Source organism: Clostridium senegalense, assembly GCF_018916625.1.
Lineage (GTDB): Bacteria > Bacillota > Clostridia > Clostridiales > Clostridiaceae > Clostridium_J > Clostridium_J senegalense.
The window spans coordinates 230,686-346,028 of record NZ_JAHLNC010000001.1; the positions used below are offsets into that span (position 1 = coordinate 230,686).

At 26.7% G+C, this 115,343-nt stretch carries 125 protein-coding genes (2 of these 125 only partly in view); 8 read left to right on the forward strand and 117 right to left on the reverse strand.

Annotation, left to right across the window (positions count from 1 at the left end):
- The 9 genes from KQI36_RS01145 to KQI36_RS01185 all read right to left on the reverse strand — a co-directional run.
- On the reverse strand, positions 1-37 hold the 5' portion of the coding sequence (locus KQI36_RS01145) for an HIT family protein (RefSeq protein WP_216449308.1). 410 nt of this gene lie to the left of the window's left edge; only the first 37 of its 447 coding nucleotides appear in the window; its start codon is at positions 35-37; the stop codon falls past the left edge of the window.
- A 324-nt stretch (positions 38-361) separates the two neighbouring features.
- Positions 362-664: a hypothetical protein gene (locus KQI36_RS01150; protein ID WP_216449309.1), complete on the reverse strand. Its 303-nt coding sequence runs from the start codon at positions 662-664 to the stop codon at positions 362-364.
- Between the two features lie 163 nt (positions 665-827).
- The gene (locus tag KQI36_RS01155; protein WP_216449310.1) at positions 828-1,343 is read right to left on the reverse strand and encodes a DUF1643 domain-containing protein; all 516 of its coding nucleotides are present in this window, start codon (positions 1,341-1,343) and stop codon (positions 828-830) included.
- 70 nt (positions 1,344-1,413) lie between these two features.
- Positions 1,414-1,899, reverse strand: a complete 486-nt coding sequence (locus KQI36_RS01160; protein ID WP_216449312.1) for a GNAT family N-acetyltransferase — start codon at positions 1,897-1,899, stop codon at positions 1,414-1,416.
- A gap of 41 nt (positions 1,900-1,940) precedes the next feature.
- On the reverse strand, positions 1,941-2,432 hold the full coding sequence (locus KQI36_RS01165; protein WP_216449313.1) for a GNAT family N-acetyltransferase: 492 nt from the start codon (positions 2,430-2,432) through the stop codon (positions 1,941-1,943).
- Between the two features lie 232 nt (positions 2,433-2,664).
- Positions 2,665-3,039: a hypothetical protein gene (locus KQI36_RS01170; protein WP_216449314.1), complete on the reverse strand. Its 375-nt coding sequence runs from the start codon at positions 3,037-3,039 to the stop codon at positions 2,665-2,667.
- Positions 3,040-3,234: 195 nt separating this feature from the next.
- A complete protein-coding gene (locus KQI36_RS01175) occupies positions 3,235-4,512 on the reverse strand; it encodes an FAD-dependent oxidoreductase (RefSeq protein WP_061994803.1) in 1,278 nt (425 codons plus the stop codon).
- Positions 4,509-5,504, reverse strand: a complete 996-nt coding sequence (locus KQI36_RS01180; RefSeq protein WP_216449316.1) for a sulfide/dihydroorotate dehydrogenase-like FAD/NAD-binding protein — start codon at positions 5,502-5,504, stop codon at positions 4,509-4,511. The genes KQI36_RS01175 and KQI36_RS01180 overlap by 4 nt, the downstream gene beginning before the upstream one ends.
- A gap of 117 nt (positions 5,505-5,621) precedes the next feature.
- Positions 5,622-6,737, reverse strand: coding sequence for a D-alanyl-D-alanine carboxypeptidase family protein (locus KQI36_RS01185; protein WP_010292233.1), 1,116 nt, complete (start codon positions 6,735-6,737; stop codon positions 5,622-5,624).
- 129 nt (positions 6,738-6,866) lie between these two features.
- On the opposite strand from KQI36_RS01185, the gene KQI36_RS01190 reads away from it, so the two are divergent.
- Together KQI36_RS01190 and ytfJ are read left to right on the forward strand one after the other, a co-directional pair.
- Positions 6,867-7,445 (forward strand): DUF2953 domain-containing protein, encoded by a 579-nt coding sequence (locus KQI36_RS01190; RefSeq protein WP_216449318.1) that lies wholly within the window; start codon positions 6,867-6,869, stop codon positions 7,443-7,445.
- A 58-nt stretch (positions 7,446-7,503) separates the two neighbouring features.
- Entirely contained in the window at positions 7,504-7,962 is a 459-nt protein-coding gene (gene ytfJ, locus KQI36_RS01195; RefSeq protein ID WP_010292235.1) for a GerW family sporulation protein, read from the forward strand.
- Between the two features lie 65 nt (positions 7,963-8,027).
- Here the strand turns inward: ytfJ and scpB are convergent, their stop codons facing one another.
- The 46 genes from scpB to KQI36_RS01420 all read right to left on the reverse strand — a co-directional run bounded on the left by scpB (position 8,028) and on the right by KQI36_RS01420 (position 50,079).
- Entirely contained in the window at positions 8,028-8,627 is a 600-nt protein-coding gene (scpB, locus tag KQI36_RS01200; protein ID WP_216449319.1) for an SMC-Scp complex subunit ScpB, read from the reverse strand.
- Positions 8,620-9,390 carry a segregation/condensation protein A gene (locus KQI36_RS01205; protein ID WP_010292237.1) on the reverse strand — a complete coding sequence of 257 codons (771 nt, stop codon included), beginning with the start codon at positions 9,388-9,390 and terminating at the stop codon, positions 8,620-8,622. The genes scpB and KQI36_RS01205 overlap by 8 nt, the downstream gene beginning before the upstream one ends.
- Before the next feature lie 226 nt (positions 9,391-9,616).
- Positions 9,617-10,858: a S8 family serine peptidase gene (locus tag KQI36_RS01210; RefSeq protein ID WP_216449320.1), complete on the reverse strand. Its 1,242-nt coding sequence runs from the start codon at positions 10,856-10,858 to the stop codon at positions 9,617-9,619.
- Positions 10,859-11,094: 236 nt separating this feature from the next.
- Entirely contained in the window at positions 11,095-12,306 is a 1,212-nt protein-coding gene (locus KQI36_RS01215) for a D-alanyl-D-alanine carboxypeptidase family protein (RefSeq protein WP_216449321.1), read from the reverse strand.
- Positions 12,307-12,436: 130 nt separating this feature from the next.
- The gene (locus tag KQI36_RS01220) at positions 12,437-13,741 is read right to left on the reverse strand and encodes a pyrimidine-nucleoside phosphorylase (protein ID WP_216449322.1); all 1,305 of its coding nucleotides are present in this window, start codon (positions 13,739-13,741) and stop codon (positions 12,437-12,439) included.
- 250 nt (positions 13,742-13,991) lie between these two features.
- Entirely contained in the window at positions 13,992-14,807 is an 816-nt protein-coding gene (locus tag KQI36_RS01225) for a purine-nucleoside phosphorylase (RefSeq protein ID WP_216449324.1), read from the reverse strand.
- 106 nt (positions 14,808-14,913) lie between these two features.
- Positions 14,914-16,089, reverse strand: a complete 1,176-nt coding sequence (locus KQI36_RS01230) for a phosphopentomutase (protein ID WP_216449326.1) — start codon at positions 16,087-16,089, stop codon at positions 14,914-14,916.
- Between the two features lie 434 nt (positions 16,090-16,523).
- Complete coding sequence (gene xerD, locus KQI36_RS01235) at positions 16,524-17,402, reverse strand: site-specific tyrosine recombinase XerD (protein WP_216449327.1); 879 nt, start codon at positions 17,400-17,402, stop codon at positions 16,524-16,526.
- Positions 17,403-17,631: 229 nt separating this feature from the next.
- Positions 17,632-17,856, reverse strand: coding sequence for a hypothetical protein (locus tag KQI36_RS01240; protein WP_216449328.1), 225 nt, complete (start codon positions 17,854-17,856; stop codon positions 17,632-17,634).
- A 13-nt stretch (positions 17,857-17,869) separates the two neighbouring features.
- Entirely contained in the window at positions 17,870-18,484 is a 615-nt protein-coding gene (gene spoIIM / locus KQI36_RS01245) for a stage II sporulation protein M (RefSeq protein WP_216449330.1), read from the reverse strand.
- Between the two features lie 188 nt (positions 18,485-18,672).
- Positions 18,673-19,191, reverse strand: a complete 519-nt coding sequence (locus KQI36_RS01250) for an NUDIX hydrolase (protein ID WP_216449332.1) — start codon at positions 19,189-19,191, stop codon at positions 18,673-18,675.
- Between the two features lie 167 nt (positions 19,192-19,358).
- Positions 19,359-19,487 (reverse strand): hypothetical protein, encoded by a 129-nt coding sequence (locus KQI36_RS17810; protein ID WP_280527021.1) that lies wholly within the window; start codon positions 19,485-19,487, stop codon positions 19,359-19,361.
- Positions 19,488-20,113: 626 nt separating this feature from the next.
- Entirely contained in the window at positions 20,114-20,929 is an 816-nt protein-coding gene (gene spo0A / locus KQI36_RS01255; protein ID WP_010292251.1) for a sporulation transcription factor Spo0A, read from the reverse strand.
- A gap of 201 nt (positions 20,930-21,130) precedes the next feature.
- Positions 21,131-22,318, reverse strand: coding sequence for a SpoIVB peptidase (gene spoIVB / locus KQI36_RS01260; protein ID WP_216449334.1), 1,188 nt, complete (start codon positions 22,316-22,318; stop codon positions 21,131-21,133).
- 696 nt (positions 22,319-23,014) lie between these two features.
- Positions 23,015-24,709, reverse strand: a complete 1,695-nt coding sequence (recN, locus tag KQI36_RS01265) for a DNA repair protein RecN (RefSeq protein WP_216449336.1) — start codon at positions 24,707-24,709, stop codon at positions 23,015-23,017.
- Between the two features lie 12 nt (positions 24,710-24,721).
- Positions 24,722-25,174 (reverse strand): arginine repressor, encoded by a 453-nt coding sequence (locus KQI36_RS01270; RefSeq protein ID WP_010292255.1) that lies wholly within the window; start codon positions 25,172-25,174, stop codon positions 24,722-24,724.
- Complete coding sequence (locus KQI36_RS01275) at positions 25,174-26,025, reverse strand: NAD(+)/NADH kinase (protein ID WP_216449338.1); 852 nt, start codon at positions 26,023-26,025, stop codon at positions 25,174-25,176. Before KQI36_RS01275 ends, KQI36_RS01270 begins: the two co-directional genes overlap by 1 nt.
- Entirely contained in the window at positions 26,022-26,846 is an 825-nt protein-coding gene (locus tag KQI36_RS01280) for a TlyA family RNA methyltransferase (RefSeq protein WP_216449340.1), read from the reverse strand. The genes KQI36_RS01275 and KQI36_RS01280 overlap by 4 nt, the downstream gene beginning before the upstream one ends.
- 10 nt (positions 26,847-26,856) lie before the next feature.
- The gene (gene dxs / locus KQI36_RS01285; RefSeq protein WP_216449341.1) at positions 26,857-28,728 is read right to left on the reverse strand and encodes a 1-deoxy-D-xylulose-5-phosphate synthase; all 1,872 of its coding nucleotides are present in this window, start codon (positions 28,726-28,728) and stop codon (positions 26,857-26,859) included.
- Between the two features lie 1,074 nt (positions 28,729-29,802).
- Positions 29,803-30,669, reverse strand: coding sequence for a polyprenyl synthetase family protein (locus KQI36_RS01290; RefSeq protein WP_216449343.1), 867 nt, complete (start codon positions 30,667-30,669; stop codon positions 29,803-29,805).
- A 27-nt stretch (positions 30,670-30,696) separates the two neighbouring features.
- Positions 30,697-30,912, reverse strand: coding sequence for an exodeoxyribonuclease VII small subunit (locus KQI36_RS01295; RefSeq protein ID WP_216449345.1), 216 nt, complete (start codon positions 30,910-30,912; stop codon positions 30,697-30,699).
- Positions 30,912-32,117, reverse strand: coding sequence for an exodeoxyribonuclease VII large subunit (gene xseA / locus KQI36_RS01300; RefSeq protein ID WP_216449346.1), 1,206 nt, complete (start codon positions 32,115-32,117; stop codon positions 30,912-30,914). Before xseA ends, KQI36_RS01295 begins: the two co-directional genes overlap by 1 nt.
- On the reverse strand, positions 32,107-32,955 hold the full coding sequence (locus KQI36_RS01305) for a bifunctional 5,10-methylenetetrahydrofolate dehydrogenase/5,10-methenyltetrahydrofolate cyclohydrolase (RefSeq protein ID WP_216449347.1): 849 nt from the start codon (positions 32,953-32,955) through the stop codon (positions 32,107-32,109). The genes xseA and KQI36_RS01305 overlap by 11 nt, the downstream gene beginning before the upstream one ends.
- A gap of 1,030 nt (positions 32,956-33,985) precedes the next feature.
- Positions 33,986-34,387 carry a transcription antitermination factor NusB gene (nusB, locus tag KQI36_RS01310; protein WP_010292269.1) on the reverse strand — a complete coding sequence of 134 codons (402 nt, stop codon included), beginning with the start codon at positions 34,385-34,387 and terminating at the stop codon, positions 33,986-33,988.
- 140 nt (positions 34,388-34,527) lie between these two features.
- On the reverse strand, positions 34,528-34,920 hold the full coding sequence (locus tag KQI36_RS01315) for an Asp23/Gls24 family envelope stress response protein (protein ID WP_010292270.1): 393 nt from the start codon (positions 34,918-34,920) through the stop codon (positions 34,528-34,530).
- Positions 34,921-34,995: 75 nt separating this feature from the next.
- Complete coding sequence (locus KQI36_RS01320; protein ID WP_010292273.1) at positions 34,996-35,517, reverse strand: SpoIIIAH-like family protein; 522 nt, start codon at positions 35,515-35,517, stop codon at positions 34,996-34,998.
- A 41-nt stretch (positions 35,518-35,558) separates the two neighbouring features.
- Positions 35,559-36,254, reverse strand: a complete 696-nt coding sequence (gene spoIIIAG, locus KQI36_RS01325; protein ID WP_216449349.1) for a stage III sporulation protein AG — start codon at positions 36,252-36,254, stop codon at positions 35,559-35,561.
- A gap of 56 nt (positions 36,255-36,310) precedes the next feature.
- Entirely contained in the window at positions 36,311-36,901 is a 591-nt protein-coding gene (spoIIIAF, locus tag KQI36_RS01330) for a stage III sporulation protein AF (protein WP_216449350.1), read from the reverse strand.
- Between the two features lie 327 nt (positions 36,902-37,228).
- Positions 37,229-38,398 (reverse strand): stage III sporulation protein AE, encoded by a 1,170-nt coding sequence (spoIIIAE, locus tag KQI36_RS01335; RefSeq protein WP_216449351.1) that lies wholly within the window; start codon positions 38,396-38,398, stop codon positions 37,229-37,231.
- A 12-nt stretch (positions 38,399-38,410) separates the two neighbouring features.
- Entirely contained in the window at positions 38,411-38,794 is a 384-nt protein-coding gene (gene spoIIIAD, locus KQI36_RS01340) for a stage III sporulation protein AD (RefSeq protein WP_010292278.1), read from the reverse strand.
- Between the two features lie 19 nt (positions 38,795-38,813).
- Entirely contained in the window at positions 38,814-39,011 is a 198-nt protein-coding gene (gene spoIIIAC, locus KQI36_RS01345; protein ID WP_010292279.1) for a stage III sporulation protein AC, read from the reverse strand.
- A gap of 11 nt (positions 39,012-39,022) precedes the next feature.
- Positions 39,023-39,541: a stage III sporulation protein SpoIIIAB gene (spoIIIAB, locus tag KQI36_RS01350; RefSeq protein ID WP_216449354.1), complete on the reverse strand. Its 519-nt coding sequence runs from the start codon at positions 39,539-39,541 to the stop codon at positions 39,023-39,025.
- Positions 39,534-40,457 carry a stage III sporulation protein AA gene (spoIIIAA, locus tag KQI36_RS01355; RefSeq protein ID WP_216449355.1) on the reverse strand — a complete coding sequence of 308 codons (924 nt, stop codon included), beginning with the start codon at positions 40,455-40,457 and terminating at the stop codon, positions 39,534-39,536. The genes spoIIIAB and spoIIIAA overlap by 8 nt, the downstream gene beginning before the upstream one ends.
- A gap of 719 nt (positions 40,458-41,176) precedes the next feature.
- A complete protein-coding gene (gene efp, locus KQI36_RS01360; protein WP_010292284.1) occupies positions 41,177-41,734 on the reverse strand; it encodes an elongation factor P in 558 nt (185 codons plus the stop codon).
- Positions 41,735-41,819: 85 nt separating this feature from the next.
- Positions 41,820-42,887: a M24 family metallopeptidase gene (locus tag KQI36_RS01365; protein WP_216449356.1), complete on the reverse strand. Its 1,068-nt coding sequence runs from the start codon at positions 42,885-42,887 to the stop codon at positions 41,820-41,822.
- A 70-nt stretch (positions 42,888-42,957) separates the two neighbouring features.
- The gene (gene aroQ / locus KQI36_RS01370) at positions 42,958-43,407 is read right to left on the reverse strand and encodes a type II 3-dehydroquinate dehydratase (protein ID WP_010292287.1); all 450 of its coding nucleotides are present in this window, start codon (positions 43,405-43,407) and stop codon (positions 42,958-42,960) included.
- Between the two features lie 141 nt (positions 43,408-43,548).
- Positions 43,549-44,049 (reverse strand): shikimate kinase, encoded by a 501-nt coding sequence (locus tag KQI36_RS01375; RefSeq protein WP_216449357.1) that lies wholly within the window; start codon positions 44,047-44,049, stop codon positions 43,549-43,551.
- Between the two features lie 64 nt (positions 44,050-44,113).
- Positions 44,114-44,488 (reverse strand): hypothetical protein, encoded by a 375-nt coding sequence (locus tag KQI36_RS01380; RefSeq protein WP_216449358.1) that lies wholly within the window; start codon positions 44,486-44,488, stop codon positions 44,114-44,116.
- Complete coding sequence (locus KQI36_RS01385) at positions 44,488-44,916, reverse strand: hypothetical protein (RefSeq protein WP_216449359.1); 429 nt, start codon at positions 44,914-44,916, stop codon at positions 44,488-44,490. The genes KQI36_RS01380 and KQI36_RS01385 overlap by 1 nt, the downstream gene beginning before the upstream one ends.
- A gap of 8 nt (positions 44,917-44,924) precedes the next feature.
- A complete protein-coding gene (locus KQI36_RS01390) occupies positions 44,925-45,620 on the reverse strand; it encodes a hypothetical protein (RefSeq protein ID WP_216449360.1) in 696 nt (231 codons plus the stop codon).
- A gap of 5 nt (positions 45,621-45,625) precedes the next feature.
- Positions 45,626-46,033, reverse strand: a complete 408-nt coding sequence (locus KQI36_RS01395) for a hypothetical protein (RefSeq protein ID WP_216449361.1) — start codon at positions 46,031-46,033, stop codon at positions 45,626-45,628.
- Positions 46,012-46,506, reverse strand: a complete 495-nt coding sequence (locus KQI36_RS01400) for a prepilin-type N-terminal cleavage/methylation domain-containing protein (RefSeq protein WP_216449362.1) — start codon at positions 46,504-46,506, stop codon at positions 46,012-46,014. Before KQI36_RS01400 ends, KQI36_RS01395 begins: the two co-directional genes overlap by 22 nt.
- Positions 46,457-46,873 (reverse strand): type II secretion system protein, encoded by a 417-nt coding sequence (locus KQI36_RS01405; RefSeq protein WP_216449363.1) that lies wholly within the window; start codon positions 46,871-46,873, stop codon positions 46,457-46,459. The genes KQI36_RS01400 and KQI36_RS01405 overlap by 50 nt, the downstream gene beginning before the upstream one ends.
- Positions 46,854-47,282: a pilus assembly FimT family protein gene (locus tag KQI36_RS01410; protein ID WP_216449364.1), complete on the reverse strand. Its 429-nt coding sequence runs from the start codon at positions 47,280-47,282 to the stop codon at positions 46,854-46,856. The genes KQI36_RS01405 and KQI36_RS01410 overlap by 20 nt, the downstream gene beginning before the upstream one ends.
- A gap of 87 nt (positions 47,283-47,369) precedes the next feature.
- Positions 47,370-48,569, reverse strand: coding sequence for a type II secretion system F family protein (locus tag KQI36_RS01415; RefSeq protein WP_216449365.1), 1,200 nt, complete (start codon positions 48,567-48,569; stop codon positions 47,370-47,372).
- Positions 48,559-50,079 carry a GspE/PulE family protein gene (locus tag KQI36_RS01420; RefSeq protein WP_216449366.1) on the reverse strand — a complete coding sequence of 507 codons (1,521 nt, stop codon included), beginning with the start codon at positions 50,077-50,079 and terminating at the stop codon, positions 48,559-48,561. The genes KQI36_RS01415 and KQI36_RS01420 overlap by 11 nt, the downstream gene beginning before the upstream one ends.
- Positions 50,080-50,303: 224 nt before the next feature.
- On the opposite strand from KQI36_RS01420, the gene KQI36_RS01425 reads away from it, so the two are divergent.
- Together KQI36_RS01425 and KQI36_RS01430 are read left to right on the forward strand one after the other, a co-directional pair.
- Positions 50,304-50,576 (forward strand): autorepressor SdpR family transcription factor, encoded by a 273-nt coding sequence (locus tag KQI36_RS01425; RefSeq protein ID WP_010292304.1) that lies wholly within the window; start codon positions 50,304-50,306, stop codon positions 50,574-50,576.
- A gap of 2 nt (positions 50,577-50,578) precedes the next feature.
- Complete coding sequence (locus KQI36_RS01430; protein WP_216449367.1) at positions 50,579-51,223, forward strand: SdpI family protein; 645 nt, start codon at positions 50,579-50,581, stop codon at positions 51,221-51,223.
- A gap of 26 nt (positions 51,224-51,249) precedes the next feature.
- Here the strand turns inward: KQI36_RS01430 and dapF are convergent, their stop codons facing one another.
- Positions 51,250-52,071 (reverse strand): diaminopimelate epimerase, encoded by an 822-nt coding sequence (dapF, locus tag KQI36_RS01435; RefSeq protein WP_216449919.1) that lies wholly within the window; start codon positions 52,069-52,071, stop codon positions 51,250-51,252.
- A 299-nt stretch (positions 52,072-52,370) separates the two neighbouring features.
- Between dapF and KQI36_RS01440 the strand changes: the two genes are divergently transcribed.
- Positions 52,371-54,110: an Rqc2 family fibronectin-binding protein gene (locus tag KQI36_RS01440; protein WP_216449368.1), complete on the forward strand. Its 1,740-nt coding sequence runs from the start codon at positions 52,371-52,373 to the stop codon at positions 54,108-54,110.
- Positions 54,111-54,156: 46 nt separating this feature from the next.
- On the opposite strand, the gene KQI36_RS01445 is transcribed toward KQI36_RS01440, so the two are convergent.
- From KQI36_RS01445 to KQI36_RS01570, 26 genes are all read right to left on the reverse strand, one after another.
- Positions 54,157-55,275 carry a THUMP domain-containing class I SAM-dependent RNA methyltransferase gene (locus KQI36_RS01445; RefSeq protein WP_010292311.1) on the reverse strand — a complete coding sequence of 373 codons (1,119 nt, stop codon included), beginning with the start codon at positions 55,273-55,275 and terminating at the stop codon, positions 54,157-54,159.
- Positions 55,276-55,297: 22 nt separating this feature from the next.
- Positions 55,298-55,834 (reverse strand): bifunctional pyr operon transcriptional regulator/uracil phosphoribosyltransferase PyrR, encoded by a 537-nt coding sequence (gene pyrR / locus KQI36_RS01450; protein WP_010292313.1) that lies wholly within the window; start codon positions 55,832-55,834, stop codon positions 55,298-55,300.
- Between the two features lie 13 nt (positions 55,835-55,847).
- Complete coding sequence (locus KQI36_RS01455) at positions 55,848-56,768, reverse strand: RluA family pseudouridine synthase (RefSeq protein WP_216449369.1); 921 nt, start codon at positions 56,766-56,768, stop codon at positions 55,848-55,850.
- Positions 56,768-57,220, reverse strand: coding sequence for a signal peptidase II (gene lspA / locus KQI36_RS01460; protein WP_216449370.1), 453 nt, complete (start codon positions 57,218-57,220; stop codon positions 56,768-56,770). The genes KQI36_RS01455 and lspA overlap by 1 nt, the downstream gene beginning before the upstream one ends.
- Positions 57,221-57,340: 120 nt before the next feature.
- Positions 57,341-57,946: a TraR/DksA C4-type zinc finger protein gene (locus KQI36_RS01465; RefSeq protein WP_216449371.1), complete on the reverse strand. Its 606-nt coding sequence runs from the start codon at positions 57,944-57,946 to the stop codon at positions 57,341-57,343.
- Positions 57,947-58,024: 78 nt separating this feature from the next.
- A complete protein-coding gene (gene aroA / locus KQI36_RS01470) occupies positions 58,025-59,338 on the reverse strand; it encodes a 3-phosphoshikimate 1-carboxyvinyltransferase (RefSeq protein ID WP_216449372.1) in 1,314 nt (437 codons plus the stop codon).
- A gap of 12 nt (positions 59,339-59,350) precedes the next feature.
- Positions 59,351-60,145, reverse strand: a complete 795-nt coding sequence (gene aroF, locus KQI36_RS01475) for a 3-deoxy-7-phosphoheptulonate synthase (RefSeq protein WP_216449373.1) — start codon at positions 60,143-60,145, stop codon at positions 59,351-59,353.
- 10 nt (positions 60,146-60,155) lie between these two features.
- Positions 60,156-60,848 (reverse strand): 5'-methylthioadenosine/adenosylhomocysteine nucleosidase, encoded by a 693-nt coding sequence (locus KQI36_RS01480; RefSeq protein WP_216449374.1) that lies wholly within the window; start codon positions 60,846-60,848, stop codon positions 60,156-60,158.
- Position 60,849: 1 nt separating this feature from the next.
- Positions 60,850-61,938, reverse strand: coding sequence for a 3-dehydroquinate synthase (aroB, locus tag KQI36_RS01485; RefSeq protein WP_216449375.1), 1,089 nt, complete (start codon positions 61,936-61,938; stop codon positions 60,850-60,852).
- Positions 61,939-62,116: 178 nt separating this feature from the next.
- On the reverse strand, positions 62,117-62,716 hold the full coding sequence (locus KQI36_RS01490; protein WP_010292323.1) for a DivIVA domain-containing protein: 600 nt from the start codon (positions 62,714-62,716) through the stop codon (positions 62,117-62,119).
- 18 nt (positions 62,717-62,734) lie between these two features.
- Positions 62,735-63,511: a YlmH family RNA-binding protein gene (locus tag KQI36_RS01495; RefSeq protein WP_216449376.1), complete on the reverse strand. Its 777-nt coding sequence runs from the start codon at positions 63,509-63,511 to the stop codon at positions 62,735-62,737.
- A gap of 3 nt (positions 63,512-63,514) precedes the next feature.
- Positions 63,515-63,784 (reverse strand): YggT family protein, encoded by a 270-nt coding sequence (locus KQI36_RS01500; protein WP_010292326.1) that lies wholly within the window; start codon positions 63,782-63,784, stop codon positions 63,515-63,517.
- Between the two features lie 15 nt (positions 63,785-63,799).
- Positions 63,800-64,267 carry a cell division protein SepF gene (locus KQI36_RS01505; RefSeq protein WP_010292327.1) on the reverse strand — a complete coding sequence of 156 codons (468 nt, stop codon included), beginning with the start codon at positions 64,265-64,267 and terminating at the stop codon, positions 63,800-63,802.
- Between the two features lie 29 nt (positions 64,268-64,296).
- Entirely contained in the window at positions 64,297-64,962 is a 666-nt protein-coding gene (locus KQI36_RS01510; RefSeq protein WP_216449377.1) for a YggS family pyridoxal phosphate-dependent enzyme, read from the reverse strand.
- A 359-nt stretch (positions 64,963-65,321) separates the two neighbouring features.
- A complete protein-coding gene (locus KQI36_RS01515; protein ID WP_010292331.1) occupies positions 65,322-66,038 on the reverse strand; it encodes a DUF881 domain-containing protein in 717 nt (238 codons plus the stop codon).
- Between the two features lie 10 nt (positions 66,039-66,048).
- The gene (locus tag KQI36_RS01520; RefSeq protein ID WP_010292332.1) at positions 66,049-66,390 is read right to left on the reverse strand and encodes a small basic family protein; all 342 of its coding nucleotides are present in this window, start codon (positions 66,388-66,390) and stop codon (positions 66,049-66,051) included.
- 11 nt (positions 66,391-66,401) lie between these two features.
- Complete coding sequence (locus KQI36_RS01525) at positions 66,402-67,124, reverse strand: DUF881 domain-containing protein (protein WP_010292333.1); 723 nt, start codon at positions 67,122-67,124, stop codon at positions 66,402-66,404.
- Between the two features lie 15 nt (positions 67,125-67,139).
- On the reverse strand, positions 67,140-67,934 hold the full coding sequence (locus tag KQI36_RS01530; protein ID WP_216449378.1) for a cell division protein FtsQ/DivIB: 795 nt from the start codon (positions 67,932-67,934) through the stop codon (positions 67,140-67,142).
- A gap of 224 nt (positions 67,935-68,158) precedes the next feature.
- The gene (spoVE, locus tag KQI36_RS01535) at positions 68,159-69,268 is read right to left on the reverse strand and encodes a stage V sporulation protein E (RefSeq protein ID WP_216449379.1); all 1,110 of its coding nucleotides are present in this window, start codon (positions 69,266-69,268) and stop codon (positions 68,159-68,161) included.
- 23 nt (positions 69,269-69,291) lie between these two features.
- Positions 69,292-70,245 (reverse strand): phospho-N-acetylmuramoyl-pentapeptide-transferase, encoded by a 954-nt coding sequence (gene mraY, locus KQI36_RS01540; protein ID WP_216449380.1) that lies wholly within the window; start codon positions 70,243-70,245, stop codon positions 69,292-69,294.
- 1 nt (position 70,246) lies between these two features.
- A complete protein-coding gene (locus tag KQI36_RS01545; protein WP_216449381.1) occupies positions 70,247-71,632 on the reverse strand; it encodes a UDP-N-acetylmuramoyl-tripeptide--D-alanyl-D-alanine ligase in 1,386 nt (461 codons plus the stop codon).
- A gap of 3 nt (positions 71,633-71,635) precedes the next feature.
- Positions 71,636-73,081, reverse strand: coding sequence for a UDP-N-acetylmuramoyl-L-alanyl-D-glutamate--2,6-diaminopimelate ligase (locus KQI36_RS01550; protein WP_216449382.1), 1,446 nt, complete (start codon positions 73,079-73,081; stop codon positions 71,636-71,638).
- Positions 73,082-73,476: 395 nt separating this feature from the next.
- Positions 73,477-75,666, reverse strand: coding sequence for a stage V sporulation protein D (locus KQI36_RS01555; protein WP_216449383.1), 2,190 nt, complete (start codon positions 75,664-75,666; stop codon positions 73,477-73,479).
- A 378-nt stretch (positions 75,667-76,044) separates the two neighbouring features.
- Positions 76,045-76,536, reverse strand: coding sequence for a septum formation initiator family protein (locus KQI36_RS01560; RefSeq protein WP_216449384.1), 492 nt, complete (start codon positions 76,534-76,536; stop codon positions 76,045-76,047).
- 27 nt (positions 76,537-76,563) lie between these two features.
- Positions 76,564-77,487, reverse strand: a complete 924-nt coding sequence (rsmH, locus tag KQI36_RS01565; RefSeq protein WP_216449385.1) for a 16S rRNA (cytosine(1402)-N(4))-methyltransferase RsmH — start codon at positions 77,485-77,487, stop codon at positions 76,564-76,566.
- Between the two features lie 700 nt (positions 77,488-78,187).
- On the reverse strand, positions 78,188-78,406 hold the full coding sequence (locus KQI36_RS01570; protein WP_010292350.1) for a hypothetical protein: 219 nt from the start codon (positions 78,404-78,406) through the stop codon (positions 78,188-78,190).
- 396 nt (positions 78,407-78,802) lie between these two features.
- Here KQI36_RS01570 and ychF point away from each other — a divergent pair, with 396 nt between their 5' ends.
- On the forward strand, positions 78,803-79,900 hold the full coding sequence (gene ychF, locus KQI36_RS01575) for a redox-regulated ATPase YchF (protein ID WP_010292352.1): 1,098 nt from the start codon (positions 78,803-78,805) through the stop codon (positions 79,898-79,900).
- 66 nt (positions 79,901-79,966) lie between these two features.
- Here the strand turns inward: ychF and KQI36_RS01580 are convergent, their stop codons facing one another.
- Both KQI36_RS01580 and KQI36_RS01585 read right to left on the reverse strand, forming a co-directional pair.
- The gene (locus KQI36_RS01580; protein ID WP_216449386.1) at positions 79,967-80,143 is read right to left on the reverse strand and encodes a hypothetical protein; all 177 of its coding nucleotides are present in this window, start codon (positions 80,141-80,143) and stop codon (positions 79,967-79,969) included.
- Positions 80,130-82,424 carry an AAA family ATPase gene (locus tag KQI36_RS01585; protein ID WP_216449387.1) on the reverse strand — a complete coding sequence of 765 codons (2,295 nt, stop codon included), beginning with the start codon at positions 82,422-82,424 and terminating at the stop codon, positions 80,130-80,132. The genes KQI36_RS01580 and KQI36_RS01585 overlap by 14 nt, the downstream gene beginning before the upstream one ends.
- A 268-nt stretch (positions 82,425-82,692) precedes the next feature.
- Between KQI36_RS01585 and KQI36_RS01590 the strand changes: the two genes are divergently transcribed.
- Positions 82,693-83,121: a hypothetical protein gene (locus tag KQI36_RS01590; RefSeq protein ID WP_010292356.1), complete on the forward strand. Its 429-nt coding sequence runs from the start codon at positions 82,693-82,695 to the stop codon at positions 83,119-83,121.
- A gap of 46 nt (positions 83,122-83,167) precedes the next feature.
- Here the strand turns inward: KQI36_RS01590 and KQI36_RS01595 are convergent, their stop codons facing one another.
- Positions 83,168-85,699, reverse strand: a complete 2,532-nt coding sequence (locus tag KQI36_RS01595) for a cation-translocating P-type ATPase (protein ID WP_216449920.1) — start codon at positions 85,697-85,699, stop codon at positions 83,168-83,170.
- A 1,106-nt stretch (positions 85,700-86,805) separates the two neighbouring features.
- Between KQI36_RS01595 and KQI36_RS01600 the strand changes: the two genes are divergently transcribed.
- On the forward strand, positions 86,806-88,446 hold the full coding sequence (locus KQI36_RS01600; protein ID WP_010292363.1) for a putative manganese-dependent inorganic diphosphatase: 1,641 nt from the start codon (positions 86,806-86,808) through the stop codon (positions 88,444-88,446).
- A gap of 65 nt (positions 88,447-88,511) precedes the next feature.
- Here the strand turns inward: KQI36_RS01600 and KQI36_RS01605 are convergent, their stop codons facing one another.
- The 32 genes from KQI36_RS01605 to fliD form a co-directional block, all read right to left on the reverse strand.
- Positions 88,512-89,297 (reverse strand): flagellar hook-basal body complex protein, encoded by a 786-nt coding sequence (locus KQI36_RS01605; RefSeq protein WP_216449388.1) that lies wholly within the window; start codon positions 89,295-89,297, stop codon positions 88,512-88,514.
- 22 nt (positions 89,298-89,319) lie between these two features.
- Positions 89,320-90,093 (reverse strand): flagellar hook-basal body complex protein, encoded by a 774-nt coding sequence (locus KQI36_RS01610; protein WP_216449389.1) that lies wholly within the window; start codon positions 90,091-90,093, stop codon positions 89,320-89,322.
- Positions 90,090-90,215: a hypothetical protein gene (locus KQI36_RS17815; RefSeq protein ID WP_268869834.1), complete on the reverse strand. Its 126-nt coding sequence runs from the start codon at positions 90,213-90,215 to the stop codon at positions 90,090-90,092. The genes KQI36_RS01610 and KQI36_RS17815 overlap by 4 nt, the downstream gene beginning before the upstream one ends.
- 77 nt (positions 90,216-90,292) lie before the next feature.
- Entirely contained in the window at positions 90,293-90,781 is a 489-nt protein-coding gene (locus KQI36_RS01620) for a DUF6115 domain-containing protein (RefSeq protein ID WP_216449390.1), read from the reverse strand.
- Between the two features lie 11 nt (positions 90,782-90,792).
- Positions 90,793-91,524 (reverse strand): FliA/WhiG family RNA polymerase sigma factor, encoded by a 732-nt coding sequence (locus tag KQI36_RS01625; protein WP_216449391.1) that lies wholly within the window; start codon positions 91,522-91,524, stop codon positions 90,793-90,795.
- Positions 91,508-92,173 carry a flagellar brake protein gene (locus KQI36_RS01630; protein WP_216449392.1) on the reverse strand — a complete coding sequence of 222 codons (666 nt, stop codon included), beginning with the start codon at positions 92,171-92,173 and terminating at the stop codon, positions 91,508-91,510. The genes KQI36_RS01625 and KQI36_RS01630 overlap by 17 nt, the downstream gene beginning before the upstream one ends.
- 10 nt (positions 92,174-92,183) lie before the next feature.
- On the reverse strand, positions 92,184-93,053 hold the full coding sequence (locus KQI36_RS01635) for a MinD/ParA family protein (protein WP_010292376.1): 870 nt from the start codon (positions 93,051-93,053) through the stop codon (positions 92,184-92,186).
- Positions 93,047-94,189, reverse strand: coding sequence for a flagellar biosynthesis GTPase FlhF (flhF, locus tag KQI36_RS01640; RefSeq protein WP_216449393.1), 1,143 nt, complete (start codon positions 94,187-94,189; stop codon positions 93,047-93,049). Before flhF ends, KQI36_RS01635 begins: the two co-directional genes overlap by 7 nt.
- Positions 94,189-96,252: a flagellar biosynthesis protein FlhA gene (flhA, locus tag KQI36_RS01645; RefSeq protein WP_216449394.1), complete on the reverse strand. Its 2,064-nt coding sequence runs from the start codon at positions 96,250-96,252 to the stop codon at positions 94,189-94,191. Before flhA ends, flhF begins: the two co-directional genes overlap by 1 nt.
- Positions 96,253-96,383: 131 nt before the next feature.
- Complete coding sequence (locus tag KQI36_RS01650) at positions 96,384-98,225, reverse strand: fused FliR family export protein/FlhB family type III secretion system protein (RefSeq protein WP_216449395.1); 1,842 nt, start codon at positions 98,223-98,225, stop codon at positions 96,384-96,386.
- 18 nt (positions 98,226-98,243) lie between these two features.
- The gene (gene fliQ, locus KQI36_RS01655; RefSeq protein ID WP_010292382.1) at positions 98,244-98,507 is read right to left on the reverse strand and encodes a flagellar biosynthesis protein FliQ; all 264 of its coding nucleotides are present in this window, start codon (positions 98,505-98,507) and stop codon (positions 98,244-98,246) included.
- Between the two features lie 11 nt (positions 98,508-98,518).
- The gene (fliP, locus tag KQI36_RS01660; protein WP_026022194.1) at positions 98,519-99,331 is read right to left on the reverse strand and encodes a flagellar type III secretion system pore protein FliP; all 813 of its coding nucleotides are present in this window, start codon (positions 99,329-99,331) and stop codon (positions 98,519-98,521) included.
- A gap of 37 nt (positions 99,332-99,368) precedes the next feature.
- A complete protein-coding gene (gene fliO / locus KQI36_RS01665) occupies positions 99,369-99,716 on the reverse strand; it encodes a flagellar biosynthetic protein FliO (RefSeq protein ID WP_216449396.1) in 348 nt (115 codons plus the stop codon).
- A gap of 9 nt (positions 99,717-99,725) precedes the next feature.
- On the reverse strand, positions 99,726-100,232 hold the full coding sequence (locus tag KQI36_RS01670) for a flagellar basal body-associated FliL family protein (RefSeq protein WP_216449397.1): 507 nt from the start codon (positions 100,230-100,232) through the stop codon (positions 99,726-99,728).
- 4 nt (positions 100,233-100,236) lie between these two features.
- Positions 100,237-100,965: a flagellar motor protein MotB gene (locus tag KQI36_RS01675; protein ID WP_216449398.1), complete on the reverse strand. Its 729-nt coding sequence runs from the start codon at positions 100,963-100,965 to the stop codon at positions 100,237-100,239.
- Positions 100,958-101,761, reverse strand: a complete 804-nt coding sequence (locus tag KQI36_RS01680; RefSeq protein ID WP_216449399.1) for a motility protein A — start codon at positions 101,759-101,761, stop codon at positions 100,958-100,960. Before KQI36_RS01680 ends, KQI36_RS01675 begins: the two co-directional genes overlap by 8 nt.
- Before the next feature lie 12 nt (positions 101,762-101,773).
- A complete protein-coding gene (locus KQI36_RS01685) occupies positions 101,774-101,965 on the reverse strand; it encodes a flagellar FlbD family protein (protein ID WP_061994895.1) in 192 nt (63 codons plus the stop codon).
- A gap of 647 nt (positions 101,966-102,612) precedes the next feature.
- Positions 102,613-103,620 (reverse strand): flagellar hook-basal body complex protein, encoded by a 1,008-nt coding sequence (locus tag KQI36_RS01690; RefSeq protein ID WP_216449400.1) that lies wholly within the window; start codon positions 103,618-103,620, stop codon positions 102,613-102,615.
- A 92-nt stretch (positions 103,621-103,712) separates the two neighbouring features.
- Complete coding sequence (locus tag KQI36_RS01695) at positions 103,713-104,108, reverse strand: TIGR02530 family flagellar biosynthesis protein (RefSeq protein WP_010292397.1); 396 nt, start codon at positions 104,106-104,108, stop codon at positions 103,713-103,715.
- 26 nt (positions 104,109-104,134) lie between these two features.
- Complete coding sequence (locus tag KQI36_RS01700) at positions 104,135-104,926, reverse strand: flagellar hook capping FlgD N-terminal domain-containing protein (RefSeq protein ID WP_010292399.1); 792 nt, start codon at positions 104,924-104,926, stop codon at positions 104,135-104,137.
- Between the two features lie 42 nt (positions 104,927-104,968).
- Positions 104,969-106,219 carry a flagellar hook-length control protein FliK gene (locus tag KQI36_RS01705; protein WP_216449401.1) on the reverse strand — a complete coding sequence of 417 codons (1,251 nt, stop codon included), beginning with the start codon at positions 106,217-106,219 and terminating at the stop codon, positions 104,969-104,971.
- 5 nt (positions 106,220-106,224) lie between these two features.
- Complete coding sequence (gene fliJ, locus KQI36_RS01710; RefSeq protein WP_010292404.1) at positions 106,225-106,662, reverse strand: flagellar export protein FliJ; 438 nt, start codon at positions 106,660-106,662, stop codon at positions 106,225-106,227.
- 93 nt (positions 106,663-106,755) lie between these two features.
- Complete coding sequence (gene fliI, locus KQI36_RS01715; RefSeq protein ID WP_216449402.1) at positions 106,756-108,069, reverse strand: flagellar protein export ATPase FliI; 1,314 nt, start codon at positions 108,067-108,069, stop codon at positions 106,756-106,758.
- Positions 108,070-108,086: 17 nt separating this feature from the next.
- Complete coding sequence (locus KQI36_RS01720) at positions 108,087-108,848, reverse strand: FliH/SctL family protein (protein WP_010292408.1); 762 nt, start codon at positions 108,846-108,848, stop codon at positions 108,087-108,089.
- On the reverse strand, positions 108,832-109,848 hold the full coding sequence (gene fliG, locus KQI36_RS01725; RefSeq protein WP_010292410.1) for a flagellar motor switch protein FliG: 1,017 nt from the start codon (positions 109,846-109,848) through the stop codon (positions 108,832-108,834). Before fliG ends, KQI36_RS01720 begins: the two co-directional genes overlap by 17 nt.
- 3 nt (positions 109,849-109,851) lie before the next feature.
- Positions 109,852-111,420, reverse strand: coding sequence for a flagellar basal-body MS-ring/collar protein FliF (gene fliF / locus KQI36_RS01730; RefSeq protein WP_216449403.1), 1,569 nt, complete (start codon positions 111,418-111,420; stop codon positions 109,852-109,854).
- A gap of 15 nt (positions 111,421-111,435) precedes the next feature.
- Positions 111,436-111,744, reverse strand: coding sequence for a flagellar hook-basal body complex protein FliE (gene fliE, locus KQI36_RS01735; protein ID WP_216449404.1), 309 nt, complete (start codon positions 111,742-111,744; stop codon positions 111,436-111,438).
- A gap of 9 nt (positions 111,745-111,753) precedes the next feature.
- A complete protein-coding gene (gene flgC / locus KQI36_RS01740; RefSeq protein WP_010292417.1) occupies positions 111,754-112,185 on the reverse strand; it encodes a flagellar basal body rod protein FlgC in 432 nt (143 codons plus the stop codon).
- Between the two features lie 3 nt (positions 112,186-112,188).
- Positions 112,189-112,575, reverse strand: a complete 387-nt coding sequence (gene flgB / locus KQI36_RS01745; protein WP_216449405.1) for a flagellar basal body rod protein FlgB — start codon at positions 112,573-112,575, stop codon at positions 112,189-112,191.
- Positions 112,576-112,663: 88 nt separating this feature from the next.
- The gene (locus KQI36_RS01750) at positions 112,664-113,488 is read right to left on the reverse strand and encodes a flagellin N-terminal helical domain-containing protein (protein ID WP_010292421.1); all 825 of its coding nucleotides are present in this window, start codon (positions 113,486-113,488) and stop codon (positions 112,664-112,666) included.
- A gap of 639 nt (positions 113,489-114,127) precedes the next feature.
- Positions 114,128-114,472, reverse strand: a complete 345-nt coding sequence (gene fliT, locus KQI36_RS01755) for a flagellar protein FliT (protein ID WP_010292424.1) — start codon at positions 114,470-114,472, stop codon at positions 114,128-114,130.
- Between the two features lie 5 nt (positions 114,473-114,477).
- Positions 114,478-115,343: the 3' portion of a flagellar filament capping protein FliD gene (gene fliD / locus KQI36_RS01760; protein ID WP_216449406.1), read on the reverse strand. It continues 640 nt past the right edge of the window; 866 of the gene's 1,506 nt are visible here — the last part of the coding sequence; the start codon falls outside the window, past its right edge; its stop codon occupies positions 114,478-114,480.

Sequence of the window (115,343 nt, forward strand, 5' to 3'; positions counted from 1 at the left end):
TAATACTTTTTTGCATTTCACACATTTTACAGTTCATTTTACATCCCCCATATAAAAACTATTAATTATAGTCAATTGACAAGTTATCTATTGTTTTAATTTTTTTATTCCTATTCACTTCTTTAATTCCCCTTATTTTGTATTTTTTACATTTTCTATTATATCATTTATATATAAAATTTAGTATGAATTTATATATTTATACACAAAAAGACCTGTATTAAACAAGTCTTTAAATTATATACTAATAATTATCTAATTATAATCTCTATAATAACAGTTAGAATCATTATCTTATTATACAAAATCGCAAAGGTACCCCCTTAAGAGCTACTCTAAATACATAAAATTGTCTTATATACTATTTTTCAACATCTTTATTACGTAATATTAATATAAATATGTATATTATATTACAAATATATTTTAAGTTTATAATAATCAATATTGGGATTAATAAATTTGTTAAATTATATATCAGTCCATATACATTCATTATTCTCGGAAAACTATCTAACAAAGATTTTCCAACTAATAGATTAATATCTTCAACAAATAAAGTATTAAATGCACATGCTATTATAAGACAAACACCATAGTAAAAAAATTTATCAATTAACTTTTTATAGTCCATATCGTTATAGTCTTTAAACTCATTTTTCAATTTATAAGCACATCCTTATTAATTATATTCTTTATAAATTGGAAACATCAATTCCTGCTGATATATCATTGCTCACTTCATACTTTTTACTCTACCATATTATATATTAAATAATGTTTTCAAATTTTCAATCAAAAAAATTTGTATTAAACAAGTCTTTATATTAACTACTAAAAGTAAACTCATAATTTTCTAATGTCCATTTTTCTGTTAAATCTCTAGGATGTCTAGATTTTTTGCCTTTATCATCCTTAAAACATTTTATTTTATTTATATGTGGTTTTAATAATTCTTCAACTTGCCTCTTTCTACTAATATATTTTTTATTATCAGATCCCCATCCAACTATTACTATATCTGATTTTTCTAAGGATTCTATTATATACTTATCATTATACTTCTCAAATTCATTACTTCTTTGTGAAAGTTCTTTAGGTTCTGTAGACATATACGCAAATAAATTTACGATATTTATACTTCCATAGTTATTATCTATCAAAAAATTAGTTACATTTATAACAGTCCTATCACTTTTTAATTCACTTGCTTTGCTTGGGTTTAGCATTATAATTGTAGCTTTCTTTTTATCCTTGTCCCAAGTTCTAGTTAATTTATATCTATATTTTTTATCATTTGAAAAAACAGCTTCACTATTAATTACAGAACTTGTTATTTTCATTATTATAACCTCCTTATTTAATTATACTACTATTTTTATCATATTAAGTTTTCCTGTATGTCATTTAATTTTAAATATTTTTTAACATAGATATATTCTCTCCTACTTCATCTATTATTTTGTATTCTAAGCTTTTATATAATGAAAAAGCAGGTTTATTATATTTAAAAACGTTAAATAATACTTTTTTAAGTCCCTTTTCTTTTGCTTCTTCTTCAACTAAAAGTAAAGTCTGCTTTCCATATCCTTGTCTACGAAAACTTTCATATATTAAAAAATCACATATAAATGCTATATCCTCCTGATACTTTTGGTACCAGATAATTCCCACATCTTCATTATTACTATTCACAACCATATAAATAAAATTATCTTTTGTATATTTTCCTTCTGGTAAAAATCCATGGAAACTTTTTTTAGCACTTTCAAGTGCATCTTCCTTACTGCATAGACCTGATTTTATCAGATCTTTTGAATAATCTAAAATGTCCCATTCAGCGAATTTATCAAATTCATCATCACTTAGTTCTCTGAACTTTATACTAAAATTTTTCACTTTATTTCTCCTTAACATTTAAAATTTCATGACAAACCTATTTATTTTAGACCATATTTACTAAAAACTAATGAACTAATTTTTTCTTCATGACCTTCATTTATAAATCCCAATTTTAACATGAGATTTTTACTTGCAATATTTTCTTTTTCAACACAAGCCACAAATTCATGTTTATCATAATGCTTATGTAATTCTTTAATTAACGCTGAAAGTAATTCATAAGCAAAACCTTGCCTATGGTATTTATATGAAATTGTATAGCCTAGTGAAATAGTTTGATTTTCTATAGAAATAAAAATATCTCCAACAATTTCATTTGTTTTTTTGAAAATAATAGCCAAACGTTTTTTGCCTATAGAAAACAAATCATCATTTTTACTCTTTTCAATAAGCTTTGTTAAATTCTTATTATCTTTAAATTGACCTCGTTGAAATTTTGAGCATAAATCATTACTTCTATAGTCTACTAATTCTTCTAAATCCTTAATTTCAAAATTTCTTAAAGCCAATCTTTTAGTTTCAAAATACATAAATCTCACCACATTTACACTTTTTAAATTTTTGTTTGATTTTTTTGACCTAATCTAAGGACGTCGCTTCTCCGGGTAGGTATAAGAATCATATGAAAATATATTTAGAGTTTCTTTAAAGATTTCACAGATTAGCATTTTAAATTTCTTCATTATTATTTTTTAATTTTCAGGCTTAGCTTTATGTCTATGCTTGGAACTCTATATAATATTTACAAACAATATATGAAATTTACTTTTTATATTTTATTTTATATTTATAAAATATATATTGTAACAAATTAATAGTAGTACATATCCAGGCAACAAAGCTAACTAAAATAAAATTTATATTATCTCTAAAGTACCTTAATGCATCCCAAAAATCTAATGACCAAATTATAAAAAATACTACTGAAGTTCCACCTATGTAATCAATACTCCAATTGATTTTTCTATTTTTCTTTAAAGCTATTCTTACATATAAACAACTAATAATTAATATTCCTACAGACCATAAACTGAAATTTATTAAATCCTTTGTTATAATAACTACTGGTATTTCGCTACCTAAAATCATTCTATGAATAAATTCAAAAATTTTAGCTATTAAAAATACAACTCCCATATTCTAATCTCCTTATCATAATACTTATTTCCATAAAAATTTTAAAATTCCTTTATAATGTCATGTATATTATTGTTACACTATTAATATATAATTTAAAATCCAAAAATTATTTTCATAAAAATAAGCTATCACACAACTAATTTTAGTTAATTATGCAATAGCTTATTATTATTATTTTTTATTTAAGATTTTTTATATCAACTTTTCATTAAATATTCCATCTAAATTAAGTTTATTTACTCTATTATATATTTCATCTTTATCTATAGTATACAACCCTAGCTCTTTCATTCTATTAAAGTACTCTGCACCTGCAAAGGTATACCTATTTCTTCTACCTTCTTTTGTTTTCACTTTTTCATTAGCATAGGCTATTAAGTCTCCTATTGCTAATGCTCTTGGAAGTATTAACAGTGGCATTCCTAGGTAATTTCTTACTGCATTATGTCCTGCGAGACTTCCTGTACATATGGCTTCTGTGTGACCTACAAATAACCCACTTTTTTCTCCGCCACAAAATAAATTTGAAAGTCCATCAACTTTCATATCATCACTTCTAGGTGCTACTGATAGATATCTTATAGAGTTTCCTTTTCCACCTGCATATGGATCTACAAATTTGGCATTTTCTAATCCATGTATTTTTCTTAATTTTTCTAATGGATAATAAGAAGTCATAAGTTTTGCATGTCCTGTATCTAATAATACTATATTTTCCGCAAACTCTTTTAGTGCATATTGTTGACATACCTTTTGTTTTAATTTATCTAAATTTATATCTTCTTTCGGTACTGTTAACACTACAACACCAGTTTCATCTAATTGTTTTACTATTTCATCTGAAAGAGTTTCCTTAGCTAGTTTGCAAGAACCACTAAATGCTCCATAAACATCTTCATCTCTTTCACCTTTTATATCTTCAATACCTGCTCTATAACTTATACTTATTCTTGGTCCAAAAGATGGACACCTTAAAACACACATAGAACAGCCATTTCCATATCTTAAACAATTCCCCATTGGACCTGTAGAACCTGTGGTTTCAATAAAAACATCGCCTTCTATAAAGGAGCCATCATTAATATAAACACCTTTTAATTTATCTCCATCTTTTTCTACATCTACTACTCTAGTTACAACTTTAATCTCTATATCAAGCCCTTCAACATATCTTCTTACATCTGGCTCAATTTTATTTACATCATAAAGCCAAGCATGCTTATGCCCTGGAAAATCTATATCTTTATGCCTTGTATTTCTGTCTGTTATATTTATTAAATCCCCAGCACCTAAAGCTAATAATTCTTCTGCTGCTGTATATCTTCCGTTGTTTCTCATTATTCCTCCTACGTTTCCTAGTCCTAGTAATAAATCTGTTTTTTCTATTAATGTAACATCTGCACCTGCTTTTTTTGCTGTTATTGCAGCAGCTACTCCAGACCATCCACCACCAATTACAACGACTTTCACAGTGTTCTCCTCCCCTCTAAAATGTACTTAGGTTCAGTTTGTATTTTGCACAATCTTCTTAGTTTGTCATCATTATTTATTCTTGTACAACAACCACAAACCCCTTCACCACAACACATTTTTTCATTATTACTGCAAGAAAACTTAATATCCTTGTCATGGGCTTCTACAATTCTCATAATCTGGTAATTTAAAATATCTGCTGCATCGCAATGTACTATTGAAATATCATTTTCATTTAATATATTCTCTAAAACTTTTTTAAATTTCCCACTTAATAATCCACCAGGTATTATGCTGGTACTTTCTATAACTTTATCTGAATATTTTATTAGCTTATCTTTTATAAATATATTTTCAAATGGACTTTTGTCTATTATAGTTATAATTTTGTTTTCATTATGATGCAACCACTCTATAACTGGAATCATAGGTGCCTGTCCTATGCCTCTTGCAATAAGTAAACATTGCTTTTTCTTAGTTTCTAAAATTGATTTCACACCTAAAATACCATTCCAAAAAGGTCCTTTAACCAATAAATAATCATCTTTATTAGCTTTTGCTAGTTCTTTTGTCTTTAATCCCTTTAATTCAACTGCAAAAGTTAAAGTACTATTTTCTCCATCATTCTCCATGATAGAAATAGGTGTGTCATAATTGCTTTCTGTATCTTCTCTTCGTAAAAATACAAAACTTCCTGGACTAGCAAGCTCACTAACAAGTTTATCACTAGCAGATATTTTTAATATCAATATTTTATCTTCTAATACTTCTTTATATAAAACTTTGCATCTTTGATATTTTCTTCCCGGTTTACTTTTAAAATTATTTGTAACAAATTCTTGGTAGATGCAAACCCCATTCCAATTGCAACAGTCACAAAAGTCTTTACCATCTAGATGTGAACATAGTATACAATTACCAGACTCCGCCAAATGACAGGGACAAAATTCACTGCCGCAGTCTATGCAAGTATAAGGTTCATAACTCATTTCAAAACCTCCTATAATACTCTACTATTAGAATATTTACATCATAAGTATTTTGTTACATTTTATAACTAAAACCACAAAATAAAAAATTGCCTCATATAAGGCAATTTAATAATTTTAGTTTAATAATTTTTCTTTTATTATTTTATATATAGGTTTTTTCTCTATTTCATTTTGAGATAACATATATTCATAAACTATTTTTCCATTTTCATCACTTACTCTAACAGTTCCTATTTTTTCTTCTTTATTTATTGGCGCTTTTAAATTTTGGGGCACATCTACTTCTATATTTAATTTTTCATCTTCTTTAACTGGAAGAATTACATCTTTTCTACTTATTAGATTTAGCTTTCCATCACCATTTTCTACTTCTATGGTCTTTAGCACTTCACCCTTGGAAATTACTTTTTTATAATCATAAGTTTCATCTACATAATTAAAAATTTTTCTTGTTTCTTCCCATCTAGGAGTACAATTTAAAGTTACTATTATTATATCTCCCTCTTTCATTTTTACTGATGAAACTAGGCATTTTCCAGCACCTCCAGTATATCCTGTTTTTACGCCATTAGCGTTAGGCATTTGGTATAAAAGTTTATTTATATTTTGATAATCCCTTGTAAATCCATGTTTTGATTTATCTATTGATTTTGAAGATACAATTTCATGAAAAATAGGGTTTTCTTTAGCTTTTTTAGTTGCTATAGCTAAATCATAAGCTGTTGAATAATGATTTTGACTATCAAGACCATGTGGAGACTCAAAATGAGAATCTAACATTCCTATTTGAATACAATATTCATTCATAATATTACAAAATCCTTCTACAGATCCTCCAATACCTTCTGCTATTGCTATTGCTGCATCATTTCCTGATTTAAACATAAGTCCATATAACAATTCATATAATGTAATCTTTTCTCCAGCTTTATATCCAACTGTAGACCCTCTTATTGCTGCTGAATTTTTTGAAATAGTAAATTCCTCTTCTAAATCACCATAACTTAATGCTACTAAAGCAGTTACTATTTTTGTAGTGCTCGCCACTGGTACTAAGGAACGAGAATTTTGTTCAAATAGTACCCTTCCACTTAAACTATCTACTGCAATTGCACTTCCTGCATCCACTCTTAATTTTTTAGGACTTGCATAACATACAGTACTAAACATTTTAATAATAAGAATTGCTACAAGTATTACCGAAAGAGATTTTATATGTATTTTTTTCATTTTTCTCACCTCTATATATTACTTTGAAAATTATGCTAAATGTGAATATTATTTCCCAATATGGTTAGCATAACTTATAGCTATTTGATTATAAATTTAAAACCTTATTTTATTTATTGGAGGATACTTATGAATTATTTTTTATTTATTTTAGCAATAATATTAGCAATATTATTTTGTCCTATTCCTCTAAAATTAAAACTTAAATATATAAATAAAAAACTAGAAATTTTTATTTATAAAAAAAATTTAAATTTAGATAAAAAACATAAATCTAATAAGAAAAATATAGAGAAAAAAGAGGAAAAATATAAAGAAAGTGGCATTAAAAGAAAATTATCAAAAGATAAACTTCCTTCAATATATATAAAAAGTTTATTAAATGATTTGACTTATAATAAATTCAAAATAAAAATGAAAATTAAATCAAAAGTTAACTATTCACTTCCAGATGCAGCACACACTGCCATTCTTTACGGATATGCTCATCAAGGTTTTGTGCTTTTGCAATTAATTTTAAAACTCTTTTTTAAAGTTAAGGACTTTAAATATGATTTAAATTATGAGTTTAATAAATATTACATTAATGTGGAAATAGAGTGTATATTTTTTATAAGTTTAGCAAAAATTATATATATATGCTTTTTAGTCATTAAAAACATAAAAAGAAAAGATAAAGATAACGTTAAAATTTCACAGCCAGTATAAGTTGTTAAGTAATAAATTTATGTATTACTTAAATTGCTGTTAAGGAGGAGTTTATAAAATGGATAATCATCCAATAGAAAATCTTATGAAAGCAACCATGGAAAATATAAAAGATATGATCGATGTTGATACAATTGTAGGTAAACCTGTTACTGCTTATGATGGTACAGTTATAATACCTATATCTAAAGTTTCCTTCGGATTTGGATCTGGTGGATCAGAATTCGAAACTGACAAAAATAAAAATTCTATAAATAATCCTTTTGGTGGTGGTTCTGGTGCAGGAATAAGTATTAAACCAGTGGGTTTTTTAGTAGTTAAAGGTGATTCTGTAAGATTGCTTTCAGTAGACCACAATAATAGTTATGATAAATTAATAGATAGTATACCTCAAATTTTTGATATGGTAAAAGACCTTTTCAAAAAAGATGATGATTATAAAGAAGATACTAAAAATAATAAAAAATGTTGTTGTGACAATGATGAGTTTGGTACAATAGATGACTTAGATATATAAATATATCTCCTTTCATAAAATAAAGCAGTAACTAAGTTACTGCTTTATTTTAATCTTTAATTATATTAAACTGTTTCAATTTCTTCTTTGCTTTCAATCTCTTCTACATTAAAAGTTTCTAAAGAAGGAAGCTCATCTATATTTCCAAAATCAAAGTATTTTAGGAATTCATCTGTTGTACCATATAAATTAGGTCGTCCAACAACATCTTTTTTTCCACTTTCTTTTATAAGATTTTTATCTATAAGGGTATATATAGCTCTATCACTTTTCACCCCTCTAATTTCTTCAATCTCTACTCTCGTTATAGGTTGTCTATATGCTATTATAGCTAAAGTCTCTAAAGCTGCTTGGGATAAAGATTGTCTTACATTAGTTTTTAATAATTTTTGTATGTAACTAGAGTTTTTTGGTTTAGTTACAAATTGATATTCCTTATGATTCTTTATTATTTTAATGCCTCTACTTTCATCTTCCTTATATATCTTCATAATCTCTTTCATAAGCTTCTCTGTATATTCTACAGAACATTCTATTATTGAAGCTATAGATGATAAACTTATAGGATCTCCACTAGCATAAAGCAGTGACTCTATTATTGAAAAATATACCTTCTTATGTGAAACTTCTTCGATTTCTAATTGCTCTTTATGCAAATTATTCATCTTCATCTATCCTTTCTATATCATCTACTCTTTCTACATATATATCTGAGAAACTTTTTTCCTGTATAACATTTACCGTTTTTATTTTAATAAGTTCTAACAGTGCTAAAAAAGTTACTATTGCTTCACTTTTACTTTTATATCCTTTTATAAGCCTTGAAAAATGTATCTTAGGATAAGTTTTCATAAGAGTTGTAATTTCTGTCATCTTATCCTCTATTTTAAAGGTTTCAATTTTTATTTTGTCTTCAAAAAAATCTCCTTTTTCATTCATTTTATTAAAGTAATTATTCATCAACTCATTATATAAATTATATAAATCAAGCATTGTTCTGTTTTTTAATAAATCTGCAATAGTTTCTTTTTTAGGATTTTTCTCTTCTATTATTTCTGGTTTTTTACTAAATACAGCTCCAGTTTCTAACTGTCTTTCACCTAAAAACTCAGCTACCATTTTGTATTTTTTGTATTGAATTAGTTTTTTCATAAGCTCCTTCGCTGCATCTTCTTCATTTTCATACTCTTCCACTTTAGGTTTAGGCAATAACAGCTTGGACTTTATTTCTATTAAAGTTGCTGCAATAACAATAAACTCAGAAGTTATTTCTAAGTCCATCTCTTGCATAGTTTTTAAATAACCTAAATACTGATTAGTTATTTCTAATATTTTTATATCATATATACTCATTTCATTTTTCTTAATTAAATGGAGTAATAAATCAAAGGGGCCTTCAAAATTTGTTATTTTTATACTTAACGACATATAAAACTCATCCTTTATAAGAATATAAAGCCAAATTATATAATAAGATTAAAACATACATTATTAATCTTACATTAAATATTATGACTTTATAAATTTCTTTTTTCATATTTTCTAATTATACCACATGAAATTATTTAGTAAAAGAATAGACTTTATTGTGTTTTTATGTAGTTAAAAAAGTTATGGATATTAACTTTTTATAATATCCATAACCTTATATAATCTAATTTGCTTTTTTTAATTTATCAATCAATCTTTTAGGATTTACAATTTTTTTAATCTCATATTCTTTATCATCCTTTTTAATTTTTAAAACATCGCCAGTTTCCAACGCAGTATTCCAAAATACCTCTGGTGTAATATCTGGTTTAACCTGACAAGTCAATGCATATAGTCCTGCAATATATGGTGAACACCAACTCCAACCACCTTGAGAATAAAAAACATACTCTTCTTTTCCTGCTTCACTTGCAAGTGTTCTTGAATCCATTGGAATAAATAATACTTCACTATCTTTTAAACCTTTAATTCTAATATTATAAAATTTATCATTATCATCAAAAAAAAGCTTTTCGCTATAACAATTAGGTTTATAAGATGAAATTTCATCTGGGTCGCTTAATATATCTCTTCCAAGTCCATCATAAGCAAATCCATAGGTATCTTTTAAAGATGATGAAACTACAAATATATTTTTATCACTTGCTCTTTTTACAGTATCCATAAATTCTTCGTATCCTTTTTCTTTAGGATTGACTCCTATAGAAAGAGAAATAACTCTAATTTTTTTATTTTCTTCTAAAGTTTCATTTACCTTTAAAATTTTATCAATAGCCTTTGATAACCATACGAAATTCATTTCAACACTTCCAGACCTATTATCTCTATCTTCCCAACTTGTTGAAATATAATATAAATCTGCATTTGGTGCTATTCCTGCAGTCTCTCCTACAGCAATAGATGCCACTCCCGCTCCATGCATACTAGGTGAATTTTCAAAACTATGAAATTCTTCATAGTACTTAAGATTATCCTTATATTCCACATGATCTTTTAATAACATCCCATCAATTATTGCAATTCCAACATTCTCTCCTTTAATGCCACTTTTGTGAATGGTTTTTACTCCTAAGCCGGGATTCTTTCCATATTTAATTATTTTCTTAGGTTTATATTCTTTAGGAAGTTTTTTAGGCCACTTTGTAATAGTATCAAATGATCCATGAACTAAATTATCAGTTTCATCACTTAAATCTAACTGTGATAAATCCTTCCCCCTTACATCAACCTGAAATAGTCCACAATTATTGGGATCATATTGTGGTAACTCTGTTAATTTTGGTATAGAATTTGTGTAACTAGCTTCATTTTTATTTAAAAAAGTCTGAACACTATTCAAATCTCTATTACATCCACCAGTAAATATAATTGTAGATATCAATAATATAATAAAACTTTTTCTCATAGTTCCCCCTCATACTTATATAGTTTTTATATTTTAAATTTATTAAATAAATTTAAATTGGAGCTTATTTCCCTATATAACTCTTTACTACAATAATTTTATAGTATCATATATAAGCTAACTAATTAATTTCAAATCCAAATATTAACATCTTGTTTAAAATATTCATTTTAAAATTGCTTATTATAAAAAGGGATACAAAAAGTATCCCTAATTTAATATTATAAACTTATGCTCTAAAATTCAACTAAATTTATAACTCCAAATATATTACTTATATTATCTTTTAAATTTCTTAAAAATTGAGATTGCTTTACTTCTCTGTCAGTATACATTTGAACAGTTCCTATTAATTCATCACCCATGTAGAATTCACAAGTTCCTATTATGTCACCTTCTTTATAATGCTTTTTCTCCATATCAATATTTATTTTTTTAGTTATTTCTGCATCTTTACCTTTTTCTAAAGTTATATTTAAACCTTCATTTGCTTTTGCAATAAAGAATTTATCTCCTTTTTTATTTAATGGAATAGTTTCTATTTCCTCATCTTTAGCTACTACTTTTTTACTTTCAAATTTTGCAAATCCATAATTCATCAATTTGCTTGCTTCTGCGTTTCTTATTTTATATGTAGGTGAACCCATAACAACAGCTAACATTCTTACATTATTTCTTACTGCAGTTGCTGATATACAATATTTTGCTTCTTCAGTATATCCAGTTTTTAATCCATCACAGCCTTCGTAAAATCTTACAAGTTTATTATGATTAACAAGCTCTATAGGTGTTTTACGTCCTTCTGATATTGTCTCCATGTAAATTGATGAATATTTTAATATTGTAGGGTGTTTTAAAAGTTCTATAGACATTGTAGCTATATCTCTAGCAGTACTTAAATGGCCTTCTATTGGAAGTCCGGTACAGTTTTTAAAAGTTGTATTAGTCATACCAAGTTCTTGTGCTCTTTTATTCATCATATCAACAAAAGATTCTTCGCTTCCACCTAGATGTTCTGCCATAGCTACAGCTGCATCGTTACCTGATGCTATAGCTATACCTTTTAGTATCTCCTCAACAGTCCTTACTTCACCTTCATCAAGAATCATACTACTTCCACCCATGCTCTTAACTTTAGCACTACATACTATTTTATCATCTAGTTTTAAATCTCCATTGTCTATTGCCTCCATAGCAAGAAGCATTGTCATTACTTTAGTTACAGATGCTGGAGCAAATTTTTCATCTAGATTTTTTTCATATATAACCTTTCCAGTAGTAGGTTCTATAAGTAATGCTGATTTTGCATCAACATCTAATGGTGCTGATGATTTCGTTTCCTCTTTTTTATTGATTTCTTTTCCATCTTCAACTGCCATTGCTGGAACTGTTATTTGAAATAATAATAATAAGCTTAAAATAACACTTATAATACTTTTCTTTTTCATTTTTATCCTCCTTATGAAATTAAACTATTTAAGCTTATTTTTACCTAAAAAGAAAAATTTATTAATATAATGATAAATAATATTATTTTTTTCGAATAAAAAAAACTGGCTAAATAAGCCAGTTTAATTTTTATCTTATTATGTCATGTACTAGTGGTATATTATCTATATAATTTGCAGATATTACATAATTATCTAATATACCTTTTTTAGCCTTTTCTATGTTATTTTCATCATTTGAATGAATATATGCTAAAACATCTCCTTTAGAAACTTTTTCTCCTCTTTTTTTATTTAACACTATTCCTACTGCTAAATCTATTTCAGATTCTTTAGTTGCTCTACCTGCTCCAAGTTCCATTGCAACTATTCCCATTTTATCTGAATGTATTTTTTCAACTACTCCATCTTCTTCACTTAAAACTTCTACAACATATTTTGCCTTTGGAAGTTTTGATGTATCATCAATAACTGAAGTGTCTCCACCTTGAGAAGCAACAAATTCTTTAAGTTTTTCTAATGCTTTTCCATTTTCTATTACTTCTTTTAACATTTTTCTAGCTTCATCTCTATCTTTAGCTTTTTCAGCTAATATAATCATTTCACTTCCTAATGTTAAGCATAATTCTTCTAAATCTTTTGGTCCATTTCCTTTTAATGTTTCTATAGCTTCTTCAACTTCTAATGCATTACCTATAGCTAATCCTAAAGGTTGATCCATATCTGATAAAACAGCTATTGTATTTCTATTAACATTTTTACCGATGCTAACCATTTCTCTTCCTAATATACGAGCATCATCTACGGTTTTCATGAATGCTCCATCTCCAACTTTAACATCTAAAACTATTGCATCAGCACCAGAAGCTATTTTCTTACTCATGATACTTGATGCTATTAAAGAAACATTATCTACAGTTGCTGTAACATCTCTTAATGCATATATCTTTTTATCAGCTGGAACTAATTGAGCTGTTTGTCCTGATACAGCTATTTTTAATCTATTTACATTATCTATGAATTTTTCTTCGCTCATTGCAACTGAAAAATTCTCAAAAGTTTCTAATTTATCAACAGTTCCACCAGTGTGGCCAAGACCTCTACCTGACATTTTAGCAACAGGTACTCCTAAAGCTGCTACCATTGGAGTTAATATTAATGTTGTAGTATCTCCAACCCCACCTGTACTATGCTTATCTACCTTTATTCCTTCTATTTTTCTTAAATCTATAACATCTCCAGAATTCACCATTGCCATAGTTAAATCTGCTGTTTCTCTATCATTCATTTTTTGAAAGTATATAGCCATTAATAATGCAGACATTTGATAATCTGGAATCGTTCCATTAGTATAGTTTTCTATTATAAAATTTATTTCTTCTGTTGAAAGTTCTTCCCCATTTTTCTTTTTTAATATTAAATCGTACATTCTCATATTTTGTTACCTCCTATTCTGCATAATCGTGCAGAATTATTTTAACTTATTATTTAAAATTAAAAATTTAATTTTAAAGGTATATTTTAATATAAATTCTACATTAAATCAATATTAATTGTATATTATATTAACAAAAAGTACATATTTTATTAACTAAATGTACATATCTACTGTACAAATTACATATTTGCTTTATAAAATATTATAGATGTATCATTATTAATGATACATCTATAATTTATTTCTATTATAATTTTTCTATTATTGTTTTAACTAATGCAGTAAAATCTTTTTTTACGTTTGCAGAAGTTTCCATTACTTCTTCATGATTTAATGGTTGATCAAGTATTCCTGCTGCCATATTTGTTATACAAGAAATTCCTAAAACCTTTATTCCACAATGTCTAGCTGCTATAACTTCTGGAACTGTAGACATACCTACAGCGTCAGCTCCTAATATTCTAGCCATTTTAACTTCTGATGGTGTTTCATATGTTGGACCTGAGAACATCATATAAACGCCTTCTTTAAGTTTTAATCCTAAATCATTTCCAACTTTTTTAGCTATTGCTACATATTCTTTTGAATAAGCTTCAGACATATCTGGGAATCTTACACCTATTTCTTCATCATTTTCTCCTATTAGTGGGTTATTACCACAGAAGTTTATATGATCTTTTATTATCATTAAGTCTCCTGGTGTAAACTCAGTATTTACTCCACCAGCTGCATTTGTAACCATAAGAGTCTTTACACCTAAATTTTTCATAACATATATTGGTAATGATAATAATTGTATATCATACCCTTCGTAAAAATGGAATCTTCCTTGCATCATTATTACATTTTTTCCATTAAGCTTTCCAACTACAAATTGACCCTTATGACCTTGAACAGTTGATACTGGAAAGTTTGGTATTTCATTATATTTTATTACTACTTTTTCTTCTATATTATCAGCCATATCCCCTAAACCAGATCCTAATATTACACCTATTTCTGGTTTAAAGTTTAGTTTACTTTCTATGTATTTAACACTTTCTGTAACTATTTTCATATTCATAGCAGGTTCCTCCTAAATGACGTATTTATCTTAAAAAATTTTTATTTTAATATCTAGTTATTGTTTCTTCTTTTTTACTAACTCTATTTTTAATTTACACTTGAATTTATTTTATTATTTTATTTTTGAAACTTTCTCCATTTAGAGAGTTTTCTATATTTAATAAATCTAATATTGTCTTTCCTATATCACAAAAACTATTTCTTATTTGTAAATCAACATTATTTTTTAGATTTTTTCCATAAACTAATAATGGAGTGTATTCTCTAGAGTGATCTGTACTTTCATCTGTTGGATCGCATCCATGATCTGCTGTTAATATAAGAACATCCTCTTCTCCTAAAGCTTCCATTATTTCTGGTAGTCTTTTATCAAATTCCATTAAAGCATCTGCATATCCTTTTGGATCACTTCTATGACCATATTTCATATCAAAATCAACTAAATTTGTAAAAATTAATCCTTCTTTATCAGTTTTTAAGTATTCTAAAGTTTTATCTACTCCATCCATATTATCTTTTGTGTGAACAGCATCTGTGATACCTTTTTTATTAAATATATCTTCTATTTTTCCAACAGCCATTACAGATTTATTATTTTCCTTAATATAATCTAACATAGTTTTTCCAAATGGATCAACTGCATAGTCATGTCTATTGGAAGTTCTTTTAAAGTCACCTTTTTTACTTCCTAAAAATGGCCTTGCTATAACCCTTCCTACCATTTTATCACCAACTAGCATTTCTCTTGCTATTTCACACATTCTATAAAGTTCTTCTAGTGGTATTATTTCTTCATGTGCAGCAATTTGGAAAACACTATCTGCTGAAGTATAAACTATTGGGTATCCAGTTCTCATATGTTCCTCACCTAATTCATCTATGATAACTGTACCTGAAGCTACTGTATTTCCTAATATTTTTCTTCCAATTTTACTCTCAAATTCATCTATAATTTCTTTTGGAAATCCTTGTGGATAAGTTTTTAATGGTTGAGTTAATACTAAACCACTAATTTCCCAATGACCTGTTACAGTATCTTTTCCTTTTGAAAGTTCCATGACTTTTCCATAGTTTGCCATAGGATTTTCTAATGAATCAACATTTTTGATTTCTATTATATTACCTATTCCTAATTTCTGAAGATTAGGTAATGAAAATCCCTCTACTACTTTTGATATATTTCCTAGTGTATTAGTTCCAACATCTCCATATTCTTTAGCATCTGGAAGTTCTCCTACTCCTACACTATCCAATACAATTAGTGTAACTTTTTTTGTCATTTTTTTAGCTCCTTTCTAGATTTCTAGTTTTTATCCTGTTTTTAAATCATTGTATTTCAATTCTATATAAATATTATAATCGAAAAATCTTAATTATAATGGATTCTATAGTAATTAGAACAAGATATTACTATTTTAATATAAATATCATAAAATTTAAATAAAAAATCTTAACAACTTAGTAAATTTAAAGGTTTATTATAATTTTTAATAAATTTATAAGTTTTTATGCAATTATTTTTACCTATTATAAGTTTTATATAATACTTTCAATTTAAAAAACTACAACTTTTATTTATTTTTTACAAATATCATATTATGTTAATTATTAATATAACGTTTTAATTAAGGTTTTTCAAGTAAAATTCATTAACAATTGATTATATATCTGATTTTTAATATATATGCTGAATATAAACCTTTTTTTCCATATATTAGGCCCTTGGATGTGCTTTTTTGTAGATTTCTTCTATTTTGTTTTTTTGAGATATGAATGTATATATTTGTGTAGCACCAATACTGCTATGTCCAAGTAATTCTTGAACGGATTTTATATCTGCTCCATTTTGTATAAGGTGAACTGCAAAAGAATGCCTTAATGTATTAGCATTTATATACTTATTTATATTTGCTTCTTTAGCATAAATTTTTATTATTTTCCAAAATCCTTGACGTGTCATCTTTGTACCTTTTGTGTTTAAAAATAACGTTTCTACATGGTCTATATTAAAATTATCTCTTACTTTTAAATATTCTTTTAATGCTTTAACTGCAGCTCTACCTAATGGAATTATTCTTTCATTTCCATTCTTTCTTGTAACTTTAATATATTCCATTTCTAAATTTTTATCAAAAACAGTTAGATTTAAAATTTCACTTATTTTCATGCCAGTTGCATACATTATTTCTAGCATAGCTTTATCTCTAATTCCCTTGTCTGTAGTTGTATCTGGTTGTTCTAAAAAACTATCTACTTCTTCAACTGTTAAAATCTTAGGAATCTCTTTAACTTTTTTTGGAATATCATAGGCTAAAGTTGGGTCTTCTTCAACAAATTTATTTATAATAAGATATTTATAAAAATTTCTTATTGAAATTATATTTCTTATTACCGATGTATTTGCTTTGCCTTCCCTTTGTAGTTTTTCAGCATAAATCATTATAGTATCTGTATGTATTGAATTTAAATTTTCTTCTCTACTTTTTAAAAATTTAATAAAATTAGAAATATCTCTAGTATATGCCTCTATTGTGTTCTGTGATAAATTTTTTGAGTGTAAATTTTGAATATATTTTTTTAATAATTTTTCCATAATAATACCTCACTGTATACAAAAATGCCCTAATGGGCATTTAAAATAATTATATTCATATAATAAAACTTCAACCTGTTATAAACTAATAAAAACATTTTAATCTAAATGTAATTTTTTACAATATACTCACTTTTATGTTTCTCAAATTTATCATATGCAAATTTAAGAGTAATTTTAAAATCTTATAATAAAAGAAGTTCTAATTTTAATTTAATAATTTGTATATTTAAAAGCCTACAAAGTTTTTAAATATATAGATGTAATTATATAGTAATTCCAATGGTTTATCAACATTTCTACCGACTAAAATACTATTTTCATATACTTTTGTATTTTTAGTAAAAAAATATATAGTTATTTCTAATATATTCGGTAATATTATTCCCATAAAAATTAAAATTCCTAAAGTTTCTAGGTATAATAGTAAAAATTTTTTTACTTCGTAACTCATAGCTGCTCCTTTATTATACTATAAATCTTATTATAATTGGATTAATTAAACTTTCAATTCCTGAACCTATTATAATCACAATAGTTAACATAATAAAATTTTTCATATATTCTTTAGTTGTAAATGGATTAGTTAAATTTCTTTTTAATTTTATTAAATTCACAGAATATTTTATAGCTAAAACAGAGGCTATCACTATGCATGGTATATATATTAAATTCTGTGGCAATACAGAAAATATTCCTAGCAAGGCACCCTTATTAGCGAATTTTGAAATAAAAAAACTAAAAGAAAAGCCTAAGGTAAAACCTTTTACTATATTTAAAATCAAAATTACAGGTATACCTACAATAGTAATTCCTAAAATACCATACGCTAAAATGAATAATCCATTATTCTTAATAGCTTGTACAAATATAGCTTTGCTATTTATATCTTCTCCGGCTACAGATTGTAATATGATGTTAATATAACTCACCATAGTATCATTTTCAGCCGGTGTTAAATATTTTACACAACATATACCTAAAATTATTCCTACACAAATGCAAACTGTAGCAATAAAATATATTAGTGCATTATCATTTATATTTTTTAAAATTTTTTCTGATATAATATCTCTACTCATTTTTCCCTCCTAAGTTTTTTATTTATTACATGATTTATGTTTTTTTAATCCTTTATATCTATAAATATGAATTAATCTTTTATTATATGATTATTTTCTAAATGTGTTACTAAATTAATATAAGAAAAAAGATTGAATTATAATAAAAATTATACTTCAATCTTTTCAAATTATTTAAATTCTATTTATTATAAAAAACCTAATGCAGCTATGGTTTTTCCATCTATAACTTCACCATTTTTTATTTTTTCTTTTAATTTATCTATAGTTATTTCTTCCAACTCTATAAACTCATCCTCATCTCCACCTATAGTTCCATCATATAAACCTGTTGCTTTATATATATATATAATTTCATCACTAAATCCAGGAGTAGTTACTATTTTTCCTAAGAATTTCAAATTGTTAGCTTTATACCCTGTCTCTTCTTCCAATTCCCTTTGAGCGCATATGACCGGCTCTTCTCCAATTTCTAACTTTCCTGCTGGAATTTCTAATATAGTTTCATTTAAAGGTTTTCTAAATTGGTTAACTAAAAGAATAGTATTTTCATCCTTAAATGCTAAAATAGCCACAGCCCCTCTATGTTCAACTATTTCCCTTTTACTCGTCTTTCCATTTGGAAGCTTTACTTCTTCTATTTTTAAATTCAATATCTTTCCTTTGTGTATATAATTAGTACTTATTGTCTCTTCATAAAATTTCATAATATCCTCCAAAATATATTTTATTTTAAATATTAAACAAAAAACTTTTTTAATTAATATTTTATTATTAAATATTTACTATTTCAATATCCATTATCTTAATACAAATTCTGAACCATATAAACCATTTTTACACCAAGTTTTTTCTTTTACCAACTGTATATTCATTATTGAAAATAAAACTCTATTTTTTTATTTTTATATTGATATTTATAATAAACTTCTGGATCTTCACCTTTAACATAGACCATGTAATTATACCCACCAACATCCCAATTTTTTAAAAAATCTTCCACCACAATATCTTTTCTTTATATACCCTGTTTATCCATATAATCGAAAATAGTTTTCTTAGCACTATATCTACTTGTAAATATTGATATTGCAATAAAAATTATTATTAATAAGAATATAATAATAATCTTTTATTTTTTTATCAATTTATAATTCTAATCCCTGATCTTCATATATCTATAATCATACAATAACTTGTATTCATTAAAATATGCCATATTTAAGCTACTTATAACTTTTATTGAAGTCTACATCCTTAATTGCATTCTTAACCCTCATAACGCATTTAAACTACTTTAATAACTTAATAGATTATGTTCTAAGTATAACTTTATAATGTAATTGTTTAAATAAATTATTATGTTATTTAAACATCTACTTAAAATTACACCTACTATATATTTATAATACATTTTATAACTTTTTTGCTTTTAAATATTAGATAAATATTAATATAGTTTTTTATTACTTAATTTTAAATTCCAAATTATAATATTTTTTTTAATTTTTTACATGAAAAAGGCACACATTTAATCAAATATAATATAAATATTTAATAAAACATATACCTTTTCTTAACTTACATTTATTTATTATTTTAAAAATTATAAATTTAAAAAAATATCTGTTAGCTAACTCTATTTTTTAATCTTAATTTATCTGCAACCATAGCTATGAATTCACTATTAGTTGGCTTACCTTTATCATTATGAATAGTATATCCAAATAACTTATTAATTGTGTCTACTTGTCCTCTGCTCCAAGCTACTTCTATAGCATGTCTTATAGCTCTTTCAACTCTACTTGCAGTAGTATTGTATTTTTTAGCTATAGTTGGATATAATTCTTTTGTTACTGCTGATAAAAATTCTATATCATTTACAACTAAAGTTATAGCTTCTCTTAAATACATATATCCTTTAATGTGCGCTGGTACACCTATTTCATGAATTATATTAGTTATTTCTGTTTCTAAATTTACTGGTCCACTTTCAGCTGTTTTTGATATTGTTGGCACTTCTGATACAACTATAGGTTTTTTATTTTCATCACCTGTTATTGTGTTATTAAACATCTGTCTAATTCTCTTTGTAAATACATCCATATCAAATGGTTTAACTACATAATAATCTGCACCTAAAGTTATTGCCCTTTGTGTTATTTTATCTTGACCTACTGCAGATAAAACAATTATTCTTGGCATAGGATCTAAGTTCATACTATTTAATTTTTCAAGTACACCTAATCCATCTAAATGTGGCATTATTATATCTAAAACTACTAAATCTGGTTTTTTCTCTTCTATGAACTTTAATGCTTCTATACCATCTTTCGCTATAGCAACCACATTAATATCTTTTTGACTTAGTAAGTAGTCATTAAGAATATTACAAAATTCCTTATTATCATCTGCGATAAGTACACTGATACTATTTTGTTCCATATTATATACTCCCCTTTTCCTACTAATTACCATTTTCTAACAATCTATATTTTCGACAAAAGAAATATAATTCCTTCTTTTAAATTTAAAAAAAATGAATTTTGTAATTATTTTACACTTTTTCAAATTTAAAATTAAAATAATAAAATGCATAAGAACCCTCTCTTATACATTTTATTATTTTTCTTGGAAAAAATCTATCTATTTTGATAAAATATCTGAATCCCTTAGCATCCAGTCAATATATATACCATAACCAGTATCTGGCTTGTTAATTAACACATGTGTCACAGCACCTATTATTTTGCCATCTTGTATAATTGGACTACCACTCATACCTTGAACTATACCACCAACTTTACTTAAAAATTCCTCATCAGTAATTTTAATTACCATACTTTTAGATCCTGGTTCATTCTGTGGTAATAGTTTTTCAATTTCTATATCATAAAATCTCGGTTCATTTCCTTCAATTGTAGTTAATATTTGCGCCTTACCAATTTTTATCTCATCTCTTGATGCTATCGGTAATGGATTATTATAAACTCCATTTAATAATGAATCGTTACCTTTACCAAATATTCCACATTCCGTATTATACTCTATATTACCTAAACTACTAGTTTCATCTGTAAAAATCCCTCTTAATTCTCCTGGATTTCCTCTTTCTCCTTTTCTTACTGAAACTATGTTAGATGAAATTATTTCTCCGTTTGATATAGACATAATATTTCCTGTATCTACATCTGTTATTGGATGTCCTAATGCTCCAAATCTTTTGCTTTTTTCATCATAAAAAGTTAATGTTCCAACACCAGCTGTAGAATCTCTTACCCAAAGTCCTATTTTATATTTATCATCATCTAAGCATTTAACTGGTTTTAATTTAACATCCATAATATTTTTTTCTCTTTTAATTGTAATTAAAATTTCTTCGCCATTGCATCTATTTACAAAAGTTGCTACATCTTCTGAGCTGTTTATTTCTTCATTATTAATTTTTAATATGCTATCACCAATTTCTATTCCAGCTTTAGCTCCTGGACTAATTAAACCATTATTAGTTTGTATATCAGATAATGCTATTACTAAAGCTCCTTTAGTATTTAATTTTATTCCTAAAGGTTGGCCACCTGGGTATAATTTAATTTCGGAAGCTTTAGCATATAAATTTTTATTTGATTTTATAGAATCTTTGTTTATATTACTTACGCTAATATCTAGATTTTTAGTTTTAAGTATTCCTTCATTATAGCTATATGAATTATCTTTATTTAATTTAAAAGCCAATTCAATGTTTTCACCTAAATTTCCTGAACTAAAAATTATAGTAAAAAATATTATACTTGATATAAATAAAGATAATATATTATTTCTATTCTTTTTCATAATGCTATGCCTCCTTTTAACTTTGTATTTTTAAATTTCCCAAGTTTTAAATTTATTATGTTGATATTATATTTCTTTAAAAGTTAAAATCATAAGATGTTACTATTATTTAGATAAATTTTTAGTATAAGTTTGGAACATCAAATCCTTGTAACAATAAATATGTTTAGCTTTTAAAACTTAATTACTATTAATTCCTTTTTTCTTGTATTAAAATTTCCTTGTATATAACTTTTATTTATACATTTTTTTATATGATAAATTATATAAATATATCTCTTAATATATATTGTATGCTTAACTTATAAATAACTATTGTTATTTTTTGTAAATTAATTTTATTTTTTAATATTTATCTCTAAATATAGAACTTTAAAGTAAATTGTAAAGTCATTCATTTATCTAGTAGAAAATTTCTTTAATTTACCCTAAACTATTAACTCTTACTTTTCTATTGACTATAGTTATAATAACTTTTATCAAATTCCAACAAAAGTTTAATGAATAAACTTAAATATGAACTTATTTTCCTATATTATAAAAAATATATTCTATAATCATAAAAAATACCCTTCACTTAATAATTTTTTTAAAAATATATATTAATAGATAAAAAATTTAATTTACAAATTTATATAATAAAAAAACCATATGAAAATAAAATTTCAATCTTATTTTCATACAGTTTTTTTGTTTTTATACTATATTACGTTTTAATATATTAGCCATTTCTATCATTTCCTCTGAGTTATCTAGTGTTAATTTAGTTACTTCACTTCCACCTATCATTCTAGCTATCTCATATTTCTTCTCATTTTTATCCATTTTTCTTACTTTTGTAAAAGTTTTATCATTTGTAGATTCTTTTGCTATTAAATAATTATAATCTGCCATACTAGCTATTTGTGGTAAATGAGTTACACATAAAACTTGGTGATTTTTTGATATTAAATACATTTTTTCACCAACTCTTTGAGCTATTCTTCCACTTATTCCAGTATCAATTTCATCAAATATAACTGTTGGAATTTCATCTTTATCCACAAATACAGTTTTAAGTGCTAGCATTATTCTTGAAAGCTCTCCACCTGAAACTATCTCTTCCAATGGTTGAAGTGGTTGTCCAGGATTTGTTGATATATTAAATTGAACTTTATCCATACCATTAGAATAAATATTTTCTGTAAGCTCTATATTTATTTTAAATGTACTTTTATTAAGTCCTATATAATCTAATTCATTTTTTACTTTTTTTTCAAGTTCTTTCCCTATTAAAACTCTAATATTATGAATTTCTACTGCCTTTTCACCGATTTTTTTTTCTAATTCAGTTTTTTCTTTTTCAAGTTTTTCTATTATTTCACCAAAATTTGAAAGTTCATCAAAACGGACTTCTAAATCTTTTTTATAATTTAATATTTCTTCTATTGTTTCCCCATATTTTTTTTTAGCTATACCTAATTGATACATTCTTCCATTAACAAATTCTAATTCTTTTTCATCATAATATATATTATCTTTTATAGTTCTTATATCATCAATATTTTCTTCTATTATATAATAACAACTTTCTAGTGCAGATACTATTTTTTTTATTTCAGATTTATTATTTTCTATAGTTCTTAGTTCCTTAATAACATATGATAATCCATCTATAGTAGAATATCCTTCTTCTCCACTGTTTCTTAACATACTATATGACAGTAATAAACTCTTTTCTATTTTTTCTGCATTAGATAACATTGAAAAACTTTCTTGTAATTCTTCATCTTCACCTATTTTAGGATTTATATTTGATATTTCATCAATTTGAAATTTTATAAAATCCATATTTTTTTCTCTATCGTTATTATTACCTTTTAACTCTTTTATTTTTGATTCTATTGAAGATAATCTTTCATATAATGTTTTATATTCATCCAATAAAATAGTTATATTTTCACTTCCAAAAGCATCTACGTATACTATATGATTAGAATTATCTAAAAGATTTTGATTTTCATGTTGGCCATGTATATCTAATATAGATTCACTAATAAGCTTAATTTTTGATAAAATTAAAGTTTTACCATTAGCTTTAGCTATAGTTTTACCAGTGTTAAAACTTTCTCTTGTTAACACTAATACATCATCATAATCTACTTCTAACATATTTAGTGTAGATTTTATTCTTTCATTTTCTATTGTAAATATTGCTTCAACTACAGTTTTTTCTTCCCCAACTCGTATAAGATTTTTATTAAATTTTCCACCTAAAACAAAATTAATAGCATCTATCAATATAGATTTTCCAGCTCCAGTCTCACCGGACAAGACATTGAAACCATTTTCAAAATCAATAGAAAGTTCTTCTATTAATGCAAAGTTCTTAATATTTAATTGTAACAACATAATACATCAACCCTATCTATGAATCAATTTCTGTATTCTATCAAATATCTCATTAGATTTTTCATCACTTCTAGTTATAACAAGGACTGTATCATCTCCTGCTATTGTACCTGCAACACCATCAAATGCAAATGAATCCAAAGCATCTGCTACTAAACCTGCTGATGCTGTTATTGTCTTTACAACTAAAAACTTATCTATCTTTTCAACTGAAGTGGCAGTTTTAGAAAACATATTAGCCATTGCATTAGGATTGTATCCTGTCACTTTACTAGATGCTGCATATTTATATTTTCCATCATGAGATAAAATTTTTATAAGATTTAATTCTTTTATATCTCTTGAAACTGTAGCTTGAGTTACATTAATACCATCGTTCCTCAGTTCTTCTGCTAATTCTTCTTGTGTTTCAATATCTTTACTTTTTATTATTTCATAAATTTTATTATGCCTTAAACTTTTCACTAATTATCACCTTCACATTGTATTGATCTTGAAATTATTTTTGTTCTTAATAAGTCAAAATAATTATAGTCATCAAAATTTATTAAGTTGCATTTTCTTGTCATTTTTTCTATATAAACTTCCTCTTTGTCTTTCAATTCTATTACTGATTGACCATCTACACATAAGTATGAACCACCATCTTGAGAATTAATCATTATTGATATTTTATTATTAGAGTCTAATATTATAGTTTTGCTTCCTATAGAAATTGGACATATAGGTGTAACTCCTATAACCTCTAATGTTGGATATATAATTGGTCCGCCTGCTGACAAAGCATATGCTGTAGATCCTGTTGGAGTAGAAATTATAAGACCATCCGCCTTATAATTTATATAAAAACTTCCATCTATATATATATCATAATTTATAACGCGAGAAAAGCTTCCTTTAGAAATAACTATTTCATTTAGAGCTGAATAATAATATTCCTCATTTCTCTCTGGTAAAGAACACTTTATCATCATACGTTTATTTATTGTATATTCATTGGATTTTATGCGCTTAATCCCACTTTCTAATCGAGAAAGCTCTATACTTGTTAAAAATCCTAAATGACCTATATTAACAGCTAATATTGGCGTTTCAAATTTTTCTACTGCTCTTGCTGCTCTTAAGATAGTACCATCTCCACCTAAAGCTATTAAAAAATCTAAATTTTCGCCTTTTTCACTGTCTAAGTTTAAGGAATCATAAAATTTATATATGTTACATTGTTTAAAATATCTTTTAACTATTTTTTCTACTTCAATTACTATTGTGCCTTTACTATCCTTTTTAGAATTAATATTTATCCCTATATTCTTCATACTTCCTCCATTGATAAACTGGAATGAGATATTTTAGCTATTCTTTCTATTTCATCCACTGAGAATATATTATTTGTATTTATAGACTTAGAAAAATATACCAAATATTCTATATTGCCGTTAGGTCCTTTAATAGGAGAATAATCTAAACCTAGTACAGTTAATCCAATTGATTCTATAAATTTAACAATTCTAAATATAACTTCTATATGGTCTGTAACCTTTTTAACTACTCCTTTTTTATTAACTTTTCCTCTGCCAACCTCAAATTGTGGTTTTATAAGGGCTATAATCTTACCATTTTCATTTAAAAGATTTGCTACTGACGGAATTACCTTTTCCAATGATATAAACGAAACATCTATTGAAGCAAAATCAGAAAGTTCTTCAAAATCCTCTGAAGTTAAATATCTTGCATTTACACCTTCCATAGATATAACTCTATTATCCTCTTTTAATTCCTTTACAAGCTGATCATGTCCTACATCTATAGAATATACTTTAGTAGCACCTTCTTTTAACATACAATGTGTAAAACCACCTGTAGATGCTCCAATGTCTAGGCAAATTTTATCCTTTAAATCTATGTTAAAACTTTTTATAGCTTTTTCTAACTTTAATCCACCTCTGCTAACATAAGGTATTGTTTCACCTCTAAGTTCTATTTGTGAATCTTTATAAATTTTTTTACCACACTTAACTTCTTTTAATCCATTTACATAAATCTTGCCTTCGTTTATATATTCTTTTGCTTTTTCTCTTGAAGGTGCAATTTCTTTATTATGCACTAAAATATCTAGTCTAATTAAGTTCTCGCTCATGCCTACTCCTTTATAATGCACTAATAATACTATTATAGATTCCCTTTGGATCTAATCCATAAGTCTTATATAATATATCAACTGATCCATGAGGTATAAATTCATCATCAAATCCTAAGTTAATAACTTTAGTGCTATTATAATTCTTTTTATTTATATATTGTAATACTAAATCTCCTAGTCCACCATTTATTATATTATCCTCTACAGTAACTACCATACTAATCCCATCGTTTATAAGTTTATCAATTAAGTTAGTGTCTATTGGCTTAATAAAACATGAATTAATTACAGTACAATCTATATCTCTTTGAAGTAACTGTTCTTTAGCTATAATTGCATGTTGTACCATTTTTCCTGTGGCCAAAATTGCTATTTTACCTTTTATACCTTGTAGTACTTCCCATTTACCTTTTTCCATGTTTTTTATAGGTGACAGATGTACATTTGCCATATCTCCACCTCTAGGATATCTTATAGCAACTGGATAATTTGCAGTAACAGCAAAGTTTAACATTACATTTAATTCATCTACACATTTAGGACTTATTATTGTCATATTAGGTATATGTGATAAATACGACAAATCAAATATTCCTTGATGTGTTTCACCATCTTGACCTACAATTCCTGCTCTATCTATAGCAAAAACCACAGGTAAATTTTGTAATGCCACATCATGTAATACCTGATCATATCCTCTTTGTAAGAAAGTTGAATATACCACAAAAACAGGTTTCAATCCTGAAACTGCCATTCCTGCCGCCATAGTTACAGCATGTTGTTCTGCTATACCTACATCGAAAAATCTTTGTGGAAATTGCTTAGCAAAGCTACCTAGCCCTGTGCCTTCAGGCATAGCCGCTGTTATAGCTACTACATCTGGATTAGCCTTAGCTATATTTATCATTTCTTCACCAAAAGCTGATGAATAGCTCTTACTACTACTTCCATTAATTTTTCCATTACAAGAATTAAAGGGTCCTACTCCATGAAATTTGTGAGGAGCTTTCTCTGCAAAAGGATATCCTTTTCCTTTTTTAGTTATTGTATGTATAATTACTGGTCCATTAAAATTTTTAGCCATTTTTAGAACTTTACTCATTTCCTTTATATTATGGCCATCTATAGGTCCTAAATATTTAATACCCATATCTTCAAAAAACATTCCTGGCACAAATATTTGTTTTATACCACCTTTAATTTTATGTATTGAATTTACCATACCTTTTCCTACAGTAGGTATTTTTTCTAACTTAGTTGTAACTCCAGTTTTTAATTTATTATACCCGCTATCTAGTCTTATTTCACTTAAATATGATGAAACTCCCCCTACATTTTTTGAGATTGACATTTCATTATCATTTAATATTATTATTAATTTACTTTTATTATCGCCAACATCATTTAATGCTTCCATGGCCATTCCACCAGTTAAAGCACCATCACCTATAACAGCTATAATACTGCTATCTTGTTTTTTTAAGTCTCTAGCTCTTGCCATTCCCAATGCTGCTGAAATTGATGTACTACTATGTCCTGTATTAAAAAAATCATATTGACTTTCATCTCTTTTAGGAAATCCACTTAATCCATCAAATTGTCTTAAAGTACCAAACAACTCTTTTCTTCCAGTTAATACCTTATGTACATAACTTTGATGACCAACATCCCAAACTATTTTATCTTTATTAAAATCAAATACATTAAATAGGCTAATTGTTAATTCAACTATACCTAAATTTGAAGCTAAATGTCCGCCAGTTACTGAAACTTTTTCTATAAGAAATTGTCTTATTTCACTTGCAAATTCATTTAGCTCATTTAAATTCATATATCTTATACTATTAAAATCACTATAATTATCTAAGTACTTTGTCATTTTCATTATCCTCTTTTTTACAAAATATATTATTTTCGTAACCGTAAAAATTATATCATATTTTACAAAATAGCAAAATTACTCTTCTATAAAATCGCATCATAATATTATAAATCATTAAAGATTAAATAATCTTTTTAGTCTACTGACTTTTCCCCTTAAATTTATTTTTATAATTTAATTTTTATAATTACCTTTCAATTTATTATAAAATTCCAAGTTAACTTTTTAATTTATTGTTTAGAAAACCTAGATGCCGTAATAAAGTAACAACAAACTTATAACTCATTTAACTAAGGGTTAAGCTTGTTTTACTATATTAATAAAAGGTGGTGATATACTAAGTAAAATTTGCGGCTTAGGTCTAGTAGGATTTCCCATAGAATAACTAAAATGTCGCCATTTTAGCAGTTTCCTTTTAATATTCTATCTATACTGTTGCCATATATAGAACTAGATTACCACTTAGTCCACACTACAATCCCTAATATACCTTAAAAATAAACAGTCTAGGAGATTTCCTCAACAGTTAGGTATCTTTTTATCCTCTTTTGCAACATAGGTTTCAGTAAGCAATAATCTTAATACTTTGGCCTCAATATTAAGATCTGATCCTACCTCCACCTATATCACTCAAGGCAAGCTACTCTGCACATAGCTCAGTTTACCACAATGCAGGTTTAATCCATTGCCGTACTTTGGATATCTCTCCCAAAGCACATACAATGGTCTCCACGAATGTAGGGTCAGTTACGCATGCCTTTGCGCTTGCCCCACATTCTTACTCCCAGCACCAACCCAAAACTGGGCGTTTTAAGCCAGCACAAGGAACTTCATCGATATGCTCTTCAACGGATTTTTAGCCCCGTCTTCAAAGATACTTACCTGACTAGAATACTGCACCACCTTTTTTATCACATTATATCATATGCATTTAAAATGTCAAAATCTCCATTTTACTGCTTTTTCCTTCATTTTTCTTTTCTTTAGCATTAAAAATAATTAAGCTTTTCCTATATTCTCATACTGCTTAAAATTATCAAATTTATATTTTAGATTAATGAAATATTACAATCAATAATTTCTTTTTAACAAGAATTCAGTAAGCTCTATTAGTAAATCCACATTTTTATTTAATTGTTTTAATAATTGAATACATTCATCAGTTAAGTTTTCGCAATATTCTTTACATTTTTCTAGACCATACATTGTAATAAAATTACTTTTTAAATTATCCTTATCACTTAAACTTTTTCCAGCTGCTTTCTCATCGCCAATTACATCTAAAATGTCATCCTTGACTTGAAATGCTAAACCAATTTTTTCTCCATACTCACTTAATATTTCTAACTCTTTTTCAGTAGCCTCTCCTAGTATAGCACCACTTAATACTGACGCTTTTATAAGCTGTCCTGTTTTATTTTTATGCATCTTTAAAAGCATTTCTTCAGATACTTTTTTATCTTCACTTTCAATATCTATGATTTGACCTAATATCATACCTTCTGCACCAGCAGCTTCAGCTATTAATTTAGATGCTTTAACTTTTCTTGCTTCTAAACTCATGCACTGATTAAACATTATAATCATGGATTCATTTAATAGTCCATCACCTGCTAATATGGCTCTAGCTTCTCCAAATTTTTTGTGATTAGTGGGCATTCCTCGTCTTAAATCATCATCATCCATACTTGGTAGATCATCATGTATCAATGAGTACGTATGAATCATTTCCATTGACAAAGCAAAAGGTAGTGCCTCTTCATATTTTTCTTTATATAAATTATAAGTTAAAAGTAAAAGTATTGGTCTTATTCTTTTGCCCCCAACTTTCATACTATAAAGCATTGGCTCTAAATACTTTTTTAAACCTTCTGGCTTTGCATCAAAATATTCCAATATGTATTTTTCTATTAAATTTTTAAAGTCCTTAATATCCATTTTACATCCCTCACTAATTATAACTTATTATTCTATACTAAATTCCTCTTCATTCTCTCCTGATAATATTTTTATTTTTCCCTCATAACCATTTAAAATTTTATATAAATCATTACAAAGTTTTATTCCTTCTTCATATTTTTTCATAGATTCTTCTAAAGTTAATTGACTATTTTCCATTACGTCTACTATATCTGTAAGTTTTGAAAATTTTTCTTCATAGCTTTCTTTTTTTCTTGCCATTAAAATTCCCCCTTCTCTTCTATAATGAAATTACTATCTCCATTCTTTAGTTGAATTCTTACCTCTTTTACTTTTTTTAATTCACCAATATCAGGTATTATATTGTTTTTATTATCATATATAAGAGAATAGCCTTTATTCAAAACGTTTAATGGATTATGAGCAGTTAATAAGTTATATTTATTACTTATTTCACTTTTTTCTTTTTCAAATATATTTTTTATTTTTGATTCTAAAATCTGTTTATATTTATCTATATTATTATATTGGTTAACCAAAAAATTTTCTGGACTATTTAATTCTAATTTTTTTTCATATAAATCTATATTCCTTTTTTCTTGATTTACTCTTCTTTCCATACTAATATACATATTGTTTTTCAATACTTGTATTTTTTCTTCTATTTGTGATAAGGTTGGAACAACTATTTCAGCCGCTTGTGATGGCGTAGATGCCCTTTTATCAGAAACAAAATCACTTATAGTAAAATCTGTTTCATGACCTACCCCTGTTATTATAGGTTTTTTAGATTTTACAATAGCTCTTGCTACAATTTCTTCATTGAAAGCCCAGAGTTCTTCTATAGACCCACCACCACGTGCAAGTATAATAACATCTATATCATCTATAGAATTTAACTTTTCTATGGATTTCACTATGTCATCCTTTGCCTTGATTCCTTGTACTAATGTTGGACATATTAAAATGTTAACATTAGGATTTCTCATTTTTGCTACATTTATAATATCTCTAATTGCTGCTCCTGTATTAGATGTTATAACACCTATTCTTCTCGGAAACCATGGTAGTGATTTTTTTCTATTTTCGTCAAATAATCCTTCTATTTCTAGTTGTTTTTTTAATTTTTCAAAAGCTACAAACAAATCACCAACACCATCCACTTCTATATGATTGCAATAAAGTTGGTAAACTCCCTCTTTTTCATATACTGATATTCTTCCACTAACAACAACATTCATACCATTTTCTGGTATGAATGTTAATGAATAAGTATTGCTTTTAAACATAACGCAATTTATTTTAGAAGAATAATCTTTTAATGAAAAATATATATGTCCACTACTATGAATTTTTACATTAGATAACTCTCCTTTTATTTTTGAATTACTAAGAATAAAATCGTTATCCAATGTCTTTTTTATATAACTATTTAAAGTAGAAACTGTTATTATTTTATCGTACATTTTTCTCCCATGCCTCACATGTATTTTTTATAAGCATTGTTGTTGTCATAGCTCCAACACCGCCTGGTACTGGTGTTAAATATGATGCTATATCTATAACTTCATCGTAAACTACATCTCCCTTTATTTTACCTTCTACCATTGTAGTTCCAACGTCTATAACTACTGCACCCTCTTTTACAAAATCTTTAGTAACAAACCCTGGTCTACCTATAGCAGCTACTAATATATCAGCTTCTTTGCATACATCTTTTAAATCTTTAGTTCTTGAGTGACATATTGTAACTGTCGCATTTTCATTTAATAATAATTGTGCTGCTGGTTTACCAACTATATTACTTCTACCTATAACAACAGCTTTTTTTCCTTCTATGTTAGGTTCTACAAATTTTATAATTTCTATTACACTTTTAGCTGTACACGGGATAAAACACTTATCTCCTTTATATAAAAGTCCTATATTAACATCTGTAAGTCCATCTATATCTTTTTTATAACTTATAGAAGATGTAACCCTTTTTTCATCAAATTGCTTAGGTAATGGTAATTGAAGTATTATTCCATCCACATTAGTATCTTCATTTAGTTCATTTATCTTTTTTATAAGTTCTTCTTCAGTAATAGCTTCATCTAATACTATAGATGTATATTTCACGCCTAATGACTCACTAAGTTTTTGCTGATTTTTCATATAGGAAATTGAACCCCCATCATTTCCTACTAAAACAGCAACCATTGAAGGTCTTCTAACACCTTTTGAAACCTTTTCCTCAATTAAATTCTTAATATTTTCCCTATAAGTTTTAGCAATCTCTTTTCCTTCAATTCTTTTACCCATTTGTATGCTCCCCCTTTTTAAATAAATAGATCAATTCTAATCTATTTTAGATTTTTATATTGTTTATTTTATAAAAGTAATTTAACTAACATTATAAAACATTTTACCATATATTATAATGTTAATTATTACATATATTATATTAATATATCATCAATTGTTCAACTTGTAAAAAAACCAATTTACCTAAATTATATGTTTTTAAAGTAATTTGTAAAATTATTTACTTAAAAGCTTAGATGCTAAAAATAGTGAGCTGTATTGCTAATTATTTGCAATTCAATACTATATCTTTTTTAAAAACATTTCAAACTATTTAATAAATCTAAATAGAAGCTTATTTTCCTATATAACTATAATCTTAAATATTAGTTTAAGTTTATTAGTTACTTTAAATAATATTCATGAAATTATAAAACAAGCTGAAATTTTAATTTATATTTACCAGTGGATAAATGCTTAAATGACACATTGAAAAATAAATTTTTTAAATTCAAAATCAATTGATAATATCATTTTACTATTAGTAAATTAAAACTTCAGCATACTTTTTATTAATTTATTTTAAAAATTTTAGACTTAAAACATATTGTTATTTTGCACTAGTAAAATTATAATTTATCTACTACTAAATATCTCTAATTATATTAAATTTAAGGTTTTAACTTAAAATCCACTTTATACCTTTATCAAATGAGAATTTATATATTACATTCGACTATCTAATTTAATATATATGCAACTTATTAACTTTTTTACTTATTAAAGTCTGCTAATATCTTTACTTAACAAAATTTCTCACGAATAAGTAGATTATAGATATCCTCACCAGTGAATACATGCTCGAAAGTAGCTTAAATTCATGAACAGATTTGAAATAAATCCTTTATGCAGTTCATGATCAAATTAAAATTCGAGCTTATCTCACTATCTCTATATAAATTTAAAAGTAAACTTTGATAATTTTTTTAAAATTTACAAACTTAATTTCTCTTTATATTACTCTAAGGCAATTTTTATGTATAACTTATTATTTTTTTATTATGCTGTTTAATACACCATTAACAAAGGATGCTGAATTATCTTCTCCATATTTTTTAGCAAGCTCTATAGCTTCATTTAGTGAAACTTTATTAGGAATCTCTTCCTCAAATAATATTTCACAAACTGCTAATTTAAGAATTGATAAATTTATTTTAGATATTCTATCAATTTTCCATTTAACTAAATTATTTGATATTGTTTCATTTATCAAATCTAAATTATCATTTACATTTTTTAATATTCTTATTATGTAAGAAAAATCAACATCATCTAATTTTACCTCTGTATTTTCCTTAAAATTTTCTATAGTAGACATATAATCTTCTTTATTAATTGACATTTCAAATAATAGCTTCATAGCTATATCTCTTGTTTTTCTTCTATTCATAAGTTCCTCCTATAAATTAAATGTTTTTCTTATAAACTCACTAAAAAAAATTATTTACTTATTTATTTTCAAACGAAGATAATTATATCATAAATACATGAAATTGAAAAACAAAACCCTCCACAAAGGGAGGGATATTTTTAAATTTCTTTTTCTTCTTTATCTGGTTTAGGGAGTATAACATTCTGAACATATATATTAACGGCAGAAACTGTTAACCCTGTCATTGTTTCAACGGTTCTTTTTACATTTTTTTGAACTTTCTCCGAAACTTCTGTTATGTTAATACCATACTCAACAACCACGTGTAAGTCTATTGTAGTACTATTTTCTTCTAAAGTTACCTTTACACCCTTAGATACATTCTTTTTCATTGGAAATAATTGACTTATTTCACCAGTTTTAGAACTCATTTCAACGATGCCTTTTATCTCAGATGCCGCTAACCCAGCAATAACACTTACAACTTCATCAGATATTTTTACAATTCCTATTTCTTCATTTAAATCTTCAAATTGTCTATTCTCTTCCATACTAGTACCCCCTTATTTATCGTAGGTAAAACTTGTTAAAAATATTATATCAGATAAAGATTTATATTACAAATACTATTCTATAACCTTTATTTGAACATTTTTTATGTTAGCCTTGCTTACTACTACATCTTTTATTTGTCTTAATTGTTGGTCACTTAATTCTTTTTCATGTTTTACTACTATATTTGCTTTTTCATCTTCTAATTCACATACAACTTCTTCGAATCCTTGAGCTTTTAAAGCCAATTCTATATTTGTTTCTTTGTCTCCTCTTAAAGCTAAATTCTTATATTCTTCTGCTGCTTCTTTCTTTTGTTCTGCTGGAGTTTTATCATTATCTAATAGACTCTTTAATGTTTGAGTTGCTTTATTTCTTGCTTGATCTCTACTTAATTTTGCTTCTGTAAAATAACTACTACTGCTTGTAGTTTTACTTTTCTCCTTATTTTTGCTATCTTTATCATTAGCTGCTGTTTCACCTATAAATTCTCCATCAGTAACATATAAAGGTGAGTTAACTTGAGTTGCTGCATATCCACATAACACTACAACTAATAGTAGTGCTGAAATGATTAATGTTTGTTTTTTATTCATTTTTATATTCCCCCCAATTTTTATTTCTAACTAATTATATGCTAATTTTTCATAGGATATACCTGAACTTTTTCTTCTTCTAAATCAAATAAATTAGTAACAGCTTGACGAACTCTAAGCTCTGTTATTTTATCTGAAGCACCCTCAGCAACAACACATATTCCTGTTATTTTAGGATTATATGTTTTAACAATAAGAGGCTCTGTTTTAGACCCTTCATTTGACATTACAACTGTAGTTCCACCATTTTCTTGATTTATACTTCTTTCACCTCCAACAGTATCTTTTTCTGTTGTATTGCTCTTAGAGTCATTTACATTTAAAGCAGGCACTTGTTCTTCTCCACTTTCAAAATAAATCATAGCTTCAACTCTGCCTACCCCATCTATTTTTTCTAATATAGATATAAGCTCACCTTGAACTTTTTCTTTATAATTTGAAATTTCCATGGCTGCTTCTGTGGCTTTTTCCTCATTTTCTTCCTTTACTGTTGATGTAATATCTGAAGAATTTTTATTACCCATAATTTCACTTTGAGAATTTTGTTTAAAGAAGCTACCCATAAATAACAATGCTACTCCTATGAAGAACAAGATTAGCAAGTTATACATTTTGCCTTTAGGTTTAATTTCTTTTTTATTTTCATCTTTATTATTATCTTTTCCTATACATTGCTGATTTATTCCATTTTCTTTAGATTGTGAAAAAAATTTAGCTTTTATTTTTTCAAAGTCCATATACACACCCCCTTATATTTTTAAATACAATCTTTTTCTTAAGTTTATAGTAAATCTTATCTTTTACTAACGTATATTATGTCTTGTGAAATCTCATACTTTTCACTTAAATACTTTTTTATTTCCTTTGATTCCTCATCATCGGAATCTTCAAATTTATCCACTGTTACACTATCATCTCCCCCTATATCCACCTTTTTTATTTTGTCTACCATACCATTCTTTAATGCAATTTGCATACTGTCTATTTTAAATGTTGTATTTTCCTCATCAAAAGAAGCTTGTACATCTGCACTAAACTTTTTATCTTTGAATTTGTCTTCTAAATCATTTACACATTGATTTTCAAAATTTTTCTGAAAATTTTCCAATGTATTTTCTATATTCATTTTTTTGTACTTGTCATAATCTACTTCATATTCTTTATCAAATATATATGCTGTTGATTTATCTATTTCTTCATATATGTCAACTTGTGAATTTAAAAGTTTTACTATTGGATTTAACATAATTACTACTAATAGTAAACCAAGAGCAAAGCTACAATATTTTTTTAATGAATTATCAGGAAGTATCATTTGTACGGCTGTTATAAAAAATATAGCAGTACATAAAGTGATTATGAAACCTCTTAGTTCTTCAATCATTCTTACCACTCACCAACTTAAATTTTTTAAGCTTTTATATTAAATAAGCCCTGATTTAAATTTATTAAATAGTTTAAAATACTTTTATACAAAATATAATATTGGCCCCGAAAGGTTTTAAATCATATTTCACTATTAATTTTTAACTAAAATAAGCGTTAACTAGGAGTAAAATATTAATTTAATTTGCTTTGCAAATTTATAAAAAGGTACGTTGAGAATTACTGGGAACGAAGTGAGTAGTAATAACAATAACTGTTAACTATTCACTCTTAACTTTTAACTAAAATAATTTTTTAGTTATTGATAAAATATTAATTAGAATTTTTATATCATAATTATACTTTTTCCCGTTCCTGCAACTATAGCAATCATTATAAAAAACATTATACTTACGCTAATAACACAAGAACTTACTACTATCAATGATCCCCCTGCCGAATTTATAACAGATACTATTTTTTTATCACTAATTGGTTCTAGTATAGCTGCTGTTAATTTATATATTAAAGCCATAACTAAAATTTTTATTATAGGCATTAGCACTATTATTAAAACTATTAAAAGCCCTACAGTACTTATAGCATTTTTCAAAAGAACAGTATAACCAGCTACCGTGGATATGGCATCTGATAAAGTTTTTCCGATAACCGGTATAAAACTATCTACCGCAAACTTTGCAGTTTTCATAGTCACCGCATCTATGCTTTTAGATGCAATACTTCTCACCGTAATCGTTGCTATAAAACCCGTTAAAAATATTCCTTGAACCCAAAGAGCTGATTTTTTTAGTAAATTAGTTAAATTACTTATCTTATAGTCATCACAAATATTATTTACAAAATCAAGAACAAATCCCATGGAAATAACTGGAATCAAAACAGTAGAATAAAATTTAGCACCTATACTACTTATTGCCATAATTACTGGATCCATAAGGGTGGCTTCTGCAAATCCTCCAACACTTGCTAGAAGCATCATAAGTACTGGAAACAATGCAGTTATAAAATCACTCATTTCTTTTATGGCAGTTCTTGCAACATCTATTCCCATATAAAAACCTTTTGACACAAGTATTATCATCACTGAATAACAAGCAAAGTGAGCTATGTTAGATAAATTTTCATTACTAAAAGCCTGTTGTAAATTATTTAAAAGTGCACTGACTATAGCTATTATAATAATTGATCCTACTAATTTAGATGATGCTAATATCTCTTTGACTGAATACATTAAAAGCGTCTTACTTAACCCTTGTATTGAAAATCCACCATCACCGGTTTTCATATAATTTTCAACAAATTCTTTTGGATTTAAGCCTCTTAAAACCTCATAATCATTTTGCATATTTGATATATAATCATAGAGTTGATCCATTTTTTGTTTTTGTTCTTCTGTAATTTGAACCTCATCTATCTTTGTATCCTTATTATCAATAGCTTGTACATTAAGAGGAATAAATAATATTAAAGCTAATAAAAATAAAAACTTTTTCATAATATACCTCTTTTATAACATCTTTAATATAGTTTGCATTACACCCATTAATATAGGCATTGCTAAAGTAAGTATTAAAATTTTACCTGCAAATTCAACTTTAGATGCTATACTCCCTTCTCCTGCATCTTTACAAACCTCGCTACAAAATGAAGCTAAATAAGCAATTGCTAAAATTTTAAATATTATATCTAAATATACAACATCTATATTTGCCTTATTAGCGATAGTCTGTAAGAAACTAATAACTATAGTAAGCTTACTTATTACAAATAAGAAAATTATAATTCCCGCGGCAGTACTAATTAAAAGGGCTATATCACTCCTATTATGCTTAAGAGTTTGTGCCATAAAGAGAGCTGCAAAAGCAAAGCCTACTACCTGTAATATTTCCATAATGCCCTCCTTTATATATCTAAAAATTTACTAAGGTTTGAATTGACGAAAATAATTTTATTACTAATGTAGTTATCATCATTAATATAATTATTATTCCTGCAAAATTAACCATAGTTGCATAATCATCTCTACCACCACTTTTTAAAACCTTATCCAATATTATTGTAACTATTCCTATTACACCTATTTTTATTATCAAAGTAAAATCTAACATATATCTCCCCCCTAAATAAGAATTATTACTATCATAGCACCTACAGTAAAGCCTAAATATCTATACATTTTTAAGTTTTTTTTCAAATGTTCTTGTGCAGTCTTAATATTTTCTTCTAAATTCAATATGGATAATTCAAACATGTCCTCCTGACCTTCTAAACTCATTTCTCCTAAAGTTTTAGATAAGTTTAAGAATATAGAAACATCCTCTTTATTAAACCGTAAAGTATCTTTATTTTTTTCAAAAGCCTTGCTAAAAGCATCATATACACTGTCACAAGAATTTTCACTTAACAAAACAGATATTTCATTCAAAGTTGTGGTTATAGGTTCCTTTGTGCTTTCAGAAACTGTTATTAATGCACTGTGTAATAAAGAGTGGCTGTACGTAATTTCATTTTTTAAATGATACATGGCTCTTTGAAATTCTTTTAAATTACTAACTCTTATTTTCAAATTTTCACCATACATATAACCAGTCAATGACGAAGTTATTAAAACAATGAATGCACCTAATAACTTAACCAATTAAAACTCCTCCTAATTCCTTTTCTTTTTTAAAATCATATACATATTCTATAGTTCCCACACCTTTTCTATTACTCAAAACAATCGCTCTTTGAAATACATTATTCTCCATAACCTCTCTAAATACAGGTCTTTTATATAAATCATCTATATCAAATCCATGTATAGTTGTAATAAGCTTCACTCCTGAATTCAAAGCTGCAATAATACTATCCATATCTTTATATGTTCCAATTTCATCACAAATTACAACCTCTGGTGACATACTCCTTATAGCCATTATTATTCCTTCACTTTTAGGGCAACTATCTAGAACATCAGTTCTCTCTCCTATATTCATTTGTGGTATTCCTTTAAAGCATGCTGCAATCTCACTTCTTTCATCTATGACTGATACATTTTTACCTTTAAGATTTAATGTATAGTTTCCATTTGATACAATACGACAAATATCCCTTAATATAGTTGTTTTACCACATTTAGGTGGAGATATTATTATAGTGTTCAATATTTCACCTTCTTCTAAAATATAAGGAATAATAGTTTTCGAGCAATTTATTATTTCTTTTGCAACCCTTATATTTATAGACACTATATTTTTTATAGTTTTTACTTTATTGTCTTCGGTAATAACAGTTCCACATATACCTACCCTATGTCCACCTTTTATTGTTATATATCCTTGTTTAATTTCATCTTCAAATGCATATATTGAATAACTACTTATCTTTTGTAGTATAAATTTCATTGTTTCAGCGGATGGTTTATATTCATATTTTTTTTCTTTATTATTGGAATATATGAATAGTGGTTTGTTTACTTTTAATCTAATTTCTTGTAATTGATTTAATGGAATATCTTTTTCTATAAGTTCTCTTATATTTTTAGGTAAAACTTCAAGTATCTCTATAGCCATTTTTATCACCCTTTCATATTCCATTAATATTTACAAGTTGATAAAATTATTACTAAAACATTTAATTTTTCTTTCCATGTTCTATACATATATATAGAAACAAGCTCCAATTTAAATTTATTTAATAACTTTAAAATATTTTTATACAATATGCAGTGTTAAATTGTAAGTGATCCGAAGCATGTCTCACTATTTTAGATATCTAAGTTTTAGAATGAATAATTTTAAAAGTCAATTGGGACCCCTACATAGTTAAACAATCCCAAATCTAAATTTATTTATCAAATTTTTGTTATAAGTTTTTTAAAATAAATATAACTATAATTAGTTACAGTTAATAGATGAAACTAAAATAATCTATTAATTATAAGTAAGATATTAATTTAAATTTTCTAATTTGATAAATGCATAAAATTAAAATAAAATCAGGTCATAAAGTTGAAAAAGATTAGTGGAAGTTAATGATGAGGATAATTGTGTGTTTTTTAATTATATGCAATTTACTTTGCATATTTTAATAGGATAAAATGCTATGATTTTTTAACAGAGTATATTTAGTATTACTAAAAAAGAAAGCATTAGTTACCCTAACGCTTTACTAACATGTATTTTTTTTAATTTAAAAGTTATTATTTCTAAGATATAAATTAAAATTCTATACTTTAATTTTATATTTAAATAAAAAAACTACCCATAACGGGTAGTTTTCAATATATGAATTAAACTCTTTCCATATATTCTCCAGATCTTGTATCTACTCTTATTGTTTCTCCTTCATTTACGAATAGAGGAACTTGAACAACTGCTCCAGTTTCAACTGTCGCTGGTTTTAATACATTTGTAGCAGTATTTCCTTTTACTGCTGGCTCTGTATGAGTTATAGCTAATTCAACAAAGTTTGGAGCTTCAACTGAGAAAGCTTCTCCTTTGTAAAACTTAATTACAGCAAACATATTTTCTTTTAAGAACTTTATAGCTCCTTCAACTTTTTCATAATTTAAAGGAATTTGCTCAAAAGTTTCTTGATCCATGAAGTAGTATAACTCTCCATCAGAATATAAGTATTGCATTTCTTTTCTTTCTATAACTGCTTCTTGTAATTTAGCTGTTGGATTGTATGTTGTTTCAGTTACTCCTCCAGTTATAACGTTTCTTATTTTTGTTCTAACGAACGCAGCTCCCTTTCCAGGTTTAACGTGTAAAAACTCTACAACTGTGTAAACTTGTCCATTCTCTTCAAAAGTAGTTCCTTTTCTTAAATCTCCAGCTGATATCATTGGTGTTACCTCCTAATATATAAATGTTACATCTATAAGCATATTTATTATACCCATAGATAAATAAATTAATACTACCTAGTAACTATATGCAAATTAAGTTTTTTGGTGATTTCGATAAAACTTCACAGCCATCTTCTGTAACTAATATTAAGTCTTCTATTCTAACTCCACCAAAATTAGGAATATATATTCCAGGCTCATCTGTTATTACCATTCCTGGCTCTAATACTTCATTGCTTCTAAAGCTAACCATTGGTGCTTCATGAATTAATCTACCAACGCCATGACCTAATCCATGACCGAAATATTCTCCGTAGCCAGCGTCTTTTATTATGTCTCTAGCTATTTTGTCTAAATCAAAGCATGACATTCCTGGTTTAACAGCTTTTAATGCAGCCTCTTGTGCATTTAGTACTATGTTATATATTTCTTTCATTTTATCGTTTGGTTCTCCTATAACTATAGTTCTAGTCATATCAGAACAATATCCATCATACACTGCACCAAAGTCTAATGTCAAGAAGTCTCCTCTTTCAACTACTTTTTCTGTAGCTGTACCGTGTGGTAATGAAGATCTAACTCCAGATGCAACTATTGACGGAAATGATAAACCACTTGCACCTAATTTTCTCATGTAAAATTCAAGTTCTAACCCAATTTCCTTTTCAGTCATACCAGGTTTTATGAATTCTAACATATGTTCAAAAGCAGAATCTGCTATTTGTTGAGCTTTTTTTATTGCTTCTATTTCATCTTTTGATTTTATTAATCTTAATTTTTCAACCATACCATTTAATGGTATCAACTCACAATTAACAGCATTTTTATAGGATTCATATAAGTCAAAAGTTAATACATTTTCCTCAAACCCTAATTTTTTAATATTAAGTTCTTTAACCATCTTATCTAAAAATGTTTCAAATGGTCTTTGATACTCATGTATTTCATAATTTTCAACTTGTTGATTTGCTTGTTCAGTGAATCTAAAATCAGTGATAAAAATTGCTCTATCCTTTGTTATTATAGAATAGCTTTCATCTCCTTTAAAACCACTCATATAGTTTCTGTTAATGTCCCCTTGTAATAGCACTCCATCTAGCCCATTTTCACTCATGGTCTTTCTTAAAGTTTCTAATCTTTTAGTATACATAACAAATTCACCTACCCCTTTATATTTTGAAGAATATTTTATGGATAAGTCTATTAAGACAAAAAAATATTTAGCATTTTTGTCTATTTAATAATGTATGCAATATAGACTCAATAGCTAAAATGTACCCATAATATCCTAAACCACTTATAACTCCATAACATCCTTCACTTATAACACTTTTTCTTCTATACTCTTCTCTTTTATAAATATTACTGATATGAACCTCTATAGTTATAATGTTATATGCTTTTATGGCATCTAAAATAGCAATGCTATAATGTGAATAGGCTCCAGGATTTATAACAACACCATCATATACTCCTACAGCACTATGTAACTTAGTGATTATATCACCCTCATAATTACTTTGATAAAAATCAATTTTTAAATCTTTTATATCTAAAAATTTTGTTGTTATGATTTTGTTTATTTGGTCTAATGTCATATCTCCATATATATTAGTTTCTCTATTTCCTAATAAATTAAGATTAGGACCATTTATAACTAAAATTTTCATATGTAAAACCACCTTACCATTTTTATAGCCTATAACAATAACATTTTATCAAAAATACATTACCTTTGCAATTAAATTATCCCATATATTATCTAATATCTTAAAATTTTATACATTTTTTTACATGAAGTTTAATGGATTTCATCCCAATCTTAGTTTGTTAATTAATTTATTTAAATTTTCATCAATATTTTCTTCTAAATCAACTATTATATCTGCTTTATTATATATACTTTCTCTTTGATTGTATAACTCTTGCATTTTTTCTTTGTAATTCCCTTTTAACAATGGCCTGTCTTTTATATGTTTTGCTCTTAATAATAAAAGTTCCATAGGAACATTTAAAAACACTACTTTTCCTTTTTTCTTAAGCTTATATAAATTATTGTTATATATAGGCATCCCCCCACCTGTACTTATTAATAAGCTTTGATCTTCAGGTATTTTATCTATAAAATCACTTTCTAAATTTCTAAAATACTCTTCTCCTTTTATTTTAAAAATATCTTTTACTGTCATTTTTTCATTTTTTGATATGATTTTATCAGTATCTAAAAACTTATATCCTATTCTTTCAGCAAGTCTAAAACCTAATGTACTTTTCCCACTTAAACTCATTCCAATTAAAATTACATTTTTCATAAACCATTCCTCTTTAAAAATTATTTTAATTTAATTATAGTATTTTATAATTAAAATTGTATAGTTATTTGTTTTTTATTGTATTCAATGTAAATGTAATTTTTTCATTATCTAATATAGTTATATCATTTACTTCTAATACTTCTTCTGAATTTATTAAGTATTTTGCAATTGGAATAAAATCTTTGTAAGTACCTAAAAACTCCACCTCATATTTTGTTCCATTTTCTATTGGATCTATTTGTTTTATTTCTAAATCTTCATATGCAAATATTAATTCTAATGTATCTACAAAGCCATAATTTTTTTCTACTTTTGCTAAAGTTTCTTTGCTCTCCCCTTCTACACTATTATATTTTACATAAATAAAAAGATTTATAGACGTAAATGCTATCATAAAAATTATAAGTAATTTTAATTTCCAATTATAATTTTTCATTAAATCATCACCTTTATAAATTTTTCATTACCTTCTTCTATTATTGGTGAAATTGTTTTTATACTATATATTTCTTCTATTTCTCTTATAGTATCCATATATTCTTTTTTATTATTTATTAATATTGTAAGTTCTATTTCATTACTATTTATTTTTATATTTTTTATATTTAAACTTTCCAATATAAAATTTGAATCTAAATACTCTAATTTTTCTACAGCATCAATGTTTTTTTTAGGTAATTCATTAACTTCATTAACTTCGCTAGCATTTATTTGATTATTTTTAAAGGAACATATATTATCCTTTATTAAGAATATATTTATTAATATTACTATAATCATAAAAACTTTTATTTTCTTTAATGTAATAGATTTAATATCTTTATTTTTTTTTCTGTATAAGCTTGGAATAAATTCATTTTTCATAATATTCTTCACCTTGCTATTGCAAATTTTAATACTTGATCTACTGTAAGAGGTAATAGTTCTACTACATTTTTTCCTTTTGTTAATTTTTCAATATTATTGGAATTAAAATGATATATAGTTTTAGTATCATTAATAAATTCATCTAACAATTTATTAATTTTTTCTGTATTAGTAATTTTTATCACTCTATTAAATAATAAGTTTCCTTTATTAACTTTAATAAAATAAATAAAATTTTTATATTGGAAAATCATTTTATACTTCTCTTCCTGTAGATATTTTGAATAGTACTTTAAAACATAATTTTGCAAAAACTCTACTTTAAGATTTTTTGAATATCCTATTCTTTTATCATTTAGCAATGTATATTTTTTTTCATGAAAACAATATAAAATAATTTTTAACATATTATCCTTTTCTTCCAATATACTATATTTAAACATAACTTTATCTCCATATCTTAAAGTTACCTCATTTTTAACAAGAGATGGTATTTGATTTTTCTTAACCTTAGGGATAGTTATAACTTTGATAAATAACTCCTCCCCCTCTACAAGTACATTTATATTTTTATTTTTTAAATTTATAGAGAATATTTTATCAAAAGAATATTCTTCTTGTACTGTAAACTTATTAAATATATTTCTCTTAATTTTTACAGCTTTAGTATCATTCTCATTGCCATAAAATACTATGTTCATACATTTTAGCCCCTCTCTAATTTATCCTTAATAAAAATAAATTTAACTTTGTTCTTATTAAGTTTTGGTCTATAATAAGTTTTTTTTATAGTTCCTATATCATATGGTCTAATTAATACTAGTAATTCTTTATCTTTATCATATTTTATACTAGCGTTGTCATATGTGAATTTTAATTTTTCTAAGCTTTCTTTAGAATTTAATATATATTTATTAGCTTTTCCTAATAATACCTCTCTTTGCTTTTCATCTTCAGGTTGATTTACTAAATATTCATTATTAATAGAATAATATTTTGATAAAAATTCATTTTCACATATCATATATGAAGCTATTGTAATTACTAATCCAGTTATTATAATAACTGATATCATTGCAAATCCATTCTTTTTCATTTTATAATTGGATGCCATTTTTCACTCCTTTTTCCATCATCAGTTTCAATTTTGAAATAAATTAAATTTTCAATCTTCTCTGTTTTGAATTTTTTTACCCCTTTTAAAATATAATTTTTATAACCATAATCACTGGGAATTTCTTTGTTATCGCTATTTAAAATAAATAAATTATTATTTATACATTTTATTTTTTTAGTTTTTCCATCTTTAAATATTAAAACAATACTATTATCAAACACTTTAATCTCACAAGGTTTTCTTTCGAGCTCATATTCAATAAAATATATAGCTTCCTCTAATTCTTGATTTTTTCTGTTAGATTCAATATTCTTAAAAAATATACTGTTACTGCTTATAAAAAGCGAGCATAACATAGTAAGAATTATTACTAATATAAATGAGGATGTTAAAACTTCTATCAAAGTAAATCCTTTATTCTTATTTTTCGTAAATTCCTTTAACAAAAGTATATTCTTTATTTTCTTCATATTCACCAATTCCTATTATTTTAGCTTTTACAAAACCATTATCTTCAGTAAAACTAATCTTAATATCACCTTTATCAGATACAATACTACCTATGGTTTCTCCATGATACTTTTCTATATCATCAAGATTTATATATATTTCTTTATTTGAAATCTTTTCCAGTTCATCTACAGATGTGTTATATACAATTATTTTTTCAATAGTATCTACTGATTTATGAAATCTTTTATTTTTTTCAATATTATTGGTTATGATACTATTTACAACAATACTTTGTAAAATTAAAGTAACAGCTATTAAAATTATGTTCATAGCTATAACCAGTTCTAACATCATAAATCCTTTTTTATTTTTTGATGTGGACATAATTAGTACCTACCATTATACTTATTTCTTTTTTTAATCCTGTTTTACTTTTTAACCTTATAGTGCAAGCATCACTTACATATCCACCATTTTTTATATTTAATACATTGTTATTGAATTGAGTTATGCTTATATCTTCTGGTAACTTTAAAGTATCAATAATCTTTGATTTATTTGCTAAAATTAAAACATTCTTACCTTGTAAAAGTATATAGCTCGATGATCTGAACCTTCTACTATAACTTTTACCATAGTTTATAAAATTAACTATGTCATTAGCAGAGTATTCTATTGCTATTTTTTCTTCATATTTTTTAAAGCTTTTATTTGCAAAAGAAGAAATCATTAAAATAGATAAAATTATTGAAAGAGTAACCAAAACTTCTATAAGCATTAGTCCTTTTTTCATAATTTGCATTCACTCTCCAAGACTTTTAAATTTACATATTTATGCATAACTTTAAATTAGAGCTTGTTTCTTTATCCCCTATATAATTTATTTATTAATAAATTCAATCATATTTAACATAGGCATTAACATTGCTACTATTAATGTAGTAATTAAAACACCTACAATTACTATTGTTAATGGTTGTGTTATAACTATTATCTTATCTAAAAACTCTTCTAATTCCTCACTTAATATTTCTTTTAATGTTTTAAAACTTTCATTTAATGTGCCAGATGCTTCACCAATAGATATAACTTCAATAAAAAACTGTGGAAAAAAATTTGTGTCCATCAATGATTGTGCGCAATTATTTCCCTGGAAAATTTTTGACATGGCCACATTCATTTCATCTTTTAAATATATGTTTCCGATGTTATTAATTGTGTATTCTAAACTTTCCACTACATTTAAACCACTCGTCATAAGTAAATCCATATTTGAACTGAAGTTTTCTCTAAATGATTTCATCATTAAATTCCCTGCAACCGGAATTTCAAATAAACTTTTAGAAACCTTTTTGCTTATATATATTTTATTTTTTAGAATATATATAATAAAAATGCTTATAAATAAAAATACTATAACTTTTAATTTATTTACCGTTAAATATTTACTTATTAATATATAAAACTTAGTTATATTAGGAAGAGACTCTTTATCTAAATTAAATTGGTTTATAAATGTAGGCAATATAGATGTCATGAAAAATATTTGTATAACCAAACCTAATGATAAAACTATAGTTGGATATATTAATGAGGATATAAACTTTCTTTTTAATTTATATTTATTTTCATAGTATTTTTCCATATTTTTAAAGACTTTTTCTAAATTTCCTGTTTCTTCACCTAGTTTTATCATATTTATTAATAATTTAGGATATAAGTTAGAAAACTTTTTCATAGCTTTATTAAAACTTTCTCCACTCTCCACATCACTTTTTATAATAGCTAAACTTTTTTTGATTTGTTTATTATTTATTCTATATATTACTAAGTTTATAACTTCTACAAAATTCATTCCTGATTTTAAAGATATACTCATATATTTACAAAACATAGCTATGTCTTTATATGAAACCTTACAAAATATTTTTTTAAATCTACTATCATTAATCTTGTAGAATTTTATGCAATATAAATTATTTTTCTTTAAACTTTTTAATAAATTTATACTATTTTCTGCTGTTTCATATCCAACTATATTATTTCCTTTTTTATCTACAGCAAAATACTTATACTTCATTTATTTCATCCTTACTTATACAATTCAATTGTAAATTTGCTATATATTCATCATAAGATGTAAGTCCTATTAAAACTAAATTCTTAAGTTTTTGAGATAAAGAATTTTCTTTGTTATTAAAACTATATTTTCTTAGTTTATTTATATCTTCATAATTCATTATTAATTGTTTATGTTTATCTTCTAAGAGCACCATTTCATAAACCATTTTTCTTCCTACATATCCAGTATAATTACAATATTTACACCTATCCGCTTTAAATATGTTTTTAGGTTCATCTAAATTTAAATCTATCATCTCTTCTTTTGTTGTTGTATGAATTTTTTTACAATTATTACAAAGAGTTTTTACTAATCGTTGCGAAATAATAAGTACCAATGAATCTATAACTAGATATTTTGGAACTTTCATATCTACTAATCTTATAATTGATGATGGTGCATCATTGCAATGCATAGTAGATAATATCAAATGCCCTGTTAATGAAGCTGTTATAGCTATTTGAGCAGCTTTCTCATCGATTATTTCTCCTACCATTATCACATCTGGGTCTTGTCTTAATATACTACTTAAACTTCTTGTAAAATCTAAACCTACATTAGGATTTATATTCACTTGATTAGCCTTTTCTATTTCATATTCAACTGGATTTTCCACAGTTACAATGTTTTTTCTTTCTCTATCCATACTCATAACCATTGCATATAATGTAGTAGTTTTACCACTTCCTGTTGGACCTGTTAATAAAATCATTCCATTTTGAGATTTAAGAAGCTTTTTTATTAATTCTTTATCTTGCTTTAAAAATCCTAATTCATCTAAAGAATATAAATTAGAATTAGCGTATAATATTCTTATTACGATTTTCTCTCCATAAATTGTTGGAAGTGAAGAAACTCTTAAATCTAACTCCTTATCTTTATATATAAATTTCATTTTTCCATCTTGTGGTTTTAATTTTTGACTGATATCTAACGAAGATAATATTTTAATTCTATATATAATGTTTTCATATATCTCTAATGGGAATTCCTCAACCTTTACTAAATCTCCATTTATTCTAATTCTTATACCTACAATATTTTTTCTAGGCTCTATGTGTATATCACTAGCTTTTTTTTCTATAGCTTCTTTTATCACAGCATTTAAAATTAATACTGCTGGAGATTGTTCTTCTTCACTTTCTGTAAGTATTTGAACTTTATTTTCTTCACTATGTTTTTCACTTTCTAATTTCCTTATGTTATATTTTAATTTTTCTTTTTCATAATACCTGTTTATAAGATATAGTATTGTTTTTTTATCTAAGATGTTTTGTTTTACATTTCTTAGAGAAATAAATTCTATTTCTTCTAATGTCTCTTCATCTAAAAAATTAGATACAAACAAATATATATTGTCATTATCTAATTTATAAGGCATTATTATATAATTTAATGCTGTTTCCTTGGAAATAATTTTCATTCCAGAATCCTCAACATCTATATTTTCTACGAATTTTTTCTCCAATGCTATCACCCCTATATTTGAAGTTATTTCCAAGTAAAATATGTATATTCTTTTTCTTTGTAAATTTTCTGTAAATTATATATGTATATTATTTTTTAAAAGTCTATCTATATTCTCACTATGGACAAATCTAATAAGTATTATATAATTGAAGTTAGTTAAATAGTTTTCTAATTGTCTAATTATTATAACTGTATCTATTTTTTAAGAAAGGAGAAATTTCTTTGTTTAATGATGTTTTTAAAGCACTCTCTGACCCTACACGAAGAAAAATTCTTGATTTACTCAAAAATAGCGATATGACTGCTGGTGAAATTTCAGATTCTTTTAATATATCTAAGCCTAGCATCTCCCACCATCTTTCATTATTAAAGCAAGCAGATTTGGTTTCTGATGAAAGGAAAGGCCAATACATATATTATTCTTTAAACACTTCGGTTTTTGAGGATTTAATGAAATGGTTTATAGATTTGAGTAAAAGTAGTAAGGAGAACTAAATATGAAGAAAAAAAATATACTTATATTAACATTAATAGTTTTATCATTTGTAATTGCTTTTGTGTCTTATAACAAACTACCTGATAACATTCCTATACATTGGGGAATCAATGGTGACATAGATAGGTATGGTCCAAAATATTATATATTTTTAGAACCAATTATTTTAGTTTTTTCATACTTATTATTTAAATTTTTGCCTAAAATAGATCCACGAAAACATAATTATAAAAAATATGAAAAATCTTATGAAAATTCAATTGTTGCCTTTGTACTATTTTTCTTTTCTATGTTTATATTAACGTTACTTGCTTCTTTAGGCTATGATGTTTCAATAAATAAATTTGTTCCTTTTTTTGTTGGAATTTTATTTATTGTTCTTGGTAATTATTTACCAAAATCCAAAAGCAACTTTTATTTTGGAATAAAAACTCCATGGACTCTTAGTGATGATACTGTATGGAGAAAAACTCATAGACTTGGTGGAAAGTTATTTACTCTTACAGGTTTAATAACTTTAATTTCAACCTTACTATTCAATGGTACTACTTTGTTTTATATTTTAATTATTTGTTTATTAATCTCTTCATTATTACCTACAATAATGAGCTATATTTATTTTAAAAATATTGAGAATAAAAAATAGAAGTCATTAAATATGACTTCTATTTTTTATAATATATAAGTATTACCAGCGCATATATTTTCTGCTGGTCCTGTCATCATTACGCCATTATCTGTTATTTCTACAAAAAGTCTTCCACCTGGTGCATCAACAGTAACACTTTTTTTTACAAGTCCAAGTTTATTAGTAGCAACTACAGATGCACAACAGCCTGTTCCACAAGCTAATGTTGGACCAGCTCCTCTTTCCCAAGTTTTTACCTCTATATGGCTATCATTTTTAATTTTGCAGAAGTTAACATTAGTTCCTTCTATAAATGTTTCATGCTTTTCAATTTTAGAACCTTCATTTACATTAAAATTATTATTTTCATCTATTATAACAGTATGCGGAACACCCATAAGTAGTGATGTTAATGTATATTCTTTACCATCAACATTAAACTTCTTATTTATTATTTTTTCATTATAATTAGCTTTAAAGTCTTTACACTCAAACGATGGTTTACCCATGTTTATTTTTACCCCTTGAATATCACCTTTACTAAAAATCAAGTCAGCAATTTTTATTCCATCACCAGTTTGTATCCTAATAGTTTCTTTACTCACATAGCCTTGTTCATAAACAAACTTTGCAAAGCATCTTATTCCATTTCCACACATAGCTGCATAAGATCCATCTGCATTTATTATTATCATCTCTATATCAGCAACTTGACTTTTTCTTGCAACTAATATTCCATCTGCACCTATTCCAAATCTTCTATTGCATAATTTCTTAGCTATAATTGATAAATCATTATATTGATTTTTAAAATCTTCAAAAACTATAAAATCATTACCTGCACCATGCATCTTGATAAAATTTATAGTCATAATCATTTCCCCCTATTCATTTTAATTTCTTAATAAATATAGTAATTTAAATTTTCATTAAAAATATCTGCTTATATGCACATACCTTTTTATGTTTGAAATTTAATTTTTTCATATATTTTAATATATTAATTATATAATAACACGATTCATTTACAAATTTCAAAAATCCTACCATAGTTATCTTTGTTAATGGTATACTATAAATATATTTTCATGAAAAATTTAAATAACTTTTATTTATAATAGTTATTTATTTCATATATTAAATTCCATAAGAAAGGATGATTTACATGGCATTAGATGGAATTTTTCTGCATAGTATCGTGGATGCATTAAAAAAAGATTTTTTAAATAGTAGAGTTGAAAAAATTAATCAACCGGAGAAAGATGAAATAATATTAACATTAAAAAAAGATAGAAAAACAAAAAAATTACTTATTAGTGCGAGTTCTAATTTTGCTAGAATTAACATAACGAATAATAATAAAGAAAACCCATTAAAAGCACCAATGTTTTGTATGGTTCTTAGAAAATATCTAAATACAGCTACTTTAACAAATATAGCTCAAATTGATAGTGATAGACTTGTAGTATTAGATTTTGAAAGTAGTGATGAATTAGGCTTTAATAGTGTTTATTCTCTTATTGTAGAAATAATGGGGAGACATAGCAATATTTCTTTAGTTAGACAAAGAGATAATATAGTTATGGATAGTATAAAACATATAACTGCTGATATAAACACTTATAGGGTTTTATACGCCGGTGTAGAATATAAATACCCACCAACATCACCAAAACTTAATTCTTTTAATTTTTCTAAAGAAGATTTTAAAAATAGAGCTATTGAGTTATATGGTGAAAAAGATATAGACAATAAATTCTTTACATCGATGTTCACAGGAGTTAGCAGTAATTTATCTAAAGAATTAGTTTTTAGACTTAATAAAGAAAATATTACTTTAAGTTTAGATAATATAGAAAAAGTTTATGAATTTTCTTTAAATATATTTTCAAGAATAAAAGAAAATGATTTTTTCTTTGCATCATATTCAGATAATGGTATATTAAAAGATTTTCATTGCATAGAATTAACTTGTCTTGAAAATTTTCATTGTAAATCTTATGAAAGTCCTTCAACATTAATAGAAGAATTTTATTTTGAAAAGGATAAACATGATAGATTGAATAATCGTAGTCATGATTTACAAAAAATTATTAATAATAATATAGATAGAGTGAAGAAAAAAATTAAAATTTTAGAAAATACATTAAAAGAATGTGAAGAAAAACAAAATATAAATCTCTACGGCGAATTATTAACTGCTAACATATATTCTATAAAGAAAGGTGATAAATCTATAGATGTATTAAATTACTATAGTGAAAAAGAGGAATATATAACTATACCTTTAAATGAATTTAAAACACCTTCTGAAAATGTTCAGATTTACTATAAAAAATATACAAAGCTAAAAAAAGCAGAAGAAAATGCAGTTGTTCAATTAGAAATTGCAAAAGATGAACTTAATTATCTCGAATCAGTTATGGCTAATATAGTTAATGCAGATAACTATACTGAAATTGAAGATATTAAGACTGAATTAATAGAAACTGGATATATTGCCTTTAAGAAATCTAAAAAAAATTGTAAAAAGAAGCCTTCTAAACCAATGCATTTTATATCTAGTGATAACATCGATATTTATGTAGGAAAAAACAATATTCAAAATGATTATTTAACATTAAAATTTGCTCATAAGAATGATATATGGCTTCATACCAAAAATATACCTGGCTCTCACGTTATAATAAAATGTAATGGAGAAGTTCCTGAAAATACATTGCTTGAAGCTGCAAACCTAGCTGGTTATTATAGTAAAAGTAAAACTTCCTCTAATGTTCCAGTAGATTATACAGAAGTTAAACATGTGAAAAAACCTTCTGGCTCTAAACCAGGAATGGTTATATATTACACTAATAAAACAATTTATGTTACACCAGAAGTTCCTAAAGTTTCTCAAATATAAAAAAATAGTAAAAAGGGTTAATTCAAGTTTGAATTAACCCTTTTTACTATTTTTTTATATTATATTGATAATAATAACATTGTATTCTTCCGTTATATAATTTTCTATTTTTATCTGCTTTTTTACCAAAACATTTTTGAAAATCATCAAAAGATGTTAAAGTGTAGCAGGACCAATCATTTAAATTATTATACATATTGGCAAACTCTTTATATAATATTTTTACTTCATTTTCATCTAGTAATCTTTCTCCATATGGTGGATTTGTTATTATAAGTCCATTTTTCTTTCTTGAGCGTACACTTTGCATTGGCAACTTTTGAAATTTTATAATATCATCTACTCCGGCTTTTCTAGCATTATCCATAGCAGTTCTTAATACTCTACCATCTATATCTGAAGCTAGTACTTCTATTTGTTTGTTATTTTCTGCTCTTTTAGCACCTTCCCTAACTTGCGCCCACATTTCTTTTGACATATTAGGCCAAGTTTCACTTTCAAAAGTTCTATTTACTCCAGGAGCAATATTTCTTGCTATCATAGCCCCTTCTATTGCTATAGTTCCTGATCCACAAAATGGATCTAAAAGAATTCTTGAACCATCATATTTTGCAATTAATACCATTGCTGCTGCTAAAGTTTCTTTTAAAGGAGCATTTCCCGCATTTTCCCTATATCCTCTTTTATGAAGTCCAACACCAGATGTATCTATAGCTAAAGTTACAACATCTTTTAATATTGAAACTTCAATTTTATATACTGGACCATCCTCATTAAACCAACTTGTATTATATTTTTCTTTCATACTTTCTACTACTGCTTTTTTTACTATACTTTGGCAATCTGGAACACTATGTAATGTTGACTTTACTGATTTTCCTATTACATGCATTTTTCCATCTCTAGGAATATGAAATCCCCAATTTACTGCTTTGGTTCCTTGAAATAGTTCTTCAAAAGTTTTAGCAGTAAACTCTGCCATTTTTATAAATACTCTTTCTGCTGTTCTAAGATGTATGTTACATATTGCTATGTCCATCTCATCTCCTTCAAACATAACTCTTCCATTTTCAACTTTTAAATCTTCATATCCTAATTCTTTTAATTCCTTAGCTGTTATAGCCTCTAATCCAAATGTGGTAGTAGCAATAATTTCGTACATCATACTTTTAATCTCCTAGTTCTATTTAATCTTCTAATATATTGACTAAGTCTTCGCCGTCAGTTTCTTTTATCTTCACAAATATTATTTCTTTCTTTGATGTTGGTATATTTTTACCTACATAATCAGCTCTTATAGGAAGCTCTCTGTGACCTCTATCTACTAATACAGCTAATTGTATCATTTTAGGTCTTCCTACATCTATTATAGCATCTAATGCTGCCCTTGCAGTTCTTCCTGTGTATAATACATCATCTACTAAAATTATTTTTTTATTTTCAATTTCTATATCTATATGTGTATTTCCCACTTCTGGCTGTGCTGAAACTTCAGTTAAATCGTCTCTATAAAGAGTAACATCAACACTACCTACAGGAACCTTTACACCTTCAAATTTTTCTATTAATTCAGCTATCCTATTTGCTATTGGAACTCCTCTAGTTTTTATTCCTACTAAAATTACATCTTCTACACCTTTATTTTTTTCTATTATCTCATGTGAAATTCTTGTTAAAGTTCTTTTTATACCTGTATCATCTAATATTACTGATTTAACTTCCAAGACTTAAACCTCCCTATGTTTTACTAATATTTCTTAAATTCTCTAAAAGCTTTTCAAAATACTGTGGTAATTGCGATGAAAATTCAACATATTCACCTTTTGTTGGATGTATAAAACCTAAATCTTTCGCATGTAAAGCTTGACCTTGCAATTTAAATTTTTGTTTTTTGAATCCATATACTTCATCGCCTAACAATGGATGACCTATATGACTCATGTGAACTCTAATTTGATGGGTTCTACCTGTTTCAAGGTTACATTTAACAAGGGTATAACCTTTAAATCTTTCTATAACTTCATAATGAGTAACTGCATGCTTTCCATTCTTTACAACAGCCATTTTTATTCTTTCTACTGGATGCCTTCCTATAGGAGCATTTATTACTCCACTATCTGTTTTGATAACACCTTCAACTAATGCATAATAAGTTCTTGTTATGCTATGATCTTTAAATTGTTCTGCTAACCTATTATGAGCATTATCATTTTTAGCTATAACTAATATGCCTGAGGTATCCTTATCTATCCTATGAACTATACCAGGTCTTGCAACACCATTTATACCTGATAAATCTTTGCAATGATATAATAATGCATTTACCAAAGTTCCATTATAATTTCCTGGTGCTGGATGAACAACCATATCCTTGGCTTTATTGACAATAATAACATCACTATCTTCATATACTATATCCAATGATATGTCTTCAGCCTCTATTTCAAGTTCTCTAGGCTGTGGTACTTCTATATTTATTACATCTTCTAATTTTAATTTATAATTGCTTTTTTTTATTTTTTCATTTACTTTTACTTTTTCATCTTCTATTAATCCTTGAACATATGACCTAGACTTTCCCTCTAAATTTTCACTTATAAATAAATCTAATCGTTTATTAATATTATCTTCATCTACTTTTAAAAGTATTTTTTCCATTAAATCTCGTCCTTTATTATACAAATTATTATAGCTATTGTACCTAAACTCACTAATATATCTGCTACATTAAATGTGGGAAAATAATATATGTCTTTATAATGTACGCAAATAAAATCTACAACAAATTTATAAACCAATCTATCATAAAAATTTCCTAAGGCTCCTGCTATAATCATTGAAAATGCTATTCTTGTAAGTTTAAATGTTGGTTTTACCTTTAATAAATAAACTATAATTCCTCCAACTACAATAGTAGTTATCAAAACTAAAAACCATATCCTATTTTCTAATATTCCAAAAGCTGCGCCTCTATTTTCTAGATAATCAAACTTAAAAATATTATTTATTATTGTTATTCCATCTGTTCCTTTTAGATAACCTAATGCCCATAATTTAGTTATTCTATCAGCAAAAAATCCTATAATTACTATCAACAATTCTAAAATCATAAAACCCACCCCCTAAAAACAAACCTTATTATTTAAATTTAAATTTTTGTTTTATTTTTTATATTAAGGTGTATACCCATTCTTAGATATACACCTTAACATTTTGATTTTAATAAGCTACTATGGTAATTGATTTTTATATTGTGTATTACTAATACTTTCTATTGGATCAACATAATAATTATCATCATAATAATTATCATACTCCCCATCTATATCTATAAAACCATTAGTACTTTCATATCCATTATTAAATTTATAAACAGAATTATCTAGTGCCTTATATGAATAATATGATGGCCTTTCACTATTTTTTAAATTTTTCATGGTTTCAATAGAATTGTTCTTTACCTTAATTTCCTCATTAATCTTATTTTCACATTCTATACAATTTTCAGCATATGGAATAAAACTTAGTCTTTCCTGTGATATTGATTTACCACATAAATTACATTTACCGTAATCTCCATTATCTATTTTCTTTATTGCATTATCTACTTTTGTAAGTATAGTCTTTTCATTATTCTCAAGTGCCATATCTCTTGTCATATCAAATAATGCTCCTGCACTATCGCCTGTATGATCATCATAAACAGATATTTCGCTTGCCATTTCAGCATTAGTATTTATTGATTTTTTAGGTTTTAATTCTTCTATAACTTCGTTTATCTTTTGCTTTTCTCTTATAAGTCTACTTTTAAAATAATTAAGATCATTTTTATTCATAATACATCACTCCTTAAAAGTTAATGTGTAGTCTTAATTATTGTTTGTTTATAAGAGAATTTTATTATACTGTTTTTATTACATTTTTTCTATTTTTAATACATCTTTAAAATAATTTAGTGATTTTGGAAAAGATATATCAGTACATTCATAATTTTTTATTATAGTTTTACCATTATTCTTAATTGATGCAACTAAAAATGCTAATGCAATTCTATGATCATTATAAGAATCTATTTCTATATTTTTTTCTATTATATTATCTATAGGTTTAATTTTTAAATTATATTTTGCATCTATAGTAGATTTTATTCCCATATTTTGTAAATTTTTAATTATAGCTTCTACCCTATCACATTCTTTATACTTTAATTCTTCTACATTTTCAAATAAAGTATTTCCTTTAGCAAAAGCTGCTAAAACACTTAAAATTGGAATTTCATCTATTATATTAGGAATTTCATCACTTTTTACCGTGATTCCATTTAAATTAGAACTTTCAACGTAAATATCACCTATAAGTTCTTCATTTAAAATACCAGCTCTATTTATAGATATATTAGCTCCCATTCGTTTTAATATATCTACATATTTAAGTCTTCCTTCATTTAGTAAAACATTATTTAATTTCATTTTAGATTTTTCAGATAGAATAGTAGCTCCTATCAAAAATGCTGCACTTGATGGATCTCCTGGCACAAATATATCCTTACTTTCTATCTTTGAATTTTCAATAGAAATCTTATTATCATTAATATTTATGTTTGCACCTAAATATTTAAATAATTTTTCGGTATGATTTCTTGTTTTATGAAATTCAGTAACTACAGTTTTTTTACTGGCTAAAAAACCTGCTATTAGTATGGCCGATTTTACCTGTGCTGATGGAACTGTCATGTTATATTCTATTCCATTTAACCCAGCATTTTTATTTATTAATAGTGGAAGCTTTCCATTTTTAGATTCAATATTTCCATTCATACGTATTAATGGATCAATGACTCTTTTCATCGGTCTATTTTGCAATGAATCATCACCAATTAACCTAGCTTTAATATTTGCTCCACATAACAATCCAGAAATCAATCTTATTGTAGTACCTGAATTATTGCAATTTACAGTACCAATTTCTTTGTTGAAATTAGCATAACCTGGAGAGTCAACATATAAAATCCTTTTATTATCTATGAACTTTTCACTTACTATAACTCCAAGTTTTTTTACTATTTCTAAAGTTGTTAAACAATCCTTACTAAAAGAAAAGTTTTCTATTTTATATTTACCTTTAGGTATGCATCCAATAATAAGTGATCTATGTCCTATAGATTTATCACCTGGTATAGTTAAAGATATATCCCAATTTTTCTTGCTACCATATACACATATATCCATATTTATACTCTCCTAAAATAAATTTTCTATTTTTTTTATATTAGAAATTATTTCACTTAAGTTTTCTATTGATATTGTTTGTTTGGCATCAGATATAGCTTTATCAGGATTTATATGACTTTCTATTATAACGCCATCTCCTCCTGCTACAATTCCTGCTAAAGACATTTTCCCTACAAGTTCTCTTCGTCCTGTACCATGACTTGGATCAACCATTATTGGTATATTATAATTTTCTTTTATCGCAGCAACTAAGTTTAAATCTAATGTATTTCTTGTATAAGTTTCAAAAGTTCTTATACCTCTTTCACAAAGAACAACATCTGAATTTCCACTACTTATTATGTATTCTGCTGCATTTAACCATTCTGTAAGAGTAGCACTCATTCCTCTTTTTAAAAGTATTGGTATATTATAATTCCCAAGTTCTTTTAAAAGAGTATAGTTATACATATTTCTAGATCCTACTTGTATCATATCCAAATGCTCTGCACAAGATTCTAAATCTCTTGCATCCATAATTTCAGTAACTATTGGCATATCAAATTCTTTTCCTACTTCATGAAGTATTTTAACACCTTCATGTTTTAATCCTTGAAAATCATATGGAGAAGTTCTTGGTTTAAATGCTCCACCTCTTAAAATTTGCACACCACATTTTTTTAATCCACTACCTATTTTTCTCATAGTTTCATAATCTTCTACTGAACATGGTCCAGATATTATAACTTTTTCTGGCCCTCCTATAACTATATCTCTTACTGTCACAGTTTTTTGTTTTTTAGAATTTTCATTTTCCAATAACATTAAGTATCACCTACATTGACTTTAACATATATCTTAATATGTTATTTGAATTTTCTACTGCTATATCTTTGAATTTTTCATAATCTATATGAGCCCCATTATTAGCATTATCTGATATAGATCTTATTACTACAAAAGGAACATGATTTAAATATGCAGCATGTGCTATACTAGCACCTTCCATTTCACAAGCTAATGCATTAAATTCTGAATTTAACCACTTTATTTTTTCAACATTACCAATAAACTGGTCACCTGAAACTATTCTTCCCACAAAACTTTTATGATTTTTTAATTGATTACATGCTTCTTTACATAATTTTACTAATTTTTCATCACATTTAAAATCAAAAACGTCTAATCTTGGTATTTGACCAATTCTATCTCCAAATGCAGAAGTATCCATGTCATGTTGTACTAAATCTGAACCTATAACTATATCTCCAGGATATATTTCCATGCCTATTCCACCAGCTATTCCAACATTAATAACTTTATCTACATAATAATCATCACATAAAATTTGAGTACAAATTGCAGCATTAACTTTACCTATTCCACATCTTACAATAACAACATTTTTACCATATAATGTTCCTTTGTTAAATTCCATCATTGCTTTAACTTTTTTGCTTTCTATATCCATTTCATCTATAAGACCTTTTACTTCTTCGTCCATTGCTCCTATAATTCCTATTACCATTTTAAAAATTCCTCCCTATACTTTTATCAATTGCTTTTAAAATTTCCTCTTCATTAACTTCTATTTTAGTTGAACATTTATTAATATCTTCTAAAAGAGTAAATTTAATTTTATTATTTTCCATTTTCTTATCATGATTTATAGAATACAAAAATCCTTTTCTATTGTCAACTTTATATGTTGTAGGAATATCTATTTTTTTATAAAGGACTTCTAATTCCTCATAAAATTTTTCACTTAAATTCAACCTATCTTCAGATATTTTCATTGCAACTAACATACCAAGTGCTACTGCTATTCCATGACTTATTCTATGTTTTGAATCAATTTCTATGCCATGGCCTACAGTATGACCAAAATTCAATATATTTCTATATCCTAAATCATTATAATCACTTTCAACTACTTCTGATTTTATTTTTATACATTCCTTAACTATATGTAATAATTTATCATTTTCAAGCTCTAATATCCCTTTTAAATTATCAGTAATATATTTTAAGATTTCTTGTTTTTTTATAACTCCATACTTAATAACCTCACATAATCCATTTACAAATTCTTTTTTCTCTAAAGTTTTTAAAAAATTTACAGATACAAAAACAAAAACTGGATCATAAAAAGTACCTATTACATTTTTTACATTATTTAAGTTATATGCAACTTTTCCACCTACTGAACTATCCACTTGAGACAAAAGCGTAGTTGGAATACTAACATATTTTATACCTCTCATATATGTAGCAGCTACATAACCTGTTATATCACCAACTATTCCACCACCTAAAGCAAATAGGACTGTATTTCTATCACAATTATTTTCAATAAGAAAATTATATATTCTATTTATGGTTTCATAACTTTTATTTTTTTCACCTTCACCCATAACAAAAATATCATAATTAAATTTTTTCATAAAAAATATAATATTCTTCTTATATATAGAGTATACTTTACTATCAGTTATAATAATAAACTTATCTGTATTTTTGATTTTATTTTCACTTAAAGCTAAATATAGTTTATTTAAATCATTATCCAGGTATACTTTATAAGGTCTAATATTGCTTTTTACAGTGATTTCCTTCATAATTATCACCTCTTACATAAATCTTATAAATTAATTTTTTACAAAATATTACTTATTCATTTAAAATATATGTATATTATATCATATTAGAAAACCATATAATAAAATTATTTACATATTTAAACTTTAAATAACAAAAAGACTTCTAAAGTAATTCTACCCTAAAAGTCTTATTTTCTTATTCATTTACAAAAAAACTTTTTATTTCATCTAATTCCTTAGCATCATAAGCCATTTCTTGTGTATTAGAATCTATTTCCTTAATATTTTCTATTGCAACCTCTTGTAAAACTTCATCTACAGCACTAGAAATGTTATAATTTTTATCAAAATCTTTTTCTAATGTTTCAAACATTTCTATTTGACTTGTCATAAAGTTTCTAAACTTAGTTCTAAACTTTAAAAATTCTTGTTTTGTTTTATCAAAATCATCATTTATTTGAAGCACGTCATTATGTGATTTATCTAAAATTCTCTTTGCTGTTTCATTTGCATTTTTAACAATCAAAGTTGCCTCATTCTCTGCAGTTACTTTTGCTTGCTCAGCAGCATTTTGAGCTAGCAACAAGGTACTTTGTATAGTACTTTCTATTTTGCTATAATGTTCTAACTTATCTTGGAAAACTGCTATCTTTTCCTTTAATGTTGTATTTTCCTTATATATAGCTTCATAGTCCTCTGCAATTTTTTCTAAAAATTCCTCTACTTCTTCCGTACTATAACCTCTCATAACTTTTTTAAATTCTTTATTGTTAATGTCCATTGCAGTTAACTTCATAATTTAACTCACCCCTAATTAATTGTACTTTTTTATGGAAATTTTAAATCTATCACTGTTTGTTTTCCCTATAACTTCTCCTACTTTAAATTTTCCATAAGTTCTAATAGTTACTATATCCTCTTTAATTATAATCTTATCTTTTTTAGTTTCTTCTGCATAATTTATTAAAACTTTGCCACATTGTATTAAATCTAATGCCTTACTTCTAGATATATTACAAATACTACTTATAATATTATCTAATCTTAAAGAAGTAACTATTACAATTTTTTCTTCAAAGTTTATTTTAGGTATATTTAAAACATTATCCTGTAGTTCAATAACTTCACAAGGACACTTTCCTATAGAATTAAGATTTAATATTAAGAAATCTACAATTTCTTCTACTACGGGAACATAGGCACTATTATCTTGAACTATCAGATCCCCTAAAAGTTCTCTTTTTATTCCTTGAGCCATTATAGATCCTAAATAATCTTTATGACTTAAATTTTTGAATTTTGATTTATTTACTATTTTTAATAATACCATAGGATAATAACTTGGTATTTCGTAACTACTTATAGAAATCATTACTCTTTCACATTCGTCAAATATTCCATTGCAATATATTTTTGTATCAATACTTTTTTCCATGGATTTAAGTTTATTATAGATGCCCTTATATATAAAAAACCTTGAATAAACTACCTTATTAGTTTTCTCAGCTAATAAAATTTTATCATATAATTTATATATAATGCTTTCATCACATCCATTAAAACAATTTAAAAATTCTTTTTTATTTATCATATATTATAGTATTACCATTAATAGCCTTAATATTATATTTTCTATAATATATATTAAAAAATATGCAATGATTGGCGAAAAATCTAAAAGGAATCCTTTGAAAAGTTTATCATTAATTTTTTCACATGGAACCATTATTGGCTCAGTAATAGTTCGAACTATAGTCCCTATTTTTCCATAACGAGCATTGGGTATCCATGATAATAAACATTCTACAAGTATTGCTACCTTTATTACTTCAAAAAACATACTTACTATTCTTATTATAAGCACTAGTTTAACCCTCCATTATCTTTGCAAACCAAAAAGCCCTTTACTTGACAACTCATTTTTCAAATCATTTGTTACTTCAACATTTGAAGGGCATAAAATAAACACACCTTTTTCAACTTGTTGAAGATCTCCTTCTAATGAATATACTGCACCTATTAAAAAATCTAATATTCTTTGTCCAACCTTTTGTTCTATACCATTTATATTTACTAAAACTATTTTTCTACTTTTTAAATTATCTACAATTGATTTAGCCTCATCATAATTTTGTGGCTTTATTATTACAACTTTTGCTGAAGTAGCTGTGTGTATATTTACTATTTTATTTTGTTTTTTATTTGTTCCAAAGTTCTCAATATCTAATTCATTCTCTTCAAAAATTTCTTCACTTGTTGCTGAAACTTCTTCTTCTCCTTCTTCTAAATCATCTTGAACTCCTATTCCTATTGCATTGGCAAACTTATCCCAAATTTTTCCTTCCATTAATATGTCTCCTCCCACTTTAAATAAATTTAATTTAAATCGTAATCTCTTTTTCCAAATAAAGCTGAGCCTATTCTAACCATATTACTACCTTCTTCAATAGCATATTTATAGTCTCCACTCATTCCAATAGATAAATATTCCATAGATACATTTTTGAATTTTTTTTCTTTTAAACTATCAAAAATATTTTTCATATCCGAAAAATATTTCCTACATGTTTTTTCATCACCTTTAGGTATAGTTGCCATAATCCCTCTTACCTTTACAAAGTCACATTTTTCAACTTCTTGTAAAAGTTCTTCTAACTGTTCTAACATTATACCGGTTTTACTTTCTTCCCTACCTATGTTGATTTGAATTAACGTATTTGCTATAACACTTGATTTTGAAAATTGTTTTTCTAATTCCTGTAATAATCTTATACTATCTAATGAATGTATAAGTTTTACCTTGTTAATTAAATATTTTACTTTATTTCTTTGTAAATGGCCTATTAAATGCCAATTAATATCCTTTGGAAGTTCTTCATATTTTTTAATAAGTTCTTGAACTTTATTTTCTCCAAATTCTCTGCAGCCAGCATCATACATTTCTTTTATATCTTCTACAGGTTTTGTTTTAGAAACAGCTACAAGGACAGTGTCCTTAGGTAATTCGCTAACTACATTTTTATAATTTTCCTTTATTGTCATTATAATATCCTCCTTAAACAAGCATATTATTCTATTTTAAGCCAATTTATAAATTAAATTTAATTATATATTATATTTCGAATAAAATTTATAAAGTTTAAGCTATTATTTTTATTTTTCTTAATTAATATTAGTTTTTTAGAAAATTTATCTATTTTTTTATTATAATGCTATTCGTTTTACCATTCAACAATTCTAACTTAAATTCATTAATTTTATAAATATAAATAATTAAATTATTACCTTAAATATTTTACGTAAAAATATAAATTTGTTAAAAACTCTCAATATTTATCAATATATTTATTATATTCTTCGTTTTAAACAAAAACTCCTTCAAAATGCATAAATATTTGATACTATTTTTCCATATTTTCAGTTAAATAATTATTTTTTATAATACCACTATAAGCTGGAATTTCTAAAGATGACAAAGTCTCTATATTAACATAACATTCTCTTCTTTTTAATGCTTTAACGTGATTTTCTTGAGTTGTCAAATAGTTTTCCATAACATCCTTATTCCCTATTGCAGTTATATAAAATGGAGCTACTACTTTTATTCCCCCTACATTTATATTAGAACCTGCACAAAATCCATAACTGTTAGATATGACCCTATAGTCATTAACAGCGATAGCTTCTGCACCTGCATTTCTTAATTCATTTATAACTTTAATGATATCTTTATCATGAATCAACATATCAGATGTATACTTTTGACCAAAAGCAACTTGTGGAGCATCATTTAATGTTATTTTTATTCCTTCTCCCTTTACCTTTGATGTTCCTAATATTAGCTTATTATCCTTAAGTTCTTTATCTATTTCATGCATTACCTCAGATGTGTAATAAGAACTTTCTTCGTATTTTTTCATCTTTTTTTCTAAAGAATCTAGTTGGTCTTGCAATGATATAATATCTCTTTGCAAATTAGCTTTTTCATTGTACGCTTCTTCATATTGATCCATATCAAGATATCTAGTATTATCCCCTATTTCTATATTCATGGAAATTAAAACGCCAACAATTATTGATGCTATAAATACAAATAGAGTTGCTTCATTATTTCGCACTTACATCACCTCAATTATGGAACTTAGTTTTGTCTAAAAGCAACCTTCTTACTATAGCAAAGTTGTTAAATATTCTTCCTGCAAATACTATTATTGCAGCTAAATACACTGGTATACCTAGTTTTTCGCCTAAATATACCATTGCTGCCGCTAGCAATGCATTTCCAAAGAATCCTGATATAAACACATCAGCTCTAAAATTTTTATTAACCATAGCTCTTATTGCTCCAAAAACCGAATCTATACAAGCAAATATAGCCACTGATATGTAAGGTGAGAATTTCACTGGAATATTTATATTAAAAACAACACCAAGTATTATTCCTAAAACCAATCCTATAAATATTATCATTTAATCACCCCTTATTCATTGTCAACTTGTTTTACATATTGAAACTGTTGAGTTTCATTGGTTTTTTTAACCACAATATCATCTTTCATTTCATAAGTCACATCACAAGTCTTTTGAAGTTTTGATGGTATATTACCTGGAAAATTAATGGCACCTTCTAAAAGTTTTTTATTACCTATTGCTTTTATCACTACCCTTGCTGTAGGTGAGATTCTTTCATTATTTATAACAATAGTATTACTACCTGCACTTCTTATTCCACTTCTACTTGTAAGTCTTATATCATTTATAGAAATAGCTTCTGCATCTGCAGCATTTAACTCATTCACAATTGATAACAAATCCAAATCGCTAATTGGAGTAACTTCTATGCTGTTGTTAAATAAATTACTTTTAGGCGTTATATATACTGTTATACCTGGTCCCTTAACATCTACATTTCCACTTTGTAATCTACTTTGTTGTAACTCATCTAGTAATAAAGTACTCTCTTCTGTTCTACCAGCTGCTGCACTTTCAAATTCTTTAGATTTCAAGGTTAATTCATCTATCTTTTTTTGAAGATCTTCTTTTTCTTTCTTTAAATGCTCATTTTCTACTAATATTTCACTATTATTAGTCGCATCATCTTTTCCAGCAATCTGTTTGTTTAAAGTTTTTATTTGTACTGTTACTAAAAAACCTAAAACTAAAAATATGCTACCTACTATAAGTTGGTTAGTTACCTTCTTCAATTTTAAGCCCTCCTATTAATTTCTATATATAACCGGATTACCATCAAAACTTACATCTACATATCCTTTTATTCCCTGTAACTGTTCATTTTTTAATATATTGATAGCTTTAGTAAGTTTTTCATTTAGATTTTCTTCTGTTCCAATATTTATATATAAATCACCATCACAATATAATTTTATATCCACAAAATTATTTAATCCTACAGTATTTATTTTTCTCTTCTCATTTTTATTATATTCATAAATTGTATTACATAAATTATTTATTGTTGATATTCGTTCTGGATTTTTAAGTTCTATTTTACCACCTAATTCTAAATTTTTAAACTCCAAATCATTTATATAAATTAGATTGTTATTCTCTATTTTTTTTACTTTTTCTAAAACTATACCATCTTTATCAATAATAAAAAACTCATCTTTTGATTTAATATAAAAACTTGCTTGTCTTTCAGTAACTACAATATTTATTTTATTAGGAAATTTAGTTTTTATTTTAACATTTGTGGCGTATGGATTATTTTTTATATTTGATATTGCTTCACTTTTTTGGGTTAAAAATATGTTTCTACCAACGGTAATTTTAGAGGCTTCTATTATATATTCAGTTTTTAAATTTTGATTACCTTCAACCTCTATTGAAGCTATATTAAAATAAGGTAACTTTAAACATAAAGTTATAAGGATACTAATAAGAATTATTAAAAAAGTTGTGGTTCTTTTAATTCTTTTAATCTTCTTCTTTTTCTTTAACAGCTCTTCCTTATTTTCTAAAATAGATTTTTTTTTATTTTTTACAGTCAGCATATCTTCTTCACCTATTTTTCATAAATTTACATTTTATTGATTTATAGTTAATTATATACCATTTATACATTTTTTTAAATATTCATAGAACACCACTTATATGATAACACTATTTTAAATTAAATTCATTATAAAAATCAATTTAATAGTATTATTAAATTGTTCCATAAAAGCAAATAAAATTGACATAAACCATGTCAATTTTATTTTTAAATCATATTATTTTATAAACTCTTATAATTATTTTGCCTTGTAATATTTAACAATATACCCATTGCAGTCATATTTATAACCAAGGACGAACCTCCATAACTTATAAATGGGAGAGGAACCCCTGTTGTAGGCATTGAAACTGTAACAACTGCTATATTTATAATAGCTTGTAATGTTATTATAGCAACTATTCCTGTTGCTAGCATTGTGCCATAGATATCTTTAGATTTTAAAATTGCAATTAAACCTCTCCATAAAAATAATATAAAAAGGATTACTACAAATGTACATCCTATAAAACCTAATTCTTCTCCTACAATGGCAAATATAAAATCTGTATGAGGTTCTGGTATATAGAAGCATTTTTGTCTTGACTGTCCTATACCAACTCCTGTAAGTCCACCGGACCCTAGCGCAAGTAAAGATTGTATAAGTTGATATCCATCTCCTTGAGCATCTTTCCATGGATCCATAAATCCAGTTACTCTTCTTAATCTGTAAGGCTCAAATATTATAGCCACTACTCCAAGTGCAACAATCGGCAAAAATATCTTTGCAAATTTTTTTATTTCAACACCTGATATTAGTAGCATAACAAGTGCTACCATCATTGTTATAGCTGTAATACTTAGGTTCTTTTCTGCTAATATCAAACCTGCATAAACACCTGCTACAGCTAAACAAGGGAATATACCTTCTTTAAAACTTTTTATTTTTTCACCTTTTCTATCTATAAACATTGCTATAAACAGTACAACAACATATTTTGCTATTTCAGATGGTTGAAAACCTAATGGTCCAAGACTTATCCATCTTCTAGCACCATTAACTGGTGGAAAAACAAATACTAGTAATAACAATACTATTGTTATTATCATTAGCTTACCTGTATATCTTTTGTATTTATGATAATCTACATTCATAGTGACTATCATACTTATAACTCCTAAAGAAGCCCACATCAATTGCTTCCAAAGATAAAATTCTGCATTATTATTTTTAAATGCTGCAGAATAAGAGCTAGCACTATAAACCATAAGCACGCCAAAACATACTAAAGTCAAAATTATAGCAAAAAGTATAAAATCAATTTCCCCTAGTTTTTTTTTGGTTTTCTTCATATTTTATTTCCCCCAATACTATTTTAAGGTGTAATTGATAAGAAACCTATTAAACAAAGAACTACTGTAATTATAGAAAATACAGCAACTATTTTACTTTCATGCCATCCTGATAATTCAAAATGATGATGTATTGGACTCATCTTAAATACTCTTTTTCCTGTTAGCTTAAAGGATATTACCTGTATTATAACGGATAAAACTTCTAAAACATAAATTCCGCCAACTATCAAAATTAATATTTCTAATTTTAGCACCATTGCTACTGCAGCTATTGCACCACCTAATGCTAGAGAACCAGTATCTCCCATAAAAATTTGTGCTGGATAAGAGTTGTATCTTAAAAATCCTAATAGAGCGCCTGCTAAAACTCCGCAAAAAATCGCTAAATTATAATATCCCATACCAAAGCTAACTAATGCAAAAAATGTCATTACTAATAATGAAACAGAACTTGCAAGTCCATCTAGCCCGTCAGTTAAGTTAACGGCATTTGTTGTTGCTGCAAAGTAAAATACTATAAATGGAATAAATAAAGCTCCTAAATCTATAGTTCTATTTATAAATGGAATTATTATGTCTGTACCCATTCTTTGTGATGAATAATATCCTAAGAAAATAGCTAATGCAACTAATAATATCATCTTTTGATAAGATTTTAATCCTTCATTATGCTTGTGTATTATCTTTAAAGAATCATCAATAATACCTATAATACCAAATCCAACTAATGAAATAAGGGCAATCATTGCCTCTGGTTTAACATCTCTTAATATTATAACCATAGTTATAACTGTAGCTAAAATAAATATTATACCACCCATTGTAGGTGTACCAGCCTTCTTTAAGTGACTTTTGGGACCTTCTTCTCTAATACTTTGACCAAATTTAAATTTAGTAAGTAAAGGAATCATAACTGGTGATAAAAGTAAAGTAACTATTAAAGCTATTAGAACTGAATATATAACTTTACTCATTTTATATCACCTCCTTAGCATCAAACTCTTTCATTGCATCTACAATAATCTCAAATTTCATTGATCTAGATGCTTTTACAAGTAACACATCTTCAGCTTGAATATTATTTTTCAAAAAGTTTATAGCCTCTTCCTTAGAAGTAAATATTTTTATATTATTCCCAAATCCTTCTTCAAAAGCATTTGAATACTCACTTATCACTAATAACATATCTACATTATTATCTTTTGCATATTTAGCAACATCCATATGTGCTTTATATGATTCATCACCTAACTCTTTCATAGATCCCAAAATTGCTATTTTTCTTTTTCCATTTAAATTTTTAAGTACATCTATTGCAGCTTCCATTGAATCTGGACTAGCATTATAAGCATCGTTAACTATTGTAAATTTATTGCATTTTTCAATATCTAGTCTCATAGATGTAGCTTCTAAATTTTCAAACCCTTTATTTATATCACTGTATTTTACATTAAACTTTCTTGCTACAGCAATTGCAAGCAATGAATTTAACACATTGTGTTTTCCTAATACATTAATTTTAAATTTCTCATCAATTAAAGAATTATTTTCTAACACATTAAATTTTATATTTTCTTCACCTATAATTATGTTACAAGCTTTAAAATTATAATCACTTTCTATACCAATTTTTTCAGTAATAAATTTATTAGAAGTTACTGTTGATAATAAATCATTATCGCCATTTACAATTAGAATATTATCTTTTTCAAAAAAATCTACTATCTCCATCTTTGCCTTTAAGATATTTTCTCTAGTTTTTAAATTTTCAATATGAGAAATTCCTACATTTGTTATAACTGCAACATCTGGCCTTGCTATTTTTGTTAATCTATGAATTTCATCTAAGTTGCTCATGCCAAGCTCTAAAACAGCTATATCATAAGAATTATCGATGTCAAATACCATAAGAGGCAGTCCTACTTCATTGTTAAAATTTCCTTTAGTTTTAAAAACCTTATATTTTTCTGATAAAGCTGCTGCTACTAAATCTTTTGTAGAAGTTTTACCTGTAGATCCAGTTATTCCAACAACTTTTATATTTATTTTTTTTCTATAGTATTCTGCTAAATCTCTTAATGCTTTTCTTGTATCCTCTACTAAAATCACTGATGTATATTCTTTTATGTCTGCTTTTTTAAAATTTTCATTATGAACAATTAATAATCCAGCTCCATTTTCAGAACACTGCTTTAAATAATTATGTCCATCAAAATTTTCTCCCTTTAAAGCAAAAAATATATTTCCCTTTTCTACTTTTCTACTATCTATCGATACAGACTTAAAATTTTCTATATTTCCATTTAAAATTAATTTACCATTAAGTGCATTAACAATTTCATTAATTGATAAATATTCCATGACCTAATACAACTCCTTTATGATGTCTTCTATTACTTCTCTTTCGTCAAAATGAATTGTTTTATTCTTTAGTACTTGATAATCCTCATGACCTTTTCCTGCTATAACTATAATATCATTTTTCTTTGCCATTTTCATAGCTTCTTTTATAGCATCTCTTCTATTTTCTATAACAATATAGTTATCACTTTTTATACCACTTTTTATATCCTCAATTATTTTAAAAGGATCTTCTGTTCTTGGATTATCTGAAGTTATTATTGCTATATCACTTAATGTTGCGCCTATTTTTCCCATTATTGGTCGTTTTACGCTATCTCTATCTCCACCACATCCAAATACAGATATAAGCCTTCCTGTAGTAAACTCTTTAACAGATTTTAGAATTTTTTCTAAGCCGTCAGGAGTATGTGCATAATCTATTATAACATCATAACCTAAATCATGGTTTAATGTTACTATTTCACATCTACCAGGCACCATTATAGACCTTAGTCCTTCTTTTATGTTTTCTATAGTTGCACCTTCATTTAAAGCTGCAACTATACAACCTAGTGCATTATAAACATTATATTTTCCTGGTATACTAAGATTAATAATTTCAACTTTGTTATTATAATTTATTTTAAACTCTATACCTCTTGAATGAAGATTTAAATCATATGCCTTCAAATCTGATTCTTCATCAATAGAATAAGTTATAATTTTATTATTTGCTATATCTTTGATTTGTTTTCCATAACTATCATCTATATTAATTATTGATATTTCACTTGCTAAAAACAATTTTAATTTTGCATTAAAGTAATTTTCAAAAGTTTTATGAAAATCTAAATGGTCTTGTGTTAAGTTTGTAAAAATACTTTCTTTAAATTTAACTCCATATACTCTATAAAGATCTAATGAGTGAGAAGATACTTCCATAACACAATGAGTAACCCCATTATCTACCATATTCTTAAACAATTCTTGTAGTTCTAAACATTCTGGTGTTGTTCTTTCACTTTTCAATTTTTCATTTCCTATGTAATTTGCAATTGTGCCTATTAACCCTACTTTATGACCACACTTTTCTAATATAGATTTAATCATGAAAGTTGATGTAGTTTTACCATTAGTTCCTGTAATACCTATAATATTTAGTTTTTCACTTGGATTATCATAGTAATTTCCAGCTGCTATTGCAAGAGTTTTTCTGCTATTTTCAACTAAAACAACAGTAACATCTTCACTAATTTCTATATTTCTTTGTACTACGATAACTTTTGCTCCCTTTTCTATAGCAGCTTTTATATAATTATGTCCATCAACAACAAAGCCTTCTATACAAAAAAAAGCATCTCCATTTTTTATTTTTCTAGAGTCATATTGAATAGCCTTTACATTAATATCACTATTTCCCTTTACTATTTTATACTCTATATTATTTAAAAGTTTAGATAGCCTCATATTTCCACTCCTTTATATAAACTTCTTATCTTTTTATTTTAATTACCCTAACTATAGATATACACTTTAAACTTTAATCTATTACTATTTTTATTTTATAAACTTAATTTTTTCTAAAACAATTCATTCATAACTATTATGTAAATCAACCTTAAATATAAAGTTTTTAACCTATATTTTACTTATACAAAACTATTACATTTTTAATTGTTTATCTATAACAAGGGAATAGGTAGCATACCTTATGCATGCTACCATATAAATTTATCAATATATATAGTTATACACCATATTTTAAATGTTATCAATAAAATTCCATTACTTTATCCTAATCTAATTAACCTATACTTAATATAAATTACATAAAATTGTACATGCCTTATAAAATCACCATATTAATCATCAAGTATTGATAAATGTGCTGTTATTACTGTTCCTTTAGAAACTATTTGATTCTTAGCTATGCTTTGTTCTATTACAAGCCCCTCACCTTGAAATTCAACTTCTAGTCCTATTTCTTTTAATATACTTTCAGCTTTTTCAGGTGTTAAACCAGTAATATCTGGAACTAGAACTTTTTCATCATTTTCTTCTTCATTTCCTACATATACTAATAATTCTGTTTCTTCTTTTACAGAAATACCTGGTTTAGGATTTATATCAACTATAAATTCACCTTCACCTTCAACTCTATATTTTAACCCTAAATCTTTAAGAATTTTGACGCCATCTTGTTTTTTCACACCTCTAATTTCAGGTATACTTACATCCTTTAATTTACCTTTATCTGAGTCTTTGCTATATTCAGGCTTAACCCCTAAATAATTAGCTATATCTGTAAATATCATTTTTCCTACTGGTGCTGCTATTTGTCCTGCATAATACATTGATGGATCCGGTTCATCTATTGATACAAAAACTGTAACCTTAGGGTTATCTGCTGGAAACATACCAGCAAAAGAAGATACATACTTTCCTTGTCCATATACACCATTAACAACCTTTTGAGCTGTACCTGTCTTTCCACCTATTTTATATCCTTCTATATAGCATTTAGAACCTCCACCAGATGAAATTGTTGCTTCTAAATTATCCCTCATCTGTTTCATAGTTTCTTCTTTAAAATTTCCTACTATAATTTTAGGTTCATAAGTGCTATCAATAACCTTTTCGCCACTTGGTTCATAATGAATTATTTCTTTCATAACATGTGGAGTAATAAGTTTTCCTCCATTTGCTATAGAATTAAATGCTTGCATATATTGCATTATAGATAAAGTATTACTTTGACCAAATGATATAGTAGCAAGATCTACTGTTGTAATTTTATCCACAGGTTTTATTATACCAGAAGCTTCTCCTGGTAAGTCTACACCAGTTTTTTTACCAAAACCAAACTTTTCAATATATTGAGAAAGATTTTCCTTTCCCATCCTCTCTGCTAAAGTCATAAAACCAACGTTACATGAATTCTTTATTATTTCTTGAAAAGTTAAAGTTCCATGTCCTATTCTCTTCCAACAATGTATGTTCCTTCCTCCAACAGTCATGCCACCGCTACATACAAAGCTATCATTTTCTTTAACATTGCCAGTTTCTATAGCTGCTGTAGCTGTAACAACTTTAAAAATAGATCCTGGCTCAAATGTATCACTTATACATCTATTTCTCCAAATTTTTTGAGTTTCATCATTACTAAGACCTTCTTGCCAAGGAGAATTAGGGTTATAATCTGGCTTATTAGCCATCGCTAATATTTCCCCATTGTTAGGATCCATAATTACAACTGATACTGCTTTTGCACTATTATCTTCTAAAGCTTGAGAAGCAGCCTTATCTGCAAAAAATTGCATATTTTCATCTAAAGTTAACACTACATCTTTTCCATCAACAGGTTTAGTATAATTAGATATACTATTTGAAATACTCTCATCTTTAGTATCTAGCTCATCAATTTTAATTCCAGGAACCCCTGACAAATACTTGTTGTAATATAACTCTACACCAGTTAATCCATCACCATCTGAATTTGTATGCCCTAGTACATGAGATGCAAAATTATTATTAGGATAATAACGTTTGGTATCTGGGGTTATGACAAAACCTATTATATCTTTTTTTTGTTGATATGCATTAATTTTATCTACAGCTTCTTTTTCAACTCTCCTTTTTAATATGGCGCTTCCCATTAATTTCCCATTAGGCAACCTTTTAGTCATTATTTTTAAAGCTTTTTTAGGTTCCATATCTAATATTTCAGCTACATCTGGTGCAATATCCTCCATAGTTAATTTTTTACTTTCCAAAGAATCTCTAAGAGCATTAAGGTCTAAATCCACTCTATATACATTGGCACTTACCGCAAGCTCATTTTCATCTCTGTCTAATATTCTTCCACGCTTAGCACTTACTCTTACATCACTTGTCCATTGAACTATTGCCCTATCTTTATAGTCATCGCCTTTTACAATCATTATGTAACTAAGCCTAATAATCAAAGTAATAAATATTACAAATGCTAAACTAATTAACCCTATTACTCTTTTCTTTATTTTTATTTTATCTCTTAACTCTGATTTAGCCACACACATTCCCCCAAAACATTACTTTTGCTAAAACATTTTTAATTTAAAACTTTTCACCAAAAGTACTCTTGGATATTAAGTGTATTTTATTTATATATTATTGAATATTTGTAAATATCTTACATTAAAAAGCTAAAATATAGCCTTATATAACCTTTAAACATTAATACACCTAATATAAAAATTTAATGTAATAAACATTTATTACATTAAATTTTCTATACCAATTTTATTTTTAGCTTATTAATCAAAGTTACAACTGAATATAGAAATTTTTCCTCTCATAAATTAACAATTTAAAATCATGTTAAAAGTTTTTATTATATAATCTACATTCTTTTCACCTAAATATAACAAGTAACTTTATAGTAAAAAGTCTTAAAATAATAATTTCTTAAGTTTTTCAAAAATTTTTTTTGTAGAAGAATCGGATAAATCTTTATTAGCATTATCATTTTTAGGTGAGACTTCTTTAGATTCCAAATCCATATATAATGCTTTAGATGCTTCTGGTTTTTTCATATCTAATTTATTTACAGCAACATCTTCTATATAAGCCAAATTATTAAATTTAATAAGTTGTACCTTTATTGATTCGTTATCAGCTTTTAATTTAGAAATCTCGTCTTTTTTATCGTTTATTTGTATTTGTGTATTATATATTGTTGAATATCTGGACAAAATAAACACTCCTACTACAAATGAGCATGCTACATTTCTTATAAATCCAAGTCTTTTTCTTATAATCTTTTGCTTGTCTACTTTTACCCCAGTTCTTTTTTGTTTCTCAACTTTTTTACGTTCTACGGCAACAGTTGTTTTTAATGCATTGCTTCCATTTACAATTGTTTTGTCCTTTTCTACTACCATTTTACTCCCCCCACACTAATTTTAGAACTAAATTTTTCTAGCTACTCTTAATTTAGAACTTCTACTTCTAGAGTTGTTTTCTTGTTCTTCTTTTGATGGCTCAATTGGTTTTCTACTTACTAAATCTACTATTGGTTTTTTATTGCATACACAAAATGGTAACTCTTTAGGGCAATTACATGGATCATTTAATTCTTTAAATTTGTTTTTAACTATTCTATCCTCTAAAGAATGGAAAGTTATTATAGCAATTCTACCATCACTATTTAAAGCCTCCACGGAATCTTCTATCGCTTTATTAAGTATCATAAGTTCTTTATTAACTTCAATTCTTATTGCCTGAAAAGTTCTCTTAGCTGGATGTCCCCCATCTTTTTTAAATTTACCTGGAATTGCAGCCATTACAATATCAGCAAGTTGTAATGTTGTTTCAATAGGTCTTCTATTTACAATAAAATTTGAAATTCTCTTTGCAAATCTTTCTTCTCCAAAACTTTTTATTACATCTGCAAGTTCATCTTCACTATAATCATTAACTACATTGTATGCAGATAATGAATTTTCTCTGTCCATTCTCATATCTAAAGGTGCATCTTTCATATAACTAAAACCTCTATCAGCATTATCTAACTGGTATGAAGATACGCCTAAGTCCATAAGTATACCATCTACTTTTTCTATGTTAAGTTTCTCTAAAATTTCTTTTATATTGTAAAAATTATTATGAACAAATGTTGTATTTTTATATTCCTTTAATCTTTCACTTGCTGCCTTTAAAGCATCTTTGTCTTGGTCAATACCTATTAGTCTACCTTTTTCAGATAATTTTTTTAATATTTCACTTGAATGACCTCCACCGCCTAAAGTACAGTCTACATATATTCCATCTTCTTTAATATTAAGTGCTTCTATACATTCATCTAGTAACACTGATACATGTTTAAAATCCATTGCTATATCTCCTTAAATGTTAGTTCTTTATTATCTTATATAATAATATAATAATACAATAAAAACTATAAAAGATTTATAATTAAAAAATTTTTAAAATTAATTATTTACTTATCTATTTTTAGTTTTAATATGAATTTATCCTTTAAAATATTTGCTTAAATAATTATAAAATTATTTGAAGTTTATATAATAATTCTATATTCATCAATAAAAACAAATTTTTATATAAATAAATTTTAAATTGTTTTATTTCATTAAATACATAGGATTATAAATTAATTTGAAATTTTAAAACTTTGTACTATATAGTAGTTAGATACTTGTTTTTAAAATATCTCTATATAATATAATACTACATATGTATTTAAAATTTAAACTTTATTAAATATTTATATCATAAAATATTCTATCACTATATTAAAATACCTTTAAAATATTCTAGTTTTTTTCTTGTTTTTTCCTTTATATATATATATATTTCGTATATTTTTTGTCGAAATATAGTATTCTTTTTATTAAGTACTTATTTTTCTATAAATATCTTTTTAATTTTACATTTTTTTATCTATTATATGTATTAAAATTTTATTTATTATTTAGATTGTAATTTTAAATACTTAGAGTTCAATTCCACATTTTTCATAACCTTACATTTGAATTATTTAATAAATCTAAATGTAAGGTTATTTCCCTATAATTATTTATCTTTCAATTTATTAATATCACATTTTATTTCCTCTAGCTTGTCAAAAATAATATATGTACACATAATTATTATCCCCCCTATAATCACTAAGCATAAAATTACAAATTCTTCATGTACAGGAAAACTTCCCATCCAAAATAATTTAGCTGTCACAATAAAAAATGACAACGTAATAATTTCACCTAAAACTAAATGTTTAATTTTTCTCATTAACGTACTCCCCTTACCTCTAATATTATTTTAATTTATACTTTTGTATCCTATATTTATTTCTAATTATTATGTATAAACTCCTTTTTATTTTGTTTTTTTCTTATTATAATAAGCTCAGCATTAAAAGACTTATGGAAATTACAAGTTTTCTTGAAATTAAATTTGTTCTAGAGTATAATTTTAAAAGAGTTTTATAGTTTATATTTAGACATTAATATAGTAATATAGATTAAATCTTTAATATTATTATAGGAAAACAAGCTCTAATTTAAATTTATTCATGAAATTTTTGTTATGAATTCAAGAAAAAAATAATTTTAAAACTATATGATAAGAGCAAATATAAATTTTTATAATTTGAATATTTTTTTATGGAAAGGAACGAATTTACATATGAAACTAGGAATAGTAGGATTACCTAATGTAGGAAAGAGTACTCTTTTCAATGCTATAACTAAAGCTGGAGCAGAATCTGCTAACTACCCATTTTGTACTATTGAACCAAACGTAGGAGTTGTTAGTGTACCAGATAAAAGACTAGATGTCCTTGAGAAAATGTATAATACAAAAAGAAAAGTTCATACTGCAATAGAATTTTATGATATAGCTGGTCTTGTTAGAGGTGCTAGTAAAGGTGAAGGACTTGGAAATAAGTTTTTATCTCATATAAGAGAGGTAGCATCTATAGTACATGTTGTAAGATGCTTTGAAGATGAAAACATAGTACATGTTGATGGATCTGTTGATCCAATTAGAGATATTGAAACTATAAGCTTAGAATTAATTTTTTCTGACTTAGAGGTTTTAGATAGAAGAATGGAAAAATCTCTAAAACTAGTTAGATCTGGGGATAAAACAGCAAAAGCTGAATATGAATTAATGGAAAGAATAAAAAAACACTTAGAAGCCAATAAACCTGTAAGAACTCTTGAGGTTACAGAAGACGAAGATGCATTTGTAAAAGGATTATTCTTAATAACTTCAAAACCAGTTTTATACGCTTGCAATATAAGTGAAGATGATTTAATGAACGGAAATCTTGAAAATGACTTAGTAAAAAGAGTTAAAGAGTATGCTAGCAATGAAAATTCTGAAGCTATGGTTATTTGTGCAAGATTAGAAGAGGAACTTTCAACTCTTGATGAAGAAGAAAAGCTTTCAATGCTTGAAGAATATGGTCTTGAAGAATCAGGTCTTGATAAATTAATAGGAGCTAGTTATAAATTATTAGGACTTATTAGCTATTTAACTGCAGGTGTTCAAGAAGTTAGAGCTTGGACTATTAAAAACGGAACTAAAGCACCTGCTGCTGCCGGTAAAATCCATAGCGATATTGAAAGAGGTTTTATACGAGCTGAGGTAGTTTCTTATGATAAATTAGTTGAGTGTGGTTCTGAAGCCTCAGCTAAAGAAAATGGTCATTTTAGACTTGAAGGAAAAGAATATGTAATGCAAGATGGAGACGTTGTTAACTTTAGATTTAATGTTTAACATAATTTAAACGCATACAACTAATAAAAAACACAACAAAAATTAATTTTTGTTGTGTTTTTATTTCTATTTGCTTAATAATTTTCTTGCTATATTTAAATTTTTTATTTTCCATAAATTAAAATTATATTTCTTGTTCCTTTGTAAATCTTTAACTATTATTTTAGGTTTTCTCCCTAAATAAGTTTTTATTTTAAAATTATTTAACCTTACTGTAATATCAGGGTTCTTATTTTTTTTCATTGTAATTTAAGAGCTCCTTATCTATTATTTTTTTTATTTTATCTAAACTCAAATTTCTTTTGTCCATTAGCACTTTAATTGCATCTTCGATATTTTCCATAGTATATATAGAAAATGTTCCTTCTTTAATTGCCTCTTCTACTTCTTCACAAAGTACTAAATCATCTTTATTAGATTTTGGTATTAATACACATTTATTTTCTATCACATCTACTGTTTTACATACTTTAAAAAAACCTTCGATTTTTTCATTCACTCCACCAATTGGTTGAACATCACCAAACTGATTTATAGAACCAGTAACAGCTATATTTTGTTTTATAGGAATTTTAGTTAATGCTGATAACATACAAATAACTTCTGCTACTGATGCACTGTCTCCATTTACTACTCCATAAACTTGTTCAAAACTTAGATGAAAATCTACTGGTAATTTTTTATATCCCCCATTTAATGCACTCATATATCCTTTTAATATACTTATAGCTTTATTGTGTATGTGACCACTTAAATTTGCATCTCTTTGGGAATCTATAATATTTCCATCCCCCTTATAACAACTACAAGTTATCTTTAATGGTCGACCGAAACTTACATAACCAGTCCCGACTACTGATAATCCATTTATTTGTCCAATTTTACTACCATTAACTTGTATTAGACTTCTTTTTTCTTTATATCCTTCAAGAAATTCTAGTTCTATCAATTCATCCTCATAAGCAACAGATAAAATATCATCCTTATCTATTATGTCTTTATTATTTTCTTTTGCATAATTATTAGCTAACAATATAAGACTACCAACCTCATCATTTTCAAAATATAACTTATTTTTACTTTCAGCTTTTCTACATAAATACTTAGCTACTTCTTTTATAGCTTCTTCAGTTAATTCTCTAGTATTATTATTTTTACAAAACATTTTTATTTGTCCTATAAGTGCTTTTTTAGAATTTTTATTTATTTTTATAATTGGATTATATTCTGCTCTTATTTTAAATATTTTTTTAAAATCCTCATCATTTCTATAAAGAACATCATAAAATTCATAATCTCCCACTAAAATAACCTTTGGTGATATTCTTATTGGATCTGGTTTTAGTCCACTTAATGCTAATAATTCTAAATATCCCTTATTATAGTCTAAATCTACTTTCTCATTTAATAAAACTTTTTTTAGATAATAATATGATTGTGGGTTATTAAGAAGATTATTCAGTCTTATTATCAAACATCCACCATTTGCCTTTATTATGCTGCCTGCTTTTATTAAGGAAGGGTCTGATATATATATACCATTGTGATTTTCATATTCTATACTTCCTATTAAATTATTTAGACTTGGATCTTCTTCAAATATTACTGGCGGTTTTTTGTTATGAGAATTATCTACTACTACATTTACAATATATTTAAAAATTATTTCATTAATTTTTTCTTCATCATCTTCATAATTCACAGTATAATTTTCAAGTAACTCATTTAATATTTTATTTGATACAAATTTTAAATACTCTTTAACTTTGACATCTGATTCTAATAACTTAGAATATTTTTTTTCTTCTTTTTTTATTATATTTGTAAGATATTCCCTCATTATTTCTTTTATCTTTTCAAGTTCTTTTATTTCCATATCTCTAAGTTCTTCTATTATCTCTTTAGTTTTTATTTTTAAATTATTTACTCTAGATAACATATCCTCTTTGGTTTCCTCATCTAGGTTTTCGTATTCATCCTCAGTCATTTCTTTCTCTTCATTTAGAGGTATAAATGTGAACCCTCCTTCACTAGATTTTATATCAAATCCATTTTCTTTAGATACTGTTACCAGTGCAGAAATCATTTCACTTCTTTTTTTCTGTATTTTCTCTACAAGGTTTTCTTTCTCCTTGCTTATAGAATTTGTATAAAATTCAAAAGTTTTATTTGCTATTACATCCTGAAATTTTTCCAAAGTTTTTTTAAATAAATTTCCATTCCCATTTTTGACAAACATAGGTACAGGTTTTTTTATGTCATCTTCAACTACATAACATATATCATCTGGCGCATCGTAATTTTTAAATATCTCTTTTACATAATTTATTATATTATCCATTTTATCTTTAGAGTACTCATCCACTAAGTAAACATTATACCCTTCTTTTTCTATTTCAATTGCTGCTTTTATTTTCTTATATGCTTTTTCATATTGTGGAATCATAGACATGTTATTTTTAAATGGAACCTTATTTACCTCAAATTTGAACATAACCTCTTTTGGAGTTAATTTCTTTTTCATGGCTCCCCTCCCGTTAGTAATCACTTATTATATTAATATTCTAACAACGATGTTTTTGGAACAAATTTATCAATTTTAAAATAAAATCTATAAATTTCATAAAAATACACATAATAAAATATATATTTAACACTATTCTATTGCATAATTTTCGTTTACAATTTAAACTTGTTAATTAGTACGACTTAATATATAATAAATTTATTCGTAATTATTATTTAAATTATTAGATAAAGCTATATATTATTACTGAAAAGGAGTTATTTATATGGGATTTAAAGATAAGTTATCTCAAAGTTATACTAGCGCGTACTTAAATAGATATGGGGATAGACTAACTCAATTACAAGGAAGAATTTTATCTATTAAAGTAGAACAGAAAAGCTTTTTAGGTATTATAAATACAATTACTGCAACTTTAGTTGTTAAAGCAATGGCTTCAAGTGGAGTTAATACTTGTTATTATAAAAAGAGAAGATGGTTTAAAAAGCCTGCCTTTATGAACATATCTCAAGGCCATTCTGTAATTATTCAAGGGTTAAAACCGGATAAAAAGAAAAAAAGAAAGAAAAAGCAGGATGAATTTATTTCTATAATTAATATTGTAAACATGACTAACAAAAGTGAACTAGTACCATCTAATGGTGAAATACCTAAAAAAGTACAGCGTGTTAAAGCTGATAGACGATATAAATAAAAGGAGATTTTTAATCTCCTTTTATTTATTTAAATTTTTATTTTATTTATTTTTTATTTTTATGGCTCAAATATATATATAAACTATTTATAAAAGCTATTGTCCCTGAGAAGAAAAGAATTATTAACCATTGTCCTAAATCTAATGATACTGTCTTAAATATCTTTTGGAATATTGGCATATAAACAATGCAAATTAAAGATAATAAAGATAATCCTACAGCACCTATTAAATACATATTAGTAAAAGGATTTATCTCAAATAAAGAGTACCTTTCAGACCTACATTCAAAAACATGTATAAGTTGAGACATTATTAATGTTCCTAATGCTAAAGTTCTACATGTTTCTAAACTCATTCCATAGTATTTTCCAGCAATAAATGCCATAACTGTACAAATACCTATTAAACTACCTCTTAATATAATTTTTTCTTTTAATCCTCTTGCAAATATACTTTCATTTTTTTCTCTTGGTTTTTGCATCATAATATCTTTATCTCCTGGATCTACTCCTAGGGCTATAGCTGGTAGTCCATCTGTTACTAGATTTACAAAAAGGATTTGTATTGGAAGCAATGGAGTCTCTAGATAAAATAATGAAGCTAAAAACATAGTAAGTACTTCACCTAAATTACAAGATAAAAGATATCTTATAAATTTTCTTATATTATCATATATCTTTCTTCCCTCTTCTACAGCAGCTACTATTGTAGAATAATTATCATCTAATAAAATCATAGATGCAGCTTCCTTTGTTACATCTGTTCCAGATATACCCATAGCAACCCCTATATCTGCTTCTTTTACTGCTGGAGCATCATTTACACCATCACCACTCATAGCTACAATTTTTCCTTTTGATTTAAAAGTTTTAACTATCCTTAATTTATGTTTAGGGTTAACCCTTGCAAAAACTCTATAACTATCTATATTATCTTTTAATTGTTTGTCAGAAAATCTATCTAATTCTTCTCCAGTTATAACTTGCTCTAAGGAATTGCAAATTTCTAATTGTTTTCCTATAGCATAAGCTGTATTTTTATGATCTCCTGTTATCATTATAGGTTTTATACCTGCCATTTTACATTCAATTACAGAATCTTTTGCTTCTTTTCTTGGAGGGTCTATTATACCTGCTATACCTGCAAAAATTAGATTACATTCTAAATCATTTTCTTTTTTTATTATATTCTCAGTTTTATAAGCACCTGCAATACACCTTAGAGCATCATAAGACATGTCATCTATAGCCTTTTCAACTGCTTTTTTATAAGTATAAGTAAAAGGTTGTACATTGCCATTTATTAATATATGTGTGCATTTATTAAGTAACATTTCTGGTGCACCTTTTACATAACATGTCTCCTTACCATCTTCATTTACAACTACAGACATCATTTTCTTCGTAGAATTAAATGGAATTTCAAATTCTCTTCTAACTTTTGAAATAAACTTTTGCAATTCTTTTGGAGATTTGAAAAATGCTTTTATTAATGCAGTTTCTGTTGGATCTCCAAAAAGACATTTATCTATGTTTAAACCTTGAAAATTATAATCACAGTTATTACAATATACAAATATTTTTTTTAGTATTTCATTTTGATTCTTACTTTCATCATATATATTCCCATCAAAATAAAACTTTTTTACAACCATTTTATTTTCTGTAAGGGTTCCAGTTTTATCTGTACATATAATTGAAGTACATCCTAATGTTTCTACTGCTGGAAGTTTTCTTACTAAAGCTTGTCTATCAAGCATCCTTGAAACACCCAACGCTAGCGCAACTGTAACTATTGCAGCTAATCCTTCTGGTATTGCTGCAACTGCTAAAGTTACTCCTGATAAAAACATAGTATATGGATCTTGACCTCTTACAATTCCTAATACAGTTACTATAGTGCAGATTACTAGACACATTACAACTAAAATTTTACCAAGAGCATCTAATTTTTCTCTTAATACAGACTTTTCAGTGTCTATACTATTTAACATGTGAGCTATTTTTCCCATTTCTGTGTTCATTCCTGTAAGTAATACTTTTGCTATACCTTTTCCTGTTAATACTGTAGTTCCCATATAAACTGCATTAGACTTATTTTCCTTTGAATTCTTATAAACTCCAACAGATTCTCCTGTAAGTAAAGATTCATCTACCATAAAAGAATTATCCTCTAAAAGAATTGCATCAGCTTGTACCTTATCTCCGCTTTCTAATATTAAAAAATCTCCTGGCACTAAATACATAGAATTAACTATCTCAACTTTGCCATTTCTTATTACTTTTGCTGTTGGTGCTGCCATTTCTTTCAAAGCTTCTAAGGATTTTTCAGTTTTAAATTCTTGAACAAATCCAAGTATTGCATTCATAAAAACTATTATAAGTATTGTTATTGCATCTGCCAAGTCCCCCATTACACCTGAAATTACAGTAGCTCCAATTAATACCCATATTATAAAATCATTAAACTGACTTAAAAATATTTTTATTGCTGATATTTTTTCTTTACTTTGAAGAACATTTAAGCCAAATTGTTTAATCTTTTTTTCTACTTCATCATTTGTAAGTCCTCTCATTTCCTTATCATACAATTTTATCCCCCCTTTATATTCTTTTGCATAACTATGGTTATGAATGATATAGGATTAAAATTAAAATTCTATCCTATATAATGACACAAGCTTAAATGCTAAATTACTATAGGGAAACAACCTCCAATTTAAATTTATTCACTAACTTTAAAATATTTTAATGTAAAATGTAGTGTTAAATTCTAAGTGATTAGGAGCGTATCTCACTATTTTAGGTATCCAAGTTTTGTAACAAGTAATTTTAAAAGCAAACTTGGAACCCTATCAAGAAACTCAAAATAAAGCTTTATTTTGATATTCTTAATATACTTAAGCTATTTAAAAGCTTGTACTCACTTTTTTAGATTTCCAAAACTTTAAACACAGATATTTAAATGTTATTTTTAGAATATTATAGTGCAGTAAAAGATACACAAGCTCCAATTTAAATTTATTCAATATATTTAAAATATTTTCATACAAAATGTAGTGTTGAGTTTTAAGTGATTCGGAGCATATCTCACTATTTTAGGTATCCAAGTTTTGTAACAAGTAATTTTAAAAGTAAACTTGAAACCCTATATCAATACCTAAAATCTTTAACGTATAAATTCAAGTGTTCCTTTGGAATCCTATATAATGAAACAAGCCTATTTAAATTTTCTATGAATTTAAATAGAATTTTATTCTAAATATTTTTATATAATTAATTTATTTAAGGCTTGCATTCATTTTATTTTTTGTATCCAAAATTTGCGTTGTATAAATTCAACTATAATTTTGGAATCCTATATTAAGAATGAATGTAAAAAAACAAGTTTTCTACTTTAAATACTTTTTATAATTGAATCTATAATATATAATTTAAATGAATATTATTTTGTATATATCCTATACTAATTTGTTATACGGTGATAAAAACATACTTTGAAATTAAAACTTAAAAGTACTTATCATTCTTCTATTGCTAAATATATGTATGTCCTTTTGATTATATGAAATGTATTAAAAAAAATATTCATAAAAATTTATACTTTACATTAATAAATTATCCCTTTACAATTACATATGTACTGTTAAATTTATAAAATATTTTTAAGGAGGTAATAATATTGAAAAATAGTATTTATATTACAGGACATAAAAACCCTGATTCTGACTCAATTTGTTCTGCTCTTGCCTATGCAGAGTTTAAAAATAAAACTCAAAAAACTCCTGCAACTGCAATAAGATTAGGCGAAATAAATAATGAAACAAAATTTATTCTTGACTATTTTAAAGTAGAACAACCAAAACTTATTACGACCGTAAAAACTGAAATAGCTGATTTAGAAATAGATACAGTAGCACCTATTTCTCCTGATATTTCCTTAAAAATGGCGTGGTCAATAATGAAAAAAATTAATTGTAATACACTGCCTGTAGTTGATGAAAATGAAAGATTAATAGGTATAACATCTGTGTCTAACTTAACTTCTAGTTATTTAGATATTTGGGACAATTACATACTTGCTAAAAGCAACACAAAGCTTGATAACATATTAGATACATTATCTGCAAGAGTTGAATACCTTAGCGATGAAAATTTACAACTTAAAGGTAAAATTGCCGTTGCTAACATGTCTCCAAATGATGAAAAAACTATAATAGAAGAAAATGATATAGTTATATGTGGTGACAGAGAAGATATACAGAACTTTGTTGTTAGTAAAAAAGTTGATTTGATGATTATAACAGGGAATAGAGAACCATTACCTGGAATAATAGAAAAAGCTAAAGAAGCTAACTGTACAATAATCGTTACTCCGTATGACACATTTACTACATCAAGACTTATAACTCAAAGTATACCTGTAAGTTATGTTATGACAAAAAATAATTTAATAAGTTTTGAAGTTAATGATTTTATTGATGAAATTAAAGATATTATGCTTGAAACAAGATATAGATGTTATCCTGTTACAGACAGTAATGGTAAAGTTATAGGAACTATTTCTCGTTATCATTTAATTAATCAAAGAAAGAAAAAAGTAATTTTAATGGACCACAATGAGAAATCTCAATCTGTGGATGGCATAGATGATGCTGAAGTTGTTGAAATAATAGATCACCATAGAATTGCAGACATTCAAACAGGACTTCCTATATATTTTAGAAACGAACCTGTTGGAAGCACTTCTACAATAGTAGCTTCTATTTATTTTGAAAATGGAATAAGACCAAGCAGACAAATTGCTGGAATATTATGTGGTGCTATCATTTCTGATACATTATTACTTAAATCACCAACTTCTACATTAGTAGATGAAATAGTATTAAAAAGACTTGCTCAAATTGCTGATATAAATATTGAAGAGTTTGCTAACGAAATGTTCAAAGCAGCTACTTCTCTTGAAGGAAAATCAGCAAAAGATCTTTTAAACCAAGACTATAAAACATTTACTATAGGTGAAACTAAAATAGGAGTAGGCCAAGTTACTACAACTTATATTGAAGGCTTTAAAGATATAAAAAATGATCTTCTTGAGTTAATGGAAACTGTTGCTTCTGAAAATAATCTTGAAATGATAACATTAATGATTACAGATATCTTTAATGGTGGCTCTTTATTCTTAGTATGTGGAAATAAAGATCTATTTATTAGTGCATTTAATACTACACTTGAAAATAATGCAGTTTATCTAGATGGAGTTGTTTCTAGAAAGAAACAAGTTATTCCACCATTAAATGAAGCTATAGATAAAATGAACTAAAAAAAGTGCCTCTTAAAATGATCTATCATTTTGAGGCACTTTCCTTATTTTACTATAAAACTTATTTATCTCACACTATTAATCATTCCCCACATCTCATCTGCAGTTTTAAGTGCAGTAGAGCCTAAAGAAAATGCTCTTTGAGTTAAAATCATATCACTCATCTCTTCACCAATATTTACATTAGAATTTTCTAAATATCCCTGTAGAATATTTTTATCTGTAGTTTCATACATATTACTACCTTCTAAAGGAACATATAAATTTTCTCCTATTGACATTAAAGAAGTATCTCCTACTACACCATAAGTTTTTATTTGACCTAATTTCACAAAATTTCCATTTATATTCTTTAAAACTCCACCATCTTTATCTATAGTAAAGTCACTTCCATTTAATTTTATCGGCCCACCAGGATAATTAACTTCATTTCCTCTTTCATCAACTATACTTACCCTATTTCCATTCCCATCAGCTAAATTCCCATTCGCATCAACTGCAAAGCTACCAGCTCTTGTGTATGCTTCTTTTCCATCAGCAGTATATATTTTAAACAATCCATTTCCATCTATAGCTAAATGTGATGCTGTACCTGTATTTTGAAGGGCGCCTTGTTGAAATTGTCGTACAACCTTTCCAGATTTTACACCTGTTCCATATGTTAAGTTGTTTTTTCCATCAGTTATTGGATATCCATTTCTATTTAATGAGTCTTGATATAAATCCTCAAATTGAACATCTAATCTTTTATAACCAGAAGTATTAACATTATTTATATTATTAGATAATATATCTAATTTATTTTGCTGTGCCATCATAGCACTTTTATTTGTAGATAACAAAGTAAACATTTATAATTCACCACCCTAAAATCTATCTTCTTGCTATATCATTAACTGCTTTTCCTAAAGTTTCATCTAAAACCTTCAACGTTTTAATATTACTTTCAAACCCTCTCATTGTAGACATCATATCTGACATTTCTACAACTGTATTAACATTTGACTGCTCCAATCCCTTTTGCCTTATAAATCCATTAGATCTTATTCCTGTCTCTGTTGTAGAATATATATTATGACCAATCTTAGTTAGGTTATCGTAATTTTGAAAATCAACAACTTCAAACTGATATTTTAGGTTTCCATCTACCCTAATGTTACCTAACTTGTCACAGTTCAAATCGCCTTTTCCTACATTTATAGGTTCTAAATTTCCTGTAGCAGAACTTCTTCCCAAAACAACATCTCCACTTTGATTTACCAAATATCCATTTCCATCTATTGAAAAATGTCCGTCTCTAGTGTATGCTACTTCATTATTTCCTCTTTGACGTACCATAAAAAATCCATTACCTTCTATTGCAAAATCCGTTGGGCTACTTGTTTCCTTAACAAATCCTTGTTCAAAGTAAGTAACCTTGTCATTTATTTCTGCACCATTACTTAATGTTCCAATATTGTTTTTGTAATTTTTTCCTGCTACTAATTTATCTTTATTAGAAATCATAACTTCATCAAAGGATTTTATTGCTAATTTTTCTGCCTTATATCCAGGTGTATTAACATTTGCCATATTATTCATTATTGAATTTTGTTTTGCTTCACTAGTTATTAGTCCAGATGCTACCGTATATAAACCTCTTATCATTTTTTCACCTCATCCTTATTAATCATAACTTTCACTTCATCAGGATACTTCATACCTAATTTTCTTGCTCTCATTTCTACTTGAGAATCACTCAATGAATATGTAACTTGTGATATAGTCATACAAAAGGCTCCTATTAATATACCAATACCTATCCCTAATAATATTTTTTTGTCTGATAAAAACTTAAATGTATTTTTTATTTTAGATATAATTCTTCTATTAATAGTACTTCCCCCTTTCCAAGTTTTAGCTTGTCCGCTATTTCTTCTACAGAAAAGTTTTGACTATAAAGCGTTTTTATTTGTTCAACTTTTACACTATTTTCACTTAAACTAACTGTACAATTATTACTATTAGTTTCTATGTTAAACTCAATATTTTTCATATTTTTATTAGTTGAATAAATCTCATTTTTAGTAATATATTCATCTTTTATTTTATCGTATCTAATAACATCTTCTTTACTACAATCTTTTTCAACAATATTTTTTAAATCTTCAATTTCTAATTGAAGGTTTAATATTGTTTCACTAAATTCTCTTCTTAATTTTCCTATTTTTACATCTATATCATCTAATGAATCTTCAGTTTCATTTAATATTTGAGAGAAATTTTTATTCTTTTTTAAATCCTTTACACTGAAAATTATAATTATACTTGCTACGAAAACTAAAATTATTAGCATTTTTTACTCCCTTAATAAATTTCATATTTCAACTTTTTTAGTGCTTTTCTTAAATTAATTATAGCCTTGCTATGCAATTGACAAACTCTTGATTCTGATACTTCTAATATTTTTCCTATTTCTTTTAACGTAAGTTTTTCATAATAATATAATGTAATTATAAGTCTATCTTTATCTCTTAATAAGTCTATTGCCTTCCCCAGATATTCTATTAATTCACTTTGTTCTAAGGACTTCTCTGGTCCTATTATTTTTTTATCTTCAATTGTTCCTATTAAAGATATGTCATCATCGTCATTAAACATTAAACTTTCTAAAGAAACAATCGATATATAATTTATATAGTTTTCTATTTTAGTAAGATCACTTAAGGATATACCCATTTCCTTTGCAATTTCTTGACTATTTGGTTCTCTTAAAAATCTGTTTTGTAAATTTTCTACAGCTTCATTATATTTATTTAGTTTGTCCATAGCCCCTTTAGATATGGGGCTATTTTTCCTTAACTCATCTATCATTGATCCTTTTATTCTTATAGCTGCATAGGTAGAGAATTTCATACCTTTACTCTCATCGAACTTATTTAATGCGTCCATAAGTCCTATCATCCCATAGCTTACCAAATCTTCATATTCTACATATTTGGTTTTACCCATAATAATTCTTGATGCAATATACTTTACTAATGGAATATATTGTTCAACTACATGTTTCTTTTCAGTTTGGTTATTCAAAATTGTCACCTCCCGAAGTCTTAAGCATTCTTCTCATTTCCATAAATATATATCTAATGACTTTTTCTCTTTCCTGTTCTTCTATCTCTAAGAAATCTACTCCGCAAACATATTTATTCTCATAGTCTTCTTCTATTCTTACTATTTGCCCTAAAACTATAATTTCTTCCGTTACATTTAAATGCATTATAATATAATCTTTCAATTGTGGTTTTTCTGCTATTCTAATTTTCAATCCACCACCACTTAAATCTACTGTATATCCAACTTTAAAATCTAAAATATCATAACTATTAAGTTTATTTTTAGGATAATTCTTAGTTATATAATAATTTACTATACCTGTATGGCTAATTCTTACATATTTTCGTCTTTGTATTTTTCTAATATCATATGGTTGTCCTAATATCACCAGTGGAACTTCATCATACTTTCTTCCAACAACATCAACTTTAAATTTATAAACTTTACCCTTTCTATCATTATAAATAACTTCATATTTTTCATCTGGTCTCATCGTTAAATAAGTATTGTTTATAGTTGGTATAAATATTGCTATTGTATCTTCTTCAACTTCTTGAATTGTAGTTTTAGCATAACCTTCCTCTGTTAAAACCTCTAGTATGGTATTTGGATGAAATTTTATATTAATGCTCATTTTCTTCCCCCTATGATATAATATTAAAAATTTTTTTAAAGAATTTTTGGATACCTGAATTATTTTCTTTAATAAGAAGTCCTTCCATTTTCATGGCTATATTATCTATATCTTTACTAATATATGAGTTAGGATACCCTATATATACTGGCTTTTGTGCCCTTACAGATTTCAATAGTTTACTGTCTTCAGAAAGCTTTCCTAAAAAATTTAACTTTACATCTAAAAATCTTTCTGCTGCGCCTTGTAGTTTTAAAAACGTATTTTCACCTTCTATATTATCTAATACCCTATTTACAATAATATTTCCATTATCTTTAATATTAAAATGTCTTACTGCTTTTATAAGACTATACGCATCTGTTAAAGATGTTGGTTCCGGTGTAGTTACAACTATGAAATCATCACTACAAGATATAAAAGATAAAACACTTTTATTAATTCCTGCACCTGTATCCATCAATATATAATCATATCCTCTTAACCCTTCTAAATTCTTCAAAAATTTTTGTCGTTGTATATCTGTTAAATCATCCATTCTTCCAAGACCTGATCCTCCAGATATTAAATTTACTCCTAATGGACCTTCTACTATAATTTCAGTAATATCCTTTTCATTGAATATAATATCAAATATGTTATACTTTGGAAAGCACCCCATTAAAATATCATCATTTCCCATACCTATATCTGCATCAAATATTAGAACTTTTTTGCCCATTTTTTGTAGGCATATAGCTAAATTTACTACTATATTACTTTTACCAACGCCACCTTTGCCTGACGTAACTGTTATTATTTTAGTTGATAAACTTTTATCTTTTTTTATTTTATTACTCTCATTTGCTAATTCTCTAAGCTTAGATGCTTGATCTAACATATGCTATTCTCTCCCATTATTAAACTTAAAAGCTCCTCCTTACTTGGAAATTTTATATCCTCTGGAACATTTTGACCTGTAGTTATAAAACTTAATGGTACATTAACTTCTTTTAATATATTTAATATAGAACCATAAGTTGATGTTTCATCTAATTTTGTTATTACAACCCTATTAACACCTAAATTTCTATAGGAATCAGCTATTACTTTTATATCTGTATTTTTAACACTAGAACTTAAAACTAAATTAATATTTTTAGCATTGGATTTTTCCACATAAGCTCTTAGTTCAGATAATTGCATTGTATTTTTACTGCTTCTTCCTGTAGTATCAATTAATATAACATCACAATTTTCCATAGATTTTATTGCACTTTCCATATCTTTCAAATTAAACACTACATTAAAAGGAATGTTCATTATTTCTGCATATGTTTTTAATTGCTCAACGGCACCTATTCTATAAGTATCTATTGTTATTAGACCTACATTTTTCTTTTCTAAAAGTGCTAATTTACCTGCTAACTTTGCTATTGTTGTTGTTTTTCCAACACCGGTAGGTCCTACAAACACCATAATTTTATCTAAATAGTTTTCTTCTAATATTATCTCTTCTTTTATTAACTCTTTTATTTTATTTAATTTTTCTTTATCATCAATATCCTTCACTTTTAGCAACAAGTATTCTATTATTTCCCTTGATATATCCTGTTTTTCTAAGTGTTTTTCTGTTTTATTTTCAAAACTATCTTCCTTATTTAAAACTAGAGTATTTATCATATTTTTTATCTGTTCCATCTCACTTAATAATTCACTATTATCTGTCTTATTATTAGGTTCATATTTTTCTTTTTCCTTAGTACTTGCTCTCTCTGCTAGTGCTTCTAATAAATCATTCTGTATATTATCTGATACATGTAGATTTTTTTTGCTTATATCTTCCATAACACTTTTTTTATTATCTTGGGACTCTACTGCAGCAGTTATTTCTACTATTTTTTTAGAAAATAATCCTTTTATACCAGGATTTCTTATTTTTTTTTGACTAATTATCACTGCATCTTTTCCAAGCTCTTGCCTTATCTTTCCTAAAGCCTCATTTACATTATTGGCTGTATATTTTTTTATTATCATTACAATGAAACAACTCCTTCTGCTTTTATTTCTACATCATTAGGGATTTCATTTAAAGACAATACCATAATTTGAGGAAACACCATTTCTATGAGTTTTCTAAGTGCCGGTCTTATTTTAGGAGACACTAACATTACTGGTATATTATTATTAAAATAAGTGCTATCTAACACTAATTTAATTGCACCAAATATTTTTGTTGTAATGTCCGGATTTAATGCAGGGAAAGAACCTTGTGGTGACTTTTGAATACTATTAGCTATAATATTTTCTAACTCTGAATCTACTGTTGCTACGGTTATAGACTTTCTTTCATCAACAAGTTCACTACATATACTTCTTGAAAGTGCAAATCTTACATATTCAGTTAGTATCTCTATATCTTGAGTATTTCTAGCATTATCAGCTAATGACTCTAATATAGTTACCATATCCTTTACTGATACTCTTTCTTTTAAAAGGTTTTGAAGAATTTTTTGTACCTCACCTATAGTCATTAAATCTGGTATTAATTCTTCTACTACTGTAGAATATTTTTCTTTAACAGAATCTAAAATCATTTTTGTTTCTTGTCGTCCTAAAAGTTCATGACAATGAGCTTTTATAGTTTCTGTTAAATGAGTTATCATAACTGTTGTCGGATCTACAACTGTTAACCCCTTAATTTCTGCATCTTCTCGTTGATCTTTGTTAATCCATACTGCTGGTATTCCAAAAGTAGGTTCTATAGTGTTTATTCCAGCCATATCTATACTTTCACTAGTTGGATCCATACATAAAAACATATTAGGCATAATTTCTGCCTTTTCTATAACTGTTCCTCTTATTTTTATTACATACTCATTGCTTTTTAATCTTAAATTATCTCTTATTCTTATAGGTTGTACAACTATTCCCATCTCTATAGCACACTGCCTTCTTACAGAAGATATTCTTTGAACTAAATCTCCACCAGCGGCATCATCTGCTAAAGGAATTAATCCATAACCTATTTCTATTTCCAAAGGTTCAACAGAAATTAAATTCATAACATTTTCTGGTTCCTTTTTTTCTGTTTCTATTATTTCTTGTTCTTCCATTTCAATTTCTTTTATAGTCTTTTCTTTTTCATCTTCAAATAAAAGATATGAACTGTATGCAGTACCTGCTGCTAATAGCATAAATACTATTCTAGGCATTCCTGGTATTAATGATAAAATAAAAAGTACTACTGATGCCATTCCTATAACCATTGGAAAGGCTGTAATTTGTCCACTTAATTGCTTACCAAAGTTTTCATCGCTACCGGAACGAGTTACTAGTATACCTGATGAAGTTGAAATTAATAGTGCTGGTATTTGAGATACCAAACCATCTCCAACAGTTAATATTACATATTTACTTGCTGCCTCTGATGCAGTAAGTCCATTCATTAATACACCTATTGTTATTCCTGCAACAATATTTATTATTGTTATTATAATACCTGCTATTGCATCGCCTTTTACGAACTTAGATGCACCATCCATAGCTCCATAAAAGTCCGCTTCTTTTTGAAGATTTGATCTTCTTACTCTTGCTTCTTCCTCTGATATCATACCTGCATTTAAATCAGCATCTATACTCATTTGCTTACCTGGCATAGCATCAAGAGTAAACCTTGCTGATACTTCCGATACCCTACCTGCACCGTTTGTAATAACAACAAATTGAATAATTACTATTATTAAAAACATTATGATACCTACAAAATAGTTTCCTCTAACAACAAATTGTCCAAAGGTCTCAATAATATTTCCTGCATATCCCTCACCTAATATAAGCCTTGTTGAGGACATATTCAGTGCTAATCTAAACAATGTTGTTACCAATAACAATGTTGGAAATACTGAAAGCTGTAATATACTAGTAGTGAACATTGTAATTAGTATAATAATAACAGATAAAGTAATATTTATTGCTAAAAGCATATCAAGTATTGGTGGTGGTAATGGAATTATAATCATAAGAACAATTCCTATAACACCAAAAGCTATAATAATATCTATATTCTTTTTTAAATCAAATTTCTTTAAAGCCTCCATGCCATCATCCTCTACTTTAATTTAAACATTATGAAACTTTCTTAATGTTTAATATAATTTTAATAATCTATAGGGTTATAAATTGACTTTTAAATTTACGCACTTATCAAATGAGAAAATTTAATATCTTTTTACTTTTTCATTTTATAAACAACAGCTAAAATTTCTGCTACTGATTGATACATGTTATATGGAATCTCCAATCCTAAATCTACTTCTTTATATATAAGTCGTGCTAAAGGTTTATTCTCAATAATTGGGATATCATTGTTTTTGGCAATTTCTTTTATTTTTATCGCTATATTATCTGCTCCTTTACCTATGACCTTAGGAGCAACTCCACTATTCTCCTCATATTTTAATGCTATTGCTATATGAGTTGGATTAGTTATTACCACTGTAGCATCCGGTATGTCTTGCATCATTCTTCGCATAGCCATTTCTCTTTGCTTTTGCCTTCTTTTCCCCTTAACAATAGGATCTCCTTCTTGTTGTTTAAATTCTTCTTTTACTTCTTGCTTTGTCATTCTTAAATCTTTTTTAAACTTATATTTTTGATACCCATAATCTGCTATTCCAATTACAATCATTACTAAACTTACTTTTTTCAAAATATCTACTATAAGGTCCCCTAATGCATAAGTCATTGCTACAAATCTTAAATTAGTAAAATTTAATATACGATAATAATTTGATTCTATAAACTTATAACCAACATATCCGATAATAATTATGATAATTATGTTTTTTAATAAATCTATAATAGCTTTTATTGAAAACATATTCTTTAATCCTTTTATAGGATTTATTTTTTCAAACTTTGGCTTTAATGGTTCTTTAGTAAACATTTTGCCTACTTGAGCAATGTTTGCAATTACTCCCATAACCATTATTGGTAATGCTACTGGTAAAAATATAATAAGTATTTTTATAATTACAACTTTTACAACTCCGCTTACATTGTTTAAAGTAAACTCCATATTGGTATACTGAGAAAAAAACATTATAAGTATTTCTTTAAGTCCATTTAAAACTCCCTCAAGAAAAAACATAGCTACTGCGGTAACACCTAAAAGCCCTATGGCAGAAGTAAATTCTTTACTCTTTGCTACTTGACCTTTTTTTCTAGCATCACTTTTCTTTTTAGGAGTAGCATCTTCTGTTTTTTCTCCACCTTCGCTTGCAAAAAATACTAATATACATGGTAATACATCAAATAGTCCTTTAATAGCCTGAGACATCTGATCTAAATTGTTAATTATCATTTTCATTAATACTGGCACCGATAAGGATACTGTAAGTAGTCCAAGCATTATCTTTATAGGAATACCTAGCATCATTATATTTAGTTGTGGCATTACCCTTGCAACTAAACCTAAAGTGAAATCTGTAATTATTATTATAAAAATTATAGGCACTGCCATTTTAAATCCTATATAAAAAAATTCTATAATAACATGTATCATATATGTAAAAATTTCTGGTTTAAAACTTAATGCTCCAATTCCTACTAAGTTAAAACTTTCTGCCAAAGAAGCTATAACTAAATGATGTCCATCTATTAATATAAATACAATCATGCATAGCATATAAAAAAATCTTCCTAATATTGTAGCAGTCTCATTTGACAATGGATCAAATACTGCTGACATAGAAAAGGAAACTTGAAAATCTAAAAACTGACCTGCCATTTGTACAATCTGAAAAACTATAGTAGTTATAAACCCTAACAATAATCCGACTGATATTTCTTTACATATTAAAACTATAAAATATAAATTATTGTTAATTTCAGGTGCATTTTTTCCGATTATAGGTACCATTACAAATGTTAGTAATAAAGATAAAACTACCTTATATCTTTGTGGAACACCACTTGGGAAAAATAATGGCACATAAAATATAAAAGATGTTAACCTTGTAAATACTAGTATAAATATTAAAAATTGTTGTAAATTCACTGATTCTATCAAAACTTATCCCACCTAAGGTTATATATTAGAAATTACTGAAAAAATATATTTCGTAAAAGATATCATAGTATTTCCCATAAATCCTGCTGTTAATAATCCAACCAATGCAACTGCAACTATCTTAGGTACAAAGGTTAAAGTTTGCTCTTGTATTTGAGTAGTAGCTTGAAAAATACTTATAACAAGTCCTACAACTGTTGCTGTAATAAGCATAGGCCCTGCTAAAATAAGCGAAGTTTTTATAAGTTCTCTCATAAGTGCTATAACCAAATTTTCTGACATATAATCACTCCTTACTTAAAGCTCATAATCAATGATTGACTTATTAAGTTCCAACCATCTACCAGTACAAATAATAACAATTTAAACGGTAATGATATCATTACTGGTGATAGCATAAACATACCCATTGCCATAAGTACACTTGAAGTAACTATATCAATTACTAAAAATGGAATAAATAATAAGAATCCTATTTCAAATGCCGTTCTTAATTCACTTATCATAAATGCTGGCATTATAGCATAAAGAGGAACATCGTCATATATTGGAACTTCTAAGTTATCTTTTCCTTTTTCATATTTTACTGTATCTTCAAGATTACCTACTTCTAAAAATAATTTTAAATCCTTTGTTCGTGTTTGCCTTAACATAAAATCTCTCATTGGATTTATCGCATTAGTGTATGCCACTTCAGTGGTAATTTTGTTCTCCATATAAGGTTTTATTGAGTTATTATTAATATCTGTGATTGTAGGCGCCATAACAAAAAACGTAAGGAAAAGTGAAAGACCTATTATAACCTGCCTTGGAACAGATTGCTGAATCCCTATAGCATTTTTTAATATAGATAATACAGTAACAATTCTTACAAAACCTGTTGTCATTATTATTATTGATGGTAATAATGTAAGTACTGTTAATGCTAATAATATCTTTATATTTTCTACAAAATCAGTAGGATTTTCTCCACCTTTAAAATCAATGTTTATATTAGGAATTGGTATTGTATTATTAGGTGCTGCACTTACTGCCTTATATCCTATAAAGGAAATTATTAACGCCAACATAATTGTGGTAACATATTTTTTTTGTCTATTTTTCATATAAATTCCTCTTTTATATTTTAATTTTCTTAGAATATTACTTTTTGTTTTTTCGTATATTTTTCCATATATCACTATATTTTTTTATACTTTCTTCATAGCTGTTATTTTTTTCTTCTAAAAGCTTTATCTCGTCATCATTTAATTCTCTTAGAATTCTTATTTCATTGTTAGTTGAACTTACTACACACACTTTTTCACCAATTTTAACTATTAAAATTGAACCCTCTTTTGATAAAGAGAGTTTTTCTATAACTTTCATATATTTTCCTGGAGGAGTTACATAAAGTTTACTAGTAACTCTTCCAAGTAAATATATGAGAATCAGTATACATGGTAAAAATATTATAAGTTGTAGAAAGCTTTTTATAATTTCACTTTCCATACTAAACCTCTATTGAACTAATATTTCTGAAAAATAAACATTGTATAATTGTCCTGTACTCAATAATTCATTAATTCTTGTGATTAATTCATCCTTTAACTGTTCCTCTCCTTCTGGAGATAAATCAGTAGTTTTTTTAGTTCTTAAAGTATTTGTTATTGAATCTCTAATTGCAGATTTCTTTTTTTCTATTTCTGGTAGTAAATCCTTGTTTTTCTCATCATATCCTAATGAAATTTTTATCTTTAAATATCTTGGTTTACCTTCGTCTGCTAAATTTACTAAGAATTCATCTAAATCATAATATCCTTCATTTTTTAGTGAATTATTACTAATTACTTGTTGCCCATTTCCACTTACAGGAACATCATCTTTTGTGCCAAAAAAATATCCTGCAAACATACATCCACCAGCTAATATTAAAAATAAAAGTATAATTAAGACAACTTTTAATACATTGCTCTTTTTGTTTTCACTACCTTCAATATTTTCTTTTTTGTTTTTTTCTTTAGCCATAATTCTACTCCTTTTTATTTGTAACAATAATTATATTTACCCTTCTATTTTGAGCTCTATGCTCATCACTATCATTAGGCACTATAGGACTATATTCACCACAAGATACTGCCATAAATCTTTCTGGATTTTTATTCCCTTTTTCATTTATAAAATACTGCATTACACTTATAGATCTTGCTGAAGATAAATGCCAATTAGTAGGATATATATCACTGTTTATAGGTACATTATCTGTATGTCCCTCTATAATTATTTTATTATTCATGTTAGATATTATTGTGTTAATTTTTGATAATATTTCTTTACTTTCAGGTAAAAGATTCGCCTTTCCAGAATTAAAAAGAACTGTCTCTTTCATTTGAATGTTTATACCTTGTTCATCTTCATAAACATTTACATCTGATTTTAAATTATTTTCCATTATAATTTCCATAACCTGTTCATATACATTATCTTGCATATGTTGACTGCTATTTTTTTCACCTTCTGTAATTTCAGGTTGTCCAACAATCGGAACCTCTCCACTAGATGTATTAAAATCTAACACATTTTGTGAGGAACTACCATTAAACATAAGCTGGAAAGAATTAGACAATTGCATAAACTTTTGTTCATTTACTGTTGACATAGAATATAACAGAACAAAGAATGTTAAAAGTAGAGTCATAGTATCTGCAAAAGTTCCAAGCCATTCATCAGTCCTCATATCCTTTTTGCTTTTTCTAGCCATTATCTACCTCACCACCTGATTCAACTTTAAATGTTTCTTTTTCTGCCGGTGATAAGTATGCTAATAATTTATCTTCAACAATTCTTGGGTTTGCACCAGATTGTATTGCAATAACTCCTTCAACTATCATCTCCATATTTGCAACTTCTAAAGCTGTTTTGTTATCTAATTTTGATGCTAAAGGCAATGCAATTAAATTTGCGATTAATGAACCATAAAATGTAGTTATAAGTGCTGCACCCATACCTTTTGTTAAAGCATCAGCATCATTCATGTCTGATAGCATTTGTATAAGTCCTATAAGCGTACCACACATACCAAAAGCTGGAGCATATGCTCCCCATGATTTCAGCATTGCTGAGCCTTGGGAATGTCTAGTTTCTAATTGTTCAATTTCTAATGCCATTATTTCTTTTATTGCTTCTGGCTCTATTCCGTCAACTACCATGCTTAATGCTTTTTTTGTAAATGGATTTTCTATAGATGAGATATCATCTTCTAATGATAATAACCCTTCTCTTCTTGCTTTTCTTGACATCTCTGTAAAATTCAATACTATATCTGTTTTAGAACTAGCATCTTCTTTAAATGCTTTTGCTATAACTTTTCCAAGTCTTTTAATATCTTTCATTTCATAAGATATTAATACTGCACCTATAGATCCACCTCCAGTTATAGCAATAGACGCTACATCTATATATATCTTGGCATTACCTCCTGCATCCATTATTCCATAAATAACTAGCACCCATGCTACGATAAGGCCAATAATTGTTAGCATATCGTTCTTTTTCATATTTATGTCCTCCTAAAAGTTTCCTGAAAATATTTTTCTTTTAAATTCAATTATTTTTTTTATTACTTCATCACGATTTTCTTTTACTAAATAAACCTTACCATTACTTAAGGTAATAACTGTGTCTGGAACTGATTCTATTTTTTCAATATGATCACAATTTATAATAACTTTTTTCTCATTTAAAGTTGTAACTTCAACCATACCTCTCACCCTTTTCAATTTCAAATTTATATAAACACAAAATAAAGGAATTACCATCTAATAGATAGTTTGTTCACTTTTAGAAGATGTTAAATTTGTATCAGCTGATAACAAGATATTGATAAATAAATTTTAACTTTAAGTTATTCCCCTTATGGTGTTCCAAGTTAAGTTTTAAAGTTATCATTTATCAAATCAGAAAACTGAAATTAATATTTTTTCAATAACTAACAGATTATTTTAGTTAACAGTTAATAGTGAATAGTTAACAGTTATGGTTATTACTACTCACTTCGTTCATAGTAATTCTCAATATATCTTTTTATAAATCATTTTTAGAAAGTGGTTCCCACTTTCATCCTAAATTCATAATTCATAATTCTTAACTAAATATATTTGCACTTATTTTTCTCAACTGATAACAAAAATTTCATAAATAAATTTAAATGGAAACTTATTCCCTATATTTGTGTTACATTCAAACCTAAATTTATTAAACTTTTTATATTATTTATAAGTATTATGTATAACAATATTTATATTTTTATATCCAACCTGCAAACTAATTTACAGGTTGGACAATGTATTAAAACTTTTAAATGCTTTTTAATTTTCTTTTAAATCTAAATTCTTATTAATTTAATTTTTTATCTTTTTAAGTTAACTAATTCTTGAAGTATTTCATCACCAGTTGTTATAACCTTGCTACAAGCTTGAAAAGAACGACTGGCAACTATCATCTCTGTAAATTCTACAGCTAAATCTACATTAGACATTTCAAGCATACCATTTATTATACTTCCATAAGCTGCTGCTGCTTTTTCATTATCTGATCCCTTTCCTGGTCTATAGGCTGGCTTTCCTGAGTTTGCACCTGGAACATACATATTTTGACCTACACCTTCAAGTCCACCATCATTTACAAATGATGCCATAGCAACTTGACCTATTACAGCTGAAGTTCCATCTTCTAAAGAAACTTTTAAAATCCCATCTTTTTCTATAGTGAAACCTGTAACTTTAATGTCTTTATCACCACATTTCACAGTTTCAGGAATAACTAAAGGTTTTAAGTCTCCTTCAAATTTTCCTTCTGCTCTTTCTACTTCTCCATCAGCCAACTCACTAACCTCAACTTCTATTTTTTTAGAAGTATCATCGTAAGCAACAGTAGCTGCACTCTTATCTGGATAGTACCCCATAACTCTATACCCATTAGGTGTTACTAGATTTCCTAAACTATCTCTTTTAAATTCTCCATCTCTTGTATAAAAAGGTTCTATAGTACCTTCAGCATCGCCAGTACCAGTAATATTCACACTACCATTTACAGGCCCTTTTCCAACTATAAAATATCCACTTCCATCAATTGCATTATCTAGTGGTCTTCCTGTTGGGTTTAAGCTTCCCTGTCCTGTATTTACTTCTATACTTTGAAGATTAACTCCCATACCTATTTGCTTTGGGTTACTTCCTCCTAATGCTAAAACCGGTCCAGAACCTTTCCCTATAGTTTCACGCATTGTATCTTGAAAAGTAACTCTTGATGATTTAAATGATGTTGTTCCTGAGTTTGCTATATTATTACCTATAACGTCTAACTTTTTTTGTTGTGCATTCATTCCTGATATGCCTGAATACATGGATTTTATCATCTTTACTTCCTCCTTTAATTTCATCTCAAATCTATCGTTCATTGAGATAGAAGGCTTCCTAAAAAGGTCCAGCCTTTATTTAATATTTTTTACTATAATAGAACTACAGAATCTACATTAGTTACTACATTAATTTCATCTTTACTTTTTTCCATAGCAGTTATTATTGTTCTATTTTTTATACTTGCTATTAAGGCCATATCCTTATAAAGAATCAATGCTTCCCTACTTCCCTTTTCACTTGCTTTATTTATTCCTTCGTTGATTTTATCTAAAAGTTCACCACTAAGTTCTATATTTCTTTCTTTAAGTCTTTTTGCAGAGTGGTTTGATAAAGTAAATCCCTGGTTTTTGGCTTTTTCTGATTTAAATATATCATCAAAGCTTTTGCTTTCCTTAGCTTCATTTTTAGTAATATTTTTTTTATCCTGTAAATTACTAAAATCACCTATGGGATACAAAACTCCATTTATAATTCTATAACCCATTATAAAACCTCTAATCTTTTATAATTTTATTGTTGTTTTTTTATATTCATAATGTAATCGAATGGATAATCTTTAATCTCTGGTTTCCCATTTTCATCATATTTTAAGTTACCATTTTCATCTTTAAGATGTACTTTTACTTTTATGCCTTCTTCATCTCTAAATATTTCTGTTACTGTACCATAAGGTCTCTTTTTCTCTGGTTTTTCAACTGGCTTTTCTTCTTCATCGCCTTCTTCATTACCTTCCTCAGGATCTTTTCCATCTACATCTTTATCCCAAAGTTCAACATCTTTGCCTATTAAATTTGCTCCATTTATAAAGTTAATATAATCTAAAGTTGGATCATCTATTTCAGCAACTTCTAACACATCATTATAATCAAAGCTCTTAATCTCTCCTTCAGCAGTTACAACTGTTATATATACATTGGATCCATTTTTATAAACAGATTGAACCACACCAACCTCTTGCTCACCCTTAGTATTAGCCGCATTTAATGCTACAAACTTTCCTACCAATCCTTGAGCACCAGAAAGTCTCATAGTAGTATTTAAATTAGCCATTTGTTCCAAGCTTGAAAATTGAGCCATTTGAGTTACATATTGAGTATTATCCTGTGGTTGAGTTGGATCTTGGTTTGCAAGTTCAGCAGCTAATATTTGTAAAAACATATTTTTATTCATATCATCGCCAGGTTTAACAACATTAGTTCCTCTTTCAGTTTTGCTAGCTGTAGCTGACGCTTTACTATCTTTCTTTAACTGATCCATTTGGAAACTAGAATTACCAGTTTTAGGTAAACTTACATTTGGCACTTTTAAAACCTCCTTTTCTTTTATAGTAAAATAATTCAAAACTTACACTAATACATTTAACATATCATCATTAGAATCTTTATCTTCACTTTCACTATTTAAATTTGATTCATCTATATTTTCTGTACCGTTAATATTATTATTTTTTTCTTTATTATTCTCATTAGATTGATTTTCTTTATAACTACCATCATTAAAATATGTTGTATCTTCGTTATAAACTGATACTTCAACATTTTGAATTTTTATTGTATCATTTGTAAGCTTGTCCATAATTTCTTTTACATTTGCGTTAAGTAATGCAACAGTTTCTTTATTAACAGCTTTTAATTGAGCTTTCATCATATCCCCTTCCATAGTAAGATTTATTACAATCTCACCTAAATGCTTAGGATTGACTTTCACAACTAGATCTTGAATATTATTAAGATTCATATACTTTATAGATTTAATAATATCCTCATTAAAAGAAGTTTTATTAATTAATAAATTATCTTTCGGTATGTCTTCCACTGGATTATTACTTATTTTGCTTAAAAGATTATTAAACTTATTTAAAGGCAATTCTTGTTTTTCACCACTTATTTTTTCTAGTAATTTATCCTCTTTAATTAACTCACTTTTTAAAAGATTTTTACTACTATCATTGTTATTTTTATTGCTATTTTCCTTAGTATTGTCCTTTAAACTGTCTTTAGAATTTTCTTTGATATCTACTACTAATTTAGGCATTTCTTTATTTTCTGCATTGTTTACTTCTTTTTTAAATGAATTTATAGCTTCTTTCAATGATTTTTCAATTAGTTCCTTTATACTGCTATCGTTTATGTTTTCATCCATATTTAACTGTGATAATAGCTTTGTTAAGGATTCATCTAAAGAATTTTTATTTAAAATTTCACTAAAATCACAATTATCATTGATAAATTTACAAATTAAATCTTTTAACTGTTTATTACTTATATTTTCAACTTGTATTTCATCTGGATATACCTTAGCTAGTAAATTTACTATTTGTTTTTTTAACTCTTCTAAAGAATTTTCATCTAAATTTTGTATACATTCTTCAACTTTTTCTTCTAATTTTTCTTCAACCTTCTCGCTTTTCACTTCATTACTTCCAGATACTTTTTCATTATTAGATATCTTTTTTTCATCTGTATTAGTCTTACCTTTATCTAAAAGTTTTTGAAACGTATTAGAGTTTTCTTTATCTTTTGATACACTTTTTTCTTTTTGTGGCAAATTTTCTACTATATCTTTTCTAATAGTATTTAAAAAATTCAATTCCATATTTTTCACCTCCTTTCAGCAACTTTTCTTATGTGACCATATAAAGCAAATTCATCTGCTTGCTTTTGTTCTTTCATTGATTCTTCATCTTTAAAACGTTTATAATCCTTTTCTTTTAAGATTTCTACAGTTTTTCTTTCCACTTGAGCCTGTACTAACTCTTTTCTTTTATTCTCTGTAGCTACCTTTCTCTTTTTTAATTCCTTTTCTTCAGTTTCTATAGCCATATTTAATGTATTTAAATATTTAAGAATCACTTTTCTTTCTATAGTACTTAAATTTAAAGGAACATTTTTATACTGATTATAATCAGTTTTAAATTCCTTTATTTTCTTTTCAACTAAGTTTTGAGAAGTCATAGCTTGTACAAACTCTCTTTTCTTACCCTCTTCTTTTTCTTCTCTTATATCTAATAGCTTTTGAAGTTTAAATTTGTATGACATAGGTTCCCCCTTATATAAAATCAATTCTTAACCAAAACAAATCTTAAATTTTATCATTTGATAAATATATAAGTTTTAAAGCTACCTTGTACTCTATAGCTGACTAAATGTATTCTCAAGAAAAGACACATTTTCATCAAAATTTGATTCTTCATTTATCCCTTGTCTTAAAAAGTTTATAAGAACATCATTATATTTTATAGCCATATCTATTTTAGGATTGCTACCTTCTACATATGCACCTAAATTAATTAAATCTTCCGCATCTTTATAAGTAGCTAATAAATCTCTAGCTTTAGATGAAGCATTTTTATGATCTTTACTACATATTTCTGGCATAAGTCTACTAACACTGCTTAATATATCTATAGCTGGATAGTGATTTTTAGCTGCCAACGCCCTAGATAAAACAATGTGCCCATCTAATATACCTCTAACAGCATCTGCAATAGGTTCATTAAAATCATCTCCATCTACTAACACTGTGTAGAAAGCTGTTATTGAACCTTTATCAGACATCCCGCTACGTTCTAATAATTTAGGCAACATAGCAAACACTGATGGTGTATATCCTTTAGTAGCCGGCGGTTCACCTATAGCTAGTCCAACTTCTCTTTGTGCCATTGCAAAACGTGTTACTGAATCCATCATTAAAATTACTTTTTTTCCTTTATCTCTAAAATATTCTGCAATTGCTGTAGCTGTAAATGCTCCTTTTAATCTTACAAGGGCAGGTTGGTCAGAAGTAGCACATACTACTACTGACTTTTTTAACCCTTCTGGTCCTAAATCTTTTTCTATAAAATCAAGGACCTCTCTTCCTCTTTCTCCTATAAGACAAATAACATTTATCTCTGCCTGCGCTTCCCTCGCAATCATACCTAAAGTTGTACTTTTACCAACACCACTACCAGCAAAAATTCCTATTCTTTGACCTTCACCACAGGTTAAAAATCCATCAATAGCTCTCACACCTGTTGGAATAACTTCTTTTATTCTTCGTCTTTTTAAAGGGTCCGGTGGCATAGCTTCTAAGGAATAATTAGTAAAAGTTGAAATTTCATACTCATTTAATGGATTTCCAAGTCCATTTAATACCTTTCCAAGTAATTCATCACTACATTTAACACTTAATGGTTTTCCTGTAGGAAGAACTCTACATCCTGGAGCAATACCTTTTAATTCACCTAAAGGCATTAATATTACATTATCTCCTCTAAATCCAGTCACTTCACTTTCAACAGCTTCATTTAGCTGATTATAAACTTTGCAGACTTCTCCTACAAAAGCTCTTATACCTTTTACTTCTATAGTTAAACCTATAACATTTACTACTATTCCTTCTTTGTAATAATAATCAGCATTTCTAATTTTTTCTTCTAGCTTGTTAAAATTTAAAGTTAACATTTAATATCACCTTTTAGCTATCTTTCCATAATTAATTCTTTTAGTTTACTCATAATATAATCAATACCAGTTTCAACTTTTCCATTTTCTTTTTCTATAATGGCAACTCCATCTTCTAGTGAGTTATCCTCTACAATAAATATATCTCCATTAAAAGCTAACCTGTTAATCATATTAAGCTTTTCATCTTCTAATGAATTTTTATATTTACAGTTGCATCTTATAATAAAATAGTTTTCATTTTTTTCTTTTGAAAGAATATCATAAACAATATTATTTAATGCCTCAGCATTACTTAATTCCTTTTTTAATACTTCATTCACAGAAGTTAAAACAAGCTGTCTAAAATGCTCTTCTTTTTCTTCAACATACTTTTTATATTCTTTTTTAGCATTTGCAAGTACTTCATTAGCACTTTCTATTATAAGAGCACCCTCATTTAAAGACTTTTCCATTCCGTCATTATAGCCTTTTTCAAAACCATTATTATATCCCTCTAAACTTCCTTTTTCAAAAGCATTATTCTCTATTTCTTTAGCATCTTCTAATGCCTTAACTAAAATTTTGTCGCTTTTTATTTGAGCATTTTTTATAATGCTATCAGCCATATTTTCCATACTTTTTAAAAGTTCATCATTATTAACTATATTAATAGTTTCCTTATTTTCTTTTATATTTTCTTTTTCTTTATCCATAAGTTTGAAATTAATGGCAGAGATTTCTTTTTTTCCTTCTGTTATAACATCTTTATTTTTAATAATATTATAAGATGATTGCATCCTCTCCACCTCTTGCTATTTGTATTTCACCAGCATCTTCTAATCTTCTTATTATTGCAACAACCTTTTGTTGAGCTTTTTCAACTTCAACAAGCCTTACTGGACCTAAGAATTCCATATCCTCTTTTAGTGTAGCAGCTGCTCTCTTAGATTGATTCTTAAATATGGCATTTGCAACTTCTTCAGAGCAGCCCTTAAGAGCAAGACATAATTCTTTATTATCCACTTCACGTAATATCCTTTGAATAACTGGATCTCCAAGAGTAATAATATCCTCAAATACAAACATAGATTCCTTAACTTTTTCTGCAAGTTCACTATCTTCATGATCTAAAGCTTCTGTAATATTTTTTTCTGTACTTCTATCAACCTGATTTAATATATTTACTAAGGAAGGAACACCTCCTACAATAGTACTTTCACTATTGTGGATTATATTAGATAACTTATCATTCAGCACTCCTTCAATTTCCTTAATAACCACAGGATATATAGTGTTCATAGTGGCTATTCTATAGGCAACTTCCGCTTGAAGTTCAGGCGGAAGTTCTGACATTATTTGTCCTGCTTTATCCGGTTGAAGATAACAAAGTATCAACGCTATTGTTTGAGGATGTTCATTACGTATAACATTCATAAGTTGAGTTGCATCAGCTTTTCTAGCAATAGAAAACGGTCTATATTGCTGTGTGGCTTCTGTAACTCTTTCTAGTATTTCTGATGCCCTTTGAGTTCCTAATGCTTTAGATAAAAGATTTCTCGCATATTCTATTCCACCTTCTAAAATATAATCTTTAGCCTTATTCATCTCTAAGAATTCATCTAATATAGCCTTTCGTTCTTGTGACGATACTGAGCTCATGTTAGCAATTTCATAAGTTACCTTTTGTATATCTTTTTCTGGTAGCCTTTTTATAATTCCTGAAGATGCTTCAGGCCCTAATGTTATAAATAATATTGCCGCTTTTTGAACACCGGTCAATTTCTCTACTTTAGCCATAAATTATCCCCTTTCATCATCTGCTAACCATGATTTAACAACATCTGCTACCTGTTCTGGCTTATTAGTTGCATACTTTTTAACTTCACCTGTAACATGCTCATTTTCATTTTTAGCGTCTAAATTTAAAGTTTCAAAAACTTCTTTTGGTTTTACTTCATCTCCGATTAAAATATCAAAGTTTGAATCCTCATCTTCATACTCTTCTTCATCTTCTCCCCTTGATTTTTTAACTGCTAAAATTATTGCTAAAATTGCTATAAGCGCACCAACTCCACCTACTACCATAGCTATAACCTTGTTTCTTTTCGCAGCAGCTTCTTGTTTTTTCATATCTTCTAATTCTTTTTGAGCTGCTTCTTTTTCTGCGTTATCAAAATCTAATGATTCAACAGTTACTGAATCTCCTCTTTTTTTATCTAATCCAATAGACTCGGTAACTAGATTTCTTATAGCATTTTTTGCTTGAGCATCTACTTTACCATCTACTACTACAGATGCTGATAATTTTTGAACTTCTCCTGGTGCTTTAATAACTGTTTGTTCTTTTTTAGATAGCTCATAATTTGTAGTATTTTCTTTATGCGTAACTCCCTTTTCTTTCTCTTCATTATTCTGAGTGTTATTCATATTATTATCTACTGGACTACCTGATGTGTTACCACTATCATTTTCTGTAGTAACAACTTCATGGTTACTTACAACTGCGCCTTCTTTACCATAATCCACGCTTTTTTGCTCTACTGCATCAAAATTTAATTCTGCATTTACAGATACTCTAACTTTGTCTTTATATATAGGTTCAAGTACATTCATTATTTTTTTCGAATATTCTTCTTCCAATTGCTTTTTAGCCTGTAATTGCTTTTCAGTAGAATTAATAGATTTATTTTCACCTTTTTCATCATAAAGACCTTCTGTTAATAATTTAAAATCGTCAGATACAACAGTTACATTTTCATTTGGAAGGTTCTCTACACTTCCTGAAATTAATGAAACAATAGCCTTTACTTGATCCTCAGATAATTGCTTGCCTTTGCTCATTAATAGTGTTACTGATGCCGATGCTGGAGTTGGTTTAGTTATAAATGCAGATTTATCTGGTATAACTAAATTAACTTTTGCATTTTCCACTTCTTCAAAAGATTTTATAGTTCTTTCTAATTCTCCAGCTAATGCTCTTTGATACATAACCTTAGTTTCTGTATCCGTAGAACCTACTGAACTTTTCTCATCAAACAATTCAAAACCATTGCTACCTTCTTTAAAAGATACTTGTGATAATAATTCCATTCTTAACTTATCTACATTTTTCTTTTCTACTAAAATTGAATCCCCTTGAATTTTATATTTATATTTTTTTTCTTCTAATTTTTCTATTACTGCGCCTGAATCCTCTGCTGTCATTTTGGAGAATAATACTGCATATTTAGGTTTTAAAGCAAGTACTGACATCGTTATTACAGTTATTATAGCAACGGAGGTAAGTATAGCTACAGCTATCTTTTTAGCCTTGCTCATTTCTTTTATTTTATCTTTTTGCTCTTTTAAGCTCTCAGATAGCTTACTCATTCTGTGCACTCCTTACTATATTTGCATTTTATTAAATTCTTCATAAGCATTTATAAGCTTATTTCTTACTTGAACTGCTAGTTCTAATGTCAATCTAGCTTCTTCTGCTGAAACCATTGCCTCATGTAAATTAACATCACCTTTTATAAAACCATTTGTTTCTTCTTCTGCTTTTACTTGTGTTTCATTAACCTTATTTAAAGCCGAATTTAACATTTCAGAAAAACTACTTCCTACATTGTTTTGCTCATTCTTATTCTCAATATTTCCTTTTATCCCTTCATTAAAAACCTTAACGCCGGGAACAAATTCGTTTGTTACCATAAAATTCACCTATCTTCCAATTTCTAATGTTTTTGATATCATATTTTTTTGAGTATTTAATGCTGTTATATTTCCTTCATAAGCTCTTGAAGCAGCAATTAAATCTACTGTTTCATTTAATATATTTACATTAGGCATTGTTACATATCCCTTTTCATCTGCATCAGGATGTGATGGATCATAAACTTTTTTTAATGGAGATTTATCATTTTCAACACCAACTGCTTTAATTCCCATTGGTTTTAGCTCTATATTCCCATTTGACTTATCTATCTGTTTTTGTAAATTTTCTTCAAAGGTTGCAATTTTTCTTACATAAGGCTTTCCATCAACGCCTCTTGTAGTATTTGCATTTACTATATTAGATGTTATTGTATCTAGTCTTAATCTTTCTGCCGAAAGACCACTAGCACTTATTCTCATACCTCTAAATGCTTCCATCTATTAATTACCTCCTTTTATCACTGTACTTCTCATGTTAAATCTAGTATTAGCTTGTTTTACTAATGCATCATACATTAAACTATTTGATGCTGCACTAGTCATTTCACTTTCTATATCCACATTATTTCCGTCTTCTCTCATACTAGATTTATTGTCTTTTTTCACTTCTATATTTTCTGCAGAAAACCCCATATGTTTATTGCTAGTTTTTTTTAATTCATAATTTTTTGAATTTTCCTCTTTAAGTGCTTCATCAAAATTAACATATTCTCTTTTATAATTTTTTGTATTTACATTTGCTATGTTATTATTTATAACTTTTCCACTTAAAGTCGTTACATCCATTCCTTTTTTTATTAAATTATATGTAACATTATCTATTCCCAACATTATCCCTCCTCTTTATACACTTAACTTGAAAATTACATCAAGGATTAAAACTTATTTGCCTATATATAGTTTCACTTTAAATTCTTTATTTTTTACCTATATTTCCAATAATGTTCAACACATCTTGAGGAAGCTTGTTTGCCTGAACCATAAGTGATAATCCTGCATTTACTAGAACATTATTTTTAGTATACTCTATAATTTCCTCGCTAATATCTGCACCGGTTAAAGAGCTCTCCGCATTTTGTGTTTTTAATGATAATTCATTTAACATTTCAGTGTTACTAGTTAATCTATTTGATATAGCTCCCATTTTACTTCTGCAATCGTTTAATTTACTTATAGCAGTATTTATTGTATCTATAGACTTATTTATTTCTTCTGTAGTTAATACTTTAACTTTTCCATCTAATCCTAACCCTGAAGAACTTAAATCACTTGTGGGGATTGTAGTTTGCTCACCGGCATTACTACCACATTGAACTAATATTCCTTTATCTGATGATAATATCTTTTTACCATTTATTTCTGTATTTTTAGCTATATCATCAATTCCTTCTAATATAGAATTTATTTCTTCTTGTATTATTTTCTTATCTTCTTCAGAGCCTGTCCCCCCTGCCTGTATAGTAAGCTCTTTAATTCTTATTAATGAATCTGATATATTTTGCGATGCACTGTCAGCAGTTTGTAACATACTTATAGTGTCTTGTGTATTTCTTGATGCCATTTCTAATGATCTTATTTGTATTTTCATATGCTCACTACTAGACAATTTATTAGGATCATCCTTAGCTGTTGCAACTTTTAATCCTGAATGAATTCTACTCATAGCTGCATTTTGTTTAGATAAATTTTTACAATAGGCATTATATATGTTTAGAGCTGACATATTATGATTTAATCTCATCTACTTCACTCCATATTCTTAATTTATTATTTTTAAATACTGTATACAACAAATAGTTTACCACACTCTTATATAAAGACAATTACATAAGTATTTAGTAAACTTTTCAATAATTTAGATCTATTTCATATATATATACTATCTTTTAATCTCTTAATGATAGTATACGAATTATATTAATATTGGGTATTAATATATAAGTAAATCAAGCAAAAATTTCAACTTATATATTATCTAATTCTAAAATCATAATACTATAATGTTGATAGCGTCACTATAGCATTATGATTAAATTTGGGTTGATTTTTATAAACACATTTTTGGATAGTATCATGTCTCACTATTTTGGGTATCCAAGTTTTAGAATAATTAATTTTAAAAGTCAACTTGGAACCCTATAGTTTATATTAAACAAGGTAGGTTGTCTTGTTTATTAGAACTTAAACACTTTTCTTACTTCTATATTAAGTTTTTAAATTTGCTTTTTCAATAAACTTGTCACAAAATGCACTTTAATTGTAACATATATACAAAATTATCATATATTTATCAAAAAATATCATAACTTCTATATTTTTATGAGATTTTATAAAAAAATTAAAGTCTACATAAACTTTTTATGTAGACTTTGCTTTAAATTTAGACTTTTTCATTTATGAAATAAGAATTTCTATAAAAATCTTTATTATATTGATTATTAGCTACTTTATTTTTTGATATAATTTTTATCTTATCCTTTATTTCATCTTTTCTTGTGTTAAATAAAATTTTAATCTTTTTCTCATCCTCTAATAAATTTAATTTACATATAACACTTTTTAATCTTTCTTTATCTACATTAGAGCTTTCTATTTTATTTATTATCCTTTGTTTTTCTATAATTAAATTTTCTATATTATCATAAGATGCATTTTCAATGTCTTCACTAAGACTTTTTATCATTTCTTGATTTATAAAAGAACATCTTTCAAGTAAATTTTCCATGTATTTTAACTACCCATCTGCTGTGTAAACCAATTCATTTGAGAATTTAATGAGTTCATAGCCTTCTCTAATTGAGCAAACTGTAGATAATATCTATTTTCCATTTCATTCATTTTCTTTACTTGTTCTTTTATCATATCTTCTTTATCTAATATGCTTTTAGTTAAAATATTATTCTTATCTGTTACACTACCTTCAATTCCAGCTTTTTCTAGTAGTAATCCTCTATTTCCAGTATCACCTAATATTCTTGTACTTGCATACTTTTTAAATGTTGTATCTACTTTTTCCATTCCTATTTTGAAAGTATTAAATGTTTTTTCTGAATCTTCATTTAAAGCTTTTTTAAACTTATCTTCATCCAAAACAAGTTTTCCACCTTCTCGCACATTATCAGATGTTTCTATGCCTATACTAAATAAAGTATCCTTATCTCCAAACATATCCATTCTTAACTCTGACATCATGTTCTTAAGATAACTATCTCCTTTTAATATACCTTTTTTAGCTTGTTCTTCCCATTTTTTTATTTCTTCCTCTTTCATATCTTTCTTTTCATCATCTGTAAGAGGCTTATAACTATAATTTCTCTTTTCTGTATTAAGTTTGTTAACCTTATCTATTAGTTTATTATAATCTTCAATAAAGCTTTTAACTGTTTCCATTGCTTTACCATTGTCTTTAGTTATAGTTATAGTGAAATCTCCATCTTCGCTAGATACTTTACCATTTAAATCAGTATTTATTCCATTTAAATCAAAATTTATTCCATCTTTTGAAAATTTATTTGTTTCACTTTTTATATATCCACTTTGTCCATTAGGAAGTGTTATTTTACAAGATGGGTTTTCACCTTTTGCTATATTCTCTG

Excerpts from the sequence above, each read along its gene's own strand:
- KQI36_RS01210 (WP_216449320.1), bottom strand. The coding sequence starts at position 10,858 with ATGAGAAAAAGTTTTATTATATTATTGATATCTACAATTATATTTACT.
- KQI36_RS01375 (WP_216449357.1), bottom strand. The coding sequence starts at position 44,049 with ATGAAAAATGTAATTTTAATTGGAATGAGTTTAAGTGGGAAAAGTACA.
- KQI36_RS01400 (WP_216449362.1), bottom strand. The coding sequence starts at position 46,506 with ATGAAGAAAATAAAGAATATACTTTTGTTAAAGGAATTTACGAAAAAT.
- KQI36_RS01185 (WP_010292233.1), bottom strand. The coding sequence starts at position 6,737 with ATGAAAAAAATACATATAAAATCTCTTTCGGTAATACTTGTAGCAATT.
- KQI36_RS01290 (WP_216449343.1), bottom strand. The coding sequence starts at position 30,669 with ATGGATATTAAGGACTTTAAAAATTTAATAGAAAAATACATATTGGAA.
- KQI36_RS01455 (WP_216449369.1), bottom strand. The coding sequence starts at position 56,768 with ATGGAAAAAATACTTTTAAAAGTAGATGAAGATAATATTAATAAACGA.
- KQI36_RS01635 (WP_010292376.1), bottom strand. The coding sequence starts at position 93,053 with ATGTTAGATCAAGCATCTAAGCTTAGAGAATTAGCAAATGAGAGTAAT.
- KQI36_RS01590 (WP_010292356.1), top strand. The coding sequence starts at position 82,693 with ATGGGATTTAAAGATAAGTTATCTCAAAGTTATACTAGCGCGTACTTA.
- KQI36_RS01275 (WP_216449338.1), bottom strand. The coding sequence starts at position 26,025 with ATGAAGAATATAGGGATAAATATTAATTCTAAAAAGGATAGTAAAGGC.
- xseA (WP_216449346.1), bottom strand. The coding sequence starts at position 32,117 with ATGTACGATAAAATAATAACAGTTTCTACTTTAAATAGTTATATAAAA.
- KQI36_RS01205 (WP_010292237.1), bottom strand. The coding sequence starts at position 9,390 with ATGTCGTTAAGTATAAAAATAACAAATTTTGAAGGCCCCTTTGATTTA.
- KQI36_RS01705 (WP_216449401.1), bottom strand. The coding sequence starts at position 106,219 with ATGGAATTGAATTTTTTAAATACTATTAGAAAAGATATAGTAGAAAAT.
- KQI36_RS01230 (WP_216449326.1), bottom strand. The coding sequence starts at position 16,089 with ATGACAAAAAAAGTTACACTAATTGTATTGGATAGTGTAGGAGTAGGA.
- fliP (WP_026022194.1), bottom strand. The coding sequence starts at position 99,331 with ATGAAAAATAGACAAAAAAAATATGTTACCACAATTATGTTGGCGTTA.
- KQI36_RS01320 (WP_010292273.1), bottom strand. The coding sequence starts at position 35,517 with ATGAATAAAAAACAAACATTAATCATTTCAGCACTACTATTAGTTGTA.
- spoIIIAA (WP_216449355.1), bottom strand. The coding sequence starts at position 40,457 with ATGGCTATAGAGATACTTGAAGTTTTACCTAAAAATATAAGAGAACTT.
- spoIIIAE (WP_216449351.1), bottom strand. The coding sequence starts at position 38,398 with ATGAAAAAGTTTTTATTTTTATTAGCTTTAATATTATTTATTCCTCTT.
- aroB (WP_216449375.1), bottom strand. The coding sequence starts at position 61,938 with ATGAAGGAAATCACTGTAAAAAGCAATATTAGACCTTATAAAGTATAC.
- spoIVB (WP_216449334.1), bottom strand. The coding sequence starts at position 22,318 with ATGAAAAAGAATAGAAATAATATATTATCTTTATTTATATCAAGTATA.
- KQI36_RS01220 (WP_216449322.1), bottom strand. The coding sequence starts at position 13,741 with ATGAGAATGTACGATTTAATATTAAAAAAGAAAAATGGGGAAGAACTT.
- KQI36_RS01680 (WP_216449399.1), bottom strand. The coding sequence starts at position 101,761 with ATGAAAAAGAACGATATGCTAACAATTATTGGCCTTATCGTAGCATGG.
- fliO (WP_216449396.1), bottom strand. The coding sequence starts at position 99,716 with ATGGAAAGTGAAATTATAAAAAGCTTTCTACAACTTATAATATTTTTA.
- fliF (WP_216449403.1), bottom strand. The coding sequence starts at position 111,420 with ATGAGTAAGCTATCTGAGAGCTTAAAAGAGCAAAAAGATAAAATAAAA.
- KQI36_RS01215 (WP_216449321.1), bottom strand. The coding sequence starts at position 12,306 with ATGAAAAAGAAAAGTATTATAAGTGTTATTTTAAGCTTATTATTATTA.
- flhA (WP_216449394.1), bottom strand. The coding sequence starts at position 96,252 with ATGGAGGCTTTAAAGAAATTTGATTTAAAAAAGAATATAGATATTATT.
- KQI36_RS01430 (WP_216449367.1), top strand. The coding sequence starts at position 50,579 with ATGAAGAAAAAAAATATACTTATATTAACATTAATAGTTTTATCATTT.
- KQI36_RS01605 (WP_216449388.1), bottom strand. The coding sequence starts at position 89,297 with ATGTTTACTTTGTTATCTACAAATAAAAGTGCTATGATGGCACAGCAA.
- spoIIIAD (WP_010292278.1), bottom strand. The coding sequence starts at position 38,794 with ATGGAAATATTACAGGTAGTAGGCTTTGCTTTTGCAGCTCTCTTTATG.
- dxs (WP_216449341.1), bottom strand. The coding sequence starts at position 28,728 with ATGACAAAGTACTTAGATAATTATAGTGATTTTAATAGTATAAGATAT.
- KQI36_RS01395 (WP_216449361.1), bottom strand. The coding sequence starts at position 46,033 with ATGGCATCCAATTATAAAATGAAAAAGAATGGATTTGCAATGATATCA.
- scpB (WP_216449319.1), bottom strand. The coding sequence starts at position 8,627 with ATGAATAATTTGCATAAAGAGCAATTAGAAATCGAAGAAGTTTCACAT.
- KQI36_RS01465 (WP_216449371.1), bottom strand. The coding sequence starts at position 57,946 with ATGAATAAAAATGATCTTAATTATTTTAAAAGTAGACTTATAAGAGAA.
- KQI36_RS01690 (WP_216449400.1), bottom strand. The coding sequence starts at position 103,620 with ATGATAAAATCCATGTATTCAGGCATATCAGGAATGAATGCACAACAA.
- KQI36_RS01405 (WP_216449363.1), bottom strand. The coding sequence starts at position 46,873 with ATGTCCACATCAAAAAATAAAAAAGGATTTATGATGTTAGAACTGGTT.
- KQI36_RS01440 (WP_216449368.1), top strand. The coding sequence starts at position 52,371 with ATGGCATTAGATGGAATTTTTCTGCATAGTATCGTGGATGCATTAAAA.
- KQI36_RS01630 (WP_216449392.1), bottom strand. The coding sequence starts at position 92,173 with ATGAGCATTAATATAAAATTTCATCCAAATACCATACTAGAGGTTTTA.
- KQI36_RS01595 (WP_216449920.1), bottom strand. The coding sequence starts at position 85,699 with ATGAGAGGACTTACAAATGATGAAGTAGAAAAAAAGATTAAACAATTT.
- KQI36_RS01685 (WP_061994895.1), bottom strand. The coding sequence starts at position 101,965 with ATGGTTGAAGTTACAACTTTAAATGAGAAAAAAGTTATTATAAATTGT.
- KQI36_RS01170 (WP_216449314.1), bottom strand. The coding sequence starts at position 3,039 with ATGGGAGTTGTATTTTTAATAGCTAAAATTTTTGAATTTATTCATAGA.
- KQI36_RS01695 (WP_010292397.1), bottom strand. The coding sequence starts at position 104,108 with ATGGGTTATAGAATTATAAATGGAGTTTTGTATCCCATAGGTGATTTT.
- ychF (WP_010292352.1), top strand. The coding sequence starts at position 78,803 with ATGAAACTAGGAATAGTAGGATTACCTAATGTAGGAAAGAGTACTCTT.
- KQI36_RS01385 (WP_216449359.1), bottom strand. The coding sequence starts at position 44,916 with ATGAAAAATGAATTTATTCCAAGCTTATACAGAAAAAAAAATAAAGAT.
- aroQ (WP_010292287.1), bottom strand. The coding sequence starts at position 43,407 with ATGAAAATTTTAGTTATAAATGGTCCTAATCTTAATTTATTAGGAAAT.
- KQI36_RS01155 (WP_216449310.1), bottom strand. The coding sequence starts at position 1,343 with ATGAAAATAACAAGTTCTGTAATTAATAGTGAAGCTGTTTTTTCAAAT.
- KQI36_RS01530 (WP_216449378.1), bottom strand. The coding sequence starts at position 67,934 with ATGCTGACTGTAAAAAATAAAAAAAAATCTATTTTAGAAAATAAGGAA.
- KQI36_RS01365 (WP_216449356.1), bottom strand. The coding sequence starts at position 42,887 with ATGTATACTAAAAGATTAGAAACTTTAAGAAAGACCATGAGTGAAAAT.
- KQI36_RS01675 (WP_216449398.1), bottom strand. The coding sequence starts at position 100,965 with ATGGCTAGAAAAAGCAAAAAGGATATGAGGACTGATGAATGGCTTGGA.
- KQI36_RS01380 (WP_216449358.1), bottom strand. The coding sequence starts at position 44,488 with ATGAAAAATTATAATTGGAAATTAAAATTACTTATAATTTTTATGATA.
- recN (WP_216449336.1), bottom strand. The coding sequence starts at position 24,709 with ATGTTGTTACAATTAAATATTAAGAACTTTGCATTAATAGAAGAACTT.
- aroA (WP_216449372.1), bottom strand. The coding sequence starts at position 59,338 with ATGGATATATGTGTATATGGTAGCAAGAAAAATTGGGATATATCTTTA.
- KQI36_RS01180 (WP_216449316.1), bottom strand. The coding sequence starts at position 5,504 with ATGAGTTATGAACCTTATACTTGCATAGACTGCGGCAGTGAATTTTGT.
- fliJ (WP_010292404.1), bottom strand. The coding sequence starts at position 106,662 with ATGTCATACAAATTTAAACTTCAAAAGCTATTAGATATAAGAGAAGAA.
- KQI36_RS01445 (WP_010292311.1), bottom strand. The coding sequence starts at position 55,275 with ATGATGTACGAAATTATTGCTACTACCACATTTGGATTAGAGGCTATA.
- KQI36_RS01280 (WP_216449340.1), bottom strand. The coding sequence starts at position 26,846 with ATGAGCGAGAACTTAATTAGACTAGATATTTTAGTGCATAATAAAGAA.
- KQI36_RS01490 (WP_010292323.1), bottom strand. The coding sequence starts at position 62,716 with ATGAAGTTAACTGCAATGGACATTAACAATAAAGAATTTAAAAAAGTT.
- spoIIIAF (WP_216449350.1), bottom strand. The coding sequence starts at position 36,901 with ATGATTGAAGAACTAAGAGGTTTCATAATCACTTTATGTACTGCTATA.
- KQI36_RS01480 (WP_216449374.1), bottom strand. The coding sequence starts at position 60,848 with ATGGTAATAGGAATTATAGGAGCAATGGACGAAGAAGTAAAAGGTCTT.
- KQI36_RS01560 (WP_216449384.1), bottom strand. The coding sequence starts at position 76,536 with ATGGTAGTAGAAAAGGACAAAACAATTGTAAATGGAAGCAATGCATTA.
- fliI (WP_216449402.1), bottom strand. The coding sequence starts at position 108,069 with ATGTTAACTTTAAATTTTAACAAGCTAGAAGAAAAAATTAGAAATGCT.
- KQI36_RS01495 (WP_216449376.1), bottom strand. The coding sequence starts at position 63,511 with ATGATAAATAAAAAAGAATTTTTAAATTGTTTTAATGGATGTGATGAA.
- KQI36_RS01580 (WP_216449386.1), bottom strand. The coding sequence starts at position 80,143 with ATGAAAAAAAATAAGAACCCTGATATTACAGTAAGGTTAAATAATTTT.
- KQI36_RS01510 (WP_216449377.1), bottom strand. The coding sequence starts at position 64,962 with ATGACAATAAAGGAAAATTATAAAAATGTAGTTAGCGAATTACCTAAG.
- efp (WP_010292284.1), bottom strand. The coding sequence starts at position 41,734 with ATGATATCAGCTGGAGATTTAAGAAAAGGAACTACTTTTGAAGAGAAT.
- spoIIIAG (WP_216449349.1), bottom strand. The coding sequence starts at position 36,254 with ATGGACTTTGAAAAAATAAAAGCTAAATTTTTTTCACAATCTAAAGAA.
- KQI36_RS01585 (WP_216449387.1), bottom strand. The coding sequence starts at position 82,424 with ATGAAAAAGAAATTAACTCCAAAAGAGGTTATGTTCAAATTTGAGGTA.
- spoVE (WP_216449379.1), bottom strand. The coding sequence starts at position 69,268 with ATGAAGAAAACCAAAAAAAAACTAGGGGAAATTGATTTTATACTTTTT.
- KQI36_RS01295 (WP_216449345.1), bottom strand. The coding sequence starts at position 30,912 with ATGGCAAGAAAAAAAGAAAGCTATGAAGAAAAATTTTCAAAACTTACA.
- KQI36_RS01545 (WP_216449381.1), bottom strand. The coding sequence starts at position 71,632 with ATGGAATATTTATCAATTAATGAAATTGTTAATGCACTTAATGGTAAA.
- KQI36_RS01305 (WP_216449347.1), bottom strand. The coding sequence starts at position 32,955 with ATGGGTAAAAGAATTGAAGGAAAAGAGATTGCTAAAACTTATAGGGAA.
- KQI36_RS01315 (WP_010292270.1), bottom strand. The coding sequence starts at position 34,920 with ATGGAAGAGAATAGACAATTTGAAGATTTAAATGAAGAAATAGGAATT.
- spoIIM (WP_216449330.1), bottom strand. The coding sequence starts at position 18,484 with ATGAGTAGAGATATTATATCAGAAAAAATTTTAAAAAATATAAATGAT.
- KQI36_RS01720 (WP_010292408.1), bottom strand. The coding sequence starts at position 108,848 with ATGCAATCATCTTATAATATTATTAAAAATAAAGATGTTATAACAGAA.
- KQI36_RS01520 (WP_010292332.1), bottom strand. The coding sequence starts at position 66,390 with ATGATAATATTTATAGGATTGGTTTTAGGAATAATACTTGGTGTTGTT.
- KQI36_RS01190 (WP_216449318.1), top strand. The coding sequence starts at position 6,867 with ATGAATTATTTTTTATTTATTTTAGCAATAATATTAGCAATATTATTT.
- KQI36_RS01250 (WP_216449332.1), bottom strand. The coding sequence starts at position 19,191 with ATGAAATTTTATGAAGAGACAATAAGTACTAATTATATACACAAAGGA.
- KQI36_RS01240 (WP_216449328.1), bottom strand. The coding sequence starts at position 17,856 with ATGAGTTACGAAGTAAAAAAATTTTTACTATTATACCTAGAAACTTTA.
- KQI36_RS01670 (WP_216449397.1), bottom strand. The coding sequence starts at position 100,232 with ATGGCTAAAGAAAAAAACAAAAAAGAAAATATTGAAGGTAGTGAAAAC.
- KQI36_RS01390 (WP_216449360.1), bottom strand. The coding sequence starts at position 45,620 with ATGAACATAGTATTTTATGGCAATGAGAATGATACTAAAGCTGTAAAA.
- KQI36_RS01620 (WP_216449390.1), bottom strand. The coding sequence starts at position 90,781 with ATGCTAATAATTTTAGTTTTCGTAGCAAGTATAATTATAATTTTCAGT.
- spoIIIAC (WP_010292279.1), bottom strand. The coding sequence starts at position 39,011 with ATGTTAGATTTTACTTTGATAATAAAAATAGGTGTAATAGGAATAGTT.
- KQI36_RS01225 (WP_216449324.1), bottom strand. The coding sequence starts at position 14,807 with ATGAATATGAAAATAGTTACAGAAAGTGTTAAATACATAGAAAGTAAA.
- fliT (WP_010292424.1), bottom strand. The coding sequence starts at position 114,472 with ATGGAAAATTTACTTGAAAGATGTTCTTTTATAAATCAAGAAATGATA.
- KQI36_RS01505 (WP_010292327.1), bottom strand. The coding sequence starts at position 64,267 with ATGGAAGGAAAAATTTGGGATAAGTTTGCCAATGCAATAGGAATAGGA.
- fliG (WP_010292410.1), bottom strand. The coding sequence starts at position 109,848 with ATGGCTAAAGTAGAGAAATTGACCGGTGTTCAAAAAGCGGCAATATTA.
- fliQ (WP_010292382.1), bottom strand. The coding sequence starts at position 98,507 with ATGTCAGAAAATTTGGTTATAGCACTTATGAGAGAACTTATAAAAACT.
- KQI36_RS01410 (WP_216449364.1), bottom strand. The coding sequence starts at position 47,282 with ATGAAAAAAGGACTAATGCTTATAGAAGTTTTGGTTACTCTTTCAATA.
- KQI36_RS01165 (WP_216449313.1), bottom strand. The coding sequence starts at position 2,432 with ATGTATTTTGAAACTAAAAGATTGGCTTTAAGAAATTTTGAAATTAAG.
- flgC (WP_010292417.1), bottom strand. The coding sequence starts at position 112,185 with ATGGAAGCATTTAGAGGTATGAGAATAAGTGCTAGTGGTCTTTCGGCA.
- KQI36_RS01415 (WP_216449365.1), bottom strand. The coding sequence starts at position 48,569 with ATGAAGTATAAGTATTTTGCTGTAGATAAAAAAGGAAATAATATAGTT.
- flhF (WP_216449393.1), bottom strand. The coding sequence starts at position 94,189 with ATGATAATAAAAAAATATACAGCCAATAATGTAAATGAGGCTTTAGGA.
- KQI36_RS01750 (WP_010292421.1), bottom strand. The coding sequence starts at position 113,488 with ATGAGATTAAATCATAATATGTCAGCTCTAAACATATATAATGCCTAT.
- ytfJ (WP_010292235.1), top strand. The coding sequence starts at position 7,504 with ATGGATAATCATCCAATAGAAAATCTTATGAAAGCAACCATGGAAAAT.
- KQI36_RS01610 (WP_216449389.1), bottom strand. The coding sequence starts at position 90,093 with ATGATAAGAGGTTTATATACGGTAGCATCTGGACTAATAACTAGTGAA.
- KQI36_RS01570 (WP_010292350.1), bottom strand. The coding sequence starts at position 78,406 with ATGAGAAAAATTAAACATTTAGTTTTAGGTGAAATTATTACGTTGTCA.
- aroF (WP_216449373.1), bottom strand. The coding sequence starts at position 60,145 with ATGTTATTGGAAAATGAAAATTCTAAAAAACAAAAAACTGTGACAGTA.
- KQI36_RS17815 (WP_268869834.1), bottom strand. The coding sequence starts at position 90,215 with ATGACTATATCACAAGTTACATATTCATTGAGTGATTCTCAAGTAGAA.
- lspA (WP_216449370.1), bottom strand. The coding sequence starts at position 57,220 with ATGATTTTAGAATTGTTGATAGTAATTATAGGATTTTTTGCTGATAGA.
- nusB (WP_010292269.1), bottom strand. The coding sequence starts at position 34,387 with ATGAATAGAAGAAAAACAAGAGATATAGCTATGAAGCTATTATTTGAA.
- mraY (WP_216449380.1), bottom strand. The coding sequence starts at position 70,245 with ATGAGTAAAGTTATATATTCAGTTCTAATAGCTTTAATAGTTACTTTA.
- fliE (WP_216449404.1), bottom strand. The coding sequence starts at position 111,744 with ATGGTAACAAACGAATTTGTTCCCGGCGTTAAGGTTTTTAATGAAGGG.
- rsmH (WP_216449385.1), bottom strand. The coding sequence starts at position 77,487 with ATGGATTTTAAACATGTATCAGTGTTACTAGATGAATGTATAGAAGCA.
- xerD (WP_216449327.1), bottom strand. The coding sequence starts at position 17,402 with ATGGAAAAATTATTAAAAAAATATATTCAAAATTTACACTCAAAAAAT.
- spo0A (WP_010292251.1), bottom strand. The coding sequence starts at position 20,929 with ATGGAACAAAATAGTATCAGTGTACTTATCGCAGATGATAATAAGGAA.
- KQI36_RS01550 (WP_216449382.1), bottom strand. The coding sequence starts at position 73,081 with ATGAGGCTATCTAAACTTTTAAATAATATAGAGTATAAAATAGTAAAG.